Origin of the sequence: Terrabacter lapilli (assembly GCF_039531305.1) — a bacterium.
GTDB lineage: Bacteria > Actinomycetota > Actinomycetes > Actinomycetales > Dermatophilaceae > Terrabacter > Terrabacter lapilli.
Map to the genome: position 1 here is coordinate 57672 of NZ_BAAAPU010000010.1, position 89155 is coordinate 146826.

The 89155-nt window shown below is 72.3% G+C and carries 77 protein-coding genes and 1 riboswitch (1 of these 78 running past the window's edge); of the genes, 13 read left to right on the forward strand and 64 right to left on the reverse strand.

The genetic code is table 11. The annotated features are described in order from the left end of the window. From ribD to ABD241_RS17230, 9 genes are all read right to left on the reverse strand, one after another. Positions 1-776 carry the 5' portion of a bifunctional diaminohydroxyphosphoribosylaminopyrimidine deaminase/5-amino-6-(5-phosphoribosylamino)uracil reductase RibD gene (ribD, locus tag ABD241_RS17190; protein WP_344065499.1) on the reverse strand. The gene continues 277 nt to the left of window position 1, outside the view, so only the first 776 of its 1053 coding nucleotides appear in the window; it begins with the start codon at positions 774-776; its stop codon lies beyond the left edge, outside the window. Between the two features lie 15 nt (positions 777-791). Then, complete coding sequence (gene pnuC, locus ABD241_RS17195; RefSeq protein ID WP_344065502.1) at positions 792-1550, reverse strand: nicotinamide riboside transporter PnuC; 759 nt, start codon at positions 1548-1550, stop codon at positions 792-794. A gap of 116 nt (positions 1551-1666) precedes the next feature. Then, positions 1667-1795, reverse strand: a riboswitch (FMN riboswitch). A 104-nt stretch (positions 1796-1899) separates the two neighbouring features. Then, on the reverse strand, positions 1900-4179 hold the full coding sequence (locus tag ABD241_RS17200) for an FG-GAP-like repeat-containing protein (RefSeq protein WP_344065505.1): 2280 nt from the start codon (positions 4177-4179) through the stop codon (positions 1900-1902). A gap of 99 nt (positions 4180-4278) precedes the next feature. After that, positions 4279-4935, reverse strand: coding sequence for a ribulose-phosphate 3-epimerase (rpe, locus tag ABD241_RS17205; RefSeq protein WP_344065508.1), 657 nt, complete (start codon positions 4933-4935; stop codon positions 4279-4281). A gap of 47 nt (positions 4936-4982) precedes the next feature. Next, positions 4983-6533: an RsmB/NOP family class I SAM-dependent RNA methyltransferase gene (locus tag ABD241_RS17210; RefSeq protein ID WP_344065511.1), complete on the reverse strand. Its 1551-nt coding sequence runs from the start codon at positions 6531-6533 to the stop codon at positions 4983-4985. Beyond that, positions 6526-7473 carry a methionyl-tRNA formyltransferase gene (gene fmt / locus ABD241_RS17215; protein WP_344065514.1) on the reverse strand — a complete coding sequence of 316 codons (948 nt, stop codon included), beginning with the start codon at positions 7471-7473 and terminating at the stop codon, positions 6526-6528. Before fmt ends, ABD241_RS17210 begins: the two co-directional genes overlap by 8 nt. Position 7474: 1 nt before the next feature. Further along, entirely contained in the window at positions 7475-8020 is a 546-nt protein-coding gene (def, locus tag ABD241_RS17220; RefSeq protein ID WP_344065517.1) for a peptide deformylase, read from the reverse strand. Between the two features lie 43 nt (positions 8021-8063). Next, complete coding sequence (locus tag ABD241_RS17225) at positions 8064-9362, reverse strand: MFS transporter (RefSeq protein ID WP_344065520.1); 1299 nt, start codon at positions 9360-9362, stop codon at positions 8064-8066. Further along, positions 9359-9910, reverse strand: a complete 552-nt coding sequence (locus ABD241_RS17230; RefSeq protein WP_344065523.1) for an ArsR/SmtB family transcription factor — start codon at positions 9908-9910, stop codon at positions 9359-9361. The genes ABD241_RS17225 and ABD241_RS17230 overlap by 4 nt, the downstream gene beginning before the upstream one ends. A gap of 126 nt (positions 9911-10036) precedes the next feature. Between ABD241_RS17230 and ABD241_RS17235 the strand changes: the two genes are divergently transcribed. Genes ABD241_RS17235 through ABD241_RS17245 form a run of 3 tightly spaced genes read left to right on the forward strand, consistent with a single transcriptional unit; the run spans position 10037 to position 12395 of the window. Further along, complete coding sequence (locus tag ABD241_RS17235) at positions 10037-11086, forward strand: methylenetetrahydrofolate reductase C-terminal domain-containing protein (protein ID WP_344065526.1); 1050 nt, start codon at positions 10037-10039, stop codon at positions 11084-11086. Beyond that, the gene (locus tag ABD241_RS17240) at positions 11083-11859 is read left to right on the forward strand and encodes a class I SAM-dependent methyltransferase (RefSeq protein ID WP_344065529.1); all 777 of its coding nucleotides are present in this window, start codon (positions 11083-11085) and stop codon (positions 11857-11859) included. Before ABD241_RS17235 ends, ABD241_RS17240 begins: the two co-directional genes overlap by 4 nt. After that, positions 11856-12395: a DinB family protein gene (locus ABD241_RS17245; protein WP_344065532.1), complete on the forward strand. Its 540-nt coding sequence runs from the start codon at positions 11856-11858 to the stop codon at positions 12393-12395. The genes ABD241_RS17240 and ABD241_RS17245 overlap by 4 nt, the downstream gene beginning before the upstream one ends. A gap of 6 nt (positions 12396-12401) precedes the next feature. On the opposite strand, the gene ABD241_RS17250 is transcribed toward ABD241_RS17245, so the two are convergent. Together ABD241_RS17250 and ABD241_RS17255 are read right to left on the reverse strand one after the other, a co-directional pair. Next, entirely contained in the window at positions 12402-12983 is a 582-nt protein-coding gene (locus ABD241_RS17250; protein ID WP_344065535.1) for a DinB family protein, read from the reverse strand. Positions 12984-13193: 210 nt separating this feature from the next. After that, on the reverse strand, positions 13194-13655 hold the full coding sequence (locus tag ABD241_RS17255) for a YciI family protein (protein ID WP_344065538.1): 462 nt from the start codon (positions 13653-13655) through the stop codon (positions 13194-13196). Between the two features lie 302 nt (positions 13656-13957). On the opposite strand from ABD241_RS17255, the gene ABD241_RS17260 reads away from it, so the two are divergent. Next, positions 13958-14845: an alpha/beta hydrolase fold domain-containing protein gene (locus tag ABD241_RS17260; protein ID WP_344065540.1), complete on the forward strand. Its 888-nt coding sequence runs from the start codon at positions 13958-13960 to the stop codon at positions 14843-14845. Between the two features lie 16 nt (positions 14846-14861). Here ABD241_RS17260 and ABD241_RS17265 read toward each other — a convergent pair whose 3' ends face one another. Together ABD241_RS17265 and ABD241_RS17270 are read right to left on the reverse strand one after the other, a co-directional pair. Further along, positions 14862-15155, reverse strand: a complete 294-nt coding sequence (locus tag ABD241_RS17265) for a DUF4287 domain-containing protein (RefSeq protein WP_344065543.1) — start codon at positions 15153-15155, stop codon at positions 14862-14864. Next, on the reverse strand, positions 15155-15490 hold the full coding sequence (locus ABD241_RS17270; protein WP_344065546.1) for a cupin domain-containing protein: 336 nt from the start codon (positions 15488-15490) through the stop codon (positions 15155-15157). The genes ABD241_RS17265 and ABD241_RS17270 overlap by 1 nt, the downstream gene beginning before the upstream one ends. Positions 15491-15596: 106 nt before the next feature. Between ABD241_RS17270 and ABD241_RS17275 the strand changes: the two genes are divergently transcribed. Beyond that, entirely contained in the window at positions 15597-16589 is a 993-nt protein-coding gene (locus ABD241_RS17275; protein WP_344065549.1) for an ArsR/SmtB family transcription factor, read from the forward strand. A gap of 450 nt (positions 16590-17039) precedes the next feature. After that, positions 17040-17984 (forward strand): hypothetical protein, encoded by a 945-nt coding sequence (locus tag ABD241_RS17280; RefSeq protein WP_344065552.1) that lies wholly within the window; start codon positions 17040-17042, stop codon positions 17982-17984. 275 nt (positions 17985-18259) lie between these two features. Here the strand turns inward: ABD241_RS17280 and ABD241_RS17285 are convergent, their stop codons facing one another. After that, positions 18260-19642, reverse strand: coding sequence for an alpha/beta hydrolase (locus tag ABD241_RS17285; RefSeq protein ID WP_344065555.1), 1383 nt, complete (start codon positions 19640-19642; stop codon positions 18260-18262). Between the two features lie 463 nt (positions 19643-20105). Here ABD241_RS17285 and ABD241_RS17290 point away from each other — a divergent pair, with 463 nt between their 5' ends. Beyond that, complete coding sequence (locus tag ABD241_RS17290) at positions 20106-20351, forward strand: SHOCT domain-containing protein (RefSeq protein WP_344065692.1); 246 nt, start codon at positions 20106-20108, stop codon at positions 20349-20351. A 472-nt stretch (positions 20352-20823) separates the two neighbouring features. Further along, positions 20824-23181: a heavy metal translocating P-type ATPase gene (locus ABD241_RS17295; RefSeq protein ID WP_425580820.1), complete on the forward strand. Its 2358-nt coding sequence runs from the start codon at positions 20824-20826 to the stop codon at positions 23179-23181. 175 nt (positions 23182-23356) lie between these two features. On the opposite strand, the gene ABD241_RS17300 is transcribed toward ABD241_RS17295, so the two are convergent. The 18 genes from ABD241_RS17300 to efp form a co-directional block, all read right to left on the reverse strand. Beyond that, positions 23357-24631, reverse strand: a complete 1275-nt coding sequence (locus tag ABD241_RS17300; RefSeq protein ID WP_344065559.1) for a saccharopine dehydrogenase family protein — start codon at positions 24629-24631, stop codon at positions 23357-23359. Between the two features lie 70 nt (positions 24632-24701). Continuing rightward, positions 24702-26750 (reverse strand): primosomal protein N', encoded by a 2049-nt coding sequence (locus ABD241_RS17305; RefSeq protein ID WP_344065561.1) that lies wholly within the window; start codon positions 26748-26750, stop codon positions 24702-24704. Between the two features lie 16 nt (positions 26751-26766). Beyond that, positions 26767-27990, reverse strand: a complete 1224-nt coding sequence (gene metK / locus ABD241_RS17310) for a methionine adenosyltransferase (protein WP_344065563.1) — start codon at positions 27988-27990, stop codon at positions 26767-26769. A gap of 132 nt (positions 27991-28122) precedes the next feature. Further along, positions 28123-29361, reverse strand: a complete 1239-nt coding sequence (gene coaBC / locus ABD241_RS17315; RefSeq protein WP_344065565.1) for a bifunctional phosphopantothenoylcysteine decarboxylase/phosphopantothenate--cysteine ligase CoaBC — start codon at positions 29359-29361, stop codon at positions 28123-28125. 26 nt (positions 29362-29387) lie between these two features. Beyond that, positions 29388-29651 carry a DNA-directed RNA polymerase subunit omega gene (gene rpoZ, locus ABD241_RS17320; RefSeq protein ID WP_020143994.1) on the reverse strand — a complete coding sequence of 88 codons (264 nt, stop codon included), beginning with the start codon at positions 29649-29651 and terminating at the stop codon, positions 29388-29390. A 100-nt stretch (positions 29652-29751) separates the two neighbouring features. Continuing rightward, positions 29752-30372, reverse strand: a complete 621-nt coding sequence (gene gmk / locus ABD241_RS17325; protein ID WP_142185071.1) for a guanylate kinase — start codon at positions 30370-30372, stop codon at positions 29752-29754. After that, the gene (gene mihF / locus ABD241_RS17330; RefSeq protein ID WP_142185069.1) at positions 30372-30689 is read right to left on the reverse strand and encodes an integration host factor, actinobacterial type; all 318 of its coding nucleotides are present in this window, start codon (positions 30687-30689) and stop codon (positions 30372-30374) included. Before mihF ends, gmk begins: the two co-directional genes overlap by 1 nt. Before the next feature lie 161 nt (positions 30690-30850). After that, positions 30851-31240 (reverse strand): hypothetical protein, encoded by a 390-nt coding sequence (locus ABD241_RS17335; RefSeq protein WP_344065569.1) that lies wholly within the window; start codon positions 31238-31240, stop codon positions 30851-30853. A gap of 61 nt (positions 31241-31301) precedes the next feature. Further along, positions 31302-32144, reverse strand: coding sequence for an orotidine-5'-phosphate decarboxylase (gene pyrF, locus ABD241_RS17340; protein WP_344065571.1), 843 nt, complete (start codon positions 32142-32144; stop codon positions 31302-31304). Positions 32145-32225: 81 nt separating this feature from the next. Further along, positions 32226-33224 (reverse strand): dihydroorotate dehydrogenase, encoded by a 999-nt coding sequence (locus ABD241_RS17345; RefSeq protein ID WP_344065573.1) that lies wholly within the window; start codon positions 33222-33224, stop codon positions 32226-32228. Next, positions 33224-34114 (reverse strand): dihydroorotate dehydrogenase electron transfer subunit, encoded by an 891-nt coding sequence (locus tag ABD241_RS17350; RefSeq protein ID WP_344065575.1) that lies wholly within the window; start codon positions 34112-34114, stop codon positions 33224-33226. The genes ABD241_RS17345 and ABD241_RS17350 overlap by 1 nt, the downstream gene beginning before the upstream one ends. Further along, entirely contained in the window at positions 34111-37446 is a 3336-nt protein-coding gene (gene carB, locus ABD241_RS17355) for a carbamoyl-phosphate synthase large subunit (protein WP_344065577.1), read from the reverse strand. Before carB ends, ABD241_RS17350 begins: the two co-directional genes overlap by 4 nt. Continuing rightward, positions 37446-38633: a glutamine-hydrolyzing carbamoyl-phosphate synthase small subunit gene (carA, locus tag ABD241_RS17360; RefSeq protein WP_344065695.1), complete on the reverse strand. Its 1188-nt coding sequence runs from the start codon at positions 38631-38633 to the stop codon at positions 37446-37448. The genes carB and carA overlap by 1 nt, the downstream gene beginning before the upstream one ends. 20 nt (positions 38634-38653) lie before the next feature. Next, positions 38654-40000: a dihydroorotase gene (locus ABD241_RS17365; protein WP_344065579.1), complete on the reverse strand. Its 1347-nt coding sequence runs from the start codon at positions 39998-40000 to the stop codon at positions 38654-38656. Next, entirely contained in the window at positions 39997-41013 is a 1017-nt protein-coding gene (locus ABD241_RS17370; RefSeq protein WP_344065581.1) for an aspartate carbamoyltransferase catalytic subunit, read from the reverse strand. Before ABD241_RS17370 ends, ABD241_RS17365 begins: the two co-directional genes overlap by 4 nt. Beyond that, positions 41010-41558, reverse strand: coding sequence for a bifunctional pyr operon transcriptional regulator/uracil phosphoribosyltransferase PyrR (pyrR, locus tag ABD241_RS17375; protein WP_344065698.1), 549 nt, complete (start codon positions 41556-41558; stop codon positions 41010-41012). Before pyrR ends, ABD241_RS17370 begins: the two co-directional genes overlap by 4 nt. Positions 41559-41872: 314 nt before the next feature. Next, positions 41873-42286: a transcription antitermination factor NusB gene (gene nusB / locus ABD241_RS17380; protein ID WP_344065583.1), complete on the reverse strand. Its 414-nt coding sequence runs from the start codon at positions 42284-42286 to the stop codon at positions 41873-41875. Between the two features lie 16 nt (positions 42287-42302). After that, positions 42303-42866 (reverse strand): elongation factor P, encoded by a 564-nt coding sequence (gene efp / locus ABD241_RS17385; RefSeq protein WP_344065585.1) that lies wholly within the window; start codon positions 42864-42866, stop codon positions 42303-42305. 206 nt (positions 42867-43072) lie between these two features. Here efp and ABD241_RS17390 point away from each other — a divergent pair, with 206 nt between their 5' ends. Then, complete coding sequence (locus ABD241_RS17390; RefSeq protein WP_344065588.1) at positions 43073-45151, forward strand: HelD family protein; 2079 nt, start codon at positions 43073-43075, stop codon at positions 45149-45151. A 17-nt stretch (positions 45152-45168) separates the two neighbouring features. On the opposite strand, the gene ABD241_RS17395 is transcribed toward ABD241_RS17390, so the two are convergent. After that, positions 45169-45459: a hypothetical protein gene (locus tag ABD241_RS17395; RefSeq protein ID WP_344065591.1), complete on the reverse strand. Its 291-nt coding sequence runs from the start codon at positions 45457-45459 to the stop codon at positions 45169-45171. 100 nt (positions 45460-45559) lie between these two features. On the opposite strand from ABD241_RS17395, the gene ABD241_RS17400 reads away from it, so the two are divergent. Continuing rightward, positions 45560-46351, forward strand: a complete 792-nt coding sequence (locus ABD241_RS17400) for a DinB family protein (RefSeq protein WP_344065594.1) — start codon at positions 45560-45562, stop codon at positions 46349-46351. Here ABD241_RS17400 and aroQ read toward each other — a convergent pair. From aroQ to ABD241_RS17475, 15 genes are all read right to left on the reverse strand, one after another. Next, on the reverse strand, positions 46321-46758 hold the full coding sequence (gene aroQ / locus ABD241_RS17405; protein WP_344065597.1) for a type II 3-dehydroquinate dehydratase: 438 nt from the start codon (positions 46756-46758) through the stop codon (positions 46321-46323). The two genes, ABD241_RS17400 and aroQ, sit on opposite strands and share 31 nt — an antisense overlap. A 27-nt stretch (positions 46759-46785) precedes the next feature. Further along, on the reverse strand, positions 46786-47910 hold the full coding sequence (gene aroB, locus ABD241_RS17410) for a 3-dehydroquinate synthase (protein WP_344065600.1): 1125 nt from the start codon (positions 47908-47910) through the stop codon (positions 46786-46788). Further along, a complete protein-coding gene (locus ABD241_RS17415; RefSeq protein WP_344065603.1) occupies positions 47907-48446 on the reverse strand; it encodes a shikimate kinase in 540 nt (179 codons plus the stop codon). Before ABD241_RS17415 ends, aroB begins: the two co-directional genes overlap by 4 nt. Further along, the gene (gene aroC / locus ABD241_RS17420; protein ID WP_344065606.1) at positions 48443-49663 is read right to left on the reverse strand and encodes a chorismate synthase; all 1221 of its coding nucleotides are present in this window, start codon (positions 49661-49663) and stop codon (positions 48443-48445) included. Before aroC ends, ABD241_RS17415 begins: the two co-directional genes overlap by 4 nt. Positions 49664-49742: 79 nt before the next feature. Next, positions 49743-50444, reverse strand: a complete 702-nt coding sequence (locus ABD241_RS17425) for a prepilin peptidase (RefSeq protein ID WP_344065610.1) — start codon at positions 50442-50444, stop codon at positions 49743-49745. Positions 50445-50452: 8 nt separating this feature from the next. After that, complete coding sequence (locus tag ABD241_RS17430) at positions 50453-51310, reverse strand: shikimate dehydrogenase (RefSeq protein WP_344065613.1); 858 nt, start codon at positions 51308-51310, stop codon at positions 50453-50455. Then, the gene (gene mltG, locus ABD241_RS17435; RefSeq protein ID WP_344065616.1) at positions 51304-52611 is read right to left on the reverse strand and encodes an endolytic transglycosylase MltG; all 1308 of its coding nucleotides are present in this window, start codon (positions 52609-52611) and stop codon (positions 51304-51306) included. Before mltG ends, ABD241_RS17430 begins: the two co-directional genes overlap by 7 nt. Next, positions 52608-53120 carry a Holliday junction resolvase RuvX gene (ruvX, locus tag ABD241_RS17440; protein WP_344065619.1) on the reverse strand — a complete coding sequence of 171 codons (513 nt, stop codon included), beginning with the start codon at positions 53118-53120 and terminating at the stop codon, positions 52608-52610. The genes mltG and ruvX overlap by 4 nt, the downstream gene beginning before the upstream one ends. Then, on the reverse strand, positions 53117-55789 hold the full coding sequence (gene alaS, locus ABD241_RS17445) for an alanine--tRNA ligase (RefSeq protein WP_344065622.1): 2673 nt from the start codon (positions 55787-55789) through the stop codon (positions 53117-53119). Before alaS ends, ruvX begins: the two co-directional genes overlap by 4 nt. Before the next feature lie 401 nt (positions 55790-56190). After that, on the reverse strand, positions 56191-57234 hold the full coding sequence (locus tag ABD241_RS17450; protein WP_344065625.1) for an ABC transporter ATP-binding protein: 1044 nt from the start codon (positions 57232-57234) through the stop codon (positions 56191-56193). Next, complete coding sequence (locus tag ABD241_RS17455) at positions 57231-58301, reverse strand: ABC transporter ATP-binding protein (protein ID WP_344065628.1); 1071 nt, start codon at positions 58299-58301, stop codon at positions 57231-57233. The genes ABD241_RS17450 and ABD241_RS17455 overlap by 4 nt, the downstream gene beginning before the upstream one ends. Beyond that, positions 58298-59284: an ABC transporter permease gene (locus tag ABD241_RS17460; protein ID WP_344065631.1), complete on the reverse strand. Its 987-nt coding sequence runs from the start codon at positions 59282-59284 to the stop codon at positions 58298-58300. Before ABD241_RS17460 ends, ABD241_RS17455 begins: the two co-directional genes overlap by 4 nt. A 115-nt stretch (positions 59285-59399) precedes the next feature. Further along, positions 59400-61178, reverse strand: a complete 1779-nt coding sequence (locus tag ABD241_RS17465; RefSeq protein WP_344065634.1) for an ABC transporter substrate-binding protein — start codon at positions 61176-61178, stop codon at positions 59400-59402. 71 nt (positions 61179-61249) lie between these two features. After that, on the reverse strand, positions 61250-62281 hold the full coding sequence (locus ABD241_RS17470) for an ABC transporter permease (protein ID WP_344065701.1): 1032 nt from the start codon (positions 62279-62281) through the stop codon (positions 61250-61252). Between the two features lie 245 nt (positions 62282-62526). After that, entirely contained in the window at positions 62527-63927 is a 1401-nt protein-coding gene (locus ABD241_RS17475; RefSeq protein ID WP_344065704.1) for a replication-associated recombination protein A, read from the reverse strand. A gap of 20 nt (positions 63928-63947) precedes the next feature. Here ABD241_RS17475 and ABD241_RS17480 point away from each other — a divergent pair, with 20 nt between their 5' ends. Together ABD241_RS17480 and ABD241_RS17485 are read left to right on the forward strand one after the other, a co-directional pair. Beyond that, positions 63948-66143: an MMPL family transporter gene (locus tag ABD241_RS17480; protein ID WP_344065637.1), complete on the forward strand. Its 2196-nt coding sequence runs from the start codon at positions 63948-63950 to the stop codon at positions 66141-66143. Then, positions 66140-66916: a GNAT family N-acetyltransferase gene (locus tag ABD241_RS17485; protein ID WP_344065640.1), complete on the forward strand. Its 777-nt coding sequence runs from the start codon at positions 66140-66142 to the stop codon at positions 66914-66916. Before ABD241_RS17480 ends, ABD241_RS17485 begins: the two co-directional genes overlap by 4 nt. Positions 66917-67015: 99 nt before the next feature. Here ABD241_RS17485 and ABD241_RS17490 read toward each other — a convergent pair whose 3' ends face one another. Together ABD241_RS17490 and aspS are read right to left on the reverse strand one after the other, a co-directional pair. Further along, complete coding sequence (locus tag ABD241_RS17490; protein WP_344065643.1) at positions 67016-68740, reverse strand: peptide-N4-asparagine amidase; 1725 nt, start codon at positions 68738-68740, stop codon at positions 67016-67018. Between the two features lie 149 nt (positions 68741-68889). Continuing rightward, a complete protein-coding gene (aspS, locus tag ABD241_RS17495) occupies positions 68890-70719 on the reverse strand; it encodes an aspartate--tRNA ligase (protein WP_344065646.1) in 1830 nt (609 codons plus the stop codon). Positions 70720-71141: 422 nt separating this feature from the next. Between aspS and helR the strand changes: the two genes are divergently transcribed. Next, complete coding sequence (helR, locus tag ABD241_RS17500; protein ID WP_344065707.1) at positions 71142-73280, forward strand: RNA polymerase recycling motor ATPase HelR; 2139 nt, start codon at positions 71142-71144, stop codon at positions 73278-73280. 18 nt (positions 73281-73298) lie between these two features. On the opposite strand, the gene ABD241_RS17505 is transcribed toward helR, so the two are convergent. From ABD241_RS17505 to ABD241_RS17570, 14 genes are read right to left on the reverse strand one after another with little or no spacing between them, the layout of a single operon-like run. Beyond that, the gene (locus tag ABD241_RS17505; protein WP_344065649.1) at positions 73299-73712 is read right to left on the reverse strand and encodes a YchJ family protein; all 414 of its coding nucleotides are present in this window, start codon (positions 73710-73712) and stop codon (positions 73299-73301) included. Next, the gene (locus ABD241_RS17510) at positions 73709-74383 is read right to left on the reverse strand and encodes an NUDIX domain-containing protein (RefSeq protein WP_344065651.1); all 675 of its coding nucleotides are present in this window, start codon (positions 74381-74383) and stop codon (positions 73709-73711) included. Before ABD241_RS17510 ends, ABD241_RS17505 begins: the two co-directional genes overlap by 4 nt. Positions 74384-74390: 7 nt before the next feature. Further along, positions 74391-76178 (reverse strand): CTP synthase, encoded by a 1788-nt coding sequence (pyrG, locus tag ABD241_RS17515; RefSeq protein ID WP_344065654.1) that lies wholly within the window; start codon positions 76176-76178, stop codon positions 74391-74393. Between the two features lie 11 nt (positions 76179-76189). Continuing rightward, positions 76190-77410 (reverse strand): glycosyltransferase family 4 protein, encoded by a 1221-nt coding sequence (locus ABD241_RS17520; RefSeq protein WP_344065657.1) that lies wholly within the window; start codon positions 77408-77410, stop codon positions 76190-76192. Then, on the reverse strand, positions 77407-79149 hold the full coding sequence (gene murJ / locus ABD241_RS17525; RefSeq protein WP_344065660.1) for a murein biosynthesis integral membrane protein MurJ: 1743 nt from the start codon (positions 79147-79149) through the stop codon (positions 77407-77409). The genes ABD241_RS17520 and murJ overlap by 4 nt, the downstream gene beginning before the upstream one ends. Next, complete coding sequence (locus tag ABD241_RS17530; protein ID WP_344065663.1) at positions 79146-80066, reverse strand: hypothetical protein; 921 nt, start codon at positions 80064-80066, stop codon at positions 79146-79148. The genes murJ and ABD241_RS17530 overlap by 4 nt, the downstream gene beginning before the upstream one ends. Next, positions 80063-81007 carry a copper transporter gene (locus ABD241_RS17535; RefSeq protein ID WP_344065666.1) on the reverse strand — a complete coding sequence of 315 codons (945 nt, stop codon included), beginning with the start codon at positions 81005-81007 and terminating at the stop codon, positions 80063-80065. The genes ABD241_RS17530 and ABD241_RS17535 overlap by 4 nt, the downstream gene beginning before the upstream one ends. Beyond that, positions 81004-82185, reverse strand: coding sequence for a putative cytokinetic ring protein SteA (gene steA / locus ABD241_RS17540; RefSeq protein ID WP_344065668.1), 1182 nt, complete (start codon positions 82183-82185; stop codon positions 81004-81006). The genes ABD241_RS17535 and steA overlap by 4 nt, the downstream gene beginning before the upstream one ends. A gap of 26 nt (positions 82186-82211) precedes the next feature. Then, entirely contained in the window at positions 82212-83990 is a 1779-nt protein-coding gene (gene recN / locus ABD241_RS17545; protein WP_344065671.1) for a DNA repair protein RecN, read from the reverse strand. Positions 83991-83999: 9 nt separating this feature from the next. Beyond that, the gene (locus tag ABD241_RS17550) at positions 84000-85004 is read right to left on the reverse strand and encodes an NAD kinase (protein WP_344065674.1); all 1005 of its coding nucleotides are present in this window, start codon (positions 85002-85004) and stop codon (positions 84000-84002) included. Beyond that, complete coding sequence (locus ABD241_RS17555) at positions 85001-85801, reverse strand: TlyA family RNA methyltransferase (protein ID WP_344065677.1); 801 nt, start codon at positions 85799-85801, stop codon at positions 85001-85003. The genes ABD241_RS17550 and ABD241_RS17555 overlap by 4 nt, the downstream gene beginning before the upstream one ends. After that, complete coding sequence (locus tag ABD241_RS17560) at positions 85798-86091, reverse strand: hypothetical protein (RefSeq protein ID WP_344065680.1); 294 nt, start codon at positions 86089-86091, stop codon at positions 85798-85800. The genes ABD241_RS17555 and ABD241_RS17560 overlap by 4 nt, the downstream gene beginning before the upstream one ends. 44 nt (positions 86092-86135) lie before the next feature. Then, entirely contained in the window at positions 86136-87293 is a 1158-nt protein-coding gene (locus tag ABD241_RS17565; protein ID WP_344065683.1) for an HAD-IIA family hydrolase, read from the reverse strand. A gap of 29 nt (positions 87294-87322) precedes the next feature. Beyond that, on the reverse strand, positions 87323-88054 hold the full coding sequence (locus ABD241_RS17570; RefSeq protein ID WP_344065686.1) for a tetratricopeptide repeat protein: 732 nt from the start codon (positions 88052-88054) through the stop codon (positions 87323-87325). Between the last annotated feature and the right edge of the window lie 1101 nt (positions 88055-89155).

Here is an 89155-nt window from a genome sequence, read left to right on the forward strand (position 1 = left end):
CACAGGGCGTCCAACGCCTCGCGCGGGTCGCGGGTGGACAGGCGAACGGCGCAGCCGGGACCGTCGTGCACCCTCGCGCCCTCGGGGAGCTCGCGCAGACCCATCACCACGCGGAGGGGCTGGTGGGGGGCCGGCGAGCCGTCCGGCATACGTACGGTGAGCCTCGGGTCGTCGACGAGGGCGGTGCCGGTGCCGACGAGGACCGCGTCGCGGGTGGCGCGCAGCTCGTGCACGTCGGCGCGCGCCTCCTCGCCCGTCACCCACCGGCTGGTGCCGTCAGCGGCGGCGCTGCGGCCGTCGAGCGTCGTCGCGAGCTTCCACGTGACCAGGGGGCGGCCGAGGAGGACCGTGCGGCCCCAGCGCTCGTTGAGGTGGGCGGCCTCGTCGGCGAGCACTCCCCCGGTGACCTGGACGCCGGCGGCGTGCAGCCGCTCGGCCCCGCCGGCCGCGTCGGGGTTGGGGTCGGACTGGGCGAAGACCACCCGTGCCACCCCGGCGGCCACGAGCGCCTCCGTGCACGGGCCGGTGCGGCCGCTGTGCGAGCAGGGCTCGAGCGTCACGTAGGCGGTGGCGCCACGGGCGGCCTCGCCGGCCGCCCGCAGCGCCTCCACCTCGGCGTGCGGCGTGCCCGCACCGTGGTGGAAACCCTCCCCGACGACGGTCCCGTCGGCGGCCACGACGACGCAGCCCACCCGGGGGTTGGGGTCTGGCCAGGGCCCGGAGGCCGCGAGCTGCAGCGCCCGCCGCATCCAGGTCGACGCCGACGTGTCACCCATGGTCCAGCACGGTCCTCAGCTCGACGAGCGGGCGAGCTCGGGCTCGGCGTCGCGCTGCTCGACCCGGGTGACCTTGACCCACTGGGTGAAGCCGTAGAGCACGAACAGGCCGTAGAAGGTGTAGAGCACGGCCGTCGGCACGTAGTCGGTGGCGAAGGCGAACGGCACCCCGACCAGGTCGACGCCGATCCAGGCCAGCCAGAACTCGTTCCAGCCGCGCGCCATGGCGTAGGTCGCGACGATCGAGCCGACGAAGATCCACGCGTCGCACCAGTAGAACCACCAGGCCGGCGTGAAGAACGGGTTGGGTGAGAGGTTCCAGAGCCAGACGAAGGCCTGGTGCACGACGACGGTGCCGAGGAGCCAGAAGGCGACGACCGCCAGGCGCTCGCGGCTCGTGGCCCAGCGAGGCGTGATGGCCACGCCCCGCTCGTCGCCGGCGTGGTTGAGCCGGCGCACCTGCGCCCAGCGCCACCAGCCGTAGATGCTCGTGAGGATGAAGAACACCTGGCGGCCCGCCTGCCCGAAGAGCGGGACGCGCTCGTCGGCGCCGAAGACCGCCCCGAGGTAGACGAAGAACAGCATGATGTTGGCGAGGATCCCGACGGGCCAGGCGGCCACCCACCGGCGCATGCCGAGGTAGGCCGAGGCGAGCCCGATGAGGACGCCGATCAGCTCCAGCCAGTGCAGCTGGTAGGGCCCGATGGGGATGGTCGCGTCGATGGCCTGCTGGAAGACGTTCTTCGTCTGGTCGGCCAGAGCAAGAGCCTGCATGTGGTGTTCGTCCTCGATGGTTCGTCGGTTCAGGGACGAACTCCGGGGTACTCCACACGCCCACGTGGTCCGGGCCGGGTCTGACGACGCCGACGGCCCAGGCCACGACGGCCTGTCTCGTGCTGCCTCCCATCCGGACTTTCACCGTCGGTCCTGGAGTTCCACCAGGTCAACCGGCCGCTGGATGCGGCCGGGTCGCGGACTGTAACCGCCGGCTCGGAATTACACCGACCCCGGAGCACGTACGGCCAGTATGCACCCGCCCGTGCCCGCGGCGCACACCGCGACCGCGTGACGGCCGACACCCGTCCGCGACCCGGGTGAGGGCCGCACGAGCCCGCAGCTCCGGTCAGACGAAGCTGGCGAACCCCTTGGACACGAGGAAGCGGGGCGAGAAGCCTCCCCGGCCATTGCCCGGGTAGGCGTAGAGGTAGCCGTTGGGCGCCAGGGCCAGCACGTCGTTGCGACGGTCACCGGTGAAGTCGCCCATGCCGGTGATCTGGGCGAACACGTTCCAGCCCGCGCCGATCTGCTTGCGGGGCCGGAAACCGCCGGATCCGTTGCCGGGATAGAGCCACAGGGTGCCGTCGCTGCGGCGGGCCACGAGGTCGTTGCGGCGGTCGCCGTCGAAATCACCGACGCCGACGACGGCGGTGAAGGACTGCCAGCCGCTCCCGATCTTCTTCGGGGTGTAGAAGTGTGCCCAGTCCTTGTTGACCCAGAGGAACATGTCGCCGTTGTCGGCGATGGTGATCACATCGGCCTTGGTGTTGCCGTTGAAGTCACCTGGTGTCACGACCTGCCGGTAGGCGTTGAACCGCCCGGGGAGGATGGAGTTGGCGCCGGTGAGGCGGTTGCCGTTGTACGCCCACCACGACTCGTCCCGGCCGGAGTCGGTGATGGCCAGCGTGTTGCCGCCGAAGAAGTCGTCGTTCGGCTGGGCGAGGGCGGGCAGGAGGGCGCGCAGCTCCCCGAGACCCGAACCGACTCGGGTGGCACCGGCGATGCCACCGGCGCCGTTGCCCCGGTAGATGTAGGCGATGTTCCCGCGGGTCACACCGATGATGTCCGCGCGGCGGTCGTTGCTGACGTCGACGGTGACGAAGAGCCGTTGCCGCGCGCGTGGGATGGCCGTGGTCGTTCGGGTGGGACCGAGCCCGGCTGCGTTGCCGGCGCGGACCGAGAAGGTGTACGTCGTGTTGTTGGTCAGTCCCGGGACGGTCAGGGCCCGCGTCGTCGCGCCGACCGTGTACGTCCGGCCGCCGGGTGAGACGGTGACGGTGTAGCCCGTGACCGCGCTGCCGCCGGTGTCGCCCGGGGGGTCCCACTGGACCCTGGCCGACCGTTCGGACGCAGTCGCGCCGACCCACCAGGGCGCCTCCGGCCTGGCGATGACCGTCAGGTCGAGGGCCGCGAGATCGAGCGTGTGCGTGGTCGGGCACGAGCGGTTGCACTCCAGGGTGCCGTCGCGATGGTAGGCGCTGTAGTTGCCCGTCCTGTCGCGGAGCACCACCGTGTCCGCGTTCCACCGTCCGGTGCTCACGGCCGGTACCACTCCAGAGGCGACCCCGGGGCCCGTGACCTTGGTCTCCCAGCCCCAGAACGCGGGGCTCTGCGAGCCGTCTGTGGACGTGTACTCGATCCTCACCGTGTCGAGCGCCTGCTCCGTGGCCACGAAGGAGATCGAGCCGGTCGTGCCGCTGACGACGCCCGCCTGTCCGTAGGCCATGCTCGACAGCACCGGAGAGTCGCCGTCGACCGACGAGCCGGTGACGGTGATCGTGGTCGCCGTGAACGGCAGGGTGTGCGAGGTCGGACCCACGGCTCCGGACGGGCGCACCGCGACCGCGCCGGAGCTGCGGTACGTCGTTGAGTTGCCCGGCAGGTCACGCACGGAGACCGAGTCGAGCCAGTAGGTGCCGTTGGGCACCCTCATCGGCACGGCCCCGATGACGGAGCCGTATGCGGCCGGGTCGCCGTTGAGCCTGAAGATCTCGTGACCGTTGGTGAACTCGGCCGTCGCGGCGGTGCCCTCGGACGTCAGCGCCGGGTGAAGCTCGTCGACCCCCAGGTCGAGCCGTGCCACCTGGCCCACCGCAGCCGCGGTCGACGCGAGGGAGACCGAGCGCAGGACGGGCGCCTGCACGTCGGGTGTCGACCCGGTCACGCTCAGTGTGACGTTCAGCGGGAGGTCGTGCACCGCGTCCGGGCAGGCCGGGAGGCACGTCATCCCGGTGGGTGAGTAGAGGGTCCGGCGGCCCTCGGCGTCGGTGACGGTCAGCTGGGAGAGCCTGGTGACCCCGTTGGCCAGCCCGTCGGGCACGGTCGTCGACGCCACGCCCGCCAGCGGCAGCTGGTCACCGAAGTGCCACTCGGTGCGACGTCCCGTTCCGTCGACGAAGTAGGCGACGATCCTCACGGTCGTGGAGGCGTCCGTCGCGGAGTAGGAGATGGTCACCGGGTCGCCCGGCACGACGTCGATCGGCGTCGTGAACGAGATGGAGTCGAGCCGAGGCGAGGCGTCGTCGACGGCCCAGGCCGCCGGTGCCGTCACGGCGACCGTGGTCGCCGCCAGCCCCACGGCCAGCAGCGCTGCCAGCCTGGTGCGGATCTGGGCACAGAAATGCACGGGTCCCCCTGTCGGACGTGTGAGTCGAGCGCAGCCTATGGCCTGACCGGCCCATATCGGACAGATTGCGCAGATCGGATCCCGGGCGGGCCGCTCCCGTCAGTGCCGGTGGGCCTGCGCCAGCGTGCGCAGCTCGTCGACGGCTGCAGCCGCGTCCTCGGCGCCGTAGACGGCCGAGCCCGCCACGAAGACGTCGGCGCCCGCCTCGGCGCACTGCTCGATCGTGTCGGCGCTGACTCCCCCGTCGACCTGGACCCAGATCTCGCCGCCGTGCCGCCGCACGGCCTCTCGGACCTGGCGCACCTTCGGCATCTGGTCGGCCATGAACGACTGGCCACCGAATCCCGGCTCGACCGTCATGACGAGGACCATGTCGAGGTCGGGCAGCAGCTCCTCGTAGGGGGCGAAGTCGGTCGCCGGCTTGAGCGCCATGGAGGCGCGCGCTCCCGCGGCCCGGAGCGTTCGGGCCAGCGCCCGAGGGTCGCGCGCGGCCTCGACGTGGAAGGTGACGGACTGGCAGCCGGCCTCCGCGTAGCCGGGTGCCCACCGGTCCGGGTCCTCGATCATCAGGTGCGCGTCGATGGGGACCGGGCTCACCTTGAGCAGCGCCTCGACGACGGGCAGGCCGAGCGTCAGGTTGGGCACGAAGTGGGCGTCCATGACGTCGACGTGGGCCCAGTCCGCGTTGGCGATCCGCCCCAGCTCGGCCTCGAGGTTGGCGAAGTCGGCGGACAGGATGCTCGGTGAGATCTGCACGCGCACAGCCTAGAGGCGGCCTCGAGGGGCGACCCGTCGGCCGCGCGTCAGCGCTTGCGCAGGAGGGCGAAGAACATGGCGTCGGTGCCGTGCAGGTGCGGCCACAGCTGGACGTACGGCCCCTCGCCCAGGTCGGGCAGCTGCCGTCCCGAGGCGTCGACGAAGAGTGGGCGTGCGTCGAGAAGCCCGACGTCGTCGCGCTTCTTGAGGGCGTCCGTGACGACGAAGCGGGTCTCGTTGAGGTGCGGGCTGCAGGTGGCGTAGCCGACCAGGCCGCCCGGGGCTGTCGCGTCGATGCCCGACGCGAGCAGCTCACGCTGCAGGCCGGCCAGCGCTGCGACGTCGCCGGCGGTGCGCCGCCAGCGTGCCTCGGGACGACGGCGCAGGGCGCCGAGGCCCGTGCACGGGGCGTCGATGAGCACGCGGCTGAAGCCACCGGGCTCGACCTCGCCGAGGTCGCGCCCGTCACCGTGGCGGACCTTGAGGCTGACGTCGCGGTCGCGCGCCTCGGCCCTGGCGGCGGCGAGCGTCTGCCACACGAGGTCGGCGCGGTGCTCGCTGATCTCGTTGCCCACGAAGGGGATCCGCCGCTGGATGGCCAGGGCCGCGAGCAGCCCCGCCTTGCCGCCGGGGCCCGCGCAGAGGTCGAGCCAGCGCTCACGCTCGGCCGCCTCGCCCTCGACGTCGGCGGCGGCCAGTGCGAGGACCAGCAGCTGCGAGCCCTCGTCCTGCACGGCGGCGCGTCCGTCGCGGACAGCGGAGATCGCGCCCGGGTCGCCCTCGGGCAGGATGGCGCCGACGGGGCTGAGGCCCGTGGGCTCCGCGCCGGCCTCCTCGAGCTCGTCGAGGGAGGCAAGGCCCGGCCGGGCGGCGAGCGACACCTTGGCGGGCGCGTTGTCGCTCTCGAGCAGGGCCGTCAGCGACTGCTCCACCTGGTCGGCCGCCGTCGTGCCGTGCCCGATGAGCGCGGCACGGAGCGCCTTGGCGATCCAGACCGGGTGCGAGGTCCGCAACGCCAGTCGCTCGACGGGGTCGGAGACGCCCTCCGTGACGAGGTCGACCCACTCGTCCCGCTCGCGCTCGCTGATGCGGCGCAGCACGGCGTTGACGAACCCGGCAGCGCCCGCACCGTTGACCTGTCGGGCCAGGGCGACGGTCTCGTCCACGGCGGCGTGGCTCGGCACGCGCATGCCCAGGAGCTGGTGGGCGCCGAGGCGCAGCGTGTCGAGGACGTTGGAGTCGATCTTCTCGACCGGTCGGCCGGCGGCAGAGCCGATCACCGCGTCGTAGAGGCCCGACAGCCGCGTCGCGCCGTAGACGAGCTCCGTGGCGAAGCCGGCGTCGCGTCCGTGGATCCCCTTCTCCCGCAGCAACTTCGGGAGGGCAAGGTTGGCATAGGCGCCCTGCGCCACCTCACGCATGACCGTGTAGGCAGCGAGCCGGGGCGCGTCGGTGCGCCTGGCACGCTCCGAGGGTCGCTGCTCCGAGCGGTGGCGCGCCGAGCGCTCGCGGGCCGGTGGTCGCTGCCGCGCGCCGCGGCGACCGTCACCACCCGGACGGCGGCCCGGGGTTCCTCCGTCACGCCCCTGGTCACTCATCGCCGACCGTCTCCCCCTCCTGGACACGCGTGCCGCGCGCCCAGTCGGCTGCCGGCATGGGCTTCTTGCCGTGCGCCTGGACGGCGCCCAGTCGCACCGGCCCCGTGCCGGTGCCGACGAAGACGGCCTTCTTCGTGACGAGCAGCCGGCCGGCCGGGAGCGGCTGGTCAGCGGCCGGCTCGTCGCCCGCCACCACCGTCACGGGTGACACCTTCAGGCGCTCGCCGCGGAAGGTGGTCCAGGCGCCGGGCGCCGGAGTGCAGCCGCGCACGAGCCGGTCGACGGCGGTCGCCGGTCGCGTCCACACGATGCGTGCGTCGTCGACCTCGATCTTGGGAGCCAGCGACACCCCGTCAGCCGCCTGCGGCACGGCGACGAGGTCACCGGACTCGAGTCCGTCGAGCGTGGCGACGAGCAGCCCGGCACCTGCGGTCGAGAGCCGCTCGAGCAGGTCGCCGGCGGTGTCGGTGGGTCGGATCCGCTCGGTCATGACGCCGAGCACCGGGCCGGTGTCGAGCCCGCGCTCGATGACGAAGGTCGAGGCACCCGTCAGCTCGTCGCCGGCCATGATGGCGTGCTGCACGGGTGCCGCTCCCCGCCAGGCGGGCAGGAGCGAGAAGTGCAGGTTGATCCAGCCGAGCCGCGGGATCGTCAGCGCGACGGGCGGGATGAGGTTGCCGTACGCGACGACCGGGCAGGCGTCGGGCGCGAGCTGCACGAGGGCCTCGAGGAAGTCGGGGTCCTTGACGCGCGCCGGTGTCAGCACCGGGACGCCGAGCTCCTCGGCGCGCCGGCGCACCGGCGAGGGCTCGAGCCGCCGGCCCCGGCCGGCGGGGGCGTCGGGACGGGTGACGACGCCGACGAGGTCGTGGCTGGAGGTCGCGACGGCCTCGAGGCTCGGCACGGCGGCCTCGGGCGTGCCTGCGAAGACGACCCTCACGTCACATCGCCCGGCCGAAGGTCGAGTGCGGGCTGATCCGTACCTCGGGCGGGTTGTCGGCGAACCACTCCGCCTCCCGGATGGCACGCATCGCCTCCCGGCGCGCCCCGGCGTCGAGCCGGTCGACAAAGAGGATGCCGTCGAGGTGGTCGGTCTCGTGCTGGACGCAGCGGGCGAGCAGCGACGAGCCCTCCAGCACGACCGGCTCACCCCACATGTTCTGGCCCTTGGCCACCACCGACAGGGACCGCTTGGTGTCGAAGGCCAGGCCCGGGATCGACAGGCACCCCTCCGGGCCCTCCTGCTCGTCGTCGGACAGGTCGAGCACCGGGTTGACCAGGTGGCCGAGCACGCCGTCGACCCAGTACGTGAACACACGGAGACCGACGCCGATCTGCGGCGCCGCGAGACCGACACCCGGAGCGTCGAGCATGGTGTCCTCGAGGTCCTTGACGAGCACCCGCAGCTGCTTGTCGAAGTCGGTGACCTCGGCTGCGGCGGTGCGCAGGACAGGGTCACCGAAGAGTCGGATGTCCTTGATCGACACGGGTCTCCCGGGATGGGCACGACGATGGGTGGGCGCCGCCAGTCTAGGACCGTGCCGCTCCCCCGGTGCTCGCGCCGACGTCCGCCCGGGACGCCGGGCTGGGAGCCGGAGGCTCCTCCACCGTGCGCCCGAGGTCGCGAACCGACCGGGACAGCAGCGCGGACAGCGAGATCAGGACGTAGACCGCGGCACTGACCAGCATCAGGGTCTCGAGGTCGACGGCGGCGGCGAGCCACCCGTAGAGGAACGTGCCGACCGGGATGGCGACGAACGAGCCCAGCGCGTCGTAGCTCGAGACCCGCGAGAGCACGCCGACCGGTACGTGCTCGTGCAGGGCGGTGGACCACCCGACGCCGAAGACCTCGACCGCGGCCCCGGCGAGGAAGAAGCCGACGGCGACCGGCACGAGCGCGGGTGCGACGCCGAGCAGCACCATCGGCACGGCCAGGACGCAGATGGCGAGCATCCCTGCGCGCAGCGGGTGCCGGAGCCGCAGCCGCAGCATGACGAGCGTCATCAGCACGGTGCCCACGGCCTCGGCGCTGAGGACGAGGCCCCATCCTGCCTCGCCGATCGAGGTGCTCGACTTCGCGACCAGCGGGCCGAGCACGCCGATGACGCCGGAGTGGATGGCGTTCGTCAGCCCGAAGGCGAGGACGACGACCCACAGCCACTCGCGCCGGCTGAACTCGCCCCATCCCTCCCGCAGCTCCCGGACCATCGAGTGGCGAGGCGCGCTCGCATCGCCGGTGCGGCGCGGCAGCCCGACGCGCGTGAGACAGACGATCGCGACGGCATACGTCATCGCGTCGACGGCGAGCGCCCAGCCCGGCCCGACGCCGACGACCAGGAGCCCGGCGACGGCGGGGCCGATGACGGCGAGCCCGCTGCGGCTGAACGACAGCAGCGCGTTGGCCTGCTGGAGGCGACCGCGGTCGACGACGAGCGGGACGATCCCCATCATCGCGGGCATCGTGAAGGCCGAGACGGCGCCGTTGACCCCTTCGATGACGGTCAGCTGCGTCAGCGTCGCGTGCCCGCTGATGATGAGCACCGCCGCACAGGCCTGGGTGAGGCAGGTGAGCACGTGCGAGACCTGGAGCACGACGATGCGCGAGAACCGGTCGGCGACGACGCCCCCGACGAGGAGGAAGACGACCATCGTCAGGGTCCGGACACCGAGGACCTGCGCGAGGGCGCCGGCGGACTGGTCGATGTGCAGAACCGCGAAGGCGAGCGCCACCGGCACCATGACGGAACCGGCGGTCGAGACCGTGCGTGCCGTGAAGTACCACGCGAAGCGGCGGTCGGAGAGGGCGCCGAGGGAGTCCTTGGGCTTCATCGGGCGCCACCCTTCGGGTCGGCCATCCGGAAGGCTGCCACCGACAGGTTGGCGCGGACGGTGCCTTCGGTACGCGGCGGGCGGGCGCTCGCGTGGAACAGCCGGCTCGCCTCGGTGACGAGGTCGAAGACCCGCTCCCAGGCCTCGGGGTCGACCCACAGCTCCGCGTCGGTGAACAGGGTCCTCGCTCGGCCCTCCCCGCGCTCGCGCTCGGCGTAGCGACGCGGGATCGCGTCGGCCAGGACCCGGGCGTAGGCGAGGCGATCCTCCTCGCTCGCAGGCGAGTCGCCCCGCGGGCGTTCGGCGTCCCAGGGGTGGCGGTACTTCTTGGCCCGCCCCCCGCGCACGTTCGCCTCCCCCGCCACCTCGAGCAGGCCGGCGGCGTGCAGCAGCCGGAGGTGGTAGCTCGCGTTCGCCTGCGTGACTCCCAGCTCACGGGCGACCTCGGCGGCGCTCAGCTCGGCACCCGTCAGCAGCGAGAGCATCTGCAGGCGCAGTGGGTGCGCGGTCGCACGGAGCTCGCTGATGCGGCCATCCTCCAAAGACATGTTTGGGAGTATGCCGGGTGCTGCGCCCCACCGTCAAGCATTCCTTTGGGGGTGGGCGGAAGGTCCCCGCGTCCGGCTCGCGCCCTCCGGGTCGCGGGTCGCGCAGGCGGCTGACAGGCTGGACCCGTGGAGCTGTCACACCAGCGGGTGCCCGGGTGCCCCAAACGCATGGTCTACGGCCCGTGCGGTGGCGTCCGCAGCGACGGCGGGTGCGAGATGGCCCCGACTCCGTGCGTCTTCGACGAGCTGCGAGATCTCCCGGGCGGTGGCCTCGCCGGCGATCGCAGCGACGGGCACGAGCAGGGTCCTGGCCATGCCGAGCCGGCCGGCCCGGCATGGCGGCCGCCGACGATCCTGACCGACCTCAGCGTCCCGCCGGCCGACGCCGCCACCCTTCGGTCCACCGCTCGGCTCCTGGCCGGCAGCTGCGACGCGCTCCTGGTCGGCGACCACCAGGACCGGGTGGACTTCCCGCCCAGCACCCTCGCCCGGCTCATCGCAGACGCCGGCGCCACGCCGTGGGTGACGCTCGCCTGCCGTGACCGCAACCGGATCGCGCTGGAGCAGGAGCTGCGCGCCCTGGCACTCGACCGGCTCGCCACGGTGCTGTGCGTCACCGGGGACGGCCGCGCGTACGACGTCCGACCGGACGTGACCCAGGCGTTCGACCTCGACGGCACCCGGCTGGCCGCCCTTGCCGCCTCGTTCGGGCTACCGGTGGCGGTGGCCGAGACGCCCACCGCCCGGCCGGTCGCACTGCGACCCCGGCGGCTGGTCCACAAGCAGCTGGTCGGGGCCAGCGTCGGTGCCCTCAACCACGTGCCCACCCGGGCGCAGCTGGCGCAGTTCCTCGACTCGGCCCGTGCCGCCGGGCTGCGCATGCCGGTGATCGCCTCGGTCGTCGTCTTCACCGACCAGCGCTCGGCCGAGGTCCTGGCCGCCCTCCCGGGGCTCAGGATCGCCCCGGACCGGCTCGAGGCGGTGCTGACGGCTGGCGACCCCGTCGAGGCGGGCATCGCAGCAGCCGTGGAGGAGGCGGTCGAGCTGCTGACGCTGCCGGGTATGGCGGGGGTGAACCTGTCCGGGCTGGCGTCGGCCCGGGGCGTGCACGCCGCGGCCGAGATCCAGGCCGAGGTCGGGCGCCGGATCCGCCTGGAGCAAGGAGCGACACCGTGACCAGCTCGTCCGATGCCACGGACTCGATGGACGCCGAGTTCGACACGGTGGCGGCGTGGACCGCAGACGTCGTCCGCGGGCTCGACCCGGCACAGCGCATCCCGGCCGGCTGTCGTGGCAGCGGCAGCCCGGGCGCCCTGCACTGGCTGCTCGACCACCTGGCGCCCGAGCCCGGGCAGGTGTTCCTCGACTGCGGTGCCGGAGTCGGCGGACCGGCCGCGTTCGCGGCCCGGGAGTCCGGCGTACGACCGGTGCTCACCGACCCGGAGCCCGGGGCGTGCCGAGCTGCGCGCTCACTGTTCGACCTCCCTGCGCTGCAGGCCGGGACGCAGCTGCCGATCGCGGGCGGGGCCGTCGATCTCGGGTGGAGCCTCGGGGTGCTGTGCACGGTGGACGACCAACCGGCGTACCTGGCCGAGATCCGTCGGGTGCTGCGGGCGCAGGCGCGCTTCGGCCTCATCGTCTACTGCGCCGCCCACCCCGGGCCGCTGCGCCTCGAGTCGCCCCAGGGCAACGACTTCCCCACCGTCGAGGCCCTCGACGCGCTCCTCGAGGGGGCGTCGTTGCGGGTGCTGAGCAGCGGCTGGACCGACCACTTCGCGGCCTTCCCCGCGGACTGGGAGGAGGTGATGGCCACGGTCCAGACCGAGCTCGAACGCCGTCACGGCGACGACCCGCGCTGGCGGACGGCCGAGGAGCAGTCGGGCCGGATGGGGGCGCTGCTCGACGCCGGCGAGGTGCGCGGGCGGATGCTCGTGGTCGAGGCGTCGTGACCGGCCGCGCCTTCTGGGTGGACCCCGAGGCCGACCCGCGCAATGCCCTCACAGCCCCGGTGGGTGAGCCAGCGACGCTGCGCCACTACCTCGAGCACTACCGGATGACCTTCGAGATGAAGTGCGACGGTCTCACACCGGAGCAGCTGGCCGAGCGGTCGGTCCCGCCGAGCACGATGAGCCTGCTGGGCCTGGTGCGGCACCTGGCCAAGATCGAGCACCACTGGTTCCGCAGGACGCTCGAGCGGCAGGAGGACCTCGCCGTCCTCTACTCGGGCGAGCACGAGACCGATCTCGACTTCGACGGCGCGGTCGGCACAGAGGCCTGCGTGGCCGAGGCCTGGGAGTCCTGGCGCCGCGAGGTGGCTCACGCGCGGGAGGTGTACGCCCGCTACGGCGACGTCGGCGAGCACTTCGTCCCGGGGCAGCCGTGGACCGTCCGGGGGGTCGTGGTGCACCTCATCGAGGAGTACGCCCGGCACTGCGGACACGCCGATCTCCTGCGCGAGTGCATCGACGGTCGCACCGGCCAGTAGGGGTGCTCAGGCGCCGGTCCTGCCGTCGACGCCCTCACGGAGCAGGTCGAGATGCCCACAGTGCTGGGCGTACTCGGTGATCATCCGCAGCATCAGCCAGCGCAGGTCCACGTCCTCGTACCAGTCCAGCGGCCGGGCCGTGTCGTCGAGGTCGTGGGCGGCGACGATCTCGCGGGAGGCCTCGCACTGGGCTCGCCAGACGGCTCGGTCGGCCTCGAAGTCCGCGTCCGGGGGCGGGTCGAAGTCGAGGTCGGGGTTGTCCTCCGCGAAGAAGAGGAAGGGCACGTCGCGCCGTTCGAAGTTCTGCTGGAACCACCAGCGCTCCACCCCGGCGAGGTGTCGCACCAGTCCGTGCACCGACATCGTGGATGGCGGCATCGACCGGGTGCGAGCCTGCTCGGTCGTGAGGCCGCGACACTTCATCTCCACGGTGGCCCGGTAGTAGTCGAGGTATGCCGTGAGCGCCTCTCGCTCGCCGGCCACGCGAGGGATGCGTGGCCGGTCGTCGTCGGACCACACTGCGGCGAAGCCGCTGTCGGTCAGTCCGGACTCGGAATGGCCCTCTCGGCGTGAGGGGTCCTCGACCATGCGCGGCACTCTGCCACAGCCGACGGTCCTGCGCCGGAGACGAGACAGGCCAGGTCGCATCGCGCCAGGATGAAGGCACGTCCATTCGCCAATCCCCCTGGCAGAGCGCCGGCGTGGCGGGCCGGCCAACCCACCACGCCGCGACGATGGCCTCGTCCGAGTGATCTGCACCCGATGCTGCGAGCACAGCGCCAGCGTGGTCAGCTTGGTTCAGTCGCCGGGGGCCTCGGGGCCGTCGGAGATCTGCCGGAGGGTCGCGACCACGGTCACCTCTGGCCAGTACTTGGCGTGGAGCTCCGCGAACTCCCGCTGGTCGGCCACAGCCTCGTCGAGGCTGTCGTACTGCATGATGGCCCACCCCCCGACGACCTCCTTTGTCTCGGCGTACGGCCCGTCGACCCGGCTGACCTCGCCGTGACGGATCACGAAGTTCACGGCGTCCTCCGTCCCGTACAGACCACCACCGTCGAGGAAGACGCCCTTGGCGGCCCGCTCGCCGATGTGGGCATCCATCGCCTCGAACAGCGCCTGTGGCGGGGTGCCCACGCCCTCTTCCATCCTCACGAACCCCATGAAACGCGGCATCGCTATCACTCCTGTTGGTTGACGGGGAGGTGCTTGGTACTCGTACGTCGAACGGCGGTCACGATCGTCGACATCGATCTTCGACATCAGGTTCTCAGCTAGGTGAGCGCTGCGGCGTGGGTGCTCAGCGTGGGCCTGGCTCAGGCGGTGAAGTCCGGTGACGGGATGGCCGTCGAACCGTCCGTGTTCACGACCCGGCGTCCACAAAGCGGCGCGTCCAGCGTGACGGTCCGCGTCACGGATCGCCCAGGTCAGTCCGAGTGGCCAAACGACGCCGCGGAGGGTGAAAGGCGTTGCGTACGCGCGGTGCTGGCTGGTGAGGTGGCCGGGTGCGCCCATCACCAGCCTGCAACGCCCACGTCATCCCGGCCACTGCAGGAGGAACGAACGTGTACGTGCACCTCGACGTCGTCTACGCCCACCGCGACGGTCTTGACCTCCGGATGCACATCATCCAGCCGAGCGGCGACGCCTCCATGTTGGGTTGGAAACAGGCTTTCGAGGGTCAGCACCCCTGCATCGCGTTCGTGCAAGGCTCCGGATGGCGTGAGCAGGCCCTGGGGTCGGCCATGTCGTACCTGTGCCGGTTCGCTCGGCGCGGCTACGTCATCGCCATCGTCCAGTACCGCCCCTCGGTCCTGGCCCCACACCCAGCTCAAGTGCACGACGCGAAGACGGCGGTCAGGTGGCTACGTCAGCACGCTGGCCGGTACGGCATCGACGCGGACCGCATCACCATCTCCGGCGACAGCTCTGGCGGCCACACCGCCCTGTTGGTCCACGCCACCGACGGCTCTTCGGACCTGGACGCGGAGCCGCAGGCCGGCCCGCTGCACCTGTCCAGCGCGGTGGCGTTCTACCCGCCGACGGACCTCACCCTCATGGACCACGACGACGCCGTACGGGACCTGCTGGCCGGGCGTCGGCCCAGCGAGGACCCTGAAGCCGCTCGGTCCGCCAGCCCCGCACACCGGGTGGACCGTGGCCGCCGAGGGCCCGTCCTTCTCGTCCACGGCACCGCCGACGAGGTGGTGCCGCCCGAGCACAGCCTCCTCTACGCGCAGGCAGCGGTCGAGGCCGGCCTGAGCTGCGAGCTGGTGCTCGTCGATGGCGCGGGGCACGGAGTCTGGCCTGCGCTGTTCAACACCGAGGTCGCTGACATCGTCGACTCCTTCCTCAGCAGCGTCGCCCCACAGCCCGTTGGTTCAACTGCACTCGTCGGTTTCGAGGTCTCGCCAGGTCTGCGGGAAGGCAACGCGCAGTCCAAGCTCCCGTGACTCGTCGCCCGGGAGGTCATCCCTCCGCCGGTCGGGTGGCCTTGCCGTCGAGCCACAGTCGATCGCTGGCGTCTCGGTGGCTGCCGGTCGAGCCGACGTGCTTGGTGCTGATCTGGTCGCCCTTGGTGATCACGTGCACCAGAGCCATCGCGTGTCCGTGGCCGAGGCCGTAGGTCTCCTTGAGCCACGAGCAGACCGGTGCGGGCTTGCTCCCCAGGCCGAACCCTTGCGCGGCCGCCCTCTCGACGAACTGGCGGGGAGTGAGGCCGGTCTTGGTCTCGATGTTGTCGAGGTATGCCTGGAAGGACATCAGCGGTTCTCCTGGATCATCGTGTCGGAGGCGTGGATGCAGATCATGCGCAGGGTGCCCGGGCCGGTGTTGCTGAAACCGTGCCACACGTCGGGGCCCACGACGGCGGTGTCGCCGGGGCCGGCGACGACGGTCTCGTCCCCGATCGTCAGGGTCGCCTCGCCGTCCAGGACGTGCCAGGTCTCGCTGTAGGGGTGCCGGTGCAGGCCGGGGCCCTGCCCGGGGTCATTGGTGACGAGGAAGAACGAGACTCCGGACCCGTGGTCGCGCCCCTGGTAGCGCAGGGTTCGCGAGCGCGGGAGGCGAACGGCCGCCGCTGGGACGACTTCGGTCATGCTGTCTCCTATGGCTGGACCGGCCGAAACCGGTCATGCTCGTCGACCGGTCACGGCCGACGCCCATACCCTCGCGTCGGGCCCCTGTGGCCGCTATCGTTTCGATGTGGGTCGAAACGTCGTCGAGTTCCGTCTCGCCCGTGACGACCTGTCGGCGATCCGCTTCGGGGTCTCTCCCGGGCACGAGCTCGCCCACGCGGTCCGGGTGCTCGGCCAGCCGCAGTACCACCCGCTCCAGTGGGGCTGGCTGCGCCGCACCCGCGGCCAGGCCCCGGAGCGGGCGTTCGAGCTGCTGCGGCTTCTGGTCGGCCCGGACGGGTACATGCCGGACTTCCTCACCTCGACACCCGGATGGGAGCTCACCCCGGACGAGGAGCTCGAGCGTCTGCGCCATGCCGAGCTCGAGCCCATGCGGGTGGACCTGTTCAAGCGGGTGGAGCGCACCACCGGCGCGGAGCGGCAGGTGCTGCGCAGCATGGCCGAGGACCCTGCCCGCGCGAGACCTGTGATCGCCGACGCGTGGAAGCAGTGCTGGGACGCGCTGCTTGCCCCGTTCTGGTCGCAGCTCGAACATATTCTGCGCGCCGACATCGGGGCCCGGGCGCGCCGGATGACGATCCACGGCACCGGCCCGATGGTCGACACCCTTCATGAGGCCGTGCAGTGGGCGCCGCACGCCGTCCGCGTGCAGCTACGTCTGCACGCGGAGGTGCTCGACTGCGCCGGTAGCGGACTCGTGCTGGCGCCCTCGGTCATGGCGCCGCGGTGTTCGGTGGTGACGGAGGCGCCGGCCCAGCCGACGCTCTTCTATCCGGCCCTGGGCGTGTCCGAGAGGTGGGCCGTCGCACCCACCGGCACCACAGATGCCCTCAGGAGCCTTCTGGGCACCGGCCGCGCCGGTGTCCTGCTCGTGCTGCGCGGTCCGCTGTCGACCACGGAGATCGCCGCTGCCGAGGACCTGGCCGTCTCGACCGCCTCGCACCACCTGTCACTGCTGCGCGCAGCCGGCCTGGTCCACTCCCGCCGGGAAGGACGCACCGTTCTGCACGAGCGCACCCCGCTCGGCGAGGCGCTCGCCAGCGGATCGCCGACAACCTAGCCGGGCGTGTTCCCCGTTCTCCATTGAGGGCACAGCTCGCCGCCGCCTTGGCGGGCCAGCCGGTCGAACCGACGCCGGGTCCCGGGCACTCCGCGTACGTGCGTCTGCGCTCAGTGCGCGCTTTGCGACGTCGGCATCTTCGGCGTCGTCGAACCACGTGGCGCGTCGACCCCTCCGCGTTGGGCCCCTGGACCGGCTTCGGACTCTTCTGCGGGTACGCCGCCCTCGTCCTGCTGCTGGCTGCCGTCCGGCAGCGGCAAGGCGATACCTGACCCTGCCACCGACCCGCCGATTCCCTGGGGAACGGGGACTCGAAGGGCTCGGGTCGCATGCGCTTGCGACCTGCCACAACGGCATACGTCAAACATCGGATCCCCTCTCGCTGGCCCAGGGTGAGGCTGGGAGACGGCCTCGGGTTGGCCGGGGCCTCCTTGTCTGAAGGGGGAAGTCGTGAGACGACTAGTTTCCACTCTCGCCGCGCTCACCCTGGCCGCCGCGGTGCCGGTGGCTGCTGCCGAGGGCGCCTCGGCCCAAGACGGTGGCCACGACAGCGACCACGGGCACGTCACCACGGTCTGGGTCACCGGAGACGGTTCGCATGTGAAGCTGAGCAGTTGGCGCGTCGAGGAAGGCCCGGTGGTCTTCCACGAGTCCACCTCGAATGCCGGCCCCGGCGGGAGCCAGATCAGCCTGTTCCGCCTCCTCGGGAAGGCCACCATCAACACCTTCAAGGCCGACCTCGCCGACGAGTTCTCGTCGAACCCGAAGACCGCGGCCAAGGGAACCAGGGAGCTCAACCGCGACATCCGGGCCACTGGGCTGGCCGACGTCCAGAAGGGATACCCGGCATCCGTCCGGGTCGACCTGAGTCCCGGCACGTACTACCTGATGGACCTCGGTAGCTTCTTCGGTCCCATGGGCCCGTCCGGGACGCCCAACCCGGCGCTGACGAAGCTGGTCGTGCGTGACAGCGACGAGGACAGCTCGGCGTGGCAGGACGGTTCTGCGCGGGAGGACAGCTCCGGCTGGCACACACCGACGATCTGGCTCACCGCCGCGGACCGCTTCGTCGGCCCGAGCCACCTCCCGGCCAAGGGCAGCGTCACCTTCCGCAACGTCGGTGACTCGATCCACGTGGCGCAGTTCTCGCCTGTGAAGAAGGGAACGACCGACAAGCAGATCCAGGCCTACTACGACTCCGGAGTCATGACCCCGCCGCCGTTCGCGCTCAACGGGCCGACGTTCGGTCTGGACGTGCTGTCCGCGGGTACCCACGCGACGCTGACCTACGACATGCCGCCGGGCACGTACGTGCTGCAGTGCTTCGTGGCTGACGCCGTGACCGGTATGCCGCACGCGATCATGGGAATGCACAAGGTCGTCGTCCTGAAGTGACCCAGCAGCGGGACCAGCAACCCCGCATCCCAGCCACCCGGGCGCCACGCATCCGGGTGGCTGGCCTGTTCGGCCTGACTCTGCCCGAACGCAGGCTCGGTCCCTGTTGGCTCCGACCACGAGTCCCTCGCTGGGCTCGGCGCGCTTGGCCGGCGGCCCTTCGGCACGGACAGGTAGCAGGTAGCCCGATGCTCCCGGCGGTGGGGTCTCTCGATCAGCAGGACGCCCCATGCGTCGTCCTGGACACGGATGGATCGAACCGGTTGCCGCGGTGGTCACTTGGGCAGCGGCTGGCTGGTTCGGACTGAGGACACGACGTCGAGGATGGCCTGGGTCGTGGCTCTGGCGTACCGCTGGTCGGTGATGAGGCCGATGTGGCTGGCGTCCTTGACGATGCGGTGGGAGCTGGCCGCCGACAAGGTGGCCAGCTTGTTCTGGGCGGCGTCGTGGGTGGGGTCGGTCTCGGCGCCGGCGGTGAGGACGACCAGCGGCTTGGCGCCGAGGCCGGTGAGCATCACGGCTTCTGCTCCGGAGGCGTTGGCTTGGACGAACTCGTTGATCCAGCCGGAGGCGTAGTCGGCGGTGGCGGTCTTGGCGCGGATCTCGTCACGCGGCTGCGCGGGCAGGTCGCCGTAGCCGAGGCTCCCGATCAGGCGCGCTGCGCCGACTCGCGCAGCCGCGGCGGCGAGGGCTGCGACCCGGGAGGTGGCGGCGTCGTAGGAGCTGGTGTCGTACGCCCTGGCGTTGGCCGGCACGGCTCGGGTTGCCGGGTTGGTGGAGTCGATCAGCACCATGCCGGCGACGTCGTCGGGGTAGCGGTTGGCGTGGGTGAGGACGTAGAGGCCGCCGAAGGAGTGACCGGCCAGGACATATGGTCCCGGGACGTGCGCGCGCTGCAGCAGGGTGTGCAGGTCGGCGGCGACCTGGGTGGCGTCCTGCGGGCTGTCTGTCGGCTCGCTCCAGCCGCGCCCGGGACGGTCGTAGGCACAGACCCGGGTATGGGCGGCCACGGCGGGCGCTATCCACGCCCAGACCGAGGAGAAGTCGCCTCCGCCGGGCTGCAGGACGACGGTGGGGCTGCCGGAGCCCGTGCAGGTCAGGTGCAGGCGGTGTCCGCCGACGTCGACCAGCTGGCCCGTCATCGGGTGGGCCGCGGTGTCCGACTGTTCGCGGAGGGTTTCGTAGCCGCCGCCGATGGCGGCCAGGGCCAGCACCGCCAGCACCGGGTAGAGCAGCCAGTATCTGGTTCTGCTGTGCAGCTGACGGCGGGCCTGCAGGTAGACCCAGACCACCATCGCGAGCAGTACCGGGGGCCAAACCCAGTTCAGCACCGTGCGCACTGAGTCACCGGCGGCGAGCAGGATAACGCCGCCCACGCCCATCACCAGCGCAGGTACGACGGCCCATCGCTGCGGCTGGTCGGTGTACCGGGCCGAGAGGAGCGCCAACATCGCCCACCCCACCGCGAAGCCGCACAGAGCCGCGCCGGTCACGTGGTTCTCGTCGGGAGGGACGAACGGGGCAAGGACGAGCAGCAGGGCGACGACGAGCCCGGAGGCAAGTGACCCGGCCAGGACCCGGCCGATATGACCTCGCCGTTCCGGAGGTGCACCATCGTCCGGACAGAGACGCCCAGGGGACGTGGGTGTGGTGGCCATGGCGCCTCCTGCCGAAGGTGGCGCAGCGCAACCACCGCCGACTGCGGTGAGCACGTTCCGTCACCTTCGACGGTACGCGCGCTCGCGTCGCCGTGAGTAGGACTTGCACGTGCCGCTGGGACTTGGCTGGGATCGTCTCAACCGCCAGTGGACTCAGGACTCGCCCGCGCACACTCGCTGTCCCGTGGGACGGCTGTCTGCGTGGACGCACGCTCGCCGCCCAGACTCGGGCTCGACACGCACATGCGCGACAGTGACACACGCCCGGGCAATGACTGTGCAGAGCTCGACCTGCGCCATCAGCGACGTGACAGGACGTTTGTCGAGGGCCAGACAGCAGGCGGCTGTTCAGACGCGTTGCCTTCGGCGCATGGTCTGATTCACAGGCTGCCCGGGACGTTCGGCCTAACAGGCGGTCCTCGTCCAGAGGGACGATGAAGGTGCAGAAGGGAGCCGCGAGGTGATGTGGTCGTACGGCGGTGGGCCGGGCTGGTTCGGGTGGCTGATGACGACGGTGGCGATGCTCGCCTTCTGGGGCTTGCTGGTCTTCGGTGGGGTGGCGGTGTTCCGCAACGTGCGCCGTGACAGCGGCGGAACGCGCTCTGGGGGCGACGAGGCGATGCGGCTCCTCGAGGAGAGGTTCGCTCGCGGCGAGATCGACGCCGAGGAGTTCACGCGGCGGCGCGAGCTTCTGCGGTCTGGTAGGTGAGTCGCCCGTGAGTCGAGTCGCGCAGGACCTGGCGGCGGGGCGACCGTCGCGTTGAAGGCAGCGTCACTGACGGCGTTGCGCTCAGCCAGACCGACTCCGCGTCCGGGCAGCTGGGCCCCCCGCGGGTGTGACCGGACCCTAGTCGCAGCCGCCTGCCAGGCGCCGACGACCCTTCCGAGGGCCCATGTCCTGACCGACCGGCCTCGGCTCGCGTACTCGCGCCGCAGTCCGGCGACGAGCCCTCAAGCCCCAGCTCCATGGCCACCCCGAGGCGTGGGCTACCGCATGAGCGCCGGATGACGAGGTCGCGGGAGCCTGCCACCGGAGACTCGGCGCCTGCCCTCGTTGATGACGGCGTGGGGTCACCAGCCCTTGACTACATACCCCAGGGGGGTACCGTAGGGGTATGGACAGCCACAGCGACCACTCGACCTCATCGACGACATCGCTGGTACAGGACCCCGTCTGCGGCATGGACGTCGACCCGGCCACCAGCGAGCACCGACTCCAGCTGGATGGACACGACCACTACTTCTGCTCGGCCGGCTGCCGGGCCAGGTTCCAGGCCGACCCCAGCGGCTACCTGAAGGCCCCCGGTGGGCGGTCGCCGTCGGGACCCGGTCACGGCGACCGCGACACTGACAGGACGAGTCACCACCCGGCCACCCATGCCCAACACGTCCCCCACGCCACTGCGGCCGACACGGCGGTTGCCGAAGTGGCGGAGTGGACCTGCCCGATGCACCCGGAGATCCGACGCCCGGGCCCCGGCAGCTGCCCGATCTGCGGGATGGCTCTAGAACCGGTCACCGTCACGGCCGAGAGCGGCCCGAACCCCGAGCTTGCCGACATGACGCGCCGGTTCAAGGTCGCGGTCGCCCTCAGCATCCCGGTGCTCGTCCTGTCCATGGGACGCGACCTCATCCCCGCGCTCGAGGCCGCCATCTCCCCGACGGCGGCGAACTGGGCCCAGCTCGTCCTGGCGACGCCGGTCGTGCTGTGGGCTGGCTGGCCGTTCTTCCAGCGCGGGTGGGCCTCGGTGCGAACCATGAGGCTGAACATGTTCACCCTCATCGCGATGGGCACCGGGGTGGCCTGGCTCTTCAGCGTGGTCGCCACCGTCGCACCCGGGATCTTCCCCGAGGCGTTCCGTATGGACGGCGCGGTCGCGGTCTACTTCGAGGCCGCTTCGGTCATCACCGCGCTCGTCCTGCTGGGTCAGGTCCTGGAGCTGCGGGCCCGGGAGAGCACCTCAGGGGCGATCCGCGCCCTGCTGGACCTGACCCCGAAGACCGCGCACCGCCTCGCCCCGGACGGCACCGAGGCTGACGTCACCCTCGATCTCGTGCAGGTGGGCGACCTGCTGCGGGTCCGCCCCGGGGAGTCGATCCCGGTCGACGGCGCCGTCCATGACGGCCGGTCCGCCCTGGACGAGTCCATGGTGACCGGTGAGTCCATGCCCGTGACGAAGCAGACGGGTGACGTGGTCATCGGTGGCACCGTGAACCAGACGGGCTCGCTGATCGTGCGCGCCGAAAAGGTGGGCCGCGACACCATGCTGGCGCGCATCGTGCAGATGGTCGCCGACGCCCAGCGCTCCCGGGCACCCATACAGCGCCTCGCCGACCGGGTCTCTGCCGTCTTCGTGCCCGCTGTCATCGCGGCCGCGCTGGTCGCGTTCGTCGTGTGGGCCACGTGGGGCCCCGAGCCGCGCCTGGCGCACGCGCTCGTCGTGGCCGTCAGCGTCCTGATCATCGCCTGCCCGTGTGCGCTCGGGCTGGCCACGCCGGTGTCGATCATGGTCGGCGTCGGGCGAGGAGCCTCCCTCGGCGTGCTCATCAAGAACGCCGAGGCACTCGAGATCCTGGAAAAGGTCGACACCCTCGTCGTCGACAAGACCGGCACCCTCACCGAGGGTCGCCCGTCCGTCACCCACGTCGTCGCCCCCGATGGAGGCGGCGAGAGCGAAGTCCTGCGTGCGGCGGCCGCCGTCGAGCGCGTCAGCGAGCACCCCCTCGGACAGGCCGTCGTGCGCGCCGCGACCGAGGCCGGCCTGGTCCTTCCCGAGGTGACCGACTTCGACGCTCCCGTCGGCAAGGGAGTTACGGGAATCGTCGACGGACGACGGGTCCTCGTGGGCAGCAGCAGCTTCCTGGCCGGTCACAGCGTCGACACCGCCAGCATGGACGCCGTGGCGGACCGGCTGCGCGCCGACGGCGCCAGCGCTGTCTACGTCGCGATCGAGGGCCAGGTCGCGGGCGTGCTCGCCATCGCCGACCCGGTCAAGGACACCACACCGGCAGCCCTGGAGGCGCTGCGCCAGGAGGGCATCGACGTCGTGATGCTCACCGGCGACAACCTGGTCACCGCCCGAGCCGTTGCCGCCACGCTGGGCATCGACCGGGTCGAGGCCGAGGTGCTGCCGGATCACAAGAGTGACGTCGTCAAGGCGCTACGTGCCGAGGGACGAGTCGTGGCGATGGCCGGCGACGGCGTCAACGACGCACCGGCCCTGACCGCCGCCCATGTCGGCATCGCGATGAGCACCGGCACCGACGTCGCCATCGAAAGCGCCGGCGTGACCCTGCTCAAGGGCGACCTGACCGGCATCGTCCGCTCCCGCGCCCTGTCCGAGGCGACCATGTCGAACATCCGCCAGAACCTGGTCTTCGCCTTCGTGTACAACGCAGCCGGCATCCCGCTCGCCGCCGGCGTGCTCTACCCAGCCTTCGGCCTGCTGCTCTCTCCGATGATCGCGGCCGCGGCCATGGCCCTGTCCTCGGTCAGCGTCATCGGCAACGCCCTGCGGCTACGCACCCAGCGCATCTAGCCGAAGACGGCGCGGCCCGTATCAGCAACGACTCGGATGTCATTCTGCCGTCAAGGGACATTGCAGGGGTGGTTGGGTCGGCCGCGATCACGACACCCGAACCTGGGCACCGCTCCTCTCCTCTCAGCTTCGGGTCCATCGCGCAACGCGCCTTGGCTGCTACTGCCTGCCGAGCTCAGCCCACTGAGTCCGACGAGCTCTCGCGTTCGACGTCGAACGTGAAGCCCTGCCCCCGAAGACGTTCGACCAGCACCTCCCCGAGGGCCGAGGCCGGCGTGCACACTCCCACGCGCTGGGGCACGGAGTCGTCCTGTGCCAGTGCCAGGACGGCTTGCCCCAGCATGACCGCCGTCCCGCCGTAACCCGGGTCGTAGTCGGCCCCGACCCGGGTGCGGTAGCGGGCGCCGGTCGTCGTGGTGGCGTGGATGTCCATCCGGAAGCGGCCTGCCGCCTGGGTCTCGGGGCTCGGGCCCTCCCCCGGCGCCGGCAGGAAGCGGTCGAGCAGGGCACGGGTCGGGGAGAAGGACATGCCGGCCACGGCGCCACCGAGACCGACCGCCATGCTGCCGGCGAGTACCGGCGACATCGGGCCGGAGCCGAAGTCGGTCACCTCCCGGTAGCGCAGCTCCCGCCCGTAGGACCAGTCGGAGAGGGTGTTGGACAGGCGCACGATCCGCGTGTTGAAGGAGGCCATGACGAAGGGCCCGGTCCAGCGCCCGGTGCCCGGGTCGCGGTCCACCGGCAGCAGTCGACGCAGCCGCCCGAGGACGCCGCCCTTCCGGTGCCCGTTGGACGACGGCTCCTCGGAGCGGCGCGGGCTGAGGCCGTAGGGGTCGCTGACGACGCGACGGGTTGCGGGGTCGGAACGCAGGGCGATCGCCTGCTGCCGCATCGAGTCCACGGTCCCGCCGGAGATGCCGCCCTTCAACGAGCGGACGAGCAGCGTCGTCTCGGCGAGCGTGCCTTGGCCGTCGGCAGCGGCGCGTCGAGCCGTCAGGAGCACGCCGAGGTCCGACGGGATGGAGTCGAAGCCGCACGCGTGCACGATCGCCGCTCCTGTCTCGCGCGCGCGGGCGTCGAGCTCGTCGAGCGACCACCGCACGAAGAGCACCTCGCCGGTGAGGTCGGCGTAGTGCGTCCCCGACTCGGCGCAGGCGCGTGCCACCTCCTTGCCGTATGCCGCATAGGGCCCGACCGTCGTCGCGAGCACCCGGGTGCGCGCGGCGAGTGCACGCAGCCCCGCCGCGTCGGAGGCATCCACTGTCACCAGCTCCCACCGGGACGCAGCCGGCCCGAGCTCGATGCGCAGCGCCTCCAGCCGGGCCCGTGACCGGCCGGCGAGCGCGACCCGGACATCGGGTCCGGCGTTGCGGGCGAGGTGCACGGCGGTGAGGGCACCCACGAATCCGGTGGCGCCGTAGAGGACGATGTCGAGCTCGCGATCGGGCATGCGGTCACTCTGTCACGGTCCGACGCCGCACGACCCGACGCCGCACGACCCGACGCCGCAAGACGCGACCTCAGAAGGTGTCGAGCGGGTCGACCCGGACGGTGACGACCTCGGCCTCCTTGCGCGCCGAGCGGAACGCCTTGAGGGACACGAGGGCCCGGGTCAGCGCGGGCGTCTCGGACAGGGGCACGCGGACGAGGACGTGGTGGTCGGCCGGCGCGCGCTGACCGTCGGCGTCCACCGCCACCCGGCGCAGCGCGGACGCGGTCTGCGAGAGCTTCACCGGCCCCAGCACCTGGGCGGACCCGGGCAGGTCGGCCTGCTCGAGAGCCTCCTCCAGGGCGCGGCGACCGCCGGTGAGCTGGGCCATCCGCACCGCCGGGGGCAGGCCGAGCTCGCGTCGCTCCTCCAGCTCGCGGGCCGCCAGCCACGCGGGGTCCCACCGCACCAGCGCCTCGACGGACGGCAGCGCGACCGCCTCTGGAGCACCGCTGAGGACGACTGCCCGGCCCTGCCGGGCCAGCGCTGCCGCGGCCACCCAGCGACGCAGCGCCTCCAGGGGCGCGTCGAGCACCGGCAGGTCGAGGCTGGCCCAGGCGTCGAGGAGCAGCACCGCGGTGTAGCCGCCTTCGGCGACCGGCTCGGCCCCGGGAGTCGCAATGACGAGGGCCGGCTCGCGGCCCACCGTCGCGAGCACCTCACCGGAGCCCGACGTGTGGACGGGGAAACCCGGGAAGGCGCGGCCGATCTCCTCGGCCGTGCGGCGGGCCCCGGTGATCGAGGAGCGCAGCCGCCGGGAGCCGCAGTGCGCGCACTCGAAGCCGGCGCCGCCCAGCGCCAGCCCGCACCAGCGGCAGGCCGGGGCGGTGCCGGGGGCGCCGAGCGCGACCGGCCCCTGGCACCGGGAGCACCGCACCGGGGTGCGGCACTCGGCGCAGCTGAGCGCCGGCAGGTAGCCGCGCCGGGGCACCTGCAGCAGCACCGGGCCGTCGACGAGCGCGTCCTTGGCGACCCGCCACGCCCGCGACGGGATGTGCGCCCGCGCGGCCGGCCCGTCACGCTCCTCGTCGGCGCCCTCCCCGGCGATCGTGACCCGCGGCGCCGCCGCCCGCAGCGCAGCGGCACCGGCCTCGACCGGCACGAGCGCCCCGGACTCGACGGCGACCTGCACGCGCAGGCTGCGGCTGAAACCGCCGGTGAGCAGCGCGGCGCCCGTCGCGACCGCCCGCAGGCCGAGCACGACCCCCGCGTGGTGGTAGGGCGCGCGCGGCTCTGACAGCAGGTCGTCGCCGTCGTCCCACCAGGCGACGAGCCCGAGGTCGTGGACCGGGGCGAAGGCCGCGGCCCGGGTGCCGATGACGACCTTCACGTGCCCGCGGAGCACCTTGAGCCAGGCCGTGTAGCGGGCCTGCGGGCCCTGGTCGGCCGTCAGCCGCACGTGCCGGCCCTTGCCGAGCAGCGCGACGACGGCGGCATCGAGCCGGTCGACGTCCCGGTGGTCGGGCACGACGATCAGCGCCCCGCGCCCGGCCGCGAGCGCCGTCGCGGCCGCGACGGCCATCGCCGCGGCCCAGTCGTCGCCCGCCGGACGGGAGGGCAGCGCCGTCCACGCCGCCGCGGGGCCCTCCCCCTCCGCCAGGCGGCGCAGCCACGAGGAACCCGCGGGGTATGCCGCCCACGGGCCCGGCGCGGGCACGGTGACCTCCTCGTGCGCCGGGTCGCCCGCGGGGGACTGCTGGGGCAGGTTGCGCTCGGCGGTCGCGTGGCGCTTCGGGACGGCCAGGCGCAGGACGTCGCTCAGCGTGCCGGCATACCGCTCGGCGACGGCGCGGCAGAGCGTGAGCAGCTCGGGCGTGAGGACGGGCTCGGGGCTGACGACCCGCCGCAGCGGCGTCAGGCGACCGTCGTGCTGCGGCTGTTCACGGCGTTCGACGACGAAGCCGTCGAGCTCTCGCCCGGCGAAGCGCACCCGCACCCGTGCCCCGGGAACGGCGTCGGCCGCCAGCTCGTCGGGCACGGCGTACTCGAAGACGCGGTCGAGGTGCGCCAGCGGGGTCTCCACGACGACGGCAGCGACCGGCCGATCGGCCGGTCGCTGCTCGTTCTCGTCGTCGCCCACGGGGGCGAACCTATCCTCAGCGGGAGACAGCGGCGCGCAGCTCCTCCACGCGGTCGGTGCGCTCCCAGGTGAACGGGTTCTCGACGCCGTCGGCCTTCGTGCGGCCGAAGTGGCCGTAGGCCGCGGTGGGGCGGTAGATCGGGCGGAGCAGGTCGAGCGCGTCGACGATGGCGGCGGGGCGCAGGTCGAAGACGTCGCCGATCGCCTGCTGGATCTTGTCGACCGGCACGGTCTCGGTGCCGAACGTCTCGATGTAGAGGCCCACCGGCTGCGCCTTGCCGATGGCGTAGGCGACCTGGACCTCGCAGCGGCGGGCGAGGCCCGCGGCGACGACGTTCTTGGCGACCCAGCGCATGGCGTACGCGGCCGAGCGGTCGACCTTGCTCGGGTCCTTGCCGGAGAAGGCGCCGCCACCGTGGCGGGCCATGCCGCCGTAGGTGTCGACGATGATCTTGCGGCCGGTGAGACCGGCGTCGCCCATCGGGCCGCCGATCTCGAAACGGCCCGTCGGGTTGATCAGGGCCCGGTAGCTGCTGACGTCGAGGTCGCTGCCGCTGTCGCGCAGCTCGGCGAGCACCGGGTCGATGACGTGCGCCTTGATGTCCGGCTCGAGCATGCCCTCGAGCGAGACGTCGGGGGCGTGCTGGGTCGAGAGGACGACAGTGTCGAGCGAGACGGCGCGGTCGCCCTCGTAGGCGATGGTGACCTGCGTCTTGCCGTCGGGACGCAGGTAGGCCAGCTCCTCGCTCTTGCGGACCTGCGTCAGGCGCTCGGCGAGGCGGTGGGCCAGGAAGATCGGCAGCGGCATCAGCTCGGCGGTGTCGTCGCACGCGTAGCCGAACATCAGGCCCTGGTCGCCGGCGCCCTGCTTGTCGAGCAGGTCCTCGACGTCACCGGTGCGGTGCTCGTGCGCGGTGTCCACGCCCTGGGCGATGTCGGGCGACTGCGCGCCGATGGAGATCGACACGCCACAGGTGCGGCCGTCGAAGCCCTTCTGCGAGCCGTCGTAGCCGACCTCGAGGATGGTCTCGCGCACGATCCTGGGGATCTCGACGTATGCCGTCGTGGACACCTCGCCGGCCACGTGCACGAGGCCCGTGGTGACCATCGTCTCGACGGCGACGCGCGCCTGCGGGTCCGCCGCGAGGAGGGCGTCGAGGATCGAGTCGCTGATCTGGTCGCAGATCTTGTCCGGGTGCCCCTCGGTGACGGACTCGGACGTGAACAGACGTGCGGTCACTTGAACTCCCTGCCTCGGGTGAGCGTTTGGCTACGCGGTTGGTGGCGCACCATGGGTGCTGCCGGTTGCTGGTGGCTTCGGACGCCGGGGGGTGCCCCGCCGACGGTGGCCGTTGGGCCGAGAGTCTAGTGCTCAGCCCAACAGGGGCGAGACGGTGTCCCAGAGGGCGTCGGCGACGACGTCCTTGGATGCCGGTCCCACGGTCGTCACCTCGTCGCTCCCCCGGCGCAGGAGGTGCACGGTCGTCTCGTCCTTGCCGAAGGTCAGGTCGGGGCCGACCTCGTTGACGACCTGCAGGTCGCTGCCCTTGCGGCCGAACTTGGCACGCGCGTGCTCCATGACGGTGCCGTGCGCGTCGCCGGTCTCGGCAGCGAAGCTGACGATGAACGGCGAGCCGGTGCCGCGGGCGTCGCGGGCCGCGACGAGCCCGCGCACGATGTCGGGGTTCTCGACCAGCTCGACCTGCAGGGCCCCCTCGGGGTGCGTCGACTTCTTGATCTTGCTGTCGCTGACCGTCACCGGCCGGAAGTCGGCCGGGGCGGCCGCCATGACGACGACGTCGGCGCCGTCGGCCGCGGCCTCCACGGCCTGCTGCAGCTCGAGCGTCGTCTCGACCCGCTCGATGTCGACGCCCTCCGGCACCGGCACCGAGATGTTGGCCGCCACGAGGGTGACCTTCGCGCCGCGCTCGGCCGCCGCGCGTGCGATCGCGACGCCCTGCTTGCCCGAGGACCGGTTGCCCAGGAAGCGCACCGGGTCGAGCGGCTCACGGGTGCCACCGGCGGTCACGACGACACGTCGGCCCACCAGGTCGAGCTCTCGTGGAGCCGTGGACGGAGCCTCCGCGCCCCCGAGGAGTGCCAGGCACGCGGCATACAGCTCCTCGGGCTCGGGGAGGCGTCCGGCGCCGGTGTCCTTGCCGGTGAGCCGGCCGACGGCCGGCTCGATGACGTGCGCGCCGCGGGAGCGCAGGGTCGCGACGTTGGCCTGGGTGGCCGGGTGCTCCCACATCTCGGTGTGCATCGCCGGCGCGAAGGCGACCGGACACCGGGCGGTGAGCAGCGTGTTGGTGAGCAGGTCGTCGGCGAGGCCGTGCGCGGCCCGGGCGAGCAGGTCGGCCGTGGCCGGCGCGACGACGACCAGGTCGGCCGACTGGCCGATGCGCACGTGCGGCACCTCGTGCACCGAGGTCCACACGTCGGTGCTCACGGGCTTGCCCGACAGGGCCGACCACGTCGGCGCGCCGACGAACTGCAGTGCGGAGGCGGTGGGCACCACCGTGACGTCGTGCCCGTTCTCGGTGAAGAGCCGGAGCAGCGAGCACGCCTTGTAGGCGGCGATGCCGCCGCCCACCCCGAGTACGACGCGCATCGGCTGCCCCTGCTCCCGTGTCGTGCTCAGGCCTCGGTGGGCGTCGAGGTCAGCAGGCCCTCGTTGATCTCGCGCAGGGCGATCGACAGCGGCTTCTCGTGGACCTCGGTCTCGACGAGCGGGCCGACGTAGTCGAGCAGGCCCTCCTGCAGCTGCGAGTAGTAGGCGTTGATCTGGCGGGCGCGCTTGGCGGAGTAGATGACGAGCGCGTACTTCGAGTCGGCGGCGGTCAGGAGGTCGTCGATCGGCGGGTTGGTGATGCCGATGGGAGCAGCCTGGGTACCGGACACAGTGATCTCGTTTCGTTGGTTTCAGCGGGCGTGACGTGCGAGCCGGAAGCCGGGCGCCGCGTGGCGGCTGCCTGCCTTGAGGCACACATCGAGGCGGGACTCACCGGCCGGCGCGTCCCGATCTCATCAATGATACGAGTTCTTCGCTCGCCCGACGAACATCGTCGTTGACGATGACCTCGTCGAACTCCTTCTGGGCGGCCAGCTCCTCGCGCGCCGTGGCGAGACGGCGCTCCCGCTCGCCGTGGTCCTCGGTGCCGCGGCCCACGAGGCGGCGCACCAGCTCGTCCCAGCTCGGCGGCGCGAGGAAGACGAAGAGCGCGTCGGGCCACGTCTCGCGCACCTGGCGCGCGCCCTGCAGGTCGATCTCGAGCAGCGCGTCACGTCCCTCGCCGATGGCCCGCTCGACCGGGCCGCGCGGCGTGCCGTACTTCGCGGCGCCGTGCACGACGGCGTGCTCGAGGAACTGGCCGGCCTCGACGAGGCGGTCGAACTCCTGGTCGTCGACGAAGTGGTAGTGCACGCCGTCGACCTCGCCGGGCCGGGGGCGCCGCGTGGTCATCGAGACCGAGAACCACACCCCGGGGAAGTGCGTGCGCACGTAGGCCGCGATCGTGCCCTTCCCGACGGCCGTCGGGCCGGCGAGGACCGTGAGCCGGCCACGCCGGGCGTCGCCGAGGTCCGGCTCCGAGCTGGTAGGCGGCGTGGAGGCGGCCGACATCACGGCTTCTCGAAGCGCTGCAGCAGCGCGGCCACCTGGTTGGCCCCGAGCCCGCGGACGCGCCGCGACTCGGCGATGCCGACCTCGGCCATGATGGCGCGGGCGCGCACGCGGCCCACGCCCGGCATCGACTCGAGCAGCTCGGTGACCTTCATCTTGCCGATGACCGGGTCGGCCTTGCCGTCCTCGAGCACCTCGGCCAGCGAGCCGCTGGAGTACTTGAGCCGGTTCTTGACCGCTGCCCGTTCCCGACGAGCGGCTGCAGCCTTCTCGAGTGCTGCAGCTCGCTGCTCAGGGGTCAGCGGTGGAAGCGCCACGGTGTTCGGTCTCCTCGGTGCGTAGGAGAGCGCCCGGCGCCCCCCGTCTCTCTCGCGTCTGCGGTTGTCTCCGCCGAACCTAGCGATCCGTCGTCCCGCGCCGCAACGCGGGGGGCGGTCCGAGCACGGACGGCCCGTCCCGGCGGCTTCCGGCCCGCTCATCACCGGCCGAGGTCGACCCCGCACGTCTCCCTGGCATGGGTCTCGACGCGCTTGGCCGAGGTCTCGTAGGAGCGCATCTGTCGTGTGAGTGCGGCGAGGTCGGTCCGCGGCACGGTGAACTTCTCGAAGAGCGAGCGCAGCGACGTCCAGTCGCCCCTGACCTCGGAGGGCGCGTTCGCCTCGACCGTGCGGACCGCTGCCACGAGGCGGGCGGCCGCCGCAGGGTCGGCCAGCGTCGCGCCGGCGTGGTTCCACTGCGCCTGCGCCGAGGTGACCGCGGCGCAGTAGGAGCCGGCGCCGTCGCCCGAGCAGCCCGTGAGGGGCAGCGCGGCGAGGAGGAGCGTCGCAGCCGTGACCGACGTCCGCCTGGGCAGCGTCCTCGTTCGCACGGACCTCACCGTATGCCGTGCCGCCCCTGTCGGCGCGGTGTCCCGCCGTGAGGCGCCGGGGTCAGTCGCGCGGCAGCGACTCCGCGACCCGCTTCACCTGGGCGGCGAGGCGCGCCGGGTCTGGACCTGCGGCCAGGATCTCCCGGCTCGACGAGGCCAGGACCTGGCGACGGGCCGAGCCGAAGGTCGCCTCCAGCGACTCCTGCGTGCCGCCCTGGGCGCCGAACCCGGGAGCGAGCACCGGCGTCGCCGCCTCGACGAGGTCGAGGCCCAGGTCGTGCACGGCGGTGCCCACCGTCGCGCCGATGACGAGGCCCACGCTCCCGAGCTCACCGCGGGCGCGGGCGGCGGCGTTGTCCCCCGCCGCGCCGCGCACGATCGAGCCTGCGACCGTCTCGCCGTCGCGGACGGCGTGCTGCACGCCGGCGCCCTCCGGGTTGGACGTCAGCGCGAGGACGAAGAGGCCGCGCCCCGTCTGCTCGGCCAGGTCGATCGCCGGGCGGAGCGACTCGTAGCCGAGGAAGGGGCTGACGGTGAGCGCGTCGGGCGGGGCGACGGCGTCCGGCCCGAGGAAGGCCTCGGCGTATGCCGTCATGGTCGACCCGATGTCACCGCGCTTCGCGTCGAGGATCGTCAGCGTGCCGGCCTCGCGCAGCTCGGTCAGGACCCGCTCCAGCACGGCCACGCCGCGGCTGCCGAAGACCTCGAAGAACGCGGACTGCGGCTTGACCACGGCCACCCGGCCGGCGAACGCCTCGACACAGGTCAGGGCGAAGCGTTCGAGACCGGCGAGGTCGTAGCCCAGCCCCCAGGACTCGACGAGGCCGCGGTGCGGGTCGATGCCGGCACACAGCGGACCGAACGCGTCCATGGCGTCCTCGAGGCGTGCCCCGAACGGCTTCATCGGCAGGAGTCCTTCACGTCGCGGTGGATGGGGCGGTGGATGGGTCGGGTCGGTGTGCAGCGCGGCTGCCGTGACGGGACGTCAGCGGCCATGGGCCACGGCGACGGCGTCGGTGAACCGCTCGAAGCCCTTGGCAGCGAGCAGGTCGGACAGCTCGCGCAGCACCCGCACCGGCGCCGACGGGTCGTTGAAGACCGCGGTGCCGACCTGGATCGCGCTGGCCCCTGCGGCAACGAGCTCGAGGGCGTCGCGACCGGTGCGCACTCCCCCGACCCCGATGATGGGCACGGTCGGGATGCGCCCCTCGAACATGGCCTGGCGCACCTGCCAGATGGCCCGCACGGCCACCGGCCGGATCCCGGGGCCCGACAGGCCGCCGGTGACGCCACCGAGCTGCGGACGCAACCGGTCGGTGTCGATGACCATGCCGAGCAGGGTGTTGATCATGGTCAGGCCGTCGGCGCCGGCCTTGACGCACGCCGCCGCGATGGCGGTGATGTCGGTGACGTCGGGGCTCAGCTTGGCGAAGACGGGGATGTCGCGCGGCAGCTGCTCGCGCACCAGGGCGATCACCTTGGCCGAGGCGAGCGGGTCGCACGCGAAGACCAGGCCGCGGTTGGCGACGTTGGGGCACGAGATGTTCACCTCGACGCCGATGACCGAGTCGAAGGCGCGGCTGGCCCGCAGCGCCGCCGCCACGTGGGCGTACTCGGTACTCGAGCTCCCGGCGATCGACGGCAGCACGCGGGCGCCGACCGACTGCAGCCACGGGAGGTCCTCGTCGACGAACGCGTCGATGCCCGGGCCCTGCAGACCGATCGAGTTGAGCATCCCCGAGGGCGTCTCGGCCATGCGCGGGGTGCCCCGGCCCGAGCGCGGGTCGGCCATGACCGACTTGGTGACGAAGGCGCCGAGGTCACCCACGTCGAAGAAGCGGTGCAGCTCCTTGCCGTTGGCCGCACACCCCGAGGCCGTCATGAGGGGGTTCGGCAGGCGGTGGCCGCCACCGAGGTCGACCGACATGTCGACGGCGAGGTCGCCCGAGTGACGGCCGGCGAGGTCCGTGGACAGCTCGGTCATCAGTGACCCCCCACCTTCGGAGCGCCGACGGCGTCGTCTGGGACACGGGCGTGACCACCCTCGAAGGCGTCCCAGCGGACGCAGTCGCCGCGGAACACGGGGCCCTCGACGCACGAGCGCACCATCCGGGTCCGGCCGTCGGAACCGACGACGGGCATCACACACGTCATGCAGACCCCGACACCGCAGGCCATCGACTCCTCGACGGCGACCTGCGCGACGGCGCCGTGGGCCTGCGCCACCCGCGTGACCGACTCGAGCATGCCCATGGGGCCGCACGCGTACACGACCGACGCCCCGGTGCGGTCGATGATCTCGGGCAGCGGGTCGCTGACCCAGCCCTGCTGGCCGGCGGACCCGTCGTCGGTCGTGACCGTGACGCCGTCGCAGCTGCGCCGGGCCTCGACGACACCGAAGAGCCGGTCCTCGCTCGCGGCGCCGAGCACCATCTCGACGTGGCAGCCGCGGGCGCGCAGCTCGCCGGCGAGCCAGAAGAGCGGCGCACTGCCGTAGCCGCCCCCGACGAGGACGCAGGCGACCGGCTCGGTGGGCAGGGGGAACGCCTTGCCGAGAGGCCCGACGACGTCGATGGTGTCGTGGGGCACCCGATCGACGATCCAGCGCGTGCCGACCCCGACGGCCGACACCACGATGTCGACCGTGCCACCGTAGGTGCCGCTGGGGCTGACCTTGTGGATCGAGAACGACCGGCGCAGCAGGTTGCCGGAGGTCGCGTCGCCGACGGCGAGCGCGACGAACTGGCCCGGGCGGGCGAGCTCGGCCACGCCGGGCGCCACGAGGGTGAGGTGCTGGTACGCACCGACCCGTCTGGTCGCGATGACCTCCGCGACCTCCTGCGTCACCCGGGCACGCATCGCGCGCTCGCTCATGCGCCCACCGCCGCCGCCGCTGCGAGGGACTCGCGACGGCCGTAGAGGTCGAGGTCGCGGGCGTGGTCCTGCAGGGACTTGACCCGGATCTCCTCCGTGAGCCCGGCCTCGATGCCGAGGACGGCCGCGGCGAGGGTGGCGATCGTCGTGATGATCGGCTTGTCGGCGCTCGTGGTGGCGGCGCGGATCGCGTAGCCGTCGGCCCGGGCGTCCTGGCCGGACGGGGTGTTGACGACCATCTGGACCGTGCCGTCGAGGATGAGGTCGACGATCGACTTCTCGCCCGGGGCGTCGCCCTCGCGCTCGGTGATCTTGCGGACCACGGTGGCCTCGATCCCGTTGCGCTTCAGCACTGCTGCGGTGCCCCTCGTCGCGAGGATCGTGAAGCCGAGGTCCACGAGGCGCTTGACCGGGAAGAGCATGGCGCGCTTGTCGCGGTTGGCGACCGAGACGAAGATCGCGCCGGAGCGCGGCAGTGCCGAGCCGCCGCCCTGCTGTGCCTTGGAGAAGGCCGAGCCGAAGTCGACGTCGATGCCCATCACCTCGCCGGTCGAGCGCATCTCCGGGCCGAGGAGCGAGTCGACGGCGACACCCTCCTTGGTGCGGAAGCGCTTGAAGGGCAGGACGGCCTCCTTGCACGAGACGGGGGCGTGGTCGGGCATCCGGCCGCCGTCACCGGTGGCCGGGAGCAGTCCCTCCTCGCGCAGCTCCTTGATCGTCGCGCCGAGCATGACCCGGGCGGCGGCGCTCGCGATGGGCACGCCGGTCGCCTTGGCGACGAAGGGCACGGTGCGCGAGGCGCGCGGGTTGGCCTCGATGACGTAGAGGATGTCCTGGGCCAGGGCGAACTGGACGTTCATCAGGCCACGCACGCCGATGCCCTCCGCGAGCTTGCGTGTCGCCACCCGCACCCGCTCGAGCTCGCCGTCGCCGAGCGTCGCCGGCGGCAGCGTGCACGAGCTGTCGCCCGAGTGGATGCCGGCCTCCTCGACGTGCTCCATGATCCCGCCGAGGTACATGTCCTCGCCGTCGAAGATGGCGTCGACGTCGATCTCGATCGCGTCGTCGAGGAACCGGTCGACGAGGACCGGGTGCTCCGGGGAGGCCTCGGTGGCCTTCTCCATGTAGGTGACGAGCGAGTCGTCGTCGTAGACGATGACCATGCCGCGGCCGCCCAGGACGTAGGACGGGCGCACGAGGACGGGGTAGCCGATCTCGCGGGCGATCACGAGCGCCTCGTCGGAGCTGTATGCCGTCCCGTGCTTGGGGGCGATGAGCCCCGCCTTCGCGAGGACCTGGCCGAAGGCCCCACGGTCCTCGGCGAGGTGGATGGCGCCGGGCGAGGTGCCGACGATCGGCACCCCCTCGTCCTCCAGCGCCTGGGCCAGGCCGAGCGGGGTCTGCCCGCCGAGCTGGACGATGACGCCCGCGATCGGGCCCGCCTGGCTCTCGGCGTGGATCACCTCGAGGACGTCCTCGAGGGTCAGCGGCTCGAAGTAGAGGCGGCTGCTCGTGTCGTAGTCGGTCGAGACCGTCTCCGGGTTGCAGTTGACCATGACCGTGTCGAACCCCTTGTCGCGCAGGGAGAACGACGCGTGCACGCAGGAGTAGTCGAACTCGACGCCCTGGCCGATGCGGTTGGGCCCGGAGCCGAGGATGATCACCGCAGGCCGCTCGCGCGGCTCGACCTCGGTCTCCTCGTCGTAGGAGCTGTAGTGGTAGGGCGTCGTCGCCGCGAACTCGGCCGCGCACGTGTCGACCGTCTTGTAGACCGGGCGCACCCCGAGGGCGTGGCGCACGCCGCGGACCACGGCCTCCGGCATACGGCGGATGGAGGCCACCTGGGCGTCGCTGAAGCCGTGGCGCTTGACGAGCCGGAGCAGCTCCGGCGTCAGCTGGTCGGCCTCGGCGAGCATGACGGCGACGTCGTTGAGCAGCGCGATCTGGTCGAGGAACCACGGGTCGATCCCGGTGGCCTCGTGGACCTCCTCGACGGTGCACCCGCCGCGCAGGGCCTGCTGCACGGCGACGATGCGCCCGTCGGTCGGGACCTTGGCCTCCTCGAGCGCCCGCTCGGCCTGGAGCCGGGTGATGGTGCCGTCCCAGTGGAAGCTCGCGCCCTTCTTCTCCAGTGACCGCAGCGCCTTCTGCAGGGCCTCGGTGAAGTTGCGGCCGATCGCCATCGCCTCGCCGACCGACTTCATCGTCGTCGTCAGCGTCGGGTCGGCGGCCGGGAACTTCTCGAACGCGAAGCGCGGCACCTTCACGACGACGTAGTCGAGGGTCGGCTCGAAGCTCGCCGGCGTCTCGCGGGTGATGTCGTTGGGCACCTCGTCGAGGGTGTAGCCGATGGCCATCTTGGCGGCGATCTTGGCGATCGGGAAGCCGGTCGCCTTGGACGCCAGGGCGCTCGAGCGCGACACGCGCGGGTTCATCTCGATGACGATGATGCGGCCGTCGGCCGGGTTGACGGCGAACTGGATGTTGCAGCCGCCGGTCTCGACGCCGACCTCGCGGATGACGGCGATGCCGATGTCGCGCAGCCGCTGGTACTCGCGGTCCGTGAGCGTCAGGGCCGGTGCCACGGTGATCGAGTCGCCGGTGTGCACGCCCATCGGGTCGAGGTTCTCGATGGAGCAGACGACCACGACGTTGTCGGCGTGGTCGCGCATGACCTCGAGCTCGTACTCCTTCCAGCCGAGGATCGACTCCTCGAGGAGCACCTCGGTCGTCGGGGAGTACTGCAGGCCCTGGCCGCCGATGCGGCGCAGGTCGGCCTCGTCGTAGGCGAAGCCCGAGCCGAGGCCACCCATCGTGAAGGACGGGCGGACGACGACCGGGTAGCCGAGCTCCTCGGCGCCGGCGAGCAGCTCGTCCATCGAGTGGCAGATGATCGACTTCGCCGACTCGGCGCCGCAGCGCTCGACGACGCCCTTGAAGGCCTCGCGGTCCTCGCCGAGCTGGATCGCCTCGACGTTGGCGCCGATGAGCGGGCAGCCGTACTTCTCGAGGACGCCGTTCTCGTGCAAGGAGATCGCGCAGTTCAGGGCGGTCTGGCCACCGAGCGTCGCGAGGACCGCGTCGGGGCGCTCCTTGGCGATGATCGCCTCGACGACCTCCGGGGTGATCGGCTCGACGTAGGTCGCGTCGGCGAACTCGGGGTCGGTCATGATCGTCGCCGGGTTGCTGTTGACGAGGATGACGCGGATGCCCTCCTCGCGAAGCACGCGGCAGGCCTGGGTCCCGGAGTAGTCGAACTCGCAGGCCTGGCCGATGACGATCGGGCCGGAGCCGATGACGAGGACGCTCTCGATGTCGCTGCGCTTGGGCATCAGGCGCTGACCTCCGTGGTCTGGTGGGTGGTCTGTCGGTCGGTCATGAGCTCCAGGAAGCGGTCGAAGAGGTAGGCGGCGTCGTGCGGGCCGGCCGCGGCCTCGGGGTGGTACTGCACCGAGTAGGCAGGCAGGTCAAGGCATTCCAGGCCCTCGACGACGTCGTCGTTGAGGCACACGTGGGAGACGCGGACGCGGCCGTATGCCGTGTCGCTCTCCGCGTCCAGCGGGGCGTCCACGGCGAACCCGTGGTTGTGGGCGGTCACCTCGACCTTGCCGGTGGTGCGGTCCATCACCGGCTGGTTGATCCCGCGGTGGCCGTACTTCAGCTTGTAGGTGCCGAAGCCGAGGGCCCGGCCGAGGAGCTGGTTGCCGAAGCAGATGCCGAAGAACGGGATCCGCCGGTCGAGGACCTCGCGCAGCAGCGCCACCTCGTGCTCGGCCGTGGCCGGGTCACCGGGACCGTTGGAGAAGAAGACCCCGTCGGGGCCGGACTCCCCCACGGCGAGGACGTCGTCGATCGTCGCGGTCGCCGGCAGCACGTGCACCTCGATGCCGCGCTGAGCCATGAGCGCCGGGGTCATCGCCTTGATGCCGAGGTCGATGGCAGCGACGGTGAATCGCTTCTCACCGACGGCCGGGACGGCGTACGGCTCGGTCGTGCTGACCTCGGCGGCGAGCGCGGACCCGGCCATCTGCGGGCTCGTGCGCACGGACTCGAGGAGCTCGGCCTCCGGGCGGTCCGCGGCTGCGCCGCTGAATATGCCGACGCGCATGGCCCCGCGCTCGCGCAGGTGGCGCGTCAGGGCACGGGTGTCGATCTCGCAGATGCCGACGACGCCCTGGTCGACGAGCTCGTCCTCGAGGTCGCGGGTGGCGCGCCAGCTGGACGAGCGGATCGCGGGGTCGCGCACGACGTAGCCGGCGACCCAGATGCGGGTGCTCTCGTCGTCCTCGGTGTTGACGCCGGTGTTGCCGACGTGCGGGGCCGTCATGACGATGACCTGCCGGTGGTAGCTGGGGTCGGTGAGGGTCTCCTGGTAGCCGGTCATGCCGGTGGAGAAGACCGCCTCGCCGACCGTCCGGCCGATCGCCCCGTAGGAGGCCCCGCGGAAGGTGCGACCGTCCTCGAGGACGAGGGTCGCGGCCTCTCGGACGCGGCGGCTCCTGCCGTCCCGGCTCGGCACGGTCAACGGTGTCTGGGTGGTCACAGGTCTGCTCCCGTGGTCGTCGCGTTCGTCAGTTCTCGTTCGGTGTCGTGGTCGCCCGCGCCGTTGCGGACGTCGTGGGTGACGCGTCCGGCGTGGACCGTCGTGAGGACGGCTCCGCGCAGGGTGCGCCCGTGCCATGGGTTGTTGCGCGAGCGGCTGCGGCTCGCGGCGGCGTCGACGGTGACCTCGCGGTCGGGGTCGACGAGGGTGAGGTGGGCGGGGCTGCCGACGGCGAGCTCCCTTCCCTGGTGGGCGAGTCCGCCGATCCGAGCCGGCGCGCTCGACATGACGCGGGCGACGTCGGCCCAGTCGAGCAGCCCCGGCCGCACCATGACGTCGCTGACGACCGACAGGGCCGTCTCGAGGCCGAGCATGCCGAAGGCGGCGTCGACGAAGGCGTGCTCCTTGTCCTGGCGGGCGTGCGGGGCGTGGTCGGTGGCGACCGCGTCGATGGTGCCGTCGGCGAGCGCCTCACGCAGCGCCTCGACGTCCTCGCTCGGTCGCAGCGGCGGGTTGACCTTGTAGACGGGGTCGTAGCCGACGAGCAGGTCGGTGGTCAGCGCCAGGTGGTGCGGCGTGACCTCCGCGGTGACGGCGACCCCCTGCGCCTTGGCCCAGCGGATCACCTCCACGGTGCCGGCCGTCGAGACGTGGGCGACGTGCACCCGCGAGCCGGTGTGCCGGGCCAGCATGACGTCGCGGGCGACGACCGACTCCTCGGCGATGCCGGGCCAGCCGGGCAGCCCGAGCCGGCCGGACACCTCACCCTCGTGGCAGCAGGCCTCGCGGCCCGCGAGACGCGGGTCCTGCGCGTGCTGGCTGATGACGCCGCCGAAGGGCTTGATGTACTCGAGCGCCCGGCGCATGATCCGCGCGTCGTGCACGCAGTGGCCGTCGTCGCTGAAGACGCGGACCTTGGCACGCGAGCGGGCCATGAGGCCCAGCTCGGCGAGCTCGGCGCCCTCGAGCCCCTTGGTCACGGCGCCGACCGGCACCACCTCGGTGAGCCCGCACGCACGGCCGAGGTCGAGGACGCGCTCGGCCGCCTCGGCGGTGTCGGTCACCGGGCTGGTGTTGGCCATGGCGAAGACGGCGGTGAAGCCGCCCGCCGCGGCGGCGGCCGAGCCGGTCGCGATGGTCTCGGCGTCCTCGCGGCCCGGCTCGCGCAGGTGCACGTGGAGGTCGACGAGGCCGGGCAGGGCCACGAGCCCGTCGGCGTCGAGCACCTCGGCGTCGCGGGGCACCCGGACCGAGCCGACCTCGGTGATGACGCCGTCCTCGACGAGGAGGTCGGCCGCCTGGGCTCCGAGGAGCCGGGCGCCGCGGATCACGAGGCGGGTCATCGGGCGGCTCCTTCGGTGGCGGCGTGCGTCGGGGGCGGCGCGTGTGACGAGGCGACGGACGAGTCGTCGCCCGCCAGCAGGTGGTAGAGCACGGCCATCCGGACCGCGACACCCGCGGAGACCTGGTCGAGGACGACCGACTGCGCCGAGTCGGCGGCCTCGGGGGCGATCTCGAGGCCGCGGTTCATCGGGCCAGGGTGGAGCACGAGCACGTCGCGGTTGCGGGCCACGAGCGTCTCGAGGCGGTCGCGCGTCAGGCCGTAGCCGACGGTGTACTCGCGAGCCGTGGGGAAGAACCCGCCGCTCATCCGCTCGCGCTGGACGCGGAGCATCATGACGGCGTCGACGGGTCCGTGCTCGCCCCGGCCCTCGAGCACCGGGTCGAGGTCCCAGCTCGTGGCGAAGCCGTCGGCCTCGCTCCAGGCGCCGATGCCGCTCGGCATCAGCGTCGGCGGGGCGACGACCGTGACGCGGGCGCCGAGCGTCTTGAGCGTGATGACGTTGCTGCGGAAGACGCGCGAGTGAGTGAGGTCGCCGACGATGACGACGTGCTTGCCGTCGAGGTCACCGAGGCGCGTACGGAGGGTGTAGGCGTCGAGCAGAGCCTGCGTCGGGTGCTCGTGGGTGCCGTCGCCGGCGTTGATGACGCTGCACCGCACCCACTGCGCGACCTGGTGACAGGCGCCCGAGGCGTTGTGCCGGATGACGAGCGCGTCGACAGCCATCGCGTCGACCGTCATCGCGGTGTCGCGCAGGCTCTCGCCCTTGCTCGTCGAGGAGCCCTTGGCCGACAGGTTGATCGTGTCGGCCGACATCCACTTGCCGGCGATCTCGAAGGAGCTGCGCGTGCGCGTCGAGTCCTCGAAGAAGAAGTTGATGATGGTGCGCCCGCGCAGGGTGGGCACCTTCTTGACCTCGCGGCGCTGGAGGTCGTGCATCGAGCTCGCGGTCTCGAGGATGTCCTCGACGTCGGCCCGGGTGAGGTCGGCGGAGGAGATGAGGTGGCGGGTCATCGGGACTCTCCCCCGCTGATGCGCACGACGTCGAGGCCGTCGACCTCGGCGACCCGGACGTGCACGCGCTCGTCGCGGGACGTGGGCAGGTTCTTGCCGACGTGGTCCGCGCGGATCGGCAGCTCGCGGTGGCCGCGGTCGACGAGGACCGCGAGGCGCACGGCTCGCGGGCGCCCGAGCTCCGAGAGCGCGTCGAGGGCGGCGCGGATGGTGCGACCCGAGTAGAGGACGTCGTCGACGAGGACGACGACCTTGTCGTCGATGCCGCCGTCGGGGATGCGGGAGCGGTGGGCGGTGCGCACCGGGTTGCGGCGCAGGTCGTCGCGGTGGAGCGTGATGTCGAGCTCGCCGACCGGGACCGGCGCGCCCTCGACGTCCTCGATGCACACGGCGAGGCGGCGGGCGAGCGGCACGCCACGAGAGGGGATGCCGAGCAGGACCAGGCCCTCGCTGCCGCGGTTGCGCTCGAGGATCTCGTGACCGATGCGCCGCAGCGCCCGGGAGATGTCTCCCTCGCTCATGACGTCTCTGGCGTCAGGGGGGATGCTCGAACGGTCGTTCGATGGCTGGGCAGACGCACTCAGGTCAGGGCAGGTCACAGCCGCCGGACCTCCTTCCCCGCCTCACAGGACGGTGGTTAAAGGATGTCGATCGCGAGGGAGTCTAACGTGCGCCCGGCCCCGCCCCGACACCGGTCCACGTCGTGGCGCGACGGCGCACGGCACCGAGGAGGTCGTACGCCGCGAGCCCAGCCCGCGCCCACCGGGCCACCCGGAGACGCACGAAGCCACCCGCGTACGGGTGGCTTCGTGCTGTTCGCCCGGCGTCGTGCCGTGCCGGTGGCGTCCGGAGCTGCGTGTCAGACGATGGTGGCCTTGACCTCGGCCAGGCGGCCGAGCAGCCCGTTGACGAAAGCGGGCGACTCGTCCGTCGACAGCTCGGTCGCGAGGGCCACGGCCTCGGAGATCCCCACGGCGTCGGGGATCTCGTCGTTCCACAGCACCTCCCACGCGCCGAGCCGCAGGATCGCGCGGTCGACGGCGGGCATGCGCTCGAGCGTCCAGCCCTGGCTGTAGTCGGTCAGGGCCGCGTTGATGTCGTTCCACTTCGCCACCACGCCGCGCACGAGCTCCGCGGTGTAGGGGTTGTTGGCCGCCCGCGACTCGCGGTCGCGCAGGCGCTCGTCGAGGAGCGTCTCGGCGTTGAGGCCGCGCTGGTCCGCCTCGAAGAGGATGTCGAGCGCCCGTGTACGGGCCTTGCTGCGTGCTGCCAAGGGAATTCGCGTCCGCTCAGTCGTTGACGCGGCCGAGGTACGACCCGTCGCGGGTGTCGACCTTGACGCGCGTGCCGGTCTCGAGGAAGAGCGGGACCTGGATCTGGGCGCCGGTCTCGAGCGTGGCGGGCTTGGTGCCACCGGTCGAGCGGTCGCCCTGCAGGCCGGGCTCGGTGTGGGTGATCTCGAGGACGACCGAGGCCGGCAGCTCGACGTAGAGCGGCGCGCCCTCGTGCGTGGCGACGATGGCGTTCTGGTTCTCGAGGAGGTAGTTCGCGGCGTCGCCGACGACGGTCTCCGACACGTTGATCTGGTCGTAGGTGTCGGTGTCCATGAAGACGAAGTCGGTGCCGTCCTTGTAGAGGTACTGCATCGTCCGCTTGTCGACGTTGCTCGTCTCGACCTTGGTGCCCGCGTTGAACGTCTTGTCGACGACCTTGCCGGACAGGACCGCCTTGAGCTTGGTGCGCACGAAGGCGGGGCCCTTGCCGGGCTTGACGTGCTGGAACTCGACGACGGACCAGAGCTGTCCCTCGAGGTTGAGCACCATGCCGTTCTTCAGGTCGTTGGTCGTAGCCATCGTGACAAACCACTTTCGTATGCCGGCCGGCCCGCTGGGTGCCGCTGGGCACGCCGGAGCCCCGGGCGATCGTTGACTTGGGGAGTTGCCGCACGAGTCTAGCGGGGGCGCCTGCCGATCGCGGAATCGTCGCACCCGCCGCGGCCGGGACGGGTGTAGGCTCGCTCCTCCCCCTCGACCCTCCTGCCCTGAAAGGCGGCTTCGTCATGCCCACGTCCCAGGCCGCCGACGGGATCCACAACCAGCTGGCCGACGGGCTGGGCGACGAGCTGATCAGGGAGCAGGCCTTCCTCGACGAGGCCCGAGCGCAGCTGGCCAGGATGCGTGAGCTGGCGGAGTCGCTCGATGCGTCCAAGGCCAGTGACGCCGTCTCGGGTGAGGTGCTCGGCTGGGTGCTGGCCCGGCGCATCGCCTCGCTCCAGGACGACCCCCGCACCACCCTCTTCTTCGGCCGGATCGACGTCGACCCCGCCGATGGGCCGGCCGAGCAGCTCCACATCGGCCGGCGGCACGTGTCCGACGAGGCGGGCGACCCGGTGGTCGTCGACTGGCGCGCGCCCATCTCGACCGCCTTCTACCGGGCTTCCGCGCTCGACCCGATGGACGTGACACTGCGACGCCGCTTCGGCGTGGACCGCGGACGCCTGACCGCGATCGAGGACGAGCACCTGCGCGACGCCGGGCCCTCCGACACCACCACCGGGTCCCTGCTGGCCGCGGAGATCGAGCGGCCCCGCACCGGCCCGATGCGCGACATCGTCTCGACCATCCAGCCCGAGCAGGACGAGATCGTCCGCAGCGACATCGCCGTCAACGTCTGCGTCCAGGGCGCTCCGGGCACGGGCAAGACGGCCGTCGGCCTGCACCGCGCCGCCTGGCTGCTCTACTCCTTTCGCGAGCGGTTGGACCGCTCGGGCGTGCTCGTCGTCGGCCCCAACCGCGCCTTCCTCGACCACATCGGTGCCGTCCTGCCCTCGCTCGGCGAGGCGCGGGTGCGGCACGCCACCATCGAGACCCTGCTCGACGACGGCCGGGTCCGCGCCGAGGAGCCGGCCGAGGTCGCCACGCTCAAGGGCGATGCCCGGCTGGCCACGGTGCTGCGCCGGGCCGTGTGGTCCGCGTTGGTGCGGCCCACGGAGGCGCTCGTGGTCCCGCGCGGGGTGCGCAAGTGGCGCGTGCCGGCATACGTCGTCGCGGAGATCGTCGACGAGCTCGCCGCGCGCGGCGTGCGCTACTCGGCCGCACGCGACCTGCTCCCCCAGCGGCTCGCCCACCACGTGCTCCTCGAGTTGGAACGCGCCGGCGACGCGCCCGACGACAGGGTGCAGGACGCCGTCGCGAAGTCGGCGGCGGTCAAGAAGTACGTCGCGACGGTGTGGCCCGCGCTCGACCCGCAGGGCGTGCTGCACCGGTTGTGGTCCGACGCTGACGCGCTCCGCGAGGCGGCCGGCGACGACCTGACCGCCGGCGAGCAGGCAATGCTCCTGTGGGACAGGCCGGCTCGCACCAAAGGGGCAGCACGGTGGTCCCGTGCCGACATGGCGCTCCTCGACGAGCTCGACGAGCTGCTCCGCCGTGTGCCCAGCCTCGGCCACATCGTCCTCGACGAGGCACAGGACCTGTCTCCCATGCAGCTGCGGGCGGTCGGCCGGCGCTGCTCCACGGGTTCGGTCACGGTGCTCGGCGACATCGCGCAGGGTACGACGCCCTGGGCGACGTCCTCCTGGGAGGAGGCGATGCGCCACCTCGGCAAGGACGCCCACGACCTTGTCGTGCTCGACCGCGGCTTCCGCGTACCGTCGGCCGTCATCGAGTACGCCGCCCGCCTCCTGCCCGTCATGGCGCCCGGCCTGGGTGCCCCGGTGTCGGTGCGCGAGAACCCCGGCCGGCTCGAGCTCCGGCCGGTGCGCGCCGGCACGCTGGAGGACGAGGTGGCGCGGGCCGCCGAGCGCGCGGCTGCGGGCGCCGGCTCGGTCGGGGTCATCGCACCCGATGCCGCGCTGGACGGCATCGCCGCTGCGCTCGCCGCGGCAGGGGTCCTGCACGGACGGCTCGACCGCGACCACGGCGACGACGACGACCATCAGGTCGAGCTCGTCCCCGCGAGCGTGGCCAAGGGCCTCGAGTTCGACCGGACGGTCGTCGTCGAGCCGGCCGCGATCGCGGCCGCGGAGCCCGACGAGCGCACCGGCCTGCGACGGCTCTACGTCGTGCTCACGCGCGCGGTGTCCGAGCTGACGATCGTGCACGCCGAGCCGCTGCCCGAGGCGCTCGGCACGGTCTGAGGCGACACCGGTCCCGGTCAGCCGAGACCACGATGGGCGGCCCACGACGCCGCGGCGCGGCTCGCTGCGGCCTCGACGAGAGCGGTTAGCTCCGGCCGGTCGGGCACCGGGAAGGATACGTAGGCGCCTCGCCCGCCCTCGACGGGACGGCCGTACGCCTTGGCCGCCAGGTGGCCGTCCTTGAGCAGCCGGACGTTCAGCGTGTCGAGCCGGAACGCCTGGCCGCGCCTGGTGTCTGTCCAGCGGAGCTGCTCGGGAACCGTCACGTTGATCGCCAGCGCGCTGACAAGGGGCTCGTCCTCGGACATGTCAGCAGGCTGCCATAGCCGCGGGTCGGCGCGTCCGCGGCCGCGTCTGTCGGTGCGCCGGGCTAGCGTTCGGCCTCAGTCAACGAGTCCAGGAGGCGTCATGGTGGCATTCAGCAGCTCCGACGAGCTCGAGGGGGCCCGGTTCACCGAGGTGAACCTGCGAGGTGCCCACTTCGTCGGGTGCGACCTGTCGGGCGCGGTCATGCGCGGCATCGAGGTGGCGGGCCTCGAGATCGACTCCCCATGGCTGCTCGAGGGCGGCGCGACGCTCGTCGTCAACGGGGTCGACGTCGCCCCGCTCGTCGACGCCGAGCTGAACCGCCGCTTCCCGGGGCGCGAGCGCCGCCGAGCGAGCGACCCGGACGGCCTCCGCGCCGCCTGGGAGGCGGTCCAGACGACCTGGGCGGCCACGGTGGCCCGCGTGTCCGCCATGCCGGAGGCGACGGTCGACGAGTCGGTCGGCGGGGAGTGGTCCTTCGCCCACACCCTGCGCCACCTCGTCATGGCGACCGACGTGTGGCTCGGCCGGGCGGTCCTCCGGCTCGAGCAGCCGTTCCATCCGCTGGGGGTGGCAGATGCGAGCGCCGCGGAGTGGGGCCTCGACCTGTCGGTCTTCACGACGAGGGCCCCCACGTTCGAGGAGGTCCTGGAGGCCCGCTCCCACCGGGTCGCGATGGTCCGCGACTACCTCGCCTCCGTGTCCGCCGAGGAGCTCGGCGCCGAGCGCCGCAACCCGTGGTCGCCGGAGCGCTCCACGACGGTGCTCTCGTGCCTGCACACCATCCTCGAGGAGGAGTGGGAGCACCACCGCTACGCCGTCCGCGACCTCGACACCGTCGCGGCGCGCCCCGCCGCCGAGGCTCAGACGAGCGCGCGCAGCGCCAGCAGGTAGGACTGCAGGCCGAAGCCGGCCACCGTCCCCGTCGCCACGCCCGCCACGACGGAGGTGTGGCGGAACTCCTCGCGCGCGGCGGGGTTGCTCAGGTGCACCTCGACGAGGCTGCGACCGCTCGTGGTCACGATGGCGCACGCGTCACGGACGGCATACGAGTAGTGCGTGAAGGCGCCAGGGTTGAGCACCACGTCGGCGCCGGCGTCGACCGCCTCGTGGAGCCAGTCGATGAGCTCGCCCTCGTGGTTGGTCTGCCGGCAGTCGGCGACCAGGCCCAGGTCGTTGGCCTCGCGCTCGACGGCCTCGTGGATGTCCTCGAGCGTGTCGGAGCCGTAGACCTCGGGCTCGCGGGTGCCGAGACGGTTGAGGTTGGGTCCCGACAGGACGAAGACCGTGGGTGCCGTCATGCCGGGGAGTCTAGTGAGCAGGGCCGCTCATGACGGTGACGTGCCGCGCCGCGACACGAGGCCGTATGCCGCCTGGAGCAGGGCGTCGTCCGGGCCGACCAGCCGAGTCGGCCGGGCGAGTCCGTCGAGCACGACGAAGCGCAGGGTCGAGCCGCGGGACTTCTTGTCGCGGCGCATCACGGCCAGCAGCTCGTCCCACCGGCCGGGCACGTAGCTCGTCGGCAGGCCGAGCGACTCCAGCACGGAGCGGTGCCGCGCCACCAGGGCGTCGCCGTCCGGACCCGACAGGTGACCGGTGAGGCGCGCGAGCTCGGCGACGTAGACCATGCCGACGGCGACCGCCTCGCCGTGCCGCCACGAGTAGCCCTCGACCTGCTCGACGGCGTGGCCGAAGGTGTGGCCGTAGTTGAGGATCTCGCGCAGCGAGCTCTCGCGCAGGTCGGCGGCCACGACCTCGGCCTTGACGCGAACGGCTCGCTCGATGAGCTCGCGCAGGTGCGGGTTGGCCGCGCTGCGGGCCCGGGCCGGGTCCTCGGCGACCGCGGACCCGACGAGGTCGAGGATCACGGGATCGGCGATGAAGCCGCACTTGACCACCTCGCCGAGGCCCGCGACGAGGTCTGCCTCGGGCAGCGTGTCGAGGACGTCGACGTCGCACAGCACGCCCGCCGGCGGGTGGAAGGCGCCCACGAGGTTCTTGCCCTCGGCGGTGTTGATGCCGGTCTTGCCGCCGACGGCCGCATCGACCATGCCGAGCAGGGTCGTCGGCACCTGGACCACGCGCACCCCGCGCAGCCAGGACGCGGCCACGAACCCGGCGAGGTCGGTGACGCTGCCCCCGCCCAGGCCGACGACCGCGTCGGTGCGGGTGAAACCCGCCTGTCCGAGCTGCGACCACAGCCCGGCGGCGACGGTCGCGGTCTTGGCAGCCTCGGCGTCGGGCACCTCGGCGACGTGGACGGCATACCCCTGGTCCCGGAGCGCGGCGGTGACCCGGTCGCTCAGCCCGGGAAGCGTCGGCGGATGCACGAGGAGCACCCGCTCGACGTCGGGTCCGAGCAACTCGCCGACGCGGGCGAGCACGCCCGACCCGATGACGACGTCGTAGTCGCCGCCCACCGGGACCGTGGTGGGCTCGAGCGCCACGTTCACGGGCGGGCCCCGTCGAGGTGGGCGACGACGTCGTCGACGACCTCGGTGGGCGTGCGCCCCGCGGTGTCGACGCGGACCGTGGCGACCCGCTCGTAGGTGGGGCGCCGGTTGTTCATCATGGCCACCCACGTGGCGCGTGGGTTGACCGACAGCAGGGGGCGCGACCGGTCGAATCCGATGCGCTTGCTCGCGTCGGCGATCGAGACGTCGAGGAACACGACCGTGTGGCCGGCCAGGGCCGCCTCGGTGAGGGGGTCCATGACGGCTCCCCCGCCGAGCGAGACGACGCCCCGCTCCTGCGCGAGGGCCCGGGCGACCGCCTCGCGCTCGAGCTCGCGGAAGACGGGCTCGCCGTCGTCGACGAAGATGTCGGAGATCGAACGGCCCTGGGCCTGCTCGATTGCGGCGTCGACGTCGTGGAACGGCACCCCCAGACGGGCCGCGAGGGCCTCGCCGACCGTCGTCTTGCCCGCGCCGGGCGGGCCGACGACGACGACCGCCGGGCGAGTGGTGGCCGGCTCGCTGGGGTCGCTCACCACGTGCGCAGCTCCTTCCGGATGCCGTCGAGGTATGCCGCGTGGTTGCGCGACGTCTCCGTGACCGAGTCGCCGCCGAACTTCTCGAGGCAGGACTGCGCGAGGACGAGCGCGACCATGGCCTCGGCCACGACGCCCGCGGCCGGCACGGCGCACACGTCGGAGCGCTGGTGGATCGCGGTGGCGGCCTCCCCCGTCGCGACGTCGACGGTGGAGAGGGCCCGCGGCACGGTGCTGATGGGTTTCATGGCAGCCCGGACGCGCAGCACCTGACCGGTCGACATGCCGCCCTCGGTGCCGCCGGCGCGGCCGGTGCGGCGGGTGATGACGCCGTCGACGAGCTCCATCTCGTCGTGCGCCTGCGACCCGCGTCGCCGCGCCGTCTCGAAGCCGTCACCGACCTCGACACCCTTGATCGCCTGGATGCTCATGAGGGCCTGGGCGAGCTGCCCGTCGAGCTTGCGGTCCCAGTGCACGTGCGACCCCAGGCCCGGCGGCAGGCCGTAGGCGAGGACCTCGACGACCCCGCCGAGGGTGTCGCCGTCCTTCTTCGCGGCGTCGACCTCGGCCACCATGGCCGCCGACCCCTCGTGGTCGAAGGCGCGCACCGGGTCGGCGTCGAGCCGCTCGAGGTCGTCGGGCGTGGGCAGCTCTGCGCCGTCGGGCACGCCGGCGGTGCCGATCGCGACCGTGTGCGAGACGAGCCGGATGCCGTAGGCCTGCTCGAGGAAGCGGGCGGCGATCTCACCGAGTGCCACGCGCGCGGCCGTCTCGCGGGCAGAGGCCCGCTCGAGCACCGGCCGGGCGTCCTCGTGGCCGTACTTCTGCATGCCGACGAGGTCCGCGTGCCCGGGGCGCGGACGGGTCAGCGGCTTGTTGCGGGCCAGCTCCTTCTCGGCGCCCACGTCGTCGGACGCGGCGTACGCCTCGTCGCTGACGGCCTCCGGGCTCATCACGGTCGTCCACTTGGGCCACTCGCTGTTGCCGATGCGCACTGCGATCGGTGAGCCCAGCGTGACGCCGTGCCGCAGGCCGCCGAGGAACTCCACCTCGTCCTGCTCGAACTTCATCCGCGCACCCCGGCCGTAGCCGAGACGCCGGCGCGACAGCGCCGCCTGCAGGTCCTTGGCGCCGACCTCGATCCCGGCGGGCAGGCCCTCGATCATGGCGACGAGTGCGGGCCCGTGCGACTCACCGGCCGTCAACCAACGCAACATGGAGCGATCCTCCCACGCGTGCCGAGCTCTCCTCCCGGCCGCCCGATCCGCGGGACCGCGCGGCCGGCAGGGCGCAGTCTCAGAAGAGCGGGCGCACCTGCACGACGAGCGAGACGAGCAGGCCGAGCAGCATCCACGGCCCGAAGGCGATGTCGTCCTTGCGCGTCCCGCGGCGCAGGACCAGACGCGCGATGCCGTAGACCCCGGCGAGGACGAACGCGGCATACGACGCGACGAGGGTGGTGGCGACGCTGACGTAGCCGGTGGCCAGGCCCACGAGCCCGGCCAGGGTGACGTCGCCGTAGCCGAAGCCGCTGCCGAGCAACGCCGCCAGCAGCGCGAGGACGAAGTAGATGACCCAGAGCACCGCCCCGGCGACGGCTGCTCGGCGCAGCGCGTCCCAGTCGCCCGAGGCCAGGGAGGCGATCGCGAGCTGCCCCACGAGGAGCGGGTATGCCGGCCGGGTGAGTCCGCGCGGCAGGCGGTGGACATCGGCATCGATCCACGCGAGGGCGACCGCGACGAACGCGAAGCCGAGGTAGGCCGGCGTCAGGGCCCACCCCGACAAGGGGCCGAACCTCCAGGCGAGCAGTCCCCACAGCAGCGCCAGCGATAACGGCACGACGAACGAGGAAACCCTCGGGAGGGGGCCGCCCTCGTCGTCGAGCCGGTAGCCCCCGCCGGCCAGGCGACGCCTGAGCACCTCTCCGACGGCCCCACCGGCGAGGGCGAGCAGCACGACGAACCACCACGGCGCACCCGGCGCCTGCACCCACGTCATGGGCGGGATCATCGCGCGGCGAGGGCCTCTCGCAGCGCAACCGCCATGGCTTCGGTCGGCGCGTCGTGGCCGGTCATGAGGCGGACCTGCTCGGTGGCCTGGTGCAGGAGCATGTCCGTGCCCTCGGCCACGCGCCAGCCGCGGTCACGGGCAGCGCGCTGCAGCGGGGTCTCCCCTGCTCCGTAGACGACGTCGAGCAGCACCGGGGGCGACACGTCAGCCCCCACCGGTGCAGCCGGCAGGCGGTCGAGTCCCGGCACCGACGACGGCGGGACGGTGCTGACGACCGCCTCGACCTCGCGCGCGGGCGCCCACTCCCCCATCGGCACGACGTCGACGTGCATCCCCGCCTCGCGGGCCTGGGCGAGGGTGGCGGGGCGCACGCCGTCACGGACCATGAAGACCACCCGCGCGCCCGGCGCGGACACGGCAGCCAGCGCCGAGCGGGCGGTGGCTCCCGAGCCGACGACGAGCAGGCTCGAGCAGCGCTGCGCGCCGGCGAGGCGCAGGGCCGTGGCGATGCCGTGGACGTCGGTGTTGTACGCGGCCCACCGGGACGGGTCCTGCCGGTCGCGCACGAGGGTGTTGGCGGCTCCGGTGGCGGCAGCCAGCGGGTCGACCAACGCTGCGGCCATCAGCGCGGCTTCCTTGAGCGGCATCGTCAGGGACAGCCCGCACCACGTGTCGTCCAGTGTCGCGAACGCCTCGGGGAAGCCGGCGACGTCGACCTCGCACCGGTCGTAGGACCAGCCCGTGAGCCCCAGGGCGGCGTAGGCCGCCCGGTGCAGCACCGGGGAGAGCGAGTGCGCGACGGGGCTGCCCCACACCGCGCATCGGCGGGTGGGGCCCTGCCCCTGTCTCAGCACTTGCCCTTGTTGGCCGCGCACCACTTCTGGAACTCGGCGACGTAGCGCTCGTGCTCCGGGTACGTGGTGGCGAACTTCGTCTCCCCGGTGTCGAGGTCGACCGTGACGAAGTAGAGCCATGGACCGGCGACCGGGTTGGCCGCGGCGGCCAGGGCGTTCTCGCCCGGGTTGGAGATCGGCCCCGGCGGGAGGCCGGCGACGCGCCTGGTGTTGTACGGGCTGCTGCTGTCCAGCATCGCCTGCGTCGGCACGCCCCGCTTCCTGAAGATGTAGTTGACCGTCGAGTCGAGGCCGAGCGTCATCTTCTTCGCCAGGCGGTTCTCGATCACCCGGGCGACCTTCGCCTGGTCGGCCTGCGTCTTGGCCTCGCCCTCGATGAGGCTCGCGACGGTGACGACGCGCTCCATCCGATCCGGCGCGATGCCGAGGGCGCTCAGGCGCTTGGTCGACTCCGCCACCATCTGCTTGAGCTGGTCGAGGGCCGTCGAGGTGGGCCCGAACTCGTAGCTCGCCGGGAAGAGGTAGCCCTCGATGTTGCCCTTGGCCGACGGGGGCAGGCCCAGCTCTGCGACGTTCTTGGCGGCGGCGGTGTACTCGGCGACCGGGATCCCGGAGGCCTTCGAGAGACGGTCGTAGATCTCGTTGGTCCACAGGCCTTCCGGGACCACGACGCGGGTGATCAGGCGGTTCTTCGGGTCGACGAGGATCGCGAGGGCGTCGGACGCCTTCATCTGCTTCCTCATCACGTAGACGCCGGGCTGGATCGATGCGCTCTTCGGGTTGCTGTCGGCGGCCTCGATGAAGGCCTTGCTCGACTTGACGACGTCGTCGTCCACGAGGGTCTTGGCGATCGCGCCGCCGCCCGCGCCGGGGTCGACGGTCACGCGGATCTCGCCGGTGCCGGGGCCGGGGTAGTCGTTGGACTCGAAGACGTTCTCGACGACCGGTCGCAACGCCTTGTAGGCCACGGCGACGCCACCGCCGATGACCGCCAGGGCGATGAGGATGACCAGCACGCGACGCAGGGCGGAGGGTCTGCCGCGGGGAGCCGGCGCAGCATCCGCCGCAGTCGCCCTCTTGCGTCCGCGGCCGCGCCGGCGTCCGGCGAGCTCCCGCTCGCGCAGCTCGCGCCGGCTCAGTGTCGGGCCGGTCGGCACGGCGCCTGCATCCGGGGCCTGCGCGGCGTCGTGGGCCTCGCGGGGGTCGCCGTTCGCCACGGCGGACTCGTGACCGAGCTCGTCCTCGTGCTCGACGATCTCGTCATGGTCGCCGAAGATCGATGACTCGAGATGGTCCTTCATCGACGACGTTCCTTCTTCCGTTTGCCCCCCGGCATGATGATCTCCCCGGGCGGTCTGCCCGAGAGTGCCTCCGTGTCGAGCGCCGACTGCAGGATGAGCACCGCAGCGGCCTGATCGACGACAGCGCGTTGCCCACGGCCCGGGACACCGCTGTCGCGTAGTCTGCGGTGTGCGTCGACCGTGGTCAAGCGCTCGTCGACCATGCGCACGACCACACTACTGAGGCGCGCCGCCAGCCGGCCGGCGTAGTCGCGCGCGATCCGAGCGGCCTCCCCCTCCTCACCGGAGAGCAGGCGGGGCAGCCCTACGACGACCTCGATGGCCTCGAGCTCCCGGACGAGCTCCACGATCGCGTCGACGTCCGTGTCGTCCTTGGCGTCCCTGGGCAGCGTGCGGACCGGGTGCGCCAGCGCGCCCGCGGCGCCCGAGGCCGCGACGCCGACGCGGGCGTTGCCCACGTCGACGCCGACCCGTGCCCCGGGCCGCAGACGTGCGTCGGCCGCAGTCACGTGTTCCGCGACCGCAGGTGGTCCTCGACGGCGCCGAGGGCGGCCGAGACCCGCGCGGGATCGGTGCCGCCGCCCTGGGCGAGGTCGTCCTTGCCCCCACCGCCGCCGCCGAGCGCGGTGGCGGCCAGCTTGACGAACGCGCCGGCCTTGAGGCCGGCCTCGCGGGCCCGCTCGTTGGTCGCGACGATGACCACGGGGCGGCCGTTGTTGACGGCCGCCATGGACACGAGCACCGGGCGGTCGTTGCCGAGGCGCCCGCGCACGTCGGTGACGAGCTTGCGCAGGTCGTCGGCAGGGACGCCCTCGCCGGCGTCGTGGCTGACGAAGGTGACGCCGCCGATGTCGCGTGCCGACTGCACCAGCCCGGACGCCGCGCCGAGCACCTGGGCCTGGCGGACTGCCGCGATCTCCTTCTCCGCGTCGCGCAGGCGCCCGAGGATGGTCGCGATGCGGTCGGGCAGCTCGTCGCGGCGCACCCCGAGGGTGTCGGTGAGCTGGCTGACGATCGTCGCCTCGCGGGCCAGGTGGGTGTACGCGTCGGCGCCCACGAGCGCCTCCACGCGCCGCACGCCGGAGCCGATGGAGCTCTCGCCGAGCAGCTTGACGACGCCGATCTGGCCGACGCGCGGCGTGTGGGTGCCCACGCACAGCTCGCGCGACCACTCGCCGATGGACACGACGCGTACGCGTTCGCCGTACTTCTCGCCGAACAGCGCCATCGCGCCGAGCCGCTTGGCGGCGTCGAGGGCCATGATGTCCGCCGTCACGGGCAGGTCCTCGAGGAGCACGCCGTTGATCCGCGCCTCGATCTCGGCCATCGCCGAGGCCGGGACCGCCTGCAGCGACTTGAAGTCGAAACGCAGCCGGCCGGGCGCGTTCTCCGAACCGGCCTGGGTCGCGGTGTCGCCGAGCTCGTCGCGCAGGGCCTGGTGGACCATGTGGGTGGCGGTGTGCGCGCGGGAGATCGACCGGCGACGCGCGACGTCGACCTCGGCCTCGGCGTCCTCACCGACGCCGGCCTCGCCCTCGAGGACGGTGGCGCGGTGCACGACGAGGCCGGTGATCGGCCGCTGCACGTCCTTGACCTCGAGCAGCGCGCCGCTCGCGAGGCGGATGAGTCCGTGGTCGGCCTGCTGCCCACCGGACTCGGCGTAGAGCGGCGTGCGGTCCAGCACGATCTCCACCTCGTCGCCGGGGCCGACCCGGTCGACGACGACACCGTCGCGGATCAGGCCGCGCACCCGCGTGTCGGTGAGGATCTGGTCGTAGCCGGTGAACTCGACGTCGGCGCCCAGGGTGTCGGACAGCTGGCGGTAGACGCTCGTGTCCCCATGAGCCGACCGCTTGGCGCGGGCGTCGGCCTTGGCCCGGTCGCGCTGCTCGGCCATGAGCCGGCGGAAGCCGGGCTCGTCCACCCGCAGGCCCTGCTCGGCCGCCATCTCGAGGGTGAGGTCGATCGGGAAGCCGTAGGTGTCGTGCAGGGCGAACGCCTCGGCTCCACCGAGCGTGGTCGAGCCCGACGACTTCGCGCGCGCCACGGCGGTGTCGAGGATCGTCGTGCCCGAGCTCAGCGTGCGCCGGAAGGCATCCTCCTCGGCGTACGCGACCTGGCTGATGCGCGAGAAGTCGGTCTCGAGCTCGGGGTAGGACGCCTTCATCCGGTCCATGCTCACGGGAAGGAGCTGCTCGAGGGTCGGCGCGTCGACGCCGAGCAGGCGCATCGAGCGCACCGCCCGGCGCAGCAGCCGGCGCAGCACGTAGCCGCGGCCCTCGTTGCCGGGCGTCACCCCGTCGCCGATGAGCATCAGCGAGGAGCGCACGTGGTCGGCGACGACCCGGAAGCGGACGTCGTCGTCGTGGTCGGCGCCGTAGCGGCGACCGGTGAGGTCCTCCGCGGCCGCGATGACGGGGAAGACCTCGTCGGTCTCGTAGATGTTGTCGACGCCCTGCAGCAGGAACGCCACGCGCTCGAGGCCCATGCCGGTGTCGATGTTGCGCTTGGGCAGGTCCCCGACGATGTCGAAGTCCTCCTTGGAGCGCACGTTCTCGAGCTCGTACTGCATGAAGACGAGGTTCCAGAACTCGAGGTAGCGGTCACCCGCCTCCCAGTCGCCGTCCGCGCCGAACTCCGGGCCACGGTCGAGCAGGATCTCCGAGCACGGGCCGCCGGGACCGGCGACTCCCATGTTCCAGTAGTTGTCCTTGCGGCCCAGACGCACGATGCGGTCGTCGGAGAGGCCCGCGACCTTCTTCCAGAGCGCGATCGCCTCGTCGTCCTCGTAGTAGACGGAGGCGTAGAGGTCCTTCTCGTCGAAGCCGAGGCCGCCCTCGGACTGGCTGCGCGTGATGAGCTCCCAGGCGAGCTCGATGGCGCCTTCCTTGAAGTAGTCGCCGAAGCTGAAGTTGCCGTTCATCTGGAAGAACGTGCCGTGCCGAGTGGTCTTGCCCACCTCCTCGATGTCGAGGGTGCGCACGCACTTCTGCACGCTCGTCGCGCGGGTGAACTGCGGGGTCTCCTGGCCGAGGAAGTAGGGCTTGAAGGGGACCATGCCGGCGTTGACGAACAGCAGGTTCGGGTCCTCGTGCACGAGCGGGGCGCTCGGCACGACCGTGTGGCCCTGGCTGCCGAAGAAGGAGAGCCAGCGACGCCTGATCTCAGCGGTTTCCATGATGCGTCCTTGGGGTCGACGGGGGTGGTGCGGGCGGCCCGTCGCGTCGCGCGACCGGGCAGGGGGCGGGGTCAGTCCGGCGCCTCACTCGGGCGCGGCTGACCCCCATCGAGCTCGCGCCGCCTGCTGCAGGCGGACGCGCAGGTTCACCCCGGGTGCCGTCCTGGCCACGTTCCTCGTCCTTCGGTCGTCGGCGCACGCTCGCGCCGAGGTCGTTCAACCCTAACGGACCTCGGTGGTGAGTCACACCGCGCCCGAGCGCGCGGCGCAGGCAAGCAGCGGCGCAGGCACGCAGCGGTGCAGGCAAGCGGGGCTGCCGTCAAGCCGTATGCCGCTGGGCCGGCCCCCGTGTGGGAGCCGGCCCAGCGGCATACGTGCTCGTCAGGGGAGTTCGGCCGGGCTCAGGCCGGCACCTCAGCCGTCAGGGACGTCTTGACCTCGGGGAAGTGGCACGCCTGGAGGTGCACCCCGCCCTCGCGGAACGCTCGCGTGGACTCCTCGGCCGTCGCGGCCACCAGCGCCGGTTCCTGCGTGGCACAGATCTCCTGGGCCTTCCAGCAGCGGGTGCGGAACCGGCAGCCGCTCGGCGGGTCGATCGGGCTGGGCACGTCACCGACGAGCCGGATGCGCTCCTTCGGGGCCACACCGCGGGCGACGTTGATGTCGGGAGCCGCGGACAGCAGCGCCTGGGTGTAGGGGTGCTCCGGGGCGTCGTAGATCTTGCGCTTGTCGCCGTACTCGACGATCTTGCCGAGGTACATGACGGCAACCTGGTCGCAGAAGTGACGCACGACGCCGAGGTCGTGGGCCACGAAGATGAAGGCCAGGTCGAGCTCGTTGCGCAGCTTGGCGAGCAGGTTCATCACCTGGGCCTGGATGGAGACGTCCAGGGCCGAGACGGGCTCGTCGGCCACGATCAGCTTCGGCTCCACCGCCAGCGCCCGCGCGATGCCGATGCGCTGGCGCTGGCCACCCGAGAACTCGGACGGGTAGCGGTTGATGTGCTCGGGGTTGAGACCCACCAGCTCGAGCAGTTCCTGGACCCGGGCCTTCTCCTTGCCCTTGTGCAGGCCGTGCACGTGCAGCGGGGTGCTGAGGATCGAGCCGACCGTGTGGCGCGGGTTCAGCGAGGAGTACGGGTCCTGGAAGATCATCTGCACGTCACGACGGATGCCGCGCAGCTGGTGCTCCTTCAGGTGCGTGATGTCCCGGCCCTCGAACTCGATGGTGCCCCCGGTCGGCTCGTCGAGCCGCGTCACGAGCCGCGACGTCGTCGACTTGCCGCACCCGGACTCACCGACGAGGCCGAGGGTCTGGCCCTGCTTGACGGTGAAGCTGATGCCGTCGACGGCCTTGACGTTGGCCTTGACCATCTTCAGGCCTTGCACCTCCCGGAAGGGGAAGTGTCGCTCGAGGTCGGTGACCTTCAGCAGCGTCTCGCTCATCGGACTCCCTCGTCGTGCTGCAGGGTGGCCACGGGGTCGGCCAGGTGGCAGCGGATCTCACGGTTGACCAGCCCGGGCGTCGGGCGCCACTCGGGGAGCTCGGTGAGGCACCGGTCGCCCTCGACGAGCTTCTTGAAGTCGCAGCGCGGGTTGAACGAGCATCCCGAGGGGAGGTTGAGCAGGCTGGGTGGCGTGCCCTTGATGGCCTTGAGCTCGGCGAGGTCCTCGCTGTGCGACGGCATCGACTGCAGCAGGCCGTAGGTGTACGGCATCGAGGGCTGGGCCAGGACGCTCTTGGCGTCGCCCTTCTCGACCCCGCGACCGGCGTACATGACGAGGATGTCGTCGGCCGTCTCGGCCACGACCGCCAGGTCGTGCGTGATGAGGATGACCGCCGAGCCGAACTCCTTCTGGAGGTCGTTGACGAGGTCGAGGATCTGCGCCTGCACGGTCACGTCGAGAGCCGTCGTCGGCTCGTCGGCGATGAGCAGCTTCGGGTCGTTGACCAGGCCCAGGGCGATCATGGCGCGCTGGCGCATGCCGCCGGAGAACTCGTGGGGGTACTGGTTGGCGCGGCGCTGCGGGTTGGGGATGCCGACGAGGTCGAGCATCTCGACGGCACGCTTGAGGGCGACCTGCTTGCTCACCGAGTGGTGCGCGCGGTACGCCTCGGCGATCTGCCGGCCCACCTTGTGGAAGGGGTGCAGCGAGCTCTGCGGGTCCTGGAAGACCATGGCGGCCTTGGTGCTGCGGACCTTCTGGAACGTCGAGGGCTGCGCGCCCACGAGCTCCATGCCGTCGAGCTTGATGCTGCCGGTGATCTGCGTGCGCTTGGGGTTGTGCAGACCGAGGACGGCCATGCTGCTCACGGACTTGCCGGAGCCCGACTCACCGACGATGGCCAGGGTGCGCCCGAGTCGCGCCTGGTACGTCAGGTTGGAGACGGCCCTGACGACGCCCTCCTCGGTGGGGAAGGCCACCGAGAGGTCGTTGACGTCGAGCACGACGTCGCCCGGGTTGCGGGCCTCGGAACCCTGCGAGGAGATGGTGTTGGCGGTTGCGGTCACGAGAGCCTCACTCGCGGGTCGATGAAGGAGTACGCGATGTCGACGACGAGGTTCGCGATGACGACGACGACCGCGCCGATGAGGACCGTGCCCATGATCACCGGGAGGTCGTCGGCCCGGAGTGCGTCCAGGCCGCGACGACCGATGCCGTCGACGCCGAAGATCTGCTCGGTGATGAGCGTGCCGGTGAGCAGGGCGGCGATGTCGAGGCCGAGGATCGTGGCGATGGGGCTCATCGCGGCGCGGAAGCCGTGCTTGAACAGCACCGTCCGCTCACTGATGCCCTTGGAGCGCGCGGTGCGGATGTAGTCCATCGACAGCGTCTCGATCATCGAGTTGCGCGTGTAGCGGACGTACGAGGCGGACGTGACGACGCCCAGGATCAGCGCCGGCGCCAGCATGCCCACGAAGTAGGGCCCGACCCCGGAGGAGAGGGAGGAGTACTGGGGGAGGACGTTCCAGAGGATGACCGGGTAGAGCGCGACGAGCAGGGCGAGCACGTAGTACGGGATCGCGCCGAGCACCTGGGAGGCGCCCACGACGGTGCGGTCCACGGCGCTGCCGCGCCGGACGGCCGCGAAGATGCCCACGGTCACACCGATGACCAGGAAGACGACCGCCGCCATCAGCGCCAGGACCACCGTGTTGGGGAAGCGGCTGAAGAGCTCGTCGTTGACCGAGCGGCGCGTGACGAAGGAGAAGCCCAGGCAGGGGGCGCTGCAGTGGACGGTGTCCCCTGCGTAGAAGAAGTCGCGACCGGCGAAGAGTCCCCTGAAGTAGTCGAGGAACTGCGCGGACAGCGGCTTGTCGAGCCCGAGGCTCTGGCTGATCTGCTGGAGCCGCTGTGCGTTGCAGCGGGTCTCCGGGCACATGGCCTGCGCCGGGTCAGACGGTCCTGCGAAGAAGATGAGGAACGTCGAGACCAGGGTGGCCAGGACGACGCTCAGGGCGAGAGCCAACCGCCTGAGGATGTAGGTGAGCACGTGTTGCCTTCCAAACGGGGTGGGCGCCGGTGGTGGGGGCCCGGAGAAGCCCGGACCCCCACCACGGCTGTCGGTTCAGATCTTGCTCTCGCGCACGAGAGCTGTCACTGCCGAGTTACTGGTCCAGCCAGACGTCGTTGAGGTCCGGCATGCCCTTGTTCGGGTTGTTGTGGACGTTCTTGACCTTCGTGCCGAAGACCGTGTTGCCCTTGTCGTTGTAGTCCGGGATGGCCAGGAGGTAGTTCTCCGTGAGCCACTTGTCCATCTTGCCCCACTCCGGGCCCTGCTCCGTGATCGAGAGCTGCTGGATGCGCTTGATCTCGGAGTCGATCTTGGCGTCGGAGAAGTTGCCGAAGGTCGTACCACCCTGCGAGAGGGCGATCGTGCCGAAGGTGGGCGGGATGATGGAGTCGGCGGACGGCCAGTCGAAGCACCAGCCACGCGGCGACTGCAGCATGTTGTACTTGCCCTTGGGGTCACCGGCGAGCTTGCGGCGCTCCTTGTTCGGCACACCGATGTCCTGGACCTTGAAGCCGGCCTTCTCGAGGGCCTGCTTGCGCACCTGGTTGACCTTCTGCGCGATGTCCTGGTCGTTGGTGTAGTAGTAGACGAGCTCGAAGGGCTTGTCCGCGCCGTAGCCGGCCGCGGCGAGCATCTTCTTGGCCTGCTCCGGGTCGCCGTCGCCCTGGCCGTTCATCTTGAAGCCGGGAGCGGCCTCGGCGACGTAGTCCACGTGACCGGGGATCTGCGGCGGGATGATCGTGCTGGCGGGGGTGAACGAGTGCGAGGTCTCGCCGCCGGCCTTGTGGATCGAGTCGAACGGCCACGCCACGGCGATCGCCTTGCGCACGGGCAGCGGGATCTTGCGGGCGTCGAGGTTGACCATGATCACGCAGGAGGAGGGGCCCTCCTCGAACTGGGCCTTCTTCGGGCCCTCGATCTGCGGGATGAGCGAGGAGTCGATGGCGTCCCAGTTGAGGCTGGTGGCGTCCTCGCCGTTGGAGGCCAGGATGGCCGTCTGCGTCTTGATCGGGTCGACGCCCCACTTGAAGTGGAAGCCGTCCGGGTAGTCGTGACGCGCCGGGTCGGTCTTCGGGTCCCAGTTGGGGTTGCGCTTGAGGGTGAGCTCGGTGCCCGGGGTGTACTTGTCGAACATGTACGGGCCGGTGGCCAGCGGGTGCAGCTGGTAGTCGGCCTTCTTGTCCTTGGCCTCGGGGATCGGCGTGAACTGGTTGAAGGAGACGAAGTAGGGCAGCGTCTCGAAGCGCTTCTCGAGGTGGAAGACGACGGTCTTGTCGTCAGGAGCCTCGACGCCCTTCCAGTTCTTGTCGCCCTTGTAGGGGCCCTGGTAGTCGGCGCCGCCCTTGAAGAACTCCTTCTGGTACGTCGGGCCGTTGGCCGCGAGGTCGGGGTCGAAGGAGCGCTTGGCCGCGAAGACGATGTCCTGGGCCTTGACCGGGGTGCCGTCCTCGTACTTGATGCCGTCCTTGAGCGTGAACGTCCAGGTCAGGCCGTCCTCGGACTTCTTGCCGAGGTCGGTGGCGAGGTCCGGAACGAGGACCTGCTTGCCGTCGCGGCTGACGTAGGTCGTCAGGGCGCGGTGCGTCAGCGAGAAGATGACGGCCGTGTCCTGGTAGAACTGGTCGCTCGGGTCGAAGTTGGCCGGGGTGGTCGAGTACGGAACCGTGAGGATGCCGCCACGCTTGGCGCCGGGGATCTCCGGGGCGGGGCCCTTGGCGTTGGGGTCGAGGGCGGCCCCAGCCGTGTCCACCTTGCCGTTGCCGCCGTTGGTGCCGTTACCGGAACCCGTGTTGTTGGCAGCCGGTGCACCGCAGGCCGCGACGAAGCCGAGGGACGCCGCGGCTCCCACGGTCAGGACTTTGGTCCAGCGCATTGTTGTTTGCTCCCTTTTGTGCTTGTCCCGGCGTTTTGCCGGGAACATCTGGTGGCCGAGACCCGGTGGGGTCAGCGGCGGCTGGTGGGGTCGAACGCGTCGCGGATCGAGTCGCCGAGCAGGCTCAGGGCCAGGACGAGCAGCGACAGTCCGATGACCGAGGGCCAGAGCCACAGCGGGTACGTGGCGAAGAGGTTCTGCGCGTCGGCGATGGTGCGACCCCAGGAGGCCGTCGGCTCGACGAGACCCGCACCGAGGTAGCTGAGGGTCGCCTCGTAGGTGATGTAGGCGGGGACTGCGATCGAGGCGGAGACGATGATCGGGCCGACGAGGTTGGGCAGGATCTCCTTGAAGAGGATCTGCCGCGTCGGGACGCCGATGGCACGGGCCGCCTGGACGAACTCCCGCTCGCGCAGGCTCTTGACCTCACCGCGGACGAGGCGCGCCAGGCCCATCCAGCCGAAGACGAAGAGGATCACGATGAGCACGACGAACCGGATGCGCGACGTCTCGTCGGCGGTCAGGTCGCCGGCGCCGGCGATGCTCTTCTGCATGATCGGGACGATCGCGAGCACGAGCAGCAGGATGGGCAGCGACAGGAAGAAGTCGATGACCCAGGAGATGATCTTGTCGGCGACCCCGCCGAGGTAGCCGGCGATGAGGCCGAAGGTCACCCCGAGGATCGTGGAGGCGGCCGCGGCGACGAAGCCGATGATGAGCGAGGGCCGCGCGCCGATGGCCCAGCGGGCGAAGAGGTCGCGGCCCAGTCGCGGCTCGACGCCCAGCCAGTGGGCGGAGCTCGTGCCGACCGTCGGGAGCCCGTTGAAGTCGATGAGCTTGGTGTACGTCGTGTAGGGGTCGGCCTTGGCGCCGGTGCTCGGGTCGACCGCCTCCAGGGAGTAGAGCAGCGGGGCGAAGATCGCGACGAGGATGAAGAAGACGATGATCGCGAAGCAGACGATGGCGACCTTGTCCTTCTTCAGCCGGGCCCAGGCGACCTGGCCGGGAGAACGTCCGGTGCGCACCTCCACGTGCTCACGGACCGGCGTCGAAGCCTCCTCCACGGGCACCTCGGTCAGCGTTCCTGCTGAGGGCTCCGGCATTGCGTTCAACGCGTTCTCTCCATCCTTGTGGGATCACATCCGACCCGGGTGGACGGCGACGTCCACGCCCGGGGCGCCCCGTTCGGGGCGTGCCGACCATCCGACTCCACCCCCGCCGGGACGTCGTGAGCCTGCCACACACAATCCCGACGTCCAAGCACCGAGATACGCATGGATGACAAATCGTTACCGAGCGCCATGTTGTGCCGCACAATGTCCGTCGGCACCTACAGGGGTCGAAACATTCACTGTCGCCGCGTGCGTCCCAGCCGTCCCGAGAGCCACTCCCACCGGGTCCGCAGGCGCTCCTCGAAGCCCCGGTCCGTCGGTCGGTAGTAGCTGACGCCGTCGTGCAGGTCGTCCGGGAGGTACTGCTGGGCCGCGACCCCGTCGGGCTCGTCGTGCGCGTACACGTAGCCCTTGCCGTGACCCAGCCGTTCGGCGCCGGCGTAGCCGCTCCCGCGCAGGTGTGCGGGCACGACGCCACCGCGCCCTGCGCGTACGTCGGCGATCGCCTCGTTGATCCCGAGGTATGCCGCGTTGGACTTGGGCGCCAACGCGTTGTGCACGACCGCCTGGGCGAGGATGATCCGCGCCTCCGGCATCCCGATCTGCGCCACGGCGTGCATCGCGGCCACCGCCGTCTGCAGCGCCGTCGGGTCGCCCATGCCGACGTCCTCGCTGGCCGAGATGACGATGCGGCGGGCGATGAACCGGGGGTCCTCCCCCGCCTCCAGCATGCGCGCGAGGTAGTGCAGGGCGGCGTCGACGTCGCTGCCGCGCATCGACTTGATCAGGGCGCTCGCGACGTCGTAGTGCTGGTCGCCGGCGCGGTCGTAGCGTACTGCCGCCTGCGCCACCGCCTGCTCGACGTGGGCCAGGGTGATCTCGACCGGCTCGTCCGAGAGCCTTCCGGCCGGCTGGGCGTCGAGGGCGACACCGGCGGCTGCCTCCAGCGAGGTCAGGGCCCGCCGGGCGTCCCCACCGGCGATCCGTACGAGGTGGTCGACCGCGTCCGGGGCCAGCGTGTGCTCGCCGGCGAAGCCGCGCTCGTCGACGAGCGCCGCGGCCAGCAGGTCGGCGATCTCCTCGTCGGAGAGCGACTCCAGGGTCACGAGGACCGAGCGAGACAGCAGGGGGGAGATGATGCTGAACGACGGGTTCTCGGTGGTCGCGGCGACGAGGATGACCGTGCGGTTCTCCACCCCGGGCAGCAGCGCGTCCTGCTGGGCCTTGGTGAAGCGGTGGATCTCGTCGAGGAAGAGCACCGTCTGACGGCTGTAGAGGTCGCGTTCCCGGACGGCCGCCTCCATGACCGAGCGCACGTCCTTGACCCCGGCCGTCACGGCCGACAGCTCGACGAAGCGACGGTCCGCAGCCGTGGCGACGAGGTGCGCCAGCGTCGTCTTGCCCGTGCCCGGCGGCCCCCAGAGGATCGCCGACAGCGGGCCCGCCGCACCCCCGGAGCCCTCGATGAGCCGTCGGAGCGGACTGCCGGGCCGCAGCACCTTCGCCTGGCCCCGGACCTCGTCCAGCGAGCGGGGGCGCATCCGCACGGCGAGGGGCGCGACGCCGGCCGCCGCCGGCTGCTCGCCGCGCTCGGCTGCAGAGGCCGCTCCGAAGAGGTCTCCCGGGCTGTTCGACATCACTGTGGAAGGCTAACCGTGTGCAGAACCACCCACCGGCCGGCCCGACGCCGCGCACCCGCCTCGCCCGGCTCGGCGGAGCGATCGCCCGCTACCCCCGCACCTGGGTGGCCGTCTGGGCCGTCGTCGCGGCAGCCTGCTTCGCCGTCGCGGTCGGCGGGGTCACCGGCGAGTCCCTCTTCGAGCGCCTCCACTCGGGAGCGCCGACCGTCGAGTCCGAGTCCTCCCACGCCCAGGACGTCATCGCCCTGAGCCAGCCGGCCCTCCAGACGCTGACGATGCAGGTCACCGGCGCCGATCTCACCGACCCGGCGACGGTGGCCAAGGGCGCGGCGGCGACGCAGGAGCTCGCTCGTGTGCCCGGCGTCAGGAGCGTGCGCTCCCCACTGCTCTCCCCCGCGGGCGTCACCGACCCCAGGACCGCCTTCCTGCTGAAGGGAGGGTCGCCCGCTGCCGGCGGCTTCGTCACGGTCGTCGACTTCGAGCCCGGGCTCGACAAGGCCGCACAGGACACCGCCGAGGCGCAGGCCGAGCAGAAGCTCCTCGCGGTCCCGGCCGCGATGGGAGCCCAGGGGACGCTCGGCAGCACCAGCAAGGTGATCAAGGCGATCACCAGCACGGTCGAGCGTGACCTGCTCCGCGGCGAGGGCATCGCCCTGCCGCTCACCTTCCTCGTGATGTTCTTCGTCTTCGCCGGCTTCGTCGCCGCCGGTATGCCGGTCGTGGGAGCCCTGGTGTCCATCGGTGGCGCCCTGCTGTCGCTGTTCGCCTTCTCGCACCTGGTCGAGCTCGACGCGACCGTGGTCAACATCGTGACGCTGCTCGGCCTCGGCCTCTCCATCGACTACGGCCTGCTGACGGTGAGCCGGTTCCGGGAGGAGCTCGCGCACCGCCGGCACGACATGCCGACCGCTGAGGAGGTGGCCATCGCTGCGGAGCGCACCGTCGCGACCGCCGGCCGCACGGTGCTCTTCTCCGGGCTCACCGTGGCCATCGCCCTCGCCGGGCTGCTCATCTTCGAGGCCTCGATCATGCGGGCGATCGGCGTGGCCGGCGTCAGCGTCGTCCTCGTCGCGATGGTCGTGGCCATCACACTCGTCCCCGCTCTGTGCGTGCTGGGCGCAAAACGCCTGGCACGCAAGGCCGTCGAGCGCCCGTCCGACGTCGGGTTCTTCTCGAGGCTGGCCGACGCGGTTCAGGGCAGGCCGGTTCTGGTCATCGTCGGGGTCGTCGCCGTCCTCGTGCTCCTCGCGCTCCCGACCCTGTCGATGCGGCTCACCTCCTCCGGCACGGAGCTGCTGCCCAAGGACGCGGCGCAGCGGGTCTTCTTCGAGCAGCTGAACCGCGACTACCCCACGCTGTCGGCCCCCGAGGTGACCGTCGTGGCCGCCTCGCCCGACACGGCGGCGGTGACCTCCTGGGCGCAGCAGTTCAAGGGCGGTGCCGGTGTGGAGAGCGTGACGGTCCAACCGCTCGGCAAGGACCACCAACGCGTCGACATGAGGGTCGCCGGACGCCCGACGTCGAACGACGCACAGGACCTCGTGAGCCGGGTCCGCAGCACCGACGCGCCCTTCGAGACGATGACCACCGGTCAGGCGGCCGGCCAGATCGACTTCCTCGACTCCATGGCGGCACGCGCTCCGTATGCCGTGGGCCTCGTCGTGCTCGGCACCTTCGTCCTGCTCTTCCTCATGACCGGGTCGGTGGTCATGCCGGTCAAGGCGCTGCTCCTGAACGTGATCTCCCTCGGAGCCGCCCTCGGCGTCGTCGTGTGGATCTTCCAGGAGGGTCACGTCGAGGGGCTGCTCAACTTCTCGTCGGTCGGGGCGGTCGAGTCGATGGTCCCCTTCCTCGTGCTGGCCTTCGGGTTCGGACTCTCGATGGACTACGAGGTCTTCCTGCTGTCCCGGATCGTCGAGTTCCACCGCCAGGGCGTCGAGAACGACCGCGCCGTCTCGCTCGGCCTGCAGCGCACCGGACGCATCATCACCTCGGCGGCCCTGCTCATCGTCATCGTCTTCGCCGGCTTCGTCGCCGGCGACATCCTCATCATCAAGCAGATGGGCCTCGCGCTCGTGGCAGCCGTCGTCATCGACGCGACGCTCGTGCGCATGCTGCTCGTGCCCGCGACGATGACCCTGCTCGGCCGGTGGAACTGGTGGGCGCCCGCGCCGCTGCGACGCCTGCACGACCGCTTCGGGATCACCGAGTGAGGGCCGGAGGCAACGACCTCGTCACCGGTCACGGCCTGCGCGAGCTGCTGCGTGTCACGGGCACGCACCCCTTCGTGCGGTGGGAGGTGACCGACGACCTGGCCGACACGTGGTGGGCGGCAGGGGACGCCGTGGCCTTCCAGAGGACGCGCAAGAACGTGCGGCGCATCGTCAACGTCATGGGCACCGACGACGGTGTCACCTCGCTGCTGAACCACCTGCCCGCGATCGCCGCGACGGTCTCCCCCGAGCGACGCGCCTTCTCCGTGAGCGTCCCCCAGCACCTGGAACCGCGGCTGCGCGAGCGGTACCGCGTGCTCGACGGGGGCGACTGGGAGTGGTTCCACACCACGACGGCACCGGACGAGCACCCGTCGCACGAGCGGGTGGTGCCGCTCGACGACGTCGCACGCGCCGCCGAGGTGCGGTGCTTCCTCGAGGCCCACTCCCCCACCGCCGACACGGAGCCGGGGCAGGGTGAGCGGTGGTTCGCGGTCGAGGAGCCCGACGGGTCGCTCGCGGCCGTGGCCGCCTGGGGCACCACCCGCGCCGGCGCTCCCCACCTGTCGTCGGTCGCGGTGGACACGCGGCTGCGCGGTCGCGGTCTCGGGCGGACCATCGTCGGCGCGGTCACCCGGCAGGCGGTGGCCGAGGCCGGGGTCTGCACCCTGGGCATGTACTCCCACAACGACGTCGGGCGCGGCCTCTACCGGTCGCTCGGCTACGAGGCGCTCTGCAAGTGGTCGAGTCGCCCCGTCGTCATCGAGCGCTGAGCCGCCGGCTCGACCGGGACTCCGCGGCGAGGGCCCCGGCACCGTGGAGGGCTGTCGCCGATGGGACGGCGGCAACCCTCCACGCCCTCGCCCCCGGGCTCAGCCGACGGTGTCGAGCACGAACACGCCGTTGACCGAGTGCAGCCGGCGCTGGTAGCCGGTGGTCTGCCGGCCCAGGCGCGTCTCGGTCACCGTGGCGTGGGCGCTCGTGTCGGCGGTCGCGTGCCGCTGGTCACGCGGCACCCCGTAGATCCAGCTGGCCCGTCCCGCGTACTCGGAGGTCTCCGAGCGGCTGGAGAGCCGCGCCCCACCGCGGGTCAGCGCGCCGTCCTCGCGCCACGTGATGGCGATGTCGCCCGTGACGTCGTAGGCGCCGTCGGTGCCCGCGCGGGGGTGGAACCCCAGGAGTCCGTCCTTGTCCCAACGGTGCGCGGTGCGCTCGACGGTCGGCGTGCCGTTGCCGTGGCGGGTGGCGACCGTCTGCGTGTCGGTCCACGAGGCGGTGAGCCGGTCGTCGGCCTCGGCGTCGGTCCACGTGTGCCGCGAGGTGTTCACCAGCTCGCGCGACACGGTGGTCGTGACCGGTCCTCGGGATGTCACGAGCGTTCCGGTGACCTCGAACCGGCGCGTCGCGTCGAGGTCCACCCGACCGGCCTGGTCGCCCGTGCCGGACACCGTGCTCGTCACGGCCGGCTCTCCTCCGGACGTCGCTCCCGTCGTGCCCGTGACGACGTCGCGGCCCTGGTCACGCCACACCCGGAACCGCGGCGCAAGGGTCCAACCCCCTTGCCCCGCAGGCAGACCCACGACCGAGAGCCGGACCTCGTGGGCGCGTCCGTCGTTGAGCCGGCCGAGGTACGGGGTCAGGTCGTAGCCGAGCGCCGGGATGTCGAACGCCTTGGGCGAGGGGATGGTGTACCAGAGGAACGGGTTGCTCCAGCCGCCGGTGTAGACCACCGGGTAGGGGGCTGCGACACCGGCGAGCTGCCCGTCGATGCGCACGTCCACCTCGCGGTACGGCAGTCCGTCGGGGCAGGAGTAGCCGGTCGAGGCGGGAGCGCTCGTGTCCCAGAACTCCTCACAGCCGCCGCCCGAACCGGTGGCGAAGACGTCGGCGAGCAGCCGCGTCGAGTTGCGCGGGACGGTCAAGGCCCCGACGAGGTCGCCGCCCTGCCGGGTGGCACTCGTGAGGGGCAGCACCTCGTCGGAGGTCGGCGCTGCCGGGGCGCCGCGTCCCGTCGTGTAGAAGTCGAGGTCGACCGTGACGTGGATGACGCCGGTGTAGGTCTCGTTGACGACGTTGCCGATGGACATCTGGACCTGCTGCGGCTCGGCGAGCAGCGGGGCCAGCTCCGTGACGTCCTTCTCGACGTGCCACCGTATGCCGTCCGCGCTCGGCTCCGGGGTGGACAGGGTCAGCATCCGGACCCCTCCGACGTCGAGGTGGCCGAGCCGGTCGAACTGGCGTCCGGCGACCGAGCCGGTGAGGCGCATGACGACCTTGGACCACGGGCCGGCGCACCCGGCAGGCGGGGTGAAGGAGCTGGTGTGGACGTCGAAGTCGGCGAAGGCGTCGTCGACGACCCGGACGGTGCAGTGCCGCGTGCCCGGCACGGTGACCGGCGCCTCGGGGGTGCGCGGGTCGTCCCAGTCGGTGCCGAACTCCGCCGGCGGGCTCGTGGCGGTGGACGCCGCTGCGGGGTTCCCGAAGCCGGCGGTGGCCGGGACGGCGGCCGGACGTGCCGAGGCTGCGGTGGCGCCCGTCAGGGCCAGGACCGCGCCGACGAGCGCAGCGGTGACGGGTCGCAGACGAGGGATGCGCATGCCACCGACGCTAGGACGGCAGAGGTCAAGGTAGGGCAAAGCAGAAGGCCGCTGACGGCATACGGAAGCGACAGGGCAGCCCGTCGGCACACGGCAGAGGGCCGCCGTCACGCACGTGACGACAGCCCTCTGCCGAGGAACGTCTCCGGTCAGCTGCGGACCGGGCTGACCTCCGGGGCACCCTGCGGGGCAGGCGCGGAGGCGGCCGGCTTGGCGTCGACGCCGGCCTCCTTGCGCTGCTCGGGCGTGATGGGCGCGGGCGCCGCCGTCAGCGGGTCGTAGCCGCCACCGGACTTCGGGAAGGCGATGACGTCGCGGATCGAGTCGGTGTGCGCGAGCAGGGAGACGATGCGGTCCCAGCCGAAGGCGATGCCGCCGTGCGGCGGGGCGCCGAAGGCGAAGGCGTCGAGCAGGAAGCCGAACTTCTCCTGGGCCTCCTCGTCGGAGATACCCATGACCTTGAACACCCGCTCCTGCACGTCGCGCTGGTGGATACGGATGGAGCCGCCGCCGATCTCGTTGCCGTTGCAGACGATGTCGTACGCGTAGGCCAGCGCCGAGCCGGGGTCGGAGTCGAAGGTGTCGAGGAACTCTGGCTTCGGCGAGGTGAAGGCGTGGTGGACGGCCGTCCAGGCGCTGTAGCCGAGGGCGACGTCACCGGAGGCCGTGGCGTCGGCGGCCGACTCGAAGAGGGGTGCGTCGACGACCCACAGGAAGCTCCACGCGTCCTCGTCGATGAGGCCGCAGCGGCGGCCGATCTCGAGGCGCGCGGCGCCGAGCAGCGCACGCGAGGCCTTGGCGGTGCCGGCGGCGAAGAAGATGCAGTCGCCGGGCTGCGCACCGACGTGTGCGGCGAGGCCGGTGCGCTCGGCGTCGGTGAGGTTCTTGGCCACCGGGCCGCCGAGCTCGCCGTCCTCCTGGACGAGGACGTACGCGAGGCCGCGGGCGCCGCGCTGCTTGGCCCACTCCTGCCAGGCGTCGAGCTGCTTGCGCGGCTGGCTCGCCCCACCCGGCATGACGACGGCGCCGACGTACTCGGACTGGAAGACGCGGAAGGTCGTGTCCTTGAAGTAGTCGGTGCACTCGACGAGCTCGTTGCCGAAACGCAGGTCGGGCTTGTCGGAGCCGTAGCGGGCCATCGCCTCGGCGTAGGTCATCCGCTGGAACGGTGCCTCGAGCTCGACGCCGATGAGCCGCCACAGCGCCGAGACGATCGCCTCGCCGAGCTCGATGATGTCGTCCTGGTCGACGAAGCTCATCTCGATGTCGAGCTGGGTGAACTCGGGCTGGCGGTCGGCGCGGAAGTCCTCGTCGCGGTAGCAGCGGGCGATCTGGTAGTAGCGCTCCATGCCGGCGACCATGAGCAGCTGCTTGAACAGCTGGGGGCTCTGGGGCAGGGCGTACCAGGAGCCGGGGGCCAGGCGCGCCGGCACGAGGAAGTCGCGGGCGCCCTCGGGGGTGGACCGGGTCAGGGTCGGCGTCTCGATCTCGACGAAGTCCCGGGCGCCGAGCACGGCGCGGGCAGCGGCGTTGACCTTCGAGCGCAGCCGGATCGCGGCGCCGGCCGAGCTGGCGCCGGGGCGGCGCAGGTCGAGGTAGCGGTGCTTGAGCCGCGCCTCCTCGCCCACCGTGACGCGCTCGTCGATCTGGAAGGGCAGCGGGGCGCTCGGGTTGAGCACCTCGAGCCGCTCGACGATGACCTCGATCTCACCGGTCGGCAGGTCCGGGTTGGCGTTGCCCTCGGGGCGCAGGCGCACCTCGCCCGTCACCTTCACGCAGTACTCGTTGCGCACCTCGTGGGCACCGCCCTCGGCGAGCACCTCGTCGCGCGCCACGACCTGGGCCACGCCGGACGCGTCGCGCAGGTCGAGGAAGGCGACCCCGCCGTGGTCTCGACGCCGGGCCACCCAACCGGTGAGGGTGACGGTCTGGCCTGCGTGGTCGGCACGGAGTGTGCCGGCCTCGTGAGTGCGGAGCACGGAGGGTCCTTTCGGGACGTGGATCGGGTGGCAGGAGTGGCTGGGCCACCGGGTGGCGCTGGGTGGGCGCCGGACGCCCGAGCGCGGTCGGCCACGGCACCGAGGACCAATCCTAGACCGCCCGCGCCGAGGCTCTTCGCCGCCCGCGTTCCCGCAGGGAGACCCCGGCGGGCTCTGGGGTCACCGCGTCGTGAGTCGCAAGGCGGGTCACTGGCGTACGGGCCAGCAGGCGAGGCGAGCCGATGGAAGCTCGGGCGTGCCGCCGGGGTCCGAGCGCAGGTGGGGACGGGAGGCACCTCGCCTTCCACTTTCAACGTATAACGCACCGGGGGTCTTGCGGCAAGAGCCCCCTCGTCCTCGAGAATTCCGGGCTCGAGCCGATCTCTCGGTCGCGCGACCTGATGGGAGCCTGTGTGAACCCGATGACCACCGACGCCTTCGACCTGCCACCAGCCCTCGCCCACAAGGCCGACCCTGCCCTCGTCGCGGAGGACGAGGAGCAGTTCGCCGCCATCGCGCGCAGTCTCGCGCAGACGACGGCCGTGCTCTCCGACCGGCTCGACGCGGTGCGCCGTGCTCCGGCCGGTCACGGCCAGACGGCTCTCGAGCGCGACCAGGAGGTGCACCGCCTGAGCGCCCGGCTGCGCACCCTCCGCCGGTTCGGCCTCGACCTCACCCTCGGCCGCATGGTCGCGTCCGACGGCGGCGAGCGGGTCTACGTCGGCCGTCTGGGCCTGACTGACGAGGACGGCCGTCGCCTCCTCGTCGACTGGCGCTCCCCCGCCGCCGAACCGTTCTTCGGCGCCACCCACGCCGACCCGATGGGCCTGGCGAGCCGGCGTCGCTACCGCTGGAGCCGCGGCCGCGTCGTCGACTACTGGGACGAGGTGTTCAGGCCCGAGGCCCTCACGAGCACGGCCACTCTCGACGAGGAGTCTGCCTTCCTCGCGAGCCTCGGCGCCGAGCGCTCCGACCGCATGCGCGACGTCCTGGGCACCATCGCCGCCGACCAGGACGCGATCGTGCGGGCCGGATCAGGAGGGGCGCTCGTCGTCGACGGAGGACCCGGCACGGGCAAGACGGTCGTGGCGCTGCACCGGACGGCATACCTGCTCTACTCCGACCCGCGTCTCGGGCACCGCCGCGGCGGCGTGCTCTTCGTCGGCCCGCACGAGGGCTACCTCGCCTACGTCTCCGACGTGCTGCCGAGCCTGGGCGAGGAGGGAGTACGCACGTGCACGGTGCGAGACCTCGTGCCCGAGGGCGCCCGCGCAGTCGAGGAGACCGACCCCGAGGTGGCGCGGCTCAAGGCCTCGCTGCACCTCGTCGACGCCATCGAGCCGGCCGTTGCGCTCTACGAGGAGCCGCCCACGGAGGTCGTCGAGGTCACGACGCCGTGGGCCGAGCTGCGGGTGACCGCCGAGGACTGGGCGACCGCGTTCGAGGCGCCGCCGCCCGGAACGCCGCACAACGAGGCGCGCGACGTCATCTGGGACGAGCTGCTCGCCATCCTCGTCGAACGTCACGACGACGAGGAGGCGACACCCGGCCAGGTCAGGGCCGCCCTCGAGCGCGACCGCGAGCTGCGCTCGGTCCTGCACCGTGCCTGGCCGATGCTCGAGGCGACCGATCTCGTCGGCGACCTGTGGTCCGTCCCCGCGTACCTCCGACGGTGTGCGCCCGAGCTCACCGTCGAGCAGGTGCGCCTGCTGCGTCGACCTGAGGGGTCGCCGTGGACGGTCAGCGACCTGCCCCTCATCGACGCGGCGCGTCACCGCCTCGGCGACGCGGGGGCGTCGGCGCGCCGCAGGCGGCAGGAGGCAGCCGTGGCCGCGGAGCGCGAGGAGCGCGCCAAGGTCATCGACCACCTCATCGAGCACGACGACTCGGAGATGCGCCTGATGTCGATGCTGCGTGGCACGGACCTGCAGGGCGCCCTGGACGCGGACGTCCCCCTGGCGAACGACGTCGACGTGCTCGCCGGCCCGTTCGCCCACCTCGTCGTGGACGAGGCGCAGGAGCTCACCGACGCGGAGTGGCAGATGCTCCTGCGGCGGTGCCCGAGCCGCAGCCTGACCATCGTCGGTGACCGCGCACAGGCGCGGCACGGCTTCCCGGAGTCGTGGGACGACCGCCTGGCCCGCCTGGGCCTCGACCACGTGACGCTGGCCTCGCTGACCATCAACTACCGCACTCCCGAGGAGGTCATGGCCGTGGCCGAGCCGGTCATCCGCGCGGCCCTGCCCGACGCCAACGTCCCGGTCTCGGTCCGTTCGAGCGGCATCCCGGTCCGGACCGGGACGGTGAGCGAGCTGGACGAGGTGGTCGGCATCTGGCTCGCCCGGCATGCCGAGGGCGTCGTCTGCGTCGTCGGCTGCCCGTCCTTCGCCCCGCCGGCGAGGGTCCACTCCCTCACCCCGTCGCTGACGAAAGGGCTCGAGTTCGACCTGGTCGTTCTCGTCGACCCGGCCGCCTTCGGTCCGGGGATCGAGGGCGCGGTCGACCGCTACGTCGCGATGACCCGCGCCACCCGCGAGCTCGTCGTGCTCACGGGCGCATGACGTCGCGCAGACCAGGGCTCAGCGGTGCTCGCCGCCGACGTAGACCCACCGTCCGGCCCGCCGGGCGAAGCTGCTGACCTCGTGCAGGCGACCCGAGGTGCCATCCCGGTCCACCCAGGTCGCGACGAACTCGACCACGCCGTCTGCGTCGTCGGGGCCGCCGCGGTCGGTCCGCACGACGTCGAGCCCGGTCCAGCGCACGGCCGGCTCGAGCCCCAGCCGCTCCGGCCGCGTCCGTGGGTGCCAGGTGCGCAGCAGGTACGCCTCGTCCGCCACGGCGAACGCGGTGTACCGCGAGCGCATCAGCGCCTCGGCCGTCTCCGCGCGACGCTCGCCCGCGAGCAGCGGGCCGCAGCACACGGCATACGCCAGCAGGGAGCCGCACGGGCACGCCCCGGCGGGCGTGGCCGCGCCGAACGCCTCGCCGCTCACCCGCGGGCGCGCTGCGCCTCGCGGGCCGGCCACGCCGCGTCGCGGTCGCGCAGCGTCGACCAGCCCCGGGCGCGCGAGAGACCCGCGCTCAGCAGACCGACGAGCGTCGCGGAGTTGCTGATGCGCCCTGCGAGTGCCGCGTCGACGGCGTCGTCGAGCGGAACCCACAGCGGGCGCAGGGAGAGCTCCTCGGCCGTGCGCTCGTGGGCGTCCTCCTCCTCGACGTCCCGCAGCCCCCGGGCCAGGAAGATGCGCACCGTCTCGGGGAAGGCCCCGGGCGAGGTGACGTCGTCGGCGAGGACGTGCCACTCGTCGGCGATGAGGTCGACCTCCTCGGCGAGCTCGCGCGCGGCGGCCTCCCACGGGGGCTCGCCGTCGACGTCGAGCAGGCCGGCCGGCAGCTCCCACACGTGGGCGCCGGTCGCGTGGCGGTACTGCCTGATCATCAGCACGTGGTCGACGCCGTCGAGCTCGCGCAGGGCGAGCACGGCGACGGCCCCGGGGTGGGTGACGTAGTCACGCGTGACCACGCCACCCTCCCCGAGGTCGACGCGGTCACGCACGACGTCGAAGATGATCCCCTCGAACGGAGTCGACGACTCGAGGACCGGCTCGGACGTCCAGTCCTCGACGAGGTCGGCTCCCGTGCCGCGGGGCGCGTCGAGGCTCACCTGCGGCTCAGGCGTCGTCCGACGCCGAGGGCGCGCCGGCAGACGTGACGGTGGCGTATGCGTCGTGGCGGTCGGCCTCCCCCGCCTCGTTCGCTGCCCTCCCGGCGTCGACGGCGTCGACGGCGGCACGGTGGCGCTCCACCTCGACGAGGCGCTCGCTGCGGCGGCGCTCCAGGGCGGCCCCGACGAGGCCCGCGAAGAGCGGGTGCGCGCGGTTGGGGCGCGAGAGGAACTCCGGGTGGGCCTGCGTGGACACGTAGTACGGGTGCACCTCCCGCGGCAGCTCGACGAACTCGACGAGGGTTCCGTCCGGGGACGTGCCCGAGAAGACGAGCCCCGCCTTCTCGAGGTCGGCGCGGTAGGCGTTGTTGACCTCGTAGCGGTGGCGGTGGCGCTCCTTGACCTCGGCCGCGCCGTAGGCCTCGCGGATGACGCTGCCCTCCTTGAGGGCCGCCGGGTAGAGGCCGAGGCGCATCGTGCCGCCCAGGTCGCCGGCCCCCTCGACGAAGGCCTTCTGCTCCTCCATCGTCGCGATGACCGGGTGCGCCGTCTCCGGGTCGAACTCGGTCGAGCTCGCGTCGGCGTTGCCGAGCACGGTGCGGGCGTACTCGATGACCATGCACTGCAGGCCCAGGCAGATGCCGAGCGTGGGGACCTGCTTCTCACGGGCCCACGTCAGGGCGCCGAGCTTGCCCTCGATGCCGCGCACGCCGAAGCCGCCGGGCACGAGGACCGCGTCCACGCCGCCGAGGGCCTTCTGGGCGCCGGCCGGGGTCTGGCACTCGTCGCTGGCGACCCAGCGGATCTTGACCTTGGCGTCGTGGTGGAACCCTCCGGCGCGCAGGGCCTCGGTGACCGAGAGGTAGGCGTCGGGCAGGTCGATGTACTTGCCGACGAGGGCGACCTCGATGTGGTGCTCGGGGTCGTGCACGCGCTGCAGGAGCTGGTCCCACTCGGTCCAGTCGACGTCGCGGAACTTCAGCCCGAGGCGGCGGATGACGTAGGCGTCGAGGCCCTCGCGGTGCAGCACCTTGGGGATGTCGTAGATGCTCGGCGCGTCGACGCAGGCTGCGACGGCCGCGACGTCCACATCGCACATGAGCGAGATCTTGCGCTTGATCGGCTCGGGGATCTCGCGGTCTGCGCGCAGCACGAGCCCGTCGGGCTGGATACCCACCTGGCGCAGCGCGGCCACGGAGTGCTGCGTCGGCTTCGTCTTGAGCTCGCCGCTCGGTGCGAGGTAGGGCACGAGCGAGACGTGGAGGAAGAAGCTGTTGTCGCGGCCGATGAGGTGGCGCACCTGGCGGGCGGCCTCGAGGAAGGGCAGCGACTCGATGTCGCCGACGGTGCCGCCGATCTCGGTGATGATGACGTCCGGGGCGTCCGGTGCCCCGGTCGCGAGGGCGCGCATGCGGGCGACGATCTCGTTGGTGATGTGCGGGATGACCTGGACCGTGTCGCCGAGGTACTCGCCGCGGCGCTCCTTGGCGATGACGTTGTTGTAGACCTGGCCGGTCGTGACGTTCGCTGCGCCGACGAGGTTGACGTCGAGGAACCGCTCGTAGTGGCCGATGTCGAGGTCGGTCTCGGCGCCGTCGTCGGTCACGAAGACCTCGCCGTGCTGGAACGGGTTCATCGTTCCCGGGTCCACGTTGATGTAGGGGTCGAGCTTCTGCATCGTGACCCGCAGGCCTCGCGATCGCAGAAGTCGTCCGAGGCTGGATGCCGTGAGGCCCTTGCCGAGAGAGGAGGCAACGCCCCCGGTCACAAAGATGTGCTTCGTCGTTTCCACCACGGGCTTCAACTCTACGTCATGCCGAGAGGGTCCGCTGCGTAGCGCTCCACCCATCGGCGCGCCTCGTCGAGCGGTGTGGGCCAGGACGCGGCGAGGGAGCGTGCATGGCGGCCCATCCGGTGCCGAGCCGCGGGGTCCGCGAGGAGGCTGTCGACCTCCGCGACGACGGCCACCGGTTCGCCAACGGGGACAAGGCAACCCGCGTCTCCGAGGAGACCGGGCAGTCCGCCGGTGCGGGTCGCCACGACGGGCAGCCCCGCCGCCATCGCCTCCTGGACGACGAGCGCCCGGGCCTCCCACCGGCTCGTCAGCACGAAGACGTCGGCGGCGCGCAACCAGTCCCGGACGTCGGTGCGTGCCCCGACGAAGCGGACGTCCGCGCCCGTCCCGTCCCCGTGCCGTATGCCGTCCGCCTCCAGCTCCAGCTGCGCGCGCAGGCGCTCGTCCCCGTCGCCGACGACCACCCACGTCGCGCGCACCCGGGACCGGCGTGCGGCCGCGACGAGCGTCGGCAGGTCCTTCTGCGGCGCGACCCGCGCCACGGTCAGCACGAGCGGCTGCGCCGTGGGAAGGCCGGCGCTCGCGAGCAGCCGTTCGCGCTCGAGCGGTCGGAGCGGCTCGGTGCGCAGCAGGTCGGCGACGGCGGGCGAGGGCACCAGCGCGAGCTCGGCCCGGCGCGCTCCGAGGGCTGCGGCGAGCTCGACGAGGTCGGGGCTCGCGCCGGTCACGAGCTGCGCCCGGCGTATCGCCCAGCTCAGCAGGGACCGCGTCGCGGACGACCGGGCCCGCGCCCCGGGTGACGTCTGCGCAGCCGACGGCTGCGCCCGCGCCCCGGCCGTGAACGGTGCCGGGAACGGGACCGAGAAGGGCCCTGCTGCCTCTGCGACGCCCGGGAGGTCGTTGTGCAAAGACACGAACAGCCGGGGCCGGGGCCGCGCGCGGGCGACCGCGACGGCCGCGACCACGGCAGCCTGGTGACCGTGCGCGTGCACGACGTCCACGGTGCCGGCGAGCCGCATCACGCGGTGCCAGTCGAGCAGCCCCAGCGGGGCCCGAACGCCGTCGTGGACCGGCCACAGACGGTGGGCGTCGTCCCAGCCGAAGGCGGCCGCGGTCGACGCTGCCGTCACGACCTCCACGTGGTGGCCCAGCTCGCGAAGGTCGGTGACGAGACGGTCGACGTGCGCGCCGATGCCGCCCGTGGCCCGGCCGAGGACCATGAGGACCCTCACGGCCGCACCCGCGCCGCGGTCTGGGAGCGGCGCGGCCGTCGGGTCAGCCGCCGCAGGAGCGACGGGTCGACGGCCAGGGCGAGTCCGACCATCACCGTCAGGGCGAGGAGACCGACGCCGACGCCGACGACCACGATCGAGCCGAGCGAGGTCCCGATGCCGCGGACCGTCAGCCAGGAGGCCACGCCACGCCCTGCGAGCGCGGCTGCGGCCGAGCCTGCCAGGGCCCCCAGCAGCGGACGCGGCGGCACCGCCAGGGCGCTGGGGCCCCACGCGCGACCGACGAGCACGGCGAGCAGGACAGCGGCGAGCACGAGCCCGATCGAGGACCCGGCTGCGAGAGCGCGCACGGTGTCCGGGCCTCCGGCGCCCTCGGGGGCGAGGACGAGCAGCGGGAACACCAGCGTGGCCAGCCAACCGGTGGCAGCCAGACCGCCCGCCACGAGTGGCGAGCCGTGGACGTAGGACGCCCTCGTCAGCAGGCCGACGACTCCGAGCGCGGCCACCGACGGCGCGAAGAGCGTCACCGCGTCCCCCATGGCCGCGAGCGTCTCGGCCGAGGCGTCGGAGGCCGAGCCCACGTCCAGGGCGGAGAAGAACGCCCCGACCGGGACGGCCACCGCGACGAGCAGGGCCGCCCCGAACAGGCCGACGACCAGCGTCGCGAGCCAGGCCTGGCGCAGCGTGCGCACGGCCCCCTCCGGCTGAGCGGGCGCGTCGTCGCCCCATGCCGTCGTGGCCGCGACCGTATCCGCGACCGTCTCGGCGACCCCTTCGCCGGCGGCGTGCTGGCGAGCGAGCGAGGGGAAGGCCGCGGTGGCGAGCGGCACGGCGAGGACGGCATACGGCAGCAAGGTGACGGCCTGGGCATAGGTGTAGACGTTGAGCGTGCCGGCACCCCCGCGGTCGTTGGCGAGTCGGATGACGACCAACGTGGCGACCTGCTGGCCGGCGACGGCGAGCAGCCCGGAGACCGCCAGCACCCGCACGCGTCGGCCCACGCCGTCGGGAAAGCGCAGGGTCGGCCGCAGCCGCACGCCGGCGCGTCGCACGGGCACGAGCAGCGGCAGGGCCAGGGCCAGCACCCCGAGGGTCGTGCCGATGCCGAGCAGGAGCAGGGCGGCGTGCGGCACGTCGGCGATCTCCGCCGCCGGATCAGGCACCAGCGCGCGGTAGCCGACGTAGGTCGCGATGACCGCCAGGCTCGAGAGCAGGGGCGCGAGGGCCGGTCCGCTGAAGCGGTGGTGGGCCTGCAGCACGCCGGCCAGGACGATGGCGACCCCGTAGAGCGGGATCTGCACGGCGAAGACGCGCAGCAGCTCGGCGCCGAGCCGGACCTCGCCGGCGCACCCTGTCCCGAGGAGCGCGCTCGCGATCGGCGTGGCCGCGAGGGCGACGACCGCACCCAGCGGGACCAGCACCAGGACGGCCCACGTCAGCAGGGCCGAGGCGGTCACATCGGCATGGGAGCGGTCCCCGCGCCCGAGAGCACCCGCGACGAGCGGGACGGCGACGGCAGCGAGCACTCCGCCGGCCGCGATCTCGAAGAGGACGTTGGGCACGGCGTTGACCGACTGGTAGACGCTGCCGACGCACGTGGCGCCGACCGAGTGCGAGAACACGAACCAGCGCCCGAAGCCGACGATGCGGGCCAGCAGCGTGATCACCGCGATGCTGCCGGCCGCGGCGAACAGCCTTCGGGAGGTGAGGTGCCCGTGGGGTGCAGCCGGCTCGCTCACCGCACCTCCCGGCCCCACTCGTCGACACGGCGCAGCACCGCGTTCCCCTCGATGACCTTGGTGAAGCTGACGCGCTCCGAGGCGAGGGTGAGGGCTGCCAGGGCGGCGAGCGCCACCGCCCGGCCGGCCAGCCCGGTGCGCTCGACGAGGGCCAGCCCGAGGAGCGCGCCGGCGGCGTTGGCCCCGGTGTCCCCGAGCATCGAGGTCGCCTGCAGGTCGGCGCGGAGCAGGCCGAGCGAGGAACCCACCGCCGCCGCGCCAGCCGTCGTGCCCGCGAGCGGCAGGCCGGAGGCGATGGTGACCTTCAGCGCCCGCCCCGGGCGCAGGTCGAAGAGGTTGACGACGTTGGCGGCCCCGGCGACGACGGCGCCGCCCACCAGGACGGACAGCGGGCGTATGCCGCTGGGCCGAGCCCCGGCCGCGTCGTCGGTGCGTGCCGTGGCGAGGTCACGGACGGCGACGCCGAGCACCCCGCAGGCCCCGAGGCCGACGATCTTGACGGCCCCTGTGGTGACCTCGCCGCGGGCGAGCGCGCCGAGGTGGCCCCTGAGGCCCTTGTCGGCGCCTCCCCCGGCCAGGTCGTCGAAGGCCCCGAGCGCGCCCGCTCCCACGGCCACGAGAGTCGTCGCGGTGCGGGCCCAGCCCGACCCTCCGGCGGTCGTGCCTGGCCTGCGGCCGGGCTCTCGGCCCAGGGCGCCGGCCGCCGCCGCACCCAGGACGGCGCCGCCGACCCAAGCGGGCCCTTGGAGGAGGGTGACGGCCCGTCCGGCGTGGTTGACCCGCTCCCACGGGCCTCGGGCGGCGGCCGGCAGGCGTCGGGAGAGGCGCAGCAGGCCCCAAGATCCCCCGGTCGCGAGCGCGGCGGCGACCAGGGACGACGCCGCGGCTGTGCGCGCGCGGCTGCGCGGTGACGTCACGGAAGGACCCGCGGCAGCTTGGCCGTGGCGCCCGATGCGATGCCGTAGTGCCCGATGCGCTCGTCGAGGGCGTCCTCGACGGCGAGGACCACGACGGCGGGGCCGTTGCCCGCGGCGGCGTGGTCGACCGTGGCCACCGCGGCCGCGGTGTCGGGCTTCTCGCGCACGGCCTGCACCGCGTTGGAGGTGGCCGGCTGTCCGGCGGCGGCCAGCGTCTCACCACCCGCGACCACCGTCGCTCGGGTGGAGGCGGCGAGGGCCGCCACGAGGGTCCGGACGGCGTCCGACCGCTGGCTCACGCCCGCCTCCGAGCCGGCATAGTCGGCCGAGACGACGAGGGCGATGTCGGCGGGGGGCAGGTCGGTGACCGTGCTGTCGAGGAGGTTCGCGTCGAGGAGCACCTTGAGCGCGGCCGTGCGCTTCGGCGAGGTCGGGGCGGCGGTCGTCGAGACGCCGAGGCTGGTGAGCACCTCGACGAGCAGGGCGTCGCCCGAGGCCGTGGACGCGACCCCCAGTGCGGCCGCGGCCGCGCGAGCCGCGGTGGCCCGGTCAGCCGCCTGGGTGGGGTCGAACCAGTCCTGGCTGAGCGAGAGCGTCCCGGTCAGCGCGGCGCCGCTCTGGGTGGCGACCGTCTCCATGCTGCGGACCATGGAGGTGTCGGCGGAGGGCATGGCGACGACGACCACGCGGTGGCCCGTCAGGCGCCCGCGGACGACCCGCTCCTGCACGGCCGAGGCGTACTCGTCCGACGCGTCGACGAGCTTCTCGCTCGTGCTCAGCTTGTCGTTGAGGGACTGCTTCTCGGTGCGCAGCGCGGCCACCTGCTCGCCCAGCTGGTCACCGAGGTTGGCCTGCAGCGGGCCCGCCCCGAGCACGATGCCGACGGCGAGGGCGAGGAAGATCGAGATGATCGAGACGAGGTGGTAGCGGAAGTCGATCATGTGACGATCCCGACGATGGCGGTCCACACGTCGTCCCAGCGGGCCGCGAAGACCTGCAGCCAGGCCTGCCCCGCCGGCGTCGACGCGAGCGCGGCGAAGAGCGCGAGCATGCCGACGAGGAGCATCGTCACGAGCAGCCGGCCGGGGATGCGGGCACGGTAGAGCTGGCTCACGCCCTTGGCGTCGACGAGCTTGCCGCCCACGCGCAGCCGGGTCAGGAAGGTCGAGGCCTGCCCGTCGCGGCCCTTGTCGAGGAACTCCACGAGGGTGACGTGGGTGCCGACGGCGACGATGAGCTCGGCTCCGGAGTCGTCCGCGAGCAGCATGGCGACGTCCTCGCTCGTCCCGGCCGCGGGGAAGACGACGGGGGTGATCCCGAGCGCCTCGACGCGGGCAAGCCCGGGAGCTCGCCCGTCGCGGTAGGCGTGCACGACGATCTCGGCGCCGCAACGCAGGGCACGGTCGGACACCGAGTCCATGTCGCCGACGATGAGGTCGGGCCGGTGGCCCGCCTCGAGGATGGCGTCGGCTCCGCCGTCGACCCCGACGAGCACCGGGCGGTACTCGCGGATGTAGGGCCGCAGCGCCTCGAGGTCCTCGCGGTAGTGGTAGCCCCGCACGACGATGAGGCAGTGCCGGCCGTCGATCTCGGTGTCGATCGGCGGCACCCCGACGCCGTCGAGGAGCAGGTCGCGTTCCTTGCGGATGAACTCCATCGTGTTGGTGGCGAACGCCTCGATCTGCACCGCCAGGCCGGCACGCGCCTCGTGCATCTGGGCCCGCACCGCCTCGGCGTCGAGCGGGGTGCCGGTGGCGACGTGCCGCTCCCCCGACCACAGCTCGGGGCCGTCGAGACGCAGGGGCTCGCCGTCCGTCAGCCTCATGACCTCGGGCCCGGCGTCGTCGAGCACGGGGATGCCGGCATCGACGAGGATCTGGGGGCCAAGGTTGGGGTAGCGCCCGCTGATCGAGGTGCTCGCGTTGACCACAGCAGCTGGTCGCGCCAGGACGAGCGCGTCGGCGCTGACCTTGTCGAGGTCGGAGTGGTCGATCACGGCGACGTCGCCCGGCTGGAGCCGCTTCGTCAGGGTCTTGGTGCGCCGGTCCACGCGAGCGGGCCCGACGACACCCGGACCGGTGCCGCGGGCACGGGGACGACGGTGGATCGGGAAGGCCATGATGCCCCCAATCGTGCCACGTGCGCTCAGCGGACGATCCCGCCGTTCAGGGCGCGCGCGGAGGCGGTCTGCTCGAGCAGGTCACCGGCGTGGGCGAGGCCTGCCTCGGAGTCCGGGTCGCCGCCCATCATCCGCGAGAGCTCGCGCAGCCGGGCCTCCCCCTCCACGGCGGAGACGCTGCTGGAGGTGATGCGTCCGTCGTCGGCCTTGTGCACGACGAGGTGCCGGTCGGCGAAGGCCGCCACCTGCGCGAGGTGCGTGACGACGATGACCTGGGCGTGCTCGGCCAGCGCCGCGAGGCGGGCGCCGACGTCGAGCGCCGCGCGGCCGCCCACGCCGGCGTCGACCTCGTCGAAGACGAAGGTCGGCGGGCCCCCGGACGCCTCCCCGGCGGAGCTGCGTGAGCCGACCACCTCGAGGGCGAGCATGACCCGCGACAGCTCACCTCCGGAGGCCGCACGCGCCACGCTTCGCGGTGCCGCGCCGGCGTTTGCGGCGAGGAGGATCTCGACCTCGTCGATGCCGTGGCGCGAGAGGCGTACGCGTTCGCCGTCGGGCAGCGCGACGCCGTCGGGGTCGGCCCGGCGGCGCACGTCGACCTGCACCACGGCCCTGCCCATCGCCAGGTAGGACAGCTCCTCGGAGACGCGGAGGCCGAACTCCTGCGCTGCGGCGCGTCGGGCGTCGGAGAGGGCGATGGCGGCAGTCGCGACGGCAGCCTCCAACTCGGCCACCTCGGCACCGAGTCGGTCGACCCGGTCGTCGGCGGTGACGAGCTCGTCGAGGCGCGCGGCTGCGCGGCCCGACCACTCGAGCACCTCGTCGACGTTCTCGCCGTACTTGCGCGTGAGGACGCCCAGTGCCGCCCGGCGCTCCTGGACCCAGCCGAGCCGCTCCGGATCCAGGTCGACGTCCTCGAGGTAGGCCGTGAGCTCGGCTCCGAGGTCGGTGACGAGGCTGCCCAGCTCGTGGAGACGCTCGTCGAGGCCCGCCAGCGCCGGGTCGTGCGTGGTCGCCGGGAGCAGGGCCGCTCGCGCGGAGCCGATGAGGTCGCGGACGTTGGGCGCCGGCTCGGCCGCGTAGTCGTCGCCGCTGAGCTCGGCCAACGCGGTCGCTGCGGCGAGCCGCAATGTGTCGGCGTGTGCGAGCCGCTCGTCCTCCGCGCGGAGGATGAGGTCCTCGCCGGGCTGTGGGTCCACCGCCTCGATCTCCTCGAGGGAGCCGGTCAGGGAGTCGATCTCACGGGCGCGTTCGCGCGCCTCGGACACCAGCCGCTCGTGCTCGCGGGCGCACTCGCGCCAACGGTCGTGGAGGTCGGCGACGCGTTCTCGAAGGGCGGTGACCTCGGGGCCGCCGAAGTCGTCGAGGACGGCTCGGTGGGCGTCGCCCTGCTTGAGCCGCCACTGGTCGGCCTGCCCGTGGACCGCCACGAGCATCTGCCCGAGCTCGGCGAGCACGGAGACCGGCGCGGTGCGGCCGCCGACGTGGGCCCGCGAGCGCCCGGTGGCGGCGATGGTGCGGGCGAGCACGAGCTCACCGGCGTCGTGCTCGCCGCCCGCCTCGCCGGCGCGCGTAAGGGCCGGGTGGTCGAGCGGCAGCTGGACGACGCCCTCGACGAAGGCCGAGTCGGAGCCGGTGCGGACGAGGCCCGAGTCGGCCCGCTCGCCGAGCAGCAGGCCCAGGCCGGACACGACCATGGTCTTGCCGGCGCCGGTCTCGCCCGTCAGGACGTTGAGCCCGGGGCTGAGGTCGAGAACGGCGTCGTCGATGACGCCGACGCCGCGGATCCTCATCTGGCTGAACACGCGACCACCCTAGGGCCGAGCACCGTCATCGGCTGCGACGTCGGCTGCCAGGCCGGCTGCCACGTCGGCGCCCACCTCGTCAGCCTCCTCGGCGGCGACGTCGGGGACGGTCGCCCGCTGGCCGTTGCCGCGCCAGCCGGCGACCGAGAGGTTGAACTTCGCGACCAGGCGGTCGGTGAAGGGGGCACTCGTCAGGCGCGCCAGGCGAACGGGACGCAGCCCACGGCGTACCTCGATGCGGGCGCCGGGCGGCAGGTCGACGTGGCGTCGCCCGTCACACCACATCACTCCTGCGCCCTCGGTCGCGGCCTTGATCTCCACGGCGAGGTGGGTGTCGGGTCCCAGGACCAGCGGACGCGCGAACAGCGCGTGGGCAGCGCTCGGCACGAGGAGCATCGCCTGGACCTGCGGCCACACGACCGGTCCGCCGGCGGAGAACGCGTATGCCGTCGAGCCCGTCGGGGTGGACACGATGACGCCGTCGCAACCCATGGTCGACAGCGGGCGACCGTCCACCTCGACGGTGACCTCGAGCATCCGCTCGCGGGCGGCCTTCTCGACGCTGACCTCGTTGAGGGCCCAGCTGCTGGCGACGAGGTCGCCGTGCAGCTTGACGTCGACGTGGAGGGTCATGCGCTCCTCCACGGCGTAGTTGCTCCGGGCGATGTGCTCGACGGTGGCGTCGAGATCGTCACGCTCGGCCTCGGCCAGGAAGCCGACGTGGCCGAGGTTGACCCCGAGCAGGGGCACGTCGACGCTGCGGGCGAACTCCGCGCCACGCAGGATGGTGCCGTCGCCACCGAGCACGACGACGAGGTCACAGCCCTCGGCGACCTGTTCCTCGGTCGAGGAGATGTGGACGCGCGAGCTGTCCTTGAGGTCGAGGGCCTGCGCCTCGTCGGCCTGCAACGACACGTCGATGCCGAGCGCGGTGAGGCGCTGGACGACCCCCTTGGCGACGGTGAGTGCCTCGGGACGCCGTGGGTGGGCCACGAGCAGGATGCGGCGCGTCACTGGTCTCCCTCCGGGTCGATGGCCCCCAGCATGTCATCCACGGTCGTCCCGGACGCGCCCGGGACCGGACGCGGGGCGAGCCAGAAGAGGAACTCCCGGTTGCCGTCTCCTCCGGTGATGGGGCTCGCGGCTGCGCCGTGAAGGTGGAGCCCTTGCTCGACCGCCGTCATCGCCACGTCGCGCAGCACCCGCCGGTGCTCGTGCGGCGACGTCACGACGCCGGTGCGGCTGAGGCGTTCGCGGCCCACCTCGAACTGCGGCTTGACGAGCACGACGAGGTCGCCGCCGTCGTCGACGAGCGGCCGCATCGCCGGGAGGGCGATGCGCAGGGAGATGAAGCTGAGATCCGAGACGACGAGCCCGAAGCGCCCGCCCAAGGAGTCGGCGTCCACGTCACGGATGTTGGTGCCGGGCAGGTCGGTGACGCGGGGGTCGGAGGCGATGGTCTGCACGAGCTGCCCGTGTCCGACGTCGAGGGCCGTGACGTGAGCGGCGCCGCGCTCGAGCAGGACCTGGGTGAACCCACCCGTGCTCGCCCCGACGTCGAGGCAACGCCGGCCCTGCACGTGGATCGGCCAGGTGTCGAGGGCATGGAGCAGCTTGAGCGCAGCCCGCCCGACCCAACGGTCCGGTTCGCGGGTCAGCTGCACGGTGGCGGAGTCGGGGACGGCCAGCGACGGCTTGGCGGCCGGGGTTCCGTCGACGAGGACCACGCCGGCGGTGACGAGCTCGCGGGCCTGGGCCCGCGACCGGGCCAGGCCCCGGGCGACCAGCTCGACGTCGAGGCGACGCGTCACGCGCCACCCAGGCCGCCGAGGCGGCTCTGCAGGCTGCGGTGGGCGTGCTCCCCGGACTCGATGCGCTCGGCGAACGTCGCGGCCTGTGCCTGCGCCAGGCGGGTCATGGCCTCGTCGACGGCCTCGTCGCCGGTGACGGGCGGGGTCGGCGCGGCGGGCACCAGCTCGGGAGCCTCGTCGATGAGCCCTTCGCCCTGCTCGTCGAGCCGCTCGCGGTGTGCGCCGGAGCCGTCCTCGGAGCTGAGGTCGGAGCTGACGTCGTGCCCCTGGGCGTCGCTGTCACCGAACATGTCGTTGCCTCCCGGCAGAGGTGGGTGTGGTCGCTGCGTTCACGCTACCGGTTGGCCACCGACCGCTCGTCGTGGCCGCCGTGGTCGTCGTGGTGGTCGGTGGGCTCCTGGCCACCGGCGAGGAGCTGCTCGACGACGCGGTCGAGGGTGCGAGCCTCGTCACGCAGCCGCGCGGGCGTGGCGCCGGTGTCCCGCGCCTCCAGCAGGGCCGCCAGGCCTGCTCGCACAGTCTCCATGGGCTCACTGCTCCCCTGACGCACGACCAGGCCGGCGTCGGCGTGGGCGACCGCCGCCCGCCCGCACCGCCACTCGTCGCCGACGCGCTGCGGCACGGCATACGGCGCCAGCAGCTCGCCCAGGGCGGCGATGACGTAGGTGGGCGACGACTGCGTCACCACGAGGTCGGAGGGCAGGTCGACACCGGTGAGGACCCATGCGGAGTCGAGGTCCGCCGCCCGGGCACCGTCGATGTCCGTGGCCAGCCGGTCGCCGACGGCCAGGGTGCGAGAGGCGGGGGTGCCCAGGCGGTCCAGGGCGAGCCGGTAGAGGGGCGGATGCGGTTTGCCGACGACGACAGGCCGGCGCCCCGCCGCGACAGCCAGCAGGTCGAGGTAGGCCCCGTTGCCGGGCGACCGACCCCACGGCAGGGGCAGGGTGGCGTCGTCGTTGGTGCCGACCCAGATGGGTCCGAGCGTGAGCAGCCTTGCGGCGATCTCGAAGTCGCCGACCGACACGTTCCGCCCGAAGCCCTGGAGCACCGCCGACACCTCGGCCGCCGGCACAGAGCGCGCGGGCGGGTGCGCCGGCGATCTCATCCCGTCGAAGTCGACGTCTGCCGGCTGGACCGGGACGAGCCCGACGCCGGTCAGTGCCTGCGCGACGCCGGCCCCGCCGAGAGCGAGGACGCGCGCGCCTGCCGGCAGCTCGCCACGGAGCCGAGCCGCGCCGGCCTGCGCGCTCGAGACGACGTCCGCATCCGTTGCGGGAGCCCCGAGGGACGCGAGCTGAGCGGCGACGTCGCCCGCCACCCGAGAGGCGTTGTTCGTCGCATAGACCAGCCGTATGCCGTCGGCGACGAGCCGCTGCAAGGTTTCCGGTGCGCCGGGCACGGCGTCCCCGCCGCGGTAGACGACGCCGTCGAGATCGCAGACGAGACCGTCATAGGCGGCGACGATGGGCTGGCTCGCGGTGCAGGCTGACATGTCGTCTCCGGTCGGTGGCGGTCTGAAGATCAGCGCCCGGGAGCAGACTCCGCGCCGTCCTGGCTGTCCCCGCGCTGCTCGTCGTGCTGCTCGTCGTCGTGCTCGTCCTCGTCGTCGCCGAGGAGGTCGGTGACATCGACGCCGTCGAGCTCCTCGAGCCGCTCTGCCGCATCGGTCGTGAGCTCGTGGTCGGCGTCGGCGGCGCGGGCGAACCAGTCGCGGGCGGCCTCGGGATCGCCGGCGGCCAGCTTGGCGTCGGCGTACGCGTAGAAGAGGCGCGCTGCCGACGGCCGGTTCGGGTTGATGCGACGGACGAGGTCGTTGAGGCCGGCCGCCGCGGCGTCGAGCTGACCGAGGTCGCGTCGGACGCCGGAGACGACGATCGCGAGCTCGACCCGGTCGTCGATCGCGAGGTTGTTGGCCTCTTCGCTCTGTGCGAGCTCCAGCGCCTTGTCGTGGCGCCCGAGAGCTCGCTCGCAGTCGACCATCAGCGGCAGCAGGTGGCTCGAGCCCGACAGCCGGCGCACCGTGCGGAACTCCCCGAGCGCACGAGCCCAGTCACCGAGGCGGTAGGCCACGAGACCGAGGGCCTCCCGGGCGGCAGGGACGCGTCCCGCGCGTCGCACCGCGGTCTCGGCGTGTGCCAGGGCGGCCTCGGGCTCGACGTCGAGCAGCTCGGCGACCATGACCAGGTGCTGGGCGACCCCCTCTGCGTTCTCCTTGGACAGGGTGCGCAGCTGGTTCTTGACGGAACGATCCACCTCGTGGCCCGTGACGCCTTCGCGGATCGCGGGCTCGGGCTTGCGCGGCGACTTGGGCGTCAGGCGAGGTCCACCGCGTCGCTCCTCGTCCTGGCCCCGGCCTGCGCCGCCCCGCGGACGGTCGTCGAAGCGTCGCGGGCCCCGGTCCCCACCGGTCGAGCGGCGATCGTCCGAGCGGTAGCCACCACGGTCCCCACCAGTCGAGCGGCGATCGTCCGAGCGGTACCCACCACGGTCCCCACCCGTGGAACGGCGATCGTCCGAGCGGTACCCACCACGGTCCCCACCCGTGGAACGGCGATCGTCGGAGCGGTAGCCACCACGGTCCCCACCCGTGGAACGGCGATCGTCGGAGCGGTAGCCACCACGGTCCCCACCCGTGGAACGGCGATCGTCGGAGCGGTAGCCACCACGGTCCCCACCGGTCGAGCGGCGGTCGTCGGAGCGGTAGCCACCACGGTCCCCACCGGTCGAGCGGCGGTCGTCCGAGCGGTAGCCACCACGGTCCCCACCGGTCGAGCGGCGGTCGTCCGAGCGGTAGCCACCACGGTCCCCACCGGTCGAGCGACGGTCGTCCGAGCGGTACCCGCCACGGTCCCCACCACGGTCCCCACCAGTCGAGCGACGGTCATCGGAGCGGTACCCGCCACGGTCCCCACCACGGTCCCCGCCAGTCGAGCGACGGTCATCGGAGCGGTACCCGCCACGGTCCCCACCCGTGGAACGGCGGTCGTCGGAGCGGTACCGGCCACGGTCCCCACCCGTGGAGCCACGCGCAGCCGATGAGCCAGGGCGGCCTCCGGAGCGGGGCGCGCCGGAGCTGCGGCCGGACCCGTCCCGCCGCTGCGGCCCCCGCTGACCGCTGCTGTCGTCGCGTCGGTCGCCCCGTCGCTCGTTGCCGTCGTACTCGCTCATGTCCTGCATCCTTCCGCGCCGACCTGCGTCGGCGCCACCTCTCGGTACTAAGCCCGCGAAAAAGAAAGAGCGCCCCAGTCGGATCAATGAAGTTCCGTCTGGGGCGCTCTGACAAAGTGTGTCCGGCTGCGTCCTACTCTCCCACACCGTCACCAGTGCAGTACCATCGGCGCTGAAGGGCTTAGC

Excerpts from the sequence above, each read along its gene's own strand:
- ABD241_RS17390 (WP_344065588.1), top strand. The coding sequence starts at position 43,073 with ATGCCCACGTCCCAGGCCGCCGACGGGATCCACAACCAGCTGGCCGAC.
- ABD241_RS17560 (WP_344065680.1), bottom strand. The coding sequence starts at position 86,091 with ATGTTCGGTGACAGCGACGCCCAGGGGCACGACGTCAGCTCCGACCTC.
- ABD241_RS17250 (WP_344065535.1), bottom strand. The coding sequence starts at position 12,983 with ATGGTCGAGGACCCCTCACGCCGAGAGGGCCATTCCGAGTCCGGACTG.
- ABD241_RS17370 (WP_344065581.1), bottom strand. The coding sequence starts at position 41,013 with ATGACCCGCCACCTCATCTCCTCCGCCGACCTCACCCGGGCCGACGTC.
- ABD241_RS17255 (WP_344065538.1), bottom strand. The coding sequence starts at position 13,655 with ATGTCGAAGATCGATGTCGACGATCGTGACCGCCGTTCGACGTACGAG.
- helR (WP_344065707.1), top strand. The coding sequence starts at position 71,142 with ATGACCACCGACGCCTTCGACCTGCCACCAGCCCTCGCCCACAAGGCC.
- steA (WP_344065668.1), bottom strand. The coding sequence starts at position 82,185 with ATGGCCTTCCCGATCCACCGTCGTCCCCGTGCCCGCGGCACCGGTCCG.
- ABD241_RS17350 (WP_344065575.1), bottom strand. The coding sequence starts at position 34,114 with ATGAGCGAGCGCGCGATGCGTGCCCGGGTGACGCAGGAGGTCGCGGAG.
- pyrF (WP_344065571.1), bottom strand. The coding sequence starts at position 32,144 with ATGAAGCCGTTCGGGGCACGCCTCGAGGACGCCATGGACGCGTTCGGT.
- aroC (WP_344065606.1), bottom strand. The coding sequence starts at position 49,663 with ATGTTGCGTTGGTTGACGGCCGGTGAGTCGCACGGGCCCGCACTCGTC.
- ABD241_RS17535 (WP_344065666.1), bottom strand. The coding sequence starts at position 81,007 with ATGATCGACTTCCGCTACCACCTCGTCTCGATCATCTCGATCTTCCTC.
- ABD241_RS17290 (WP_344065692.1), top strand. The coding sequence starts at position 20,106 with ATGTGGTCGTACGGCGGTGGGCCGGGCTGGTTCGGGTGGCTGATGACG.
- ABD241_RS17295 (WP_425580820.1), top strand. The coding sequence starts at position 20,824 with ATGGACGTCGACCCGGCCACCAGCGAGCACCGACTCCAGCTGGATGGA.
- efp (WP_344065585.1), bottom strand. The coding sequence starts at position 42,866 with ATGGCTACGACCAACGACCTGAAGAACGGCATGGTGCTCAACCTCGAG.
- ABD241_RS17450 (WP_344065625.1), bottom strand. The coding sequence starts at position 57,234 with ATGAGCGAGACGCTGCTGAAGGTCACCGACCTCGAGCGACACTTCCCC.
- aroQ (WP_344065597.1), bottom strand. The coding sequence starts at position 46,758 with ATGACGGCACCCACGGTCTTCGTCCTGTCGGGACCCAACCTCAACCGT.
- ABD241_RS17565 (WP_344065683.1), bottom strand. The coding sequence starts at position 87,293 with ATGTCAGCCTGCACCGCGAGCCAGCCCATCGTCGCCGCCTATGACGGT.
- ABD241_RS17225 (WP_344065520.1), bottom strand. The coding sequence starts at position 9,362 with ATGAAGCCCAAGGACTCCCTCGGCGCCCTCTCCGACCGCCGCTTCGCG.
- ABD241_RS17345 (WP_344065573.1), bottom strand. The coding sequence starts at position 33,224 with ATGACCGAGCTGTCCACGGACCTCGCCGGCCGTCACTCGGGCGACCTC.
- ABD241_RS17475 (WP_344065704.1), bottom strand. The coding sequence starts at position 63,927 with ATGTCGAACAGCCCGGGAGACCTCTTCGGAGCGGCCTCTGCAGCCGAG.
- ABD241_RS17300 (WP_344065559.1), bottom strand. The coding sequence starts at position 24,631 with ATGCCCGATCGCGAGCTCGACATCGTCCTCTACGGCGCCACCGGATTC.
- carB (WP_344065577.1), bottom strand. The coding sequence starts at position 37,446 with ATGCCCAAGCGCAGCGACATCGAGAGCGTCCTCGTCATCGGCTCCGGC.
- ABD241_RS17400 (WP_344065594.1), top strand. The coding sequence starts at position 45,560 with ATGGTGGCATTCAGCAGCTCCGACGAGCTCGAGGGGGCCCGGTTCACC.
- alaS (WP_344065622.1), bottom strand. The coding sequence starts at position 55,789 with ATGGAAACCGCTGAGATCAGGCGTCGCTGGCTCTCCTTCTTCGGCAGC.
- mltG (WP_344065616.1), bottom strand. The coding sequence starts at position 52,611 with ATGAAGGACCATCTCGAGTCATCGATCTTCGGCGACCATGACGAGATC.
- ABD241_RS17490 (WP_344065643.1), bottom strand. The coding sequence starts at position 68,740 with ATGCGCATCCCTCGTCTGCGACCCGTCACCGCTGCGCTCGTCGGCGCG.
- gmk (WP_142185071.1), bottom strand. The coding sequence starts at position 30,372 with ATGTCGGCCGCCTCCACGCCGCCTACCAGCTCGGAGCCGGACCTCGGC.
- pnuC (WP_344065502.1), bottom strand. The coding sequence starts at position 1,550 with ATGCAGGCTCTTGCTCTGGCCGACCAGACGAAGAACGTCTTCCAGCAG.
- ABD241_RS17470 (WP_344065701.1), bottom strand. The coding sequence starts at position 62,281 with ATGCCGGAGCCCTCAGCAGGAACGCTGACCGAGGTGCCCGTGGAGGAG.
- ABD241_RS17465 (WP_344065634.1), bottom strand. The coding sequence starts at position 61,178 with ATGCGCTGGACCAAAGTCCTGACCGTGGGAGCCGCGGCGTCCCTCGGC.
- ABD241_RS17230 (WP_344065523.1), bottom strand. The coding sequence starts at position 9,910 with ATGTCTTTGGAGGATGGCCGCATCAGCGAGCTCCGTGCGACCGCGCAC.
- ABD241_RS17365 (WP_344065579.1), bottom strand. The coding sequence starts at position 40,000 with ATGACCCGCCTCGTGATCCGCGGCGCCCGGCTCCTCGGAGCCCAGGCG.
- ABD241_RS17285 (WP_344065555.1), bottom strand. The coding sequence starts at position 19,642 with ATGGCCACCACACCCACGTCCCCTGGGCGTCTCTGTCCGGACGATGGT.
- ABD241_RS17425 (WP_344065610.1), bottom strand. The coding sequence starts at position 50,444 with ATGACGTGGGTGCAGGCGCCGGGTGCGCCGTGGTGGTTCGTCGTGCTG.
- ABD241_RS17210 (WP_344065511.1), bottom strand. The coding sequence starts at position 6,533 with ATGAGTGACCAGGGGCGTGACGGAGGAACCCCGGGCCGCCGTCCGGGT.
- ABD241_RS17265 (WP_344065543.1), bottom strand. The coding sequence starts at position 15,155 with ATGTCCTTCCAGGCATACCTCGACAACATCGAGACCAAGACCGGCCTC.
- ABD241_RS17395 (WP_344065591.1), bottom strand. The coding sequence starts at position 45,459 with ATGTCCGAGGACGAGCCCCTTGTCAGCGCGCTGGCGATCAACGTGACG.
- ABD241_RS17270 (WP_344065546.1), bottom strand. The coding sequence starts at position 15,490 with ATGACCGAAGTCGTCCCAGCGGCGGCCGTTCGCCTCCCGCGCTCGCGA.
- coaBC (WP_344065565.1), bottom strand. The coding sequence starts at position 29,361 with ATGCGCGTCGTACTCGGGGTGGGCGGCGGCATCGCCGCCTACAAGGCG.